Source organism: Paenibacillus mendelii, from assembly GCF_024498075.1.
Taxonomy (GTDB): Bacteria; Bacillota; Bacilli; order Paenibacillales; family Paenibacillaceae; genus Paenibacillus_Z; species Paenibacillus_Z mendelii.
Genome location: NZ_JANHOF010000015.1, coordinates 57,672 through 158,842 on the forward strand (window position 1 = coordinate 57,672; position 101,171 = coordinate 158,842).

The 101,171-nt window shown below is 47.5% G+C and carries 90 protein-coding genes, 1 pseudogene and 1 riboswitch (1 of these 92 only partly in view); of the genes and pseudogenes, 14 read left to right on the forward strand and 77 right to left on the reverse strand.

Translation table 11 applies throughout. The features are described from left to right. On the reverse strand, positions 1–810 hold the 5' portion of the coding sequence (locus NNL21_RS29175; protein ID WP_204821809.1) for an MFS transporter. The gene continues 504 nt to the left of window position 1, outside the view; the window shows 810 of its 1,314 coding nt (coding positions 1–810); the start codon lies at positions 808–810; its stop codon lies beyond the left edge, outside the window. Positions 811–1,519: 709 nt separating this feature from the next. Beyond that, entirely contained in the window at positions 1,520–1,822 is a 303-nt protein-coding gene (locus NNL21_RS29180; protein WP_204821810.1) for a hypothetical protein, read from the reverse strand. Between the two features lie 274 nt (positions 1,823–2,096). Here NNL21_RS29180 and NNL21_RS29185 point away from each other — a divergent pair, with 274 nt between their 5' ends. From NNL21_RS29185 to NNL21_RS29195, 3 genes are read left to right on the forward strand one after another with little or no spacing between them, the layout of a single operon-like run. Continuing rightward, positions 2,097–3,554, forward strand: a complete 1,458-nt coding sequence (locus tag NNL21_RS29185; protein WP_256555562.1) for a spore germination protein — start codon at positions 2,097–2,099, stop codon at positions 3,552–3,554. A 12-nt stretch (positions 3,555–3,566) separates the two neighbouring features. Further along, a complete protein-coding gene (locus NNL21_RS29190) occupies positions 3,567–4,643 on the forward strand; it encodes a GerAB/ArcD/ProY family transporter (RefSeq protein WP_204821814.1) in 1,077 nt (358 codons plus the stop codon). Then, positions 4,640–5,740, forward strand: a complete 1,101-nt coding sequence (locus tag NNL21_RS29195; protein ID WP_204821816.1) for a Ger(x)C family spore germination protein — start codon at positions 4,640–4,642, stop codon at positions 5,738–5,740. The genes NNL21_RS29190 and NNL21_RS29195 overlap by 4 nt, the downstream gene beginning before the upstream one ends. A 117-nt stretch (positions 5,741–5,857) precedes the next feature. On the opposite strand, the gene NNL21_RS29200 is transcribed toward NNL21_RS29195, so the two are convergent. The 8 genes from NNL21_RS29200 to NNL21_RS29235 form a co-directional block, all read right to left on the reverse strand. Then, positions 5,858–6,634, reverse strand: a complete 777-nt coding sequence (locus NNL21_RS29200) for a phosphotransferase (protein WP_204821818.1) — start codon at positions 6,632–6,634, stop codon at positions 5,858–5,860. Positions 6,635–6,883: 249 nt separating this feature from the next. Then, positions 6,884–7,633, reverse strand: coding sequence for a PEP-utilizing enzyme (locus NNL21_RS29205; RefSeq protein WP_204821820.1), 750 nt, complete (start codon positions 7,631–7,633; stop codon positions 6,884–6,886). 327 nt (positions 7,634–7,960) lie between these two features. Further along, positions 7,961–8,404, reverse strand: a complete 444-nt coding sequence (locus NNL21_RS29210; protein WP_204821822.1) for an SMI1/KNR4 family protein — start codon at positions 8,402–8,404, stop codon at positions 7,961–7,963. A gap of 76 nt (positions 8,405–8,480) precedes the next feature. Continuing rightward, complete coding sequence (locus NNL21_RS29215; protein ID WP_256555563.1) at positions 8,481–8,609, reverse strand: hypothetical protein; 129 nt, start codon at positions 8,607–8,609, stop codon at positions 8,481–8,483. A 36-nt stretch (positions 8,610–8,645) separates the two neighbouring features. After that, positions 8,646–9,230: a dihydrofolate reductase family protein gene (locus tag NNL21_RS29220; RefSeq protein WP_204821824.1), complete on the reverse strand. Its 585-nt coding sequence runs from the start codon at positions 9,228–9,230 to the stop codon at positions 8,646–8,648. Between the two features lie 157 nt (positions 9,231–9,387). Next, the gene (locus NNL21_RS29225) at positions 9,388–9,903 is read right to left on the reverse strand and encodes an SRPBCC family protein (protein WP_204821825.1); all 516 of its coding nucleotides are present in this window, start codon (positions 9,901–9,903) and stop codon (positions 9,388–9,390) included. Further along, positions 9,887–10,252, reverse strand: a complete 366-nt coding sequence (locus NNL21_RS29230) for an ArsR/SmtB family transcription factor (RefSeq protein WP_204821826.1) — start codon at positions 10,250–10,252, stop codon at positions 9,887–9,889. Before NNL21_RS29230 ends, NNL21_RS29225 begins: the two co-directional genes overlap by 17 nt. A 515-nt stretch (positions 10,253–10,767) precedes the next feature. Beyond that, complete coding sequence (locus tag NNL21_RS29235) at positions 10,768–11,073, reverse strand: hypothetical protein (RefSeq protein ID WP_204821827.1); 306 nt, start codon at positions 11,071–11,073, stop codon at positions 10,768–10,770. A 411-nt stretch (positions 11,074–11,484) separates the two neighbouring features. On the opposite strand from NNL21_RS29235, the gene NNL21_RS29240 reads away from it, so the two are divergent. Together NNL21_RS29240 and NNL21_RS29245 are read left to right on the forward strand one after the other, a co-directional pair. Further along, a complete protein-coding gene (locus NNL21_RS29240; RefSeq protein ID WP_204821828.1) occupies positions 11,485–12,210 on the forward strand; it encodes a helix-turn-helix transcriptional regulator in 726 nt (241 codons plus the stop codon). Between the two features lie 148 nt (positions 12,211–12,358). Then, positions 12,359–13,228, forward strand: coding sequence for a DMT family transporter (locus NNL21_RS29245; RefSeq protein WP_204821829.1), 870 nt, complete (start codon positions 12,359–12,361; stop codon positions 13,226–13,228). A 52-nt stretch (positions 13,229–13,280) separates the two neighbouring features. Here NNL21_RS29245 and NNL21_RS29250 read toward each other — a convergent pair whose 3' ends face one another. The 5 genes from NNL21_RS29250 to NNL21_RS29270 all read right to left on the reverse strand — a co-directional run bounded on the left by NNL21_RS29250 (position 13,281) and on the right by NNL21_RS29270 (position 15,485). Continuing rightward, positions 13,281–13,559 (reverse strand): DUF3784 domain-containing protein, encoded by a 279-nt coding sequence (locus NNL21_RS29250; RefSeq protein ID WP_204821830.1) that lies wholly within the window; start codon positions 13,557–13,559, stop codon positions 13,281–13,283. A 16-nt stretch (positions 13,560–13,575) separates the two neighbouring features. After that, positions 13,576–13,938 (reverse strand): hypothetical protein, encoded by a 363-nt coding sequence (locus NNL21_RS29255; RefSeq protein ID WP_204821831.1) that lies wholly within the window; start codon positions 13,936–13,938, stop codon positions 13,576–13,578. 2 nt (positions 13,939–13,940) lie between these two features. Next, on the reverse strand, positions 13,941–14,153 hold the full coding sequence (locus NNL21_RS29260; RefSeq protein ID WP_256555564.1) for a helix-turn-helix transcriptional regulator: 213 nt from the start codon (positions 14,151–14,153) through the stop codon (positions 13,941–13,943). A gap of 139 nt (positions 14,154–14,292) precedes the next feature. Next, positions 14,293–14,547 carry an alcohol dehydrogenase catalytic domain-containing protein gene (locus tag NNL21_RS29265; protein WP_204821832.1) on the reverse strand — a complete coding sequence of 85 codons (255 nt, stop codon included), beginning with the start codon at positions 14,545–14,547 and terminating at the stop codon, positions 14,293–14,295. 113 nt (positions 14,548–14,660) lie between these two features. Continuing rightward, on the reverse strand, positions 14,661–15,485 hold the full coding sequence (locus tag NNL21_RS29270) for an isochorismatase family protein (protein ID WP_204821834.1): 825 nt from the start codon (positions 15,483–15,485) through the stop codon (positions 14,661–14,663). Between the two features lie 271 nt (positions 15,486–15,756). On the opposite strand from NNL21_RS29270, the gene NNL21_RS29275 reads away from it, so the two are divergent. Next, positions 15,757–17,139 (forward strand): extracellular solute-binding protein, encoded by a 1,383-nt coding sequence (locus NNL21_RS29275; protein ID WP_204821836.1) that lies wholly within the window; start codon positions 15,757–15,759, stop codon positions 17,137–17,139. 101 nt (positions 17,140–17,240) lie between these two features. Here NNL21_RS29275 and thpD read toward each other — a convergent pair whose 3' ends face one another. The 16 genes from thpD to zwf form a co-directional block, all read right to left on the reverse strand. Next, positions 17,241–18,122, reverse strand: a complete 882-nt coding sequence (thpD, locus tag NNL21_RS29280) for an ectoine hydroxylase (RefSeq protein WP_305881011.1) — start codon at positions 18,120–18,122, stop codon at positions 17,241–17,243. A gap of 21 nt (positions 18,123–18,143) precedes the next feature. Next, positions 18,144–18,533 carry an ectoine synthase gene (locus tag NNL21_RS29285; protein WP_204821838.1) on the reverse strand — a complete coding sequence of 130 codons (390 nt, stop codon included), beginning with the start codon at positions 18,531–18,533 and terminating at the stop codon, positions 18,144–18,146. Between the two features lie 20 nt (positions 18,534–18,553). Then, complete coding sequence (ectB, locus tag NNL21_RS29290) at positions 18,554–19,855, reverse strand: diaminobutyrate--2-oxoglutarate transaminase (protein ID WP_204821917.1); 1,302 nt, start codon at positions 19,853–19,855, stop codon at positions 18,554–18,556. Then, the gene (gene ectA / locus NNL21_RS29295; protein ID WP_204821840.1) at positions 19,848–20,393 is read right to left on the reverse strand and encodes a diaminobutyrate acetyltransferase; all 546 of its coding nucleotides are present in this window, start codon (positions 20,391–20,393) and stop codon (positions 19,848–19,850) included. The genes ectB and ectA overlap by 8 nt, the downstream gene beginning before the upstream one ends. Next, positions 20,390–21,235 (reverse strand): ectoine/hydroxyectoine ABC transporter ATP-binding protein EhuA, encoded by an 846-nt coding sequence (ehuA, locus tag NNL21_RS29300; RefSeq protein WP_305881012.1) that lies wholly within the window; start codon positions 21,233–21,235, stop codon positions 20,390–20,392. The genes ectA and ehuA overlap by 4 nt, the downstream gene beginning before the upstream one ends. Further along, positions 21,232–21,906 (reverse strand): ectoine/hydroxyectoine ABC transporter permease subunit EhuD, encoded by a 675-nt coding sequence (ehuD, locus tag NNL21_RS29305; RefSeq protein WP_204821842.1) that lies wholly within the window; start codon positions 21,904–21,906, stop codon positions 21,232–21,234. The genes ehuA and ehuD overlap by 4 nt, the downstream gene beginning before the upstream one ends. Before the next feature lie 3 nt (positions 21,907–21,909). Next, on the reverse strand, positions 21,910–22,566 hold the full coding sequence (ehuC, locus tag NNL21_RS29310) for an ectoine/hydroxyectoine ABC transporter permease subunit EhuC (protein ID WP_204821844.1): 657 nt from the start codon (positions 22,564–22,566) through the stop codon (positions 21,910–21,912). Next, positions 22,566–23,465 carry an ectoine/hydroxyectoine ABC transporter substrate-binding protein EhuB gene (ehuB, locus tag NNL21_RS29315; RefSeq protein WP_204821846.1) on the reverse strand — a complete coding sequence of 300 codons (900 nt, stop codon included), beginning with the start codon at positions 23,463–23,465 and terminating at the stop codon, positions 22,566–22,568. The genes ehuC and ehuB overlap by 1 nt, the downstream gene beginning before the upstream one ends. A 365-nt stretch (positions 23,466–23,830) precedes the next feature. Next, positions 23,831–25,021: a KamA family radical SAM protein gene (locus tag NNL21_RS29320; protein WP_204821848.1), complete on the reverse strand. Its 1,191-nt coding sequence runs from the start codon at positions 25,019–25,021 to the stop codon at positions 23,831–23,833. Positions 25,022–25,113: 92 nt separating this feature from the next. Beyond that, positions 25,114–25,250: riboswitch (cyclic di-AMP (ydaO/yuaA leader) on the reverse strand. 200 nt (positions 25,251–25,450) lie between these two features. Next, positions 25,451–26,080, reverse strand: coding sequence for a GntR family transcriptional regulator (locus tag NNL21_RS29325; RefSeq protein WP_256555565.1), 630 nt, complete (start codon positions 26,078–26,080; stop codon positions 25,451–25,453). A 344-nt stretch (positions 26,081–26,424) separates the two neighbouring features. Beyond that, a complete protein-coding gene (locus NNL21_RS29330; protein ID WP_204821850.1) occupies positions 26,425–27,312 on the reverse strand; it encodes a carbon-nitrogen hydrolase family protein in 888 nt (295 codons plus the stop codon). A 256-nt stretch (positions 27,313–27,568) separates the two neighbouring features. Next, a complete protein-coding gene (gene gnd / locus NNL21_RS29335) occupies positions 27,569–28,987 on the reverse strand; it encodes an NADP-dependent phosphogluconate dehydrogenase (protein ID WP_204821851.1) in 1,419 nt (472 codons plus the stop codon). A 20-nt stretch (positions 28,988–29,007) separates the two neighbouring features. Beyond that, on the reverse strand, positions 29,008–30,354 hold the full coding sequence (locus tag NNL21_RS29340) for a glucose-6-phosphate isomerase (protein ID WP_204821852.1): 1,347 nt from the start codon (positions 30,352–30,354) through the stop codon (positions 29,008–29,010). A gap of 41 nt (positions 30,355–30,395) precedes the next feature. Continuing rightward, positions 30,396–31,064: a fructose-6-phosphate aldolase gene (gene fsa, locus NNL21_RS29345; protein WP_204821853.1), complete on the reverse strand. Its 669-nt coding sequence runs from the start codon at positions 31,062–31,064 to the stop codon at positions 30,396–30,398. Positions 31,065–31,145: 81 nt separating this feature from the next. Then, positions 31,146–33,131 carry a transketolase gene (gene tkt / locus NNL21_RS29350; protein ID WP_204821920.1) on the reverse strand — a complete coding sequence of 662 codons (1,986 nt, stop codon included), beginning with the start codon at positions 33,129–33,131 and terminating at the stop codon, positions 31,146–31,148. Further along, the gene (zwf, locus tag NNL21_RS29355) at positions 33,115–34,638 is read right to left on the reverse strand and encodes a glucose-6-phosphate dehydrogenase (RefSeq protein WP_204821854.1); all 1,524 of its coding nucleotides are present in this window, start codon (positions 34,636–34,638) and stop codon (positions 33,115–33,117) included. Before zwf ends, tkt begins: the two co-directional genes overlap by 17 nt. A 122-nt stretch (positions 34,639–34,760) precedes the next feature. On the opposite strand from zwf, the gene NNL21_RS29360 reads away from it, so the two are divergent. Further along, positions 34,761–35,651, forward strand: coding sequence for a LysR family transcriptional regulator (locus NNL21_RS29360; protein ID WP_204821855.1), 891 nt, complete (start codon positions 34,761–34,763; stop codon positions 35,649–35,651). A gap of 544 nt (positions 35,652–36,195) precedes the next feature. On the opposite strand, the gene NNL21_RS29365 is transcribed toward NNL21_RS29360, so the two are convergent. From NNL21_RS29365 to rhmD, 3 genes are all read right to left on the reverse strand, one after another. After that, a complete protein-coding gene (locus NNL21_RS29365) occupies positions 36,196–36,336 on the reverse strand; it encodes a hypothetical protein (protein ID WP_204821856.1) in 141 nt (46 codons plus the stop codon). 265 nt (positions 36,337–36,601) lie between these two features. After that, a complete protein-coding gene (locus tag NNL21_RS29370; protein WP_204821858.1) occupies positions 36,602–37,105 on the reverse strand; it encodes a YndA family protein in 504 nt (167 codons plus the stop codon). A gap of 378 nt (positions 37,106–37,483) precedes the next feature. Further along, positions 37,484–38,668, reverse strand: a complete 1,185-nt coding sequence (gene rhmD, locus NNL21_RS29375; RefSeq protein ID WP_204821859.1) for an L-rhamnonate dehydratase — start codon at positions 38,666–38,668, stop codon at positions 37,484–37,486. Positions 38,669–38,921: 253 nt separating this feature from the next. Here rhmD and NNL21_RS29380 point away from each other — a divergent pair, with 253 nt between their 5' ends. Next, positions 38,922–39,959, forward strand: coding sequence for a LysM peptidoglycan-binding domain-containing protein (locus tag NNL21_RS29380; RefSeq protein ID WP_204821861.1), 1,038 nt, complete (start codon positions 38,922–38,924; stop codon positions 39,957–39,959). A 130-nt stretch (positions 39,960–40,089) separates the two neighbouring features. On the opposite strand, the gene NNL21_RS29385 is transcribed toward NNL21_RS29380, so the two are convergent. Then, positions 40,090–41,826 (reverse strand): ABC transporter ATP-binding protein, encoded by a 1,737-nt coding sequence (locus NNL21_RS29385; protein ID WP_204821863.1) that lies wholly within the window; start codon positions 41,824–41,826, stop codon positions 40,090–40,092. A gap of 449 nt (positions 41,827–42,275) precedes the next feature. On the opposite strand from NNL21_RS29385, the gene NNL21_RS29390 reads away from it, so the two are divergent. Next, positions 42,276–43,121, forward strand: a complete 846-nt coding sequence (locus NNL21_RS29390; protein WP_204821864.1) for a helix-turn-helix transcriptional regulator — start codon at positions 42,276–42,278, stop codon at positions 43,119–43,121. Positions 43,122–43,134: 13 nt separating this feature from the next. Here the strand turns inward: NNL21_RS29390 and NNL21_RS29395 are convergent, their stop codons facing one another. From NNL21_RS29395 to NNL21_RS29420, 6 genes are all read right to left on the reverse strand, one after another. Continuing rightward, entirely contained in the window at positions 43,135–44,646 is a 1,512-nt protein-coding gene (locus NNL21_RS29395; RefSeq protein ID WP_204821865.1) for a rhamnulokinase, read from the reverse strand. A 14-nt stretch (positions 44,647–44,660) separates the two neighbouring features. Further along, complete coding sequence (locus NNL21_RS29400) at positions 44,661–45,320, reverse strand: class II aldolase/adducin family protein (protein WP_204821866.1); 660 nt, start codon at positions 45,318–45,320, stop codon at positions 44,661–44,663. 13 nt (positions 45,321–45,333) lie between these two features. Further along, positions 45,334–47,430, reverse strand: a complete 2,097-nt coding sequence (locus NNL21_RS29405) for an alpha-L-rhamnosidase-related protein (protein ID WP_204821867.1) — start codon at positions 47,428–47,430, stop codon at positions 45,334–45,336. Beyond that, positions 47,427–50,639, reverse strand: coding sequence for a family 78 glycoside hydrolase catalytic domain (locus NNL21_RS29410; RefSeq protein ID WP_204821868.1), 3,213 nt, complete (start codon positions 50,637–50,639; stop codon positions 47,427–47,429). Before NNL21_RS29410 ends, NNL21_RS29405 begins: the two co-directional genes overlap by 4 nt. A 37-nt stretch (positions 50,640–50,676) precedes the next feature. Continuing rightward, positions 50,677–51,660, reverse strand: coding sequence for a sugar phosphate isomerase/epimerase family protein (locus NNL21_RS29415; RefSeq protein WP_204821869.1), 984 nt, complete (start codon positions 51,658–51,660; stop codon positions 50,677–50,679). Positions 51,661–52,306: 646 nt separating this feature from the next. Continuing rightward, on the reverse strand, positions 52,307–53,716 hold the full coding sequence (locus NNL21_RS29420; protein ID WP_204821871.1) for a vWA domain-containing protein: 1,410 nt from the start codon (positions 53,714–53,716) through the stop codon (positions 52,307–52,309). A gap of 455 nt (positions 53,717–54,171) precedes the next feature. Here NNL21_RS29420 and NNL21_RS29425 point away from each other — a divergent pair, with 455 nt between their 5' ends. After that, entirely contained in the window at positions 54,172–54,864 is a 693-nt protein-coding gene (locus NNL21_RS29425; protein WP_204821873.1) for an FHA domain-containing protein, read from the forward strand. On the opposite strand, the gene NNL21_RS29430 is transcribed toward NNL21_RS29425, so the two are convergent. From NNL21_RS29430 to NNL21_RS29450, 5 genes are all read right to left on the reverse strand, one after another. After that, positions 54,830–56,863 carry a penicillin-binding transpeptidase domain-containing protein gene (locus NNL21_RS29430; RefSeq protein ID WP_204821875.1) on the reverse strand — a complete coding sequence of 678 codons (2,034 nt, stop codon included), beginning with the start codon at positions 56,861–56,863 and terminating at the stop codon, positions 54,830–54,832. The two genes, NNL21_RS29425 and NNL21_RS29430, sit on opposite strands and share 35 nt — an antisense overlap. A gap of 239 nt (positions 56,864–57,102) precedes the next feature. Continuing rightward, positions 57,103–57,888: a phytanoyl-CoA dioxygenase family protein gene (locus NNL21_RS29435; protein WP_204821877.1), complete on the reverse strand. Its 786-nt coding sequence runs from the start codon at positions 57,886–57,888 to the stop codon at positions 57,103–57,105. Between the two features lie 153 nt (positions 57,889–58,041). Then, positions 58,042–58,512, reverse strand: coding sequence for a nucleoside deaminase (locus tag NNL21_RS29440; protein ID WP_204821878.1), 471 nt, complete (start codon positions 58,510–58,512; stop codon positions 58,042–58,044). Positions 58,513–58,577: 65 nt separating this feature from the next. Further along, a complete protein-coding gene (locus NNL21_RS29445; protein WP_204821879.1) occupies positions 58,578–59,417 on the reverse strand; it encodes a class I SAM-dependent methyltransferase in 840 nt (279 codons plus the stop codon). A gap of 76 nt (positions 59,418–59,493) precedes the next feature. Next, a complete protein-coding gene (locus NNL21_RS29450; protein ID WP_204821880.1) occupies positions 59,494–60,864 on the reverse strand; it encodes an aminotransferase-like domain-containing protein in 1,371 nt (456 codons plus the stop codon). A gap of 216 nt (positions 60,865–61,080) precedes the next feature. Here NNL21_RS29450 and blaOXA point away from each other — a divergent pair, with 216 nt between their 5' ends. Continuing rightward, the gene (gene blaOXA, locus NNL21_RS29455) at positions 61,081–61,812 is read left to right on the forward strand and encodes a class D beta-lactamase (RefSeq protein WP_373567610.1); all 732 of its coding nucleotides are present in this window, start codon (positions 61,081–61,083) and stop codon (positions 61,810–61,812) included. Positions 61,813–62,175: 363 nt separating this feature from the next. Here the strand turns inward: blaOXA and NNL21_RS29460 are convergent, their stop codons facing one another. The 8 genes from NNL21_RS29460 to NNL21_RS29495 all read right to left on the reverse strand — a co-directional run bounded on the left by NNL21_RS29460 (position 62,176) and on the right by NNL21_RS29495 (position 70,940). Then, complete coding sequence (locus tag NNL21_RS29460) at positions 62,176–62,697, reverse strand: GNAT family N-acetyltransferase (RefSeq protein WP_204821882.1); 522 nt, start codon at positions 62,695–62,697, stop codon at positions 62,176–62,178. A gap of 566 nt (positions 62,698–63,263) precedes the next feature. Next, the gene (locus NNL21_RS29465) at positions 63,264–63,920 is read right to left on the reverse strand and encodes a CatB-related O-acetyltransferase (protein ID WP_204821883.1); all 657 of its coding nucleotides are present in this window, start codon (positions 63,918–63,920) and stop codon (positions 63,264–63,266) included. A gap of 376 nt (positions 63,921–64,296) precedes the next feature. Continuing rightward, a complete protein-coding gene (locus NNL21_RS29470; protein ID WP_204821884.1) occupies positions 64,297–64,695 on the reverse strand; it encodes a GNAT family N-acetyltransferase in 399 nt (132 codons plus the stop codon). 160 nt (positions 64,696–64,855) lie between these two features. Beyond that, positions 64,856–65,647: a helix-turn-helix domain-containing protein gene (locus NNL21_RS29475; protein ID WP_256555567.1), complete on the reverse strand. Its 792-nt coding sequence runs from the start codon at positions 65,645–65,647 to the stop codon at positions 64,856–64,858. A 315-nt stretch (positions 65,648–65,962) separates the two neighbouring features. Continuing rightward, on the reverse strand, positions 65,963–67,441 hold the full coding sequence (locus NNL21_RS29480; RefSeq protein WP_204821885.1) for an Lsa family ABC-F type ribosomal protection protein: 1,479 nt from the start codon (positions 67,439–67,441) through the stop codon (positions 65,963–65,965). A 73-nt stretch (positions 67,442–67,514) separates the two neighbouring features. Beyond that, positions 67,515–68,546, reverse strand: coding sequence for a Cfr family 23S rRNA (adenine(2503)-C(8))-methyltransferase (locus NNL21_RS29485; protein WP_204821886.1), 1,032 nt, complete (start codon positions 68,544–68,546; stop codon positions 67,515–67,517). Between the two features lie 727 nt (positions 68,547–69,273). Then, positions 69,274–70,008 (reverse strand): Stf0 family sulfotransferase, encoded by a 735-nt coding sequence (locus NNL21_RS29490; RefSeq protein ID WP_204821887.1) that lies wholly within the window; start codon positions 70,006–70,008, stop codon positions 69,274–69,276. Positions 70,009–70,517: 509 nt separating this feature from the next. Next, positions 70,518–70,940, reverse strand: coding sequence for a DUF3995 domain-containing protein (locus tag NNL21_RS29495; protein ID WP_204821888.1), 423 nt, complete (start codon positions 70,938–70,940; stop codon positions 70,518–70,520). Positions 70,941–71,289: 349 nt separating this feature from the next. Here NNL21_RS29495 and NNL21_RS29500 point away from each other — a divergent pair, with 349 nt between their 5' ends. Next, complete coding sequence (locus NNL21_RS29500; protein ID WP_204821889.1) at positions 71,290–72,552, forward strand: MFS transporter; 1,263 nt, start codon at positions 71,290–71,292, stop codon at positions 72,550–72,552. A gap of 103 nt (positions 72,553–72,655) precedes the next feature. Here NNL21_RS29500 and NNL21_RS29505 read toward each other — a convergent pair whose 3' ends face one another. The 8 genes and pseudogenes from NNL21_RS29505 to NNL21_RS29540 all read right to left on the reverse strand — a co-directional run bounded on the left by NNL21_RS29505 (position 72,656) and on the right by NNL21_RS29540 (position 84,056). Beyond that, positions 72,656–73,051, reverse strand: a complete 396-nt coding sequence (locus NNL21_RS29505; RefSeq protein ID WP_204821890.1) for an RrF2 family transcriptional regulator — start codon at positions 73,049–73,051, stop codon at positions 72,656–72,658. A gap of 71 nt (positions 73,052–73,122) precedes the next feature. After that, complete coding sequence (locus NNL21_RS29510; RefSeq protein WP_204821891.1) at positions 73,123–74,025, reverse strand: NAD(P)/FAD-dependent oxidoreductase; 903 nt, start codon at positions 74,023–74,025, stop codon at positions 73,123–73,125. Between the two features lie 271 nt (positions 74,026–74,296). Next, entirely contained in the window at positions 74,297–75,181 is an 885-nt protein-coding gene (locus NNL21_RS29515) for a phosphotransferase enzyme family protein (RefSeq protein ID WP_204821892.1), read from the reverse strand. Between the two features lie 120 nt (positions 75,182–75,301). Then, positions 75,302–75,529, reverse strand: a complete 228-nt coding sequence (locus NNL21_RS29520; protein ID WP_204821893.1) for a hypothetical protein — start codon at positions 75,527–75,529, stop codon at positions 75,302–75,304. Positions 75,530–75,714: 185 nt separating this feature from the next. Next, positions 75,715–81,426: a DUF5722 domain-containing protein gene (locus NNL21_RS29525; RefSeq protein ID WP_204821894.1), complete on the reverse strand. Its 5,712-nt coding sequence runs from the start codon at positions 81,424–81,426 to the stop codon at positions 75,715–75,717. A 675-nt stretch (positions 81,427–82,101) separates the two neighbouring features. Continuing rightward, complete coding sequence (locus NNL21_RS29530) at positions 82,102–82,464, reverse strand: VOC family protein (RefSeq protein WP_204821895.1); 363 nt, start codon at positions 82,462–82,464, stop codon at positions 82,102–82,104. Positions 82,465–82,662: 198 nt separating this feature from the next. Then, a pseudogene (locus tag NNL21_RS29535) lies at positions 82,663–82,818 on the reverse strand (penicillin-binding transpeptidase domain-containing protein); the annotation flags it as partial. Positions 82,819–82,856: 38 nt separating this feature from the next. Next, the gene (locus tag NNL21_RS29540) at positions 82,857–84,056 is read right to left on the reverse strand and encodes a copper amine oxidase N-terminal domain-containing protein (RefSeq protein ID WP_204821896.1); all 1,200 of its coding nucleotides are present in this window, start codon (positions 84,054–84,056) and stop codon (positions 82,857–82,859) included. Between the two features lie 200 nt (positions 84,057–84,256). On the opposite strand from NNL21_RS29540, the gene tlp reads away from it, so the two are divergent. Continuing rightward, positions 84,257–84,487, forward strand: a complete 231-nt coding sequence (gene tlp, locus NNL21_RS29545) for a small acid-soluble spore protein Tlp (protein ID WP_204821897.1) — start codon at positions 84,257–84,259, stop codon at positions 84,485–84,487. 147 nt (positions 84,488–84,634) lie between these two features. Here the strand turns inward: tlp and ilvD are convergent, their stop codons facing one another. From ilvD to NNL21_RS29615, 14 genes are all read right to left on the reverse strand, one after another. Further along, positions 84,635–86,326, reverse strand: coding sequence for a dihydroxy-acid dehydratase (gene ilvD, locus NNL21_RS29550; RefSeq protein WP_204821898.1), 1,692 nt, complete (start codon positions 86,324–86,326; stop codon positions 84,635–84,637). 22 nt (positions 86,327–86,348) lie between these two features. Further along, the gene (locus NNL21_RS29555) at positions 86,349–87,014 is read right to left on the reverse strand and encodes a GntR family transcriptional regulator (RefSeq protein WP_204821899.1); all 666 of its coding nucleotides are present in this window, start codon (positions 87,012–87,014) and stop codon (positions 86,349–86,351) included. A gap of 193 nt (positions 87,015–87,207) precedes the next feature. Then, entirely contained in the window at positions 87,208–87,783 is a 576-nt protein-coding gene (locus tag NNL21_RS29560) for a hypothetical protein (RefSeq protein ID WP_204821900.1), read from the reverse strand. Between the two features lie 141 nt (positions 87,784–87,924). Further along, positions 87,925–88,074: a hypothetical protein gene (locus NNL21_RS29565; protein ID WP_204821901.1), complete on the reverse strand. Its 150-nt coding sequence runs from the start codon at positions 88,072–88,074 to the stop codon at positions 87,925–87,927. A 34-nt stretch (positions 88,075–88,108) separates the two neighbouring features. Next, complete coding sequence (locus NNL21_RS29570; protein ID WP_204821902.1) at positions 88,109–88,771, reverse strand: carboxypeptidase-like regulatory domain-containing protein; 663 nt, start codon at positions 88,769–88,771, stop codon at positions 88,109–88,111. Beyond that, a complete protein-coding gene (locus NNL21_RS29575) occupies positions 88,771–89,256 on the reverse strand; it encodes a hypothetical protein (protein WP_204821903.1) in 486 nt (161 codons plus the stop codon). Before NNL21_RS29575 ends, NNL21_RS29570 begins: the two co-directional genes overlap by 1 nt. A 63-nt stretch (positions 89,257–89,319) precedes the next feature. After that, positions 89,320–90,147, reverse strand: a complete 828-nt coding sequence (locus NNL21_RS29580; RefSeq protein ID WP_204821904.1) for a hypothetical protein — start codon at positions 90,145–90,147, stop codon at positions 89,320–89,322. 149 nt (positions 90,148–90,296) lie between these two features. Then, positions 90,297–90,911 carry a hypothetical protein gene (locus tag NNL21_RS29585; protein WP_204821905.1) on the reverse strand — a complete coding sequence of 205 codons (615 nt, stop codon included), beginning with the start codon at positions 90,909–90,911 and terminating at the stop codon, positions 90,297–90,299. Next, on the reverse strand, positions 90,912–91,283 hold the full coding sequence (locus tag NNL21_RS29590) for a hypothetical protein (protein WP_204821906.1): 372 nt from the start codon (positions 91,281–91,283) through the stop codon (positions 90,912–90,914). Next, positions 91,280–91,549: a hypothetical protein gene (locus tag NNL21_RS29595; protein WP_204821907.1), complete on the reverse strand. Its 270-nt coding sequence runs from the start codon at positions 91,547–91,549 to the stop codon at positions 91,280–91,282. Before NNL21_RS29595 ends, NNL21_RS29590 begins: the two co-directional genes overlap by 4 nt. 138 nt (positions 91,550–91,687) lie before the next feature. Beyond that, the gene (locus NNL21_RS29600) at positions 91,688–92,776 is read right to left on the reverse strand and encodes a glycosyltransferase (RefSeq protein ID WP_204821908.1); all 1,089 of its coding nucleotides are present in this window, start codon (positions 92,774–92,776) and stop codon (positions 91,688–91,690) included. Between the two features lie 216 nt (positions 92,777–92,992). Next, on the reverse strand, positions 92,993–95,539 hold the full coding sequence (locus NNL21_RS29605) for a discoidin domain-containing protein (RefSeq protein WP_204821909.1): 2,547 nt from the start codon (positions 95,537–95,539) through the stop codon (positions 92,993–92,995). Between the two features lie 29 nt (positions 95,540–95,568). After that, entirely contained in the window at positions 95,569–96,486 is a 918-nt protein-coding gene (locus NNL21_RS29610) for an AraC family transcriptional regulator (RefSeq protein WP_204821910.1), read from the reverse strand. Between the two features lie 438 nt (positions 96,487–96,924). Continuing rightward, on the reverse strand, positions 96,925–98,352 hold the full coding sequence (locus tag NNL21_RS29615; RefSeq protein WP_204821911.1) for a sulfatase family protein: 1,428 nt from the start codon (positions 98,350–98,352) through the stop codon (positions 96,925–96,927). A 244-nt stretch (positions 98,353–98,596) separates the two neighbouring features. Between NNL21_RS29615 and NNL21_RS29620 the strand changes: the two genes are divergently transcribed. Then, positions 98,597–99,415, forward strand: coding sequence for an AraC family transcriptional regulator (locus NNL21_RS29620; protein WP_204821912.1), 819 nt, complete (start codon positions 98,597–98,599; stop codon positions 99,413–99,415). Between the two features lie 39 nt (positions 99,416–99,454). Here the strand turns inward: NNL21_RS29620 and NNL21_RS29625 are convergent, their stop codons facing one another. After that, positions 99,455–100,891, reverse strand: a complete 1,437-nt coding sequence (locus NNL21_RS29625) for a PAS domain-containing sensor histidine kinase (protein ID WP_204821913.1) — start codon at positions 100,889–100,891, stop codon at positions 99,455–99,457. Positions 100,892–101,171: the final 280 nt, after the last annotated feature.

The following is a 101,171-nucleotide window of genomic DNA, read 5'->3' on the forward strand; positions in this document are numbered from 1 at the left end:
GGGGGTCATTGTCATAATTGCGACCATCACGATTTGAGTTAAAATCATTATTGTTGTGCCAACGATTAAACCCCTGTTGTTTGCTTTGTGCAGAGGCGTTTGCATGTTTGTGAGGGTGCTCTGATGTAATTGAGCTTTGATTATGGCTTTAGAGACAACGAGCGGGTCAGGGCGAAGGAAAATCAAAAAAACCAAACCAGCCAGGATGAAAGCCACTGCAGATAATAGGAAGGGTCCGGCTAAGGTTGGGACGCCGATTGATGCAGCATACCGGCCCATAACATCAACCAAATTAGGACCTGCAACGGCACCGAAAGTAGTCGAAACCAAAGCAATACTTACTGCTGTTGCCCGTTGTGTAGGCTTTGCTAAATCTGTCCCTGCATAACGTGCTTGTAAGTTCGTAGCTGTGCCTGCACCATAGATAATCAGAGATGCGAGCAGAAGTACGACACTTTGACTTACAGCCGCTAATACTACGCCAATTGCACCGATGCCTCCTGCGATGAATCCAGCAGCAAGCCCAAATCTGCGCCCGGAACGTTGGGAAAGTCGACCGACAAGTAATGCCGACACAGCAGATCCAAGAGTCATTAATGCAGCAGGTATACCCGCATAACTTTCTGCTCCCAGCATATCCTGAGCAAGGAGTGCTCCGACTGTGACCCCAGCAGCAAGTCCTGCACCACCAAAAATTTGAGATAGAACTACAATTCGTAGGGAGCGCTTATACAATTGCCGCTGCATATCTGGGGAGTCAACATAACTTCGAATAAGACTGTCTGATATAGTATGGGGTTCATGCGTCATCGCTTAGAACCACCTTTCGGTTTGTTAATCAATGAGATTCATTTTCTCCGTCTAACTAACTCCTGACACGAACTTATCAACACGGCTAACAGTACTCCAATCGTAAATGTAAACCCGTTAAAAAACAGTGTATTCGTATATTGATTTAACCAGGACCATCGATAGATGACTGAATCAGGATTATGGGGTCCACCCCCTAGTTGCTGGATAAGGGACTGGGCTAGCTGATACTCCCCATAGTAGCATAAAATAAGCAAAAGTAGTGCAATAATCGCAGGCCATAATAGGGATATATGTTTTCGACGATAATAGGATCCGCTGAGCTTGTAAATGAAAACCAACATGAATAAGTATACAGGAACAGCAGGAAAGACGAAGAGCAGTCCCGGGTTTCCGTTTCCTGAAGTACCGTAATCTTTTCCTCGATAATTCAAAGTAAATAGATCGATGAGATAAAATAATACAATGGCTAGAAACAAAGCTGATAAGAGAATAATCAGGCTGCCCTTGGATTCTCTATGCATATCAAGACCATCACCACCTTACGTTTAGTCAGACCTCTTCTGCACCGAAAGATCGACGAATCCGATTATGCTCGTATCGTGGAAATTCACCATCACGCCATGAGGCTTACAAATTTCCAAACTCCCCTCGTGGAACAATATGGACCACTCCAAGCTGCCCCAGAACGTGTATTCAGGGCCGTCAATTAACGGTGCCGCGCCTTCCGTTTCGGTATCGGGTTCCAACTCGAGGTCAAGAAATCCCTCGCCGCATCGGTATAGGCGCTCACCCCTTCGATCCTCTCGCGAATGAATTTAAAATCCACTTCATCTAAGCGAAAGCAAGCGGGCAGTTTAATTGAGAAGAACACTGGATTTCCTGAAACATATTGACCCTGGGCGGATACTTCGCCTTCGTCGCTCTCATTGATGCATAGGTTGTTGATCGGCAAGCAGAGCGGCTGAAGAACTTGTCGGTAAGTCTGCTTCGACGATTTGAAACAGCTCATCGTTGATGGCTCCATAAGGTGAATCGTTGCCATACAAGAGGATAACTGAATTATAAGCTCGGACATCTCCATTTCCCATAACAATCACCATAACAGACCGCAGCCCTAGCATCAATATCCCTTTCTCAGCCTTGGGATCCATTGCCCGGCTATTTCTCATTGAGTGGTTCAAATGTTTATTCCACCCCTGATGAGGAAATAGTGAAGGTATTAAACCATAATCTGAGGTGTGGCATTGATGAGGTTTTTCAAACGAATAATGAAGACTATTTTCATGAAAACCATTGTATCGGCTGCTTCTGCTCAAAAGGCGAAAGTTAAACCCGAAATCCCCACCCTTACACATATATTAAGTGAATTCAACGATTGTGTAGACTTGGTTCATAGATATTATCCGGAAGTTAATGTTCATTTGGTCTATTTCGATCATCAGGTTGATCACGACAAGCTGTATCGGGAAGTGATGAATCCTCTCATACATGTACATGCTGAGGAAGAAGTTCCCAAGCTGTTAGAGCAGTCTCAATTTACGTTGGTCAGGGATTCCAAGGAATTAGTTGAAGGTATATTATCCGGACGCGTCGCCATTTTTTCTAATTCAAAAACCTATCTTGTTGATGTATTCGGGCTGCAGTCGCGTTCTGTTTCCCAATCCGAATCGGAAACAGTCATAACCGGTCCGCATGATGCTTTTACTGAACAAGCAGGAATCAACTTATCGTTAATTCGTCAACGGATCAAAAGCTCTCATTTAAAAGTCATCAAGCTTTCAGTTGGGGAAGTTACCAAAACGGACGTCTATATTCTGTACATCAAAGATATCGCCAACATGACGTATGTGAATGAGGCGATCCGTCGAATTTCTAACATCGAGATCGATGCGGTATTTGACACGAATATGTTGCTTCAGTTCATTGACGATGCCCCATTCTCCATTTTTCCGCAATTCCTTACTTCGGAACGGCCAGAAGCAATCGCTTCCAAATTAGTTGCAGGCCGAATTGTCGGCATTGTGGATGGAAGCCCTTCTGCATTAAGTGCGCCCACCTCATTCTTTGAGTACTTTTCATCTTCAGATGACTATAATCAACGATGGATGTTGGGCAGTGCTAGCCGGCTGCTTCGATTTCTTGCGCTGTTCATCACCTTGTCCTTCACGTCTTTATATGTATCCGTGACCACATTTCATTATGAAATGATTCCTGAAAACCTGCTCATTACACTTACGGAATCAAGAAGCAAGGTGCCGTTCCCTCCTCTCTTCGAAGCATTATTCATGGAAGTGACGATTGAATTGCTGAGAGAAGCCGGTGCACGGCTGCCCTCCAAAATCGGTCAAACCATTGGTATCGTTGGCGGTATTGTCATTGGACAAGCTGCCGTACAGGCCGGTCTGACGAGCAATATATTAATTATTGCTGTGGCATCCTCTGCCATTGCTTCCTTCGTTACCCCGGCCTACGTGATGAGTGCATCAATTCGTTTTCTTCGGTTTGGTCTCATTATATTGGCAGGGGTATGGGGAAACTTTGGTTTGGCAGTTGGGATATCGGCCATTGTGATCCATTTAAGCGGGCTAACAAGTCTTGGTTCATCCTATCTGACTCCTATAGCCCCCTTCAAACCGAGGGACTGGAAAGATGTCTTTATTATAGCGCCATTTAAATACATCACGGAAAGACCTTCACAGAGCAAATCGCCTAATACCGTCAAAAATAAGATGAGAAAATAAGGATGGACCGCAATGAATGATAAATTATCTCATTTTCATGTTACCATTCTCATTTACATTACCCAAACGGGCGCAGTCATCATTACGCTTCCCCGACTATTAGCCGAACATTTCGGAACAAATGGCTGGCTTTCATTACTATTTGTTTACATGGTGGTTTCCGTCAATCTCCTGTTGATCACGGCCGTGTATCGATTAGGAAAGGGCAAATCCATTTTCGAAATCATGGAGAGATCGATATCGAAAATCATATTGTATCCCTTTTACCTGGCAATCGCCTCGTTATGGGCCATGCTCGGATGCTTAGCTGCAAAGCAATACGTGCTGATCTTTCAGATGATTGCATTCCCGACAACGAATCCAATGATATTCAAATTATTGATTGATATCCTTGCTTTCATATTAATTATCAAGAATGTCTACAAGATTGCGAAAGCTGCAACCGTCTTTTTTTGGATGATCGTTTGGATGATTCTGTTGTTGTTTTATTTTTATGGGGACTTTGAATGGTCAAGGCTGACTCCTTTCGTTTTTCAAGACAGCGCAATAACGTTAAACAGCTTCTTCTCGATTTACTTAGCTTTCTTAGGGTATGAAGTATGCCTGCTTCTCTTCCCTTATGTGGATAAACGTACCAAGCTGATGAAGGCTGTCCAGATCAGCAACCTTATGCTTACCTTCACTTATGTATATCTTAGTATTATCGCATACGGATTTTATGGTTATAAGCACTTGAAGACGCTTGAGTACCCACTGTTAAATATGTTTGCGTATATACAGTTTCCCTTCGTTCAGGGAACAGAAAATTTATTGTTTGGATTCCTTTTGTTTTCTATCATCATTACCATCGTGATGTATTGGTGGGGTGCTAAGGAAATAAGTGTCCAGATATTACCATTAAAAGGGAGGGTTCTTGCGTTTATTATCCTGTTCATATCCTTCTGTATCTCGTACATTCCCAAATCGATAAATGATACAGAGAGATGGTTGAGTATCCTAGGCTATGCAGAGATTGGGTTGTCATTCGGACTTCCCATTGGTTTGATACTCCTTCTGCTCATACAAAGGATGAGAGGTGAGGCTCGATGATTAACAAAGGCGTAGGGTTGTGCTTTCTTGGTTGTCTAGTTCTTCTTACCGGCTGCAATGATCAACGGATTCTTGAGGAAACCGGCTTCATTCAATCCGCGAGTTATGATGAATTAACGAATAATCGAATTGTATATGGGATTAGCATTCCAATCGCGAACCCTGAAATTAAAGCAACGAGAGCTTTCCTGATGACCGATGCAATGAGCAGTAAACAAGCTAGAACCCATCTGTCCAGACAAACCAATCTTCAGTTAGTCAGCGGACAATTACGAGTTGCACTGTTCGGTCTCCCTTTAGCGAAAAAAGGAATATGGCGTATTATGGACACGTTGATCAGAGATCCGACGATATCGGAGAAGATCAAAATTATTATTGTAAACGGAGAAGCGGCAGGCCTTCTGAAAAAAAACTTTAAAGAATTTCCTCGAACCGGACAATATATTGATCGTCTCATAAAAAAGGAGGCAATTCGGCATTCCACTCCATTAACCACGCTTTATTCTTTCTCTAGGGATTACTATGATGATGGGATTGATCCCGTCGTCCCGATCATCAAAGATACGGGTAAAACGATATCTCTCGATGGAATCGCCCTTTTTCAAGATGACACGTATAAGGGGAAGATTAATCCGGAAGAGGCTGTAGTATTTGCCATCCTCCGTGGAAACTTTAAGCAAGGTGAAGTCAGTCTCGCTTTACCTAAACAATCTCAAGATACAACAGTAATGTTAAGTTCTTTGAATAGTTCAAGGAAGGTCAATGTTAAATACGAGGATGACGGTAACATTCGGATTAATATTCAGATTCAGGCAACGGCCACCGTATCCGAATACATCGGAGAATTAAAGCTTAGTAATGATGCGGAAAGACGGGAAATAGAGCGGGTGATCTCTGATCAAATCACAGAACAAGCTGAGCGAATTCTGAAGACCCTGCAAAGATTTAGCACCGATAGTCTAGGTTTGGGAACATACGTCAGAAACAGTATGACGTTCGCCGAATGGCAAAAATTAAATTGGCATGATCAATATCCGAATGTAAATATAGAATGCCGTATTAAGCTGAGGATAAAGGATTACGGATTTCGCCGATAAAGATCTGTTCGCAAAATAAATAGCGCCTACGAAACAGCCTAACAAAGACCAGAACCTTCGACTCTGGTCTTTGTTAGGCTGTTTTCAGGCTCAGGACGCAAGTTCTATTGGCCTATTTTAAAATTTATAAACGTTAACCCAATCTTTGAGCAAGGTAATTTCTTCTTCAACATTTCTAAAGAAAATATCATGACCCCAGCTTTCTGCAAAAAACGCGTATAAACTGCCAATATTAAATAACCTGCGGAAAGGAGCAAATAAATAAATTGAATGGATTTCTACTTCCGATAAATTCCTGTTTTTTAAATATCCATTAAGAAAGACTTCTTTTTTTCTTTCTCTTATATCCATGGCGGCTGCATCGACACCCAAACCAAAGCTGCAAATGAAAAGCGAAATATCATAAGCTCTCCATCCGTACCCGCATAAATCAAAATCGAACACCGTCAGATTTCCAGATGAATCCATTCTTACATTGCCGCTGTATAGATCCCCATGACAAAGTCCATATTCCGGCATTGTTTTTGGAAAACGAGTCTCGATCATTTTCTTTGTTTCGCTCGCAACATCAAATAAAAATTGATAATCAAAGGCGTACATAGTGGAATACCTCATCAAATACGCCATCGACTTATCAATAAAGGAAGCCGTATCTAGATGCCAGCGGTTGATTGGAGATGTAATCTTATCCAAGGAGTTGTGAATCTCCGCTACATATGACCCGAACCTCTCCTGTATCAAGTCTGTTGGTAGACCTTCCTCCCCTTCCACCGCATGAAAAAGGATGCCGAATCGTTTTCCCTCAATCGCATTCAATTCTAGGATATAACTAGAATCATTCCTCATTACGGGTTCAACTACGCGAATGCCATCGTTTTTTAAGTGGATCAGCACAAAAAGTTCGGCTTATATTTCCTCCAAGGTCCGTAAGCCAGGATAATATAGTTTTAGATAATACTGCGTCATGCCACTTGTTACGATATAAGTATCATGCATTCCTTTGCGGTATAAATGGCAGCTGATCTTTGACGTAAACGAATAATTAGAACAGATCATTGCCTCTAAAGCTTGATTGGATAAAACCGATACATGGGCAGGAAAAAATTCACTAGTGGTCAAATAAATTCACCTTCCTTAGCCGATTCATTGGATTACACTGACGACAATTCCTGAGATCGCGTCCAAACGAATTTGATCGCCGTTCTTGATGGTCGTCGTTGCCGTTTGACAGCCTACGATGCATGGAATATTGAATTCTCTGGCTAAAATCGCCGCATGGCAGACGATTCCCCCGCGGTCTGTAATGAGCCCGGAAATCAGATGGGCTACCTCAATAAATTCAGGGGTTGTCATCGTTGTAACCAGAATATCCCCTCTTTGTATTTGATGAAAATCTTCTTTATCCAAAGCGATACAGGCCCGTCCTTGGGCGCTGCCTCTCGATGCCGGGGTGCCGCTTACTAAAAATTCCTCTTCAACATTCAAATTGCTATCATCGTGGCGAACTACTTGCCGTTCATTCAATAAATCGCGCAGCTCCTTGCTCCATGTGTTGTTTTTGGCCCATTGTCCCTGCTTGATCCTCAGTTCTGATAGCGTTTCCCATACATGCATTTCAAAGATCGCTTGATCAAAACACATAATGAGGTCAAACGGAGCCATTTCATCCGATCGTTTCAAGGCTAGAATATATTTGGCCTTTGAATAAGGTAAATGGTTTGCAAAAAACTCCAATATCTCCCTTGTCGCGTTAATGGCTTCGCGCATTTGTGATTCATTTTCAGTAGTACGATCCAGCTGATAGTGGTATATGCTCTGATAAGCATTCCGTAATATCGGTTTGAAACGTTCAAGTACTTCACCGTAAGCAATTCGTATCTTATTGAAAATCATCTTCCCCTTCCAATGCTGTTAATGGAACGCAAAAAAGACCATGGACATCATCTGACCATGGTCTTAGCTTTTCACTGATCGACCTGTTTTCAAAGCTAAAACATGTCAATCAGCTACTCTTCATAAAGCCAATGCCGATAAGATGTGCGAGATGAAACGATTCGTTTGTGGAACATCGTTTGAATTGTTTTCATCGCGCTCACCTCTTTCCGTATTATGGTAAATCAAACCTAACACACGGCAACATTTAAGTCAATGCTTCTTCAATTGTATGGTTCTTCTGCGTGTATAATCTTGTCTCTCAACACTTCTCTACATTTGGACGACTCACCATTCATAAAAACAATCCTCGATCAGCGCTTCAAAAGAATCCGCTAATAACTTGATCTCCCCGGAATCGTGATAACAGATGAATACCTTTCCTGCCTGATCGATGACAATCGGATCGCCGGAACCATCTATCGAGATGACATAGCCGGCTCGTAAAACCTCTGCAAAGGAATGCTCCTTAAGTTGCTCTCGAAATTCCAGCGTCAAATCGACCACCGTTTCTTTTCCGATACTGGTGCCATTAGAGAATGCATAGACGGCAAGACCGGCATATGCTCCCCCGAACGTCCGGATAAAATGCACATAGTCCTCGTGAAATCTTACATTCAGCCGCTGCTCTGCATGAGCAATCTCCTCTTGGCTTGCCGGACTGCCTACTAGCGTGCTGTTATCCTCCCGATTTAGGAAAGTCTTTAATCTCTCCATTAACGCCTCTGTCATGGGGTAATCGCCCCCTTCCTGTCAAAGAATTCATATCCGTTCATGTTCACGTTACTGCTCGTCAATCTTAATAATCTTACCGAATTTCTTCCATGTGATCAATTATTCCGCCATGTACTGGAATCAGCCATTCGAGAGCGGTCATCTCAGCAGCGACGAATAGGGCGAGCAGCAGTTTCTTGGTTAAATTCGTATTGTTTAACATTGTTCATGGGAAGGCACCTTCATGTTATAGCATTGGCTAATTTTGTTTCGCAACCTCGTAACACAGTCGCATGGAACCGCTTGTTTCATAAAGTTGGGTGCTAAGGAGCCTCAAGTCGTTTCTTATGGCAATACTCTCAATGTATTTATTGCCGCTCCCAAGGATAACTGGGTGGATAATCATATTAAATTCGTCCACTAATCCGGCATTTAATAGACTCTGCACAAGATCGGCGCTCCCCGGAACGATAATGTTACCTTCGATCTTCCTTTTAAGCTCGGATATACACGGTTTCAAATCGCCGCTAAGCAGTGAGATCGTATCACCGTAATCACCCCAGTGCACATCAGTAAGTTCACGATTACGCGTAGCCACATACTTGGAAGTTTGGTTCATGGCATCAGCAAACTCCCCCTCCTGGAATGGCCAAAAGCTTGCTAAGCCTTCGTAATTGACTCGCCCCATCAAGATAGCGCCAGCTTTCTGGAACATACCCAGATTATCGTTGACGGAGTCCATGATTCCTGGCATTGCCCAGCTCACCATGTTATTCTCATCACCTTTCGGCCCTGTATAGACACCATCCAACGTGCAGCTTACCGATGCAATCAATTTCCCCATTGTATTTTATCCTCTTTCCTATTGGAAATTTTGGTTTCGTATGCTATAGTAACTCTTCAGAAACAGACCTCTTGGTTGCACAAGCCGCGCTGCATTCCCCAATGACGACGCGACCTGCTACCGGGGGGTTCTTTTTTATATCATAGATCTGCAAGCCTTATGACTCCTTAGACCGATAAATCGGACCGATGTTTTCGGCAAGCTTGTCGAGCGACTGGTTCATCCCCATGATGGCATACTTCACCATTTCACCAGGCGTCCATCCATACTCCGTGATTTTAAGCTCCGTTTGCTCGCCCTTGGCAACAAACTCTATAACGAATTCGACATTCGCCGGAAAATCCGAAGGGAGACCTATTTGAGCCGGGTCGATGTAGCTGCCGTCTTGATCGGCCAAGTACTGGTTGAATTCAAGCCGTTCCATCGGAACAATCTTCTTATAGACACCGGCGGAGTAGGACTCTTGGCCGCCTTGAGAGTCAGGCGCACGCATACAAAACAGAAACTTTCCGCCTTCACGAAAATCGATTTCGCACCGCGGCGAAGTGTATTGAATGGGTCCCCACCATTGCATCACCAGTGATGGATTCGTCCAAGCCTTCCATACCAGCTCTACGGGAAAATCGAACACGCGAGTGATCACAACTTCTTGTGTGCTAGGATTTCTGTTCATCTTCATTCTCCTTTGGCTCTTGTTTTGTTGTCATCTTCTCCATCTCGGCTCTCAAGACGGCATCCAAGGCATTCAAGCGGCTGTTCCACTTTAACCTTACTTGCGTGGACCACTCATCAAACTCTGCCATCGCATTAATGTTCAACCGATAGAGACGCTGTTGCGCTTTTTTCTCCACACTGATCAAATTGGCCTCAAGAAGAATTTTCAAATGCTGAGAGATCGCTTGAGGACTAACAGGAAAAATCTTGTGAATTTCAGATGCGGGGCATCTGTCATGCTCGGCAAGCATTTCCAATATTTTGCGGCGTGTAGGATCAGCCAGCGCCGAAAAGATATCAACCGGCATACAATTTGCTCACTCTCCCTTCCCAACGTGATTTGATGACTGCTCATGTTGATTGTATTAACTCGCAACTCAAATATAAAGCATATCATTTATAAAGTAAATGCTTTATAACATATTTTTTTCCTCTTGTCTCTACGGATGCTTCTTCGGCAACAACAGCTTTGTACTCCTAGAAAAGGTCTTCATTACCGCTGAGCGCATTCTCGCTGATGCAGCACTACGCCACGTGAGACCATCCGGACCGATCAATCACCGCACAAGTTACACCACTTCCTGCTGACCTAGCTGAAAAAGCAGGGCATCGACGACGTGCTCATACAACCGTACCTCTATAAAGAAGGCGTCACCTTGCATCGTTAGATGTAAGGTGACGCCTTCTTAGATTATATCGTTATATAATTTGTATAGGTCTTCGCCAATGTTTGATTCTTATCTTGACCAGCATTGTATCCTGCACATTGATCTAGCTATATCATGTCCGATTATGCCAAGCCTTGAAGGTATGGCGATCGGATTTACAGCGGCGGGTTTTGTTTCACGAAGGTTCTGGCCAGATTCTCGGCTTGGTGGTCCCGTTCCGACTTCTTGTAGTTCTCTAGCACATCAATCAGATAATCGTTGCCCGATTCGTCGGTTGCCCGAAAAATAAACTGTTGCTCGTTCTCGATCCTCACATTGTGGCCCGCTTCGCGCAAGCATTGCGCGAATTCTTCGACCGTAGGCTGCCGATTCTCCTCGAGATAGATGAGTCCCCGTAAAATTGTCGTTTCTTTCTGGCGCATGATCTTATAGTGAACGATATGCTCGTGTATGCGTGCCATATTTCCATCTCCCTTCGTCCATATAGATATATTCAATAATACATTTAAATTGGAACGATTACTATGATATTCGTCACATCGGAATGGAATTGCCTACCGATGAATCTGTAATGATTTCTAGTGGACCACTGATTGCGGATGAAAATCTGTGTATTCCTTAGAATCTATATCAGGCAAAACAAGGGTTGCCATTATTTCTGTTAAAACATGGGAAGCGATAAGAAGCTGTTCGCTGTTCAAGGACAACGGATGTTTCCTTGAATACGCAGGGGGCAATTTGCGTAATTTTTTCTCGATAGATTTATTATTTATGATTCGACTTATGTCAGACGAGCTGAATGTTGAAAATCATACGGCTTAGGCGTAGAATTGTGCCAAAGATCTGTTCAAGATCACGAGGGGGAATACGGAATGAAAACCTATAGGGAGCTTATAGCGGAACGAAGAACGTATACCGCTTCCCAAGTAACACACTCCCATTCGTATGCCCAATTAATTTTACCGTTGCAAGGCGAGCTGTCTATAGAAGCGGCTTCGGAGCATTTTCTGCTGGATGAACAGCAATTATTATACGTCCCTCCTGAATGCAAGCATACTTTTCATTCAACGATGAACAATGAATTTCTGGTGTTGGATATCCCCCCTGTTATGATTCCCTCCGACAGATTGAATCATAAAGGGATTCCATACTCTTTCAATAACAAGTGGAGAGGAATTCGTTATTTGATTTTGAATGAGCTGGACCAGCTAGCGGTACGACCTGCCCTTAAAGAGCTCTATCCTTATATTTCGCATCATTTGCTCTATGAACGACAGCCTAGATCGATCCAGTATATTCATGAGCATTACGACAAGAACATAACGGTACAACAGCTAGCCGCGCTGGAGCATTACAATCGCTCCTACTTTACGGACTGGTTTCTAAAGGAAACGGGGAAAACTCCATCGGTCTATCTACAGGAGGTCCGATTGAATAAAGCGAAGCAGCTGCTGCGTGACACCAAGCTCGGTATGCTTCAGATCGCGCTGCAAGTGGGCTTGGAACACCAATCGTCCTTAACGCGGTTGTTCAACAAAATGGAGGGAACAACTCCGAGCCATTACCGAAAAGAATATTCCATACGCGGAAAGGAGTAAAAAAAAAACCGAAATCCAGACAAGATCGACCACTCCTAGCCATTTACAATAGAATATGAACTTGACCGGATCGGCCAAGCTCCCCTTCCAACTGTGGTTTCTCTTGAATCGCAGTTATTGGGCAGCTCATTGTTAAGGAGTAATATGCATGTCGATAGCACTGGGTTTACTGTTTACACTCTTATGGTCTTCTGCAGCTATTGCCACGAAGCTTGGCTTGGAATCTACGACACCGTTAGCATTGGGGACATTCAGATTTCTTCTTGCAGGCTCGCTGCTTTTGCTTTATGTTTATGGATTTAATAAGAAATATGCTTGGCCGCGATTGAAACAATGGCCGCCATTGATCGGATTAGGCCTGCTTAATACGACAATTTATTTAGGCGCAACCTTCTGGGCGCTGAACCATGTATCGGCTGGCTTGTTTAATTTGTTCGTGGCAGCAAATCCGTTTCTCGTTGCGTTCCTGTCCTATATTTGGCTGAAACGGAGCATTTCGTTAAGTGAATGGTTAGGGATGATCGTCGCTTCAATTGGATTGTGGATCGCTACATGGCCGTCGATCGCGAGCGGTGAGGCAAGCATCGGCGGATTGATCATATTAGGAGCAGGCATGCTCTCGATGGCAGTTGGGAGCGTTTTTTTTAAAAAGGCCGACTTGAGTTTGCCGGGCATCGTTATCAATACATGGCAATTATGCATTGGCGGTATCGTTTCACTACCGATTACCTATGTTCTCGAAAATGGTCAATTTTTTGTTAGTCTTGATTTTCATCTTATTGGATCGCTGATATGGCTCGTCTTCATCATTTCGATCGGAACCATGCTGCTGTGGTTCTTATTGCTCAAGCAGGACCCGGTCAGGGCGAACAATTGGTTATTCATGACCCCCATATTCGGCTTCATCTTGGCGGCTATTTTCCTTCATGAAGCGATTACGCTGTATGATATAGCGGCGACTGTCGTTGTCGTAATCGGGTTATTCTTATCAGGCAATATGAAGAAATCACTTCATTAGTGGAATTCATTGAGTCCTTCGCATGTCTCCGGCAAATTTGCTGCACAGTCACTTACTCAACCATTTTCACGTTTACATATATAAGAAGGACGACATAGCCGATGATCAAAACAGCGATGAGACCTTGTACATATTGGAAGGAAGATACCCCAGCAGCTATGAACAGCATGCTCATGATCCCATTATATCCACCAACCAGAACGGATAGTTTATTTTTATCAGCGACCCGTTTTTCATTAAATCCTGACAGTAACCATGTCTTCTTCTTAACACCGATCAAGAATCCTAATAACAATAAAATTCCGCCTATAATTAATAAATCAGCTTTCATCTTATGTCCCCCTACTTTAAAATTTCCTTGCTATGCTTGGGATCACGTATAGCGCAATGAGCATTGTAGCAGATAGGTAAATCATCACATAATCGGCTGTCATCCACTCATTAATCATCGATTGAGATACAAGCATGAAATACATGATTAATATTGCATTCGTTACGACTAGAAATCCAAACGACCAGTATCGAATATTGATATTCACCCGTTCATCATATTCCACTTCATCGGTTTCGAATTTGTTACGTTTGAACTTAGCTAATATAACCGATAGTACAAGTACGGCTAGCAGCAGCCATTTAGCCCAACCCTCATCTAGTGTGATGATTACAATGATGGTGAATAAGGAGGGTAAGTAAGTTAATAGCTTTCTCATATTCAATCCTCCATCCAAAATAATGTATCTACAGGTGTCTTTAAATGCTTAGAAATCAATAGACAAACTTTTATTGTCGGATTATACTTTTGTGCTTCAATTAAATTCATCGTCTGTCTAGTGACCCCGACCAATGCAGCCAATTCGCCTTGCGTGAGCTCATCTTGCTCCATTCTGGCTATTTTTACACGGTTCCTTAGCACAAATTCCTTCAACTTGTTTATACAACTCCTTTCGCCAATATTGTAACATATATATGACAATTGTAAAATATATATTGCAAAAATAAAAGCAAAAAACCGCGCAGTGCGCGGCTCCTCATGCAATCATTATCTAGATTTCGGGGTATAATCGTCAGGTCGGCACCCCGTAGACAGCGGCTCTTTGCCCGGGCCGAAGATGCTCCACGGCGCTGCCTACCTCCTCGACGATTCCTACCCCGCTGTACCCAAGTGGAACGTGAGCGGCTTTGTTTCTTAGAAGCATTAACTCCGTCCCCGGACTGATTGCAGAGTATTCCGTCCGAATTCTGACTTCCATTTCCCCAAGCTTCGCGGGTTCGAAATCCTCTATAACCGGAACTCCGTCTCTTACTGCAATGCGTCTCATCCTCGAAGATCCTCCTGTCCGACCGATTGTTTCGCTTGAGCTTCCTATTGAAGAGGCAGACCCTTTACGATCGTCATTATATAACCGGGGCGCGCCAATCCTTTACGTGCGCTCTAACCGCCTGGCTTGGATTGGTTGATGGCTGACACCAGATCTTCAAGCGCATATACGAAGCCGAAGGTAAGAGACACGTTCCAAATGGCTAGCTTCTTAGCCTCTTCCCCTCTTGCTGTTTCTTTATTCTCGACAGCGGTCACCGCCTCGGGGACTACCGAGCAAAGCAGTCCATGCCGCCTCATGTCCAGCATTCCCCCTGGATTCATTAGAAGACAGGCATTGATAGCGAAGCCTGTATAGATCAAATGATTGATTCCACGATCTTTGCATAAGGCAAACAATTGACCCGAAGTGGTCACCACGCCTTCATCGGAGAGCGGCTTAACCGATTCCGGAATATCCAGCCGGGCAAATCCGGCGTTAATGTCTTCCGTATTATGATCCCCCGGGAAGGCATGCGCCTTACGAAAGGCTTGCAAGCTTGTATGAGTCTGGTCAACACTAATTTGCTCGGCCCTTGGATCCTCTTCCCCGGCCAGTTCAACCGCGTGCTTGTATCCCGGATAATCAATATAATAATCCCCGAGCGGCTCTACCACGTGGAACACGGTCATGCCGGCTTCGCGACATGCGCTTAACAGCCTTGGCAATTCCAGTTCGACAATCGCATTGGCCCGAGGTATAAATTCAACTGCCCTGTGCCAGCCGGGAAATTGCTCAGGGGACCCGAAATCCCAGGCATGCATAACAACAACAGCCGTGCGAGATAGATTCAACTCCAACTCATCCTTGCACCACCCTATGTAGCCTTCACCGGGGTATTCAAGCTGATCATCCGCGTCATACTGTTTGTAATAGCCTGTTTTCACCTTCATTTTCAATGCGATTCCCCCCTATTATCCTTTTTTCATTCAAACATTATTGATGGTTGTTCCGGAAAAATTATGATATACTTCATACAGGCTTTGAGGTAACATGTATCGCACCTGTAACCTTAATGTTAGAGGTCCATTCCAGTTATGTCAATCTATTTTATTTACATGATTTCACAATTAGGCATTAAATCATAGATGCCCATTCACTGCTTTCCGAAGATAGGAAGCGTGCATGGGTTTATGTGCTTGTTTTTCTTAGAGGAATAGGAGGCACTTTATGCGAAGAGAAAACGAGTTTCTATACACCAAATTGTACAAAACCCTAAAGGAGCAAATCTGCAATGGACATATTCAACCAGGCGAATACTTGTTGCCCGAAAATGAGTTAAGCAGCCACTACGGCATTAGCCGTAAATCGGTACGCCACGCACTGTCCTTGCTGCAAAATGACGGACTGGTCATTAAGCGCGCCGGTCTTGGCACGATGGTTCCGGAAGAACTGATCATCGAGAAATCCGAACCCCAAACGCTGCGAATTTTGACGCCCTCGCCAGCTTTCTTTGTTGATCGGGGACTGCCTGTTTTCATGGAGGCCTTCAAGAACAAGCATCCTCACATCGATATCCAAGTGCTTGGTCTCCCGGCAGATAAGTTTTGGGAGTCTTTCCGCTCCAGCAACGAAATGGGGTTAATTGCAGACCTTGTGCTTGTACCTGATATAAAATTCTCGGAATTAAGCTGCTCTACCGATTTCGTCGATATAGCTCCGTTCGTCACAGATTTGACCGATACCATATATCCCAAGATCATGCGTCACTTCAGAAGTGACGGTAAGATGTTAGCTGCACCGTTCACCTTTTCTTCCGTGTTTTTTGCCTGCAATCCTGATCTATTCGAGCAGCAAGGTATTCCGGTACCGATAAATCGCTGGAGCTTCGACGAATTCGTTGCAGCCGCCGAGCGACTCACCCTGGCACAGGACGGCATGACGACGCAGTTCGGTTTTTCCATGCATCCTGTTGCTAATCGCTGGCTGTCCTTGGCAGTGATGAACGGTTTTACGCCGGGTGACACCGCCAACCATAAGCATGTTCTTACCCACACCCTGTCGGTCATTCAGGACTTGTTTTTTCGCAAACGTATCGCTACCACGTTTCCTGAGATGGTGTGGCCCAGAACTCCGTTTATCCAAGGGAAATCTGCATTGGTCCTGACCACGACATTTGAGATGGCTAACTGGCAAAACGAGGACATGAACTTTATCCCGCAAGTGATTCCGCTGCCGTTCGACGATGGTTGCGCAACATTGCTATTGGCCAATGCTTTTATGGTACCGGCTACCAGTCAAAACGTGCAGTTGGCCGTATCGTTTATCCGAACTGCGCTGGAAGATGCTGCGCAGCGGGAATTGACCGATAAAACGCTGTTTCTTTCCGTTAAGGAACCGATTAATGCCAGCGCGAAAAAGCGCTCTTATTTGCACTCCCTAAATATTGCCAACAATCAAATCGACAACAATTTCTTTATAGACGAATTATTCGACGATGACATCCGGAATGAGCTTGAAGAAGAGATGAGTATGTTTTGGCTCGGGCTTGAGCCCCCTGCGTCTATTGTGGCTGCATGTGAAAGGTTAGTTCTGGAGTCTGAGCAAAAATAACGTTCTGCATCAGCGTTATTGACGGTGTGAAAGCCGAAGGTGTGGAAATACCTTCGGCAACACAGCCAGTCTGAGGAGGTGGATTACCGCGTTTGGGTCGCTTAGGGTTTCGTCCTGGAAGCAATGAAATGCGGTCTTGGTTTACTAGCGGAGAATGGATTCTGAAGTCTATTATCGACACTATTAAATACAAAGAAAGCATTGCTGCGCGGAAAGGGTGAAATGTTACTATTTGATCCGTGGATTAAATTACAATCAAACAATAGAACCGATCCCGCTTTCCCAACCGGCATTTCTATACCGCTTTGGTTCACGAGTGTTGTAAGACTCTCTTGATCCGGTACACCGTACTCTTGACGGCGCAGAGAATTCTTATAGTGATCATCGGGCGTCTGTCCGACACAACTGACGAATACCCGATGGGATCCAGGTATTACCATTAGTGCCCCGTTGAATAACGTATTATCTTCAAGAGCTATCGAACAGCTTAATGCTCGCATTCTTGGCATTCCATCCTCAGCATGCCATGTTTCGAAGTCGGAATGCCAATAGAATTCTTTACCTGTAAATCCAGGTTTGAAGTTCACTCTTGACTGGTGTACATATACTTCACTCCCAATTATTTGCTTAATCACGGCTTGTAGTCGTGGATGTGCTGCAAGGTCTTGGAAGAAGCGATTGCTCTCATGAACAGCGAATACGGATCGCACTTCATCTCCGCCAGGTTCAAGAATAACTTCAGGAATCTTAGCTGTTCTGCTTGCGGACAGCAGGCGCTGGGTCTCGAATTTGAATTGTTCAACCTCATCCGCAGCGAAGAAATGATCTAAGAATAAGAAGCCGTTCTCCTCATAATAAGCAAGATGCGACAAATCGATTTCATTCTGATTTAAATTATGGTTATATACAACAGGATCTTTGCGTTCTGTAATGGTCGGATAAGCGAGCTTCCTGGTAGGATATTGATCTATCATCTGGGACATCTATTCACACTCTCCTTATCATTATGACGTTGTATCAGCCTTATAAGCCCCATCTTCATCATGAACTTCACGTCCGCTGCAAGCCGGATTGAACACACACACCATTCTCATATCTGTCGTTCCTCTCAACCAATGCTTCTCATGACCATTCAACACATACATCATGCCTGCACGGATTGGAAACTTTTCCCGAGTTTCGATAAGCTCAATTTCCCCTACTCCTTCAATGCAATAGACCGCTTCTACATGATGCTTATACCAAATCATCGTTTCAGTACCTGCTTTAATTCGTGTATCATGGAGGGAAAATCCGACATTATCCTCCTTAAGCAATAGTCTCCTACTATTCCACGTAGGCGTGTCGACATCATAATCCGTCCCAATTCGTTCTTCTAAATATCTTACAATCATGCTGTTGCCTCCCTATTGGACTATTGTTGAGCAATGAGTAAATTAGCCTCGTTGGCGATATCGTGTATACATTCCTTAAGAATTTGAAGCCCTGATTCAAGACCTGCCCTTTCGATCGTCAATGGAGGCATGATCTTAATGACTTCGCTATCCGTTCCCGAGGTTTCCAAGATCAGTCCCCGCTGAAAGGCTAGAATGGATATCCGCTCTGCAATACCAGGTTCGAAAGCTATGCCTTGCATGAGACCTCTTCCTCTAATTTCGCCTTTAAGTTCAGGTACTTGGATCACAATTTCTTCTAATACATCGCGGACGAGTACGGCTTTGGCTTCAATCTCATAGGAGAAACTTGGCCTCTCCCAATAATCCAACGCAGCTGTCGCCGTGATAAACGCTAAGTTATTGCCCCGGAAGGTACCGTTATGCTCGCCGGGTTCCCACAGATCAAGCTCGGGCTTCATTAATGTAAGGGCCATAGGAAGTCCATAACCGCCAATTGATTTGGACATGCATACAATATCAGGAATAATCCCGCAGCGCTCGAAGCTAAAGAAAGATCCGGTTCGGCCACATCCCATCTGCACGTCGTCAACAATGAGCAGCATCCCATAGGTTTTGCATAGATCCGCTAAGCCGCTTAGCCATTCGTTAGAAGCAGTATTAATGCCTCCTTCACCTTGAAGCGTCTCAACAATCACTGCAGCTGGAAGCGATATGCCGCTTCCGCTGTCATTCAGGAAGCTTTCAATGTAATCAAGCGAATTCACATCCTTCCCCATATAGCCGTCATAGGGCATGGATAACGTATGGTTCAAGGGAACGCCGGCTCCACTTCGCTTGAATTTATTCCCCGTGACAGCCAGTGCGCCTAAAGTCATGCCGTGAAATGCATTCGTGAAGCTCATTATGGTCTGGCGGCCTGTCGCTTTACGAGCTAGCTTCAAGGCGCTTTCTACGGAGTTAGTCCCTGTAGGTCCGGGGAACATTATTTTATAATTCATGCCCCGTGGTTTCAGGATGACATCGTTGAAGCGTGTAAGAAAACTTTCTTTCGCCTCCGTTGCCATATCCAAGCTATGTGATATCCCGTCCATTGTAAGGTATTCAATCAGCTTCTTTTTCATTTCCGGTGGATTATGTCCATAATTCAATGCACCTGCTCCGGCAAAAAAATCGATATAGGCTTTGCCTTCCATATCCCATAATTGATAGCCCGAGGCACGTTGGAATTTCGTAGGGAACGAACGGCAGTAGCTTCTAACATTCGACTCCAGATTCTCAAATACGTGCAGATCGTTACGCTTCTGTATGAACTCATTCATCATTTGAAAATACCTCCTTCACGTAGTCATCTTCCTTCAAAGGACCAATTCGGTATAAATCTTCGCGTTCGTGTTTTCCTTCCGGAAAACACTTCTCTTCGAATCCAGATGATATCTTGATGGCACTACCCTTAGATGATGCCCATCCTGTGAACAAGCGTAGTGATGAACGATTAGAAGGTGAGATTGTTGCCTCGAGATACCGGATTTCCCGTTGGCGAGAAATGTCGTCAAGGAGTGTCCGGGCAATCCCTTTTCCTTGATATCGCTTGTCAACTGCAATCTGCCAGATGAACAATGTATCCGGATGTGATGGCTGTTGAAATCCAATCACCATCCCCACGAGGTACCCTGATGAGGGATCCACGGCAACCCTGCAGCTCTCCGAGAACCAACGGGTCATGGCTAGATAGTAATAAGGAGAGTTAAGGTCCAGTTTCCCGCTATCTCGAACCAATCTCCATATCTCCGCGCCATCTGAGACTTCGGGCAGACGATACTGAACGGCTAAACGATTCCGATCGACAGCTCGATTCATTCTGTACCTGCCGCGATCCGAGTATCTGCCTGGAGCTCGGACTGCCCCTTTAAGAAGCGGGACAAGAAGGATTGTAATCTTGGACTCTCCGGATTTTCAAATATATCCTTTGGCGTTCCTTGCTCAACGATGAGGCCTCCATCTGTGAACAAGATACGATCTGCGACATCGCGGGCAAAATCCATTTCATGTGTGATCAGTATCATCGCCATGTCTCCTTCGGAAGCAATCCCCTTGATGACATCCAGCACCTCACCGACCAATTCTGGATCAAGAGCGGAGGTTACCTCGTCAAACAGCATGATTTGAGGCTGCATAACCAATGCTCTTGCGATCGCAACCCGCTGTTTCTGTCCACCGGACAATTGTGCGGGATAGTGCTGTGTATGTTCCTTCAACCCTACACGCTCCAAGATTTCTAAAGCTCGTTGGTTCGCTTCGGACTTGGGCATCTTGAGCACATGCACCAACGCTTCAGTAACGTTCCGTAGTATCGTCATGTGGGGAAACAGATTAAAGTGTTGAAAAACCATTCCAATCTTGCTGCGTACCCGGTGCAAATGCTTTTCATTGGCAGCTACCCAATTCCCTTTGCGCTGCATATGCCATAACATCTCACCGCCAACCTCGATGGTTCCTGAGGTCGGTTCTTCCAAGGTCATGAGCAGTCGTGCTATTGTCGTTTTTCCGGAACCGCTGGGTCCGATCAGCGCGATCTTCTCCCCTGGAAGAATATCCAAATCCAATTCCTTAAGAACGATGTGATCCCCGAAAGATTTCGTAATGTTTCGGTATCGAACAATCGGTTCATTCTCATCCATTCTCTGAATAATCTGACTCATCTAGCAAGACCTCTCCTTTCGCTTCGCTTCATACGTCGCTCCAGGGCACGAACAAGAAGTGCGGATGGATAACTGAGTATAAAGAAGATCACGCCGACCAAAGTAAACGCTTCGACATACTTGAACGACGCTGACCCCACAACCTTCGCCGTCATAAGCAATTCCACTACAGTAATGGCCGATAATGTGGGCGTTTCTTTAAACATGACAATCAAATAATTGCCCATTACGGGAATTGTCGGAGGGATAGATTGTGGAAGCATGATACGCGTCCACGTCCGAGCCTTACTGAAATTAAGGGCGATGCTTGCCTCCCATTGTCCACGCGGAATCGCATCGATGCCGGATCTGTATACTTCGGACAAGTAGGTACTGTAATGGATGCCCAAGCCAATTATGCCCGCTAAGAAAGGCGATAAGGTGATACCGAAGCTTTGCGGCAGTACAAAGACCAGCACGAACAATTGAATGAGCAGCGGTGTGCTTCGAATGAATTCCGTAACGGCCGTCACCGGAATGGATATCCATTTCATTCGAGATCTTTTTGCAAGCGCAAGTGGCAAGCCAAGCAGACAAGCTATAATAAAGCCTGCGAACGTTGCAGCTAAGGTCGTTGGGATCACTTCCAGCAGCTTCGGCAAGATTGATCTTGCATATTGCCAATCCCACATTCGCTATCCCCTCCCTGCGGCGGCTTTGCGTTCAGCGAACCGAATAAGTAATGTTAGTGCATAGGCGGTTACAAAATATAGAATCAATATCCATGCAAAAATGGCAGGCGTCCGGGAAATATCGAAGGAACGCAATGTTATTCCCTGGTAGGTCACGTCCATCAATGTAATGAGATAGACGAGCGATGTCCCCTTCAACAGTTCGATCTGCAAATTTCCGAACCCGGGCAGCATCATTGCCCAGGCTTGAGGCAAGATAATCCTTCTCATCCGTTGATAGGGAGTCATATTCAGAGCGATCGAAGCTTCGACTTGCCCTTTAGGAACGGCTAGAATTGAACTCCTTACCACTTCAGAGCCATATGCCCCATAATTCAAACCAAGAGCAAGTACAGCAGCAGTCATCGCGGATAACCGAATATCCAAGAGCATAGGCAGTGCGAAGTAGATCCAGAATAATTGTACGAGCAATGAAGTTCCGCGAAAGATTTCAACATATGCTGCGACAATGCTTCGCAATATCCGAGAATGCGATAATCGTCCAATTCCCGCAAGGAAAGAAAAACAAAGAGCAAGAATGATGCTATACAGCGTTAAGAGCAATGTGATTTTTAATCCTTTCAGCAAGGGCGGTAACAGATCCAGTGCCAGCCAATCCATTATTTCAACAGTTCCTCAGTCGTCATATCACCGGGGAGCTCTTGCTCCGTAAATCCGAATGTCTCTAGAATCTTGAGCAGTTCACCGGACTCCTTAAGCTTCTCTAGCTCAGCATTGAACGCCTCGCGGAACTCATCGTCGTCTTTGCGAAATACGGCTGCCCCATAGCCTCTAACGCTAGCACCATCGATGACCGGTTGTTCGAAATCCATAACCCGCTCTAAATTATCATCCTTCGCAGACTCCAGCATTGACTGAAGTGAGGGTCCTGTCATGGTGATCGTGTCTGCGCGTCCGGACTGCAAAGCAGAGATGGCAGAGGGCTGATCCGGGACAGAAAGGATCTGTGAATCGGGTATGCCGACACTCTTCAAGTAATCGACCTCGATTGCGCCAACCATGACGGCAACCTTAGCTTTAGAATTGGCTTTGATGTCTTCATAGCTATGTAAGTTTAATGGATTCCCTTTCTTCACTGCTATGGCTTCGCCAATACTGTATTCTGGATTGGCAAAAGCGACTTCCTTCGCGCGCTCCGGGGTGATAAACATACCCGCTGTAATCATGTCATAACGCTGTGCTTTGAGCCCAGGGATCAGTGAACCGAATTCAGTAAGTACGCCATCCATTTGTTCAATTCCTAGATTAGATAAGATCTTGCGCGAGATCTCGACAGCTTCACCCGTCAGCTTGCCATCCGGTGTAGCATAGGCATAGGGTCGTTCATTGGCAAACCCAACCGAGATAAATCCTTCACTTTGTGCTTTAGCCAGTGTCGTTTCCGTCGCAGCGGGTTCCTTCGGGCTGTTACCTTCGCCCGCGTTTTCCCCTTCTGTACTGCATCCGATTAAGATGCCGAACAATATCACGCAAATTCCTGCGTACAACCACTTCTTCATTTTTCCGTTCCCCCTTCAGTTATTGGTTTTGAACACGTTAATGATCATAACATGAGTACGCAGGAGGGCTCACCCTTGATATAAGCGCCTCACGTATGCTCAGTTCTACTCAGCAAGGATACGGGGGGCTGACCGGACTCATCCAGCTTTTTCCTCCCTTATCCTCCCGAATACTACCCTATACAATATGGCGTAATTCCGCTTCCTATTAAGTAAACAAGAGATAACCAAAGATATTATTATTTTTTATTATTGAATTGGTCGTTTATCAGCTAATTTCAACATAAATCGCCATATTTCACGGAACGCAAATAAGCGACCCCGTGGGCTCGCTTATTTAATCCTATTAATCATGGCTTGTTTAACTAAAGGCTGCTCTCTATTCTCTTGCCTTTTCTAAAAGCTCTAGGCACATCAGCCATAGCGTTAACGGAGACAACCGCGTTCGTCTTTTTCACAGGCTGTACCCAGTATTCCTCATTCCCCGGCAGGTCATCGAACCATGCTGCTTGATCGGGGCAATCCAAGATCATAAATCGGCCATAGTGATTATCTCGCGACTGGTGGTATTTCAGATAAGCTTTGCCATTCTCGATTGCAAGAATCTCAATTTTTCCTGATGTATGACTCATTGACAACCGAACCCGTTTACCTAAACCCGATGTTCGTGCCTTAGCTTGTTCTACAAGTTCGTACACTTCTCTTAGAGGCAGTACGAATGCGTTGTTGCCGGCGACAGGCCTGTTAACAAAGAAATAATACGGGGTAACCCCTGCTTCAGACAGCTTATCAAGGAGCTCCCCGAGTATTTGCGGATCGTCATTGATTCCCCGGAGTACTGGCGTCTGGTTCACCAGAATTACCCCCGCTTGCTGCAAAGCTTTGAATCCTCGAATGGCTTCCGGTGTTATCTCGCGTGGGTGATTGATATGTGCCATGACATAAATTCTTTTGTCCGGTGTTGAATAGGTTTGAAGCAGCTCTAATAATGCTTCATCCTCATAGATCCTCATCGGATTAAACACGGGCATCTTCGAGCCTAGTCGAATGATCTTCACATGTTCGATGGCTCTCAATCGTTCCAGGATCGTTCTCAGCTTCGCGGTACCGAGGATTAGGCTGTCCCCTCCGGTCAGCAGCACGTTGCTGATTTCCGGATGCTCCGCAATATACTGTAATCCTGGTTCAATATCCGACACGGCTTCTTTGACGTCGTTGCGAAACAGCCGTTTGCGAAAACAATACCGGCAATAGGCGCCGCATACCTCCGAGACGATAAGCAGAGCGGTCGTACTATACTTATGTTGACATCCTGGAACGACATAATTCGTATCTTCGTCCGAAGCATCCCAGCGCCCGTACTCCCCAAGTTCATCCTCATTTGGGATAACGAGCTTACGAATCGGATCATCAGGATCTGTCCAATCAATTAAACTCAAATAATAATCGTTCACACGAAAAACGAACTTATCCGTGATCTGCTTTAATTTTTCCCGATCCTTCTCCGGAATGTAAGTCAATTTGCTGATATCCGTTATGTATTTCGGTTGTGGCATACGACTCCTCCTCTTCGAACAGTTTTTTTGACAACAAAAAAAGACCCAATAACACGGGTCAAGCGACATGCAGAGTTTAATGATCTCCACAAATGACCCATCTAAGGCGCTGACGAGGTTAGCTGACGGACTCGGGATAGATGGTTCCCTACGATCCTCATGGATCGATTCGCCCCGTATAGTTGGGTCCCCCGCTTTCCGAATTCCGGAAATTAAGCAGTACGATATGCAATTGAAGAATGCAGAAAGTCAATTGAATTATTTAAACTATAACAGATCTCAGGCCATCTGACAACTTCGTAATCACGTACAAGTTGTTTGTTAAATTATAGTAAATCAGTTTCGTTTTCATATGGGCTTTTACGGGGCCGAAAATAAGGCATTAAAAAAGCAGACAAGGAATTTCCTTGCTGCTTCATTGATTTTATTTTATATACGAGGTTTATTAATAAATTGCCCCGTTATTTCAAAAATTTTCTCATCTCCGACAACAACCAGGATGTCTCCTTCTCTTAGCACAACATGCGGTCCTGGAGAGATCGAGACATGCGTTCCCCGGCGCAGCGCGATTATGGTAGCCCCTGTATTTTGCCAAAATTGAAGATTGCCAATCGTCTGCCCAACGACATGGGAGTCAGGTGAAATCTTCAGATCAATAGGATTATATGGCTTTAGATTTTGTAACCGGTCAGAAGCTTCAATAATCTCCGTGAGGAGTGATTCGAACTTCTGGTCTATGACTTGTTTTTCATGAAGTAAGAGCTGCAAATTTTGTTTAAGGGAATAAACCGATTTCAAATAATCGTTTTTCGTTATATACTCGTAAGCGTTGTGACTGGATTGGATGGTGATTTCTTTGCCCTGAGAGACAGACACAATATTCTCTTCTTTTAACAACCCCATGGCCTTGCGTATGGTTTCAGGAGAAACATGGTACTGGCCCGCCAAGAGTGAGCGTCCGGATATCTTGCTGGACTCTGGAAATTCCCCGCTTACGATTCTTTGAGCAATATCAAGAGCGATCGATTTATAGCCTGCCTTTTCTGTATCGGGTATCAATTTGTCTTTCCCCTTATCATGTGAATTTACAATTTTGCAAGACCATCATACGTCTTTCAAAATAGGATGTAAACCCTTGTAAGCGTGTATTCTTACGCAGCTCCTTGAAAGATATTGGAGAGCGAACCACCGATACTTCCGGCAATATCTTCCTTAATAAATTACCCTTCGAACTTGACTTTCAAAACGCATTCGAAATGGATGAGTTCTGCCGCGCACGACATTTGTTAGAATTCATGCCTCTTTCATCAACAAAAGCAGTCATCCTGAGTAGAGAATGACCGCTTTTCCGATAAAATGAACTGCCTTGGCGCCTATTGAAAAGGTCGAAACCATTCGTTTGTTCATACAAAAGGTGCCTTTACTTGATCACTTAATAATTCGCTATAGGCAATCACTTTGCGAAACGTATTCCCCATCATTTCTTTACTGCGATAATCCCGCAATTCATCTAAATTAAAATTTGCTATAAAAATACCTTCTGTCATCGTATCCGCTTCTACAATCGTGTTATCGACCGGTTTACCTTCATGGTCCCACGTTATGGGACTGAACGCACAGGAGCATCCCGCATTTTCTCCGGGAGGATTGGCCATGGCAACACCAACCATATTCTCATAGGCTCTGGTTGAGAGTGCTTGTAATCGGGGCTTCATGGCTTCGCAATCATTAGGAACCAAAATCAGTTCTGCCCCCTTTAGCATAAGTATTCTAGCGCTTTCAGGGTATTCCCGATCGTAACAAATCATGATTCCAAGCATTATGCCGTCAAAGTCGCATACTTTAAATTCAGTACCGGACTCAAGCAATCGCTCTGTACCAAAGTCACAGGTATGTACTTTACTGTACTTCAATACAATGTTGCCGTTTCTGTCGATGACGAATGCCGAATTTTGCGGACGATTGACCCCTTTTGTAAAACCTGTAATGACCACTCCAATGGATAATTCCTTCGCTATCTCCTGAAAGGCTTGTATCGATTCACTCTTCTCATCTAAAGCGGCCTCATACCAAGCTTTGAAGTCTGGATGATCCTCGATCTCATTTGACGGCAGGTTCGTTTCAACGATATCGGGAAACGCATAGGCTGTAATCCAGCATTCGGGAAATAATACGATATCCGCTCCGAGCGTGCTGGCTTCTCGGACAAATCGAAGTCCAATCTCCGTATTTAATGCTTGATCAGGCATTCTACAATTGTATTGTACAATCGCAACGGTAAAGGTTTTCATCCGCAACACCTCTCATCATTTATTATTCATTATAATGAACACCAGTGCCATTCGGCTGCTTCCACTGGCGATAATCAAATTATACGACAGGATAGCTTTTGCGAAGTGGTAGAGAACGATAAAAGCTAAACTGTCATCAGGAACGGAGGCAAATAACACAATTCATGGCCATCACCGGCATTCTTTTACAAAAAAAGCACTCCATATAATGGAGTGCCTCTTAATCGGACGATATTTAAAAGATTGCATGAACCTATTACTCGTTATTGTCCAGCCATTGAAAATGGAAGCTTCCCTCTTTATCTAGACGTTGGAATGTATGTGCACCAAAATAATCCCTTTGCGCCTGAAGTAAGTTAGCTGGCAGCCTCTCTGTCCGATAGCTGTCATAATAAGCCAACGCAGAAGCAAATGCAGGAACCGGAATGCCTCTGGATATGGCAATCGTGATAACTTTTCTCCAAGCTTCCTGGTAGCTATCCACGATCCCGCCGAAGTATTCGTCCAAGAACAGGTTGTTCAGAGCCGGATTCCGGTCATAGGCATCCTTAATATTTTGCAGGAATCTTGCACGGATAATGCATCCACCGCGGAAAATCATCGCTATGCTGCCGTAGTTCAAATCCCAGTTGTACGCGTCGGAAGCTGCTCTCATCTGAGCAAAGCCTTGCGCGTAAGATGCAATTTTACTCGTATACAGAGCTTTGCGGACTGCCTCGATGAATTCTTGAGGATCGCCGTCGTAGCTGGTTGCCGCAGGACCTTTCAGCTGCTTGCTAGCGGTGACGCGTTCTTCCTTCATCGCGGAGATGAACCGTGAAAATACCGATTCTGTAATGATGGACAAGGGAACGCCTAAATCCAATGCACTTTGGCTCGTCCATTTGCCCGTTCCTTTTTGCCCTGCCGAATCGAGAATCACATCTACCATCGGTTTGCCCGTATCTGGATCGGTCTTCTTGAAAATATCTGCCGTAATCTCGATCAAATAGCTGTCCAGCTCGCCGTTATTCCACTCGGTGAAAATATCATGCAGCTGGCTGGTGTTCAAATTCAGTACATCCTTGAGCAAATGATACGCCTCACCGATGAGCTGCATATCCCCGTATTCGATTCCATTGTGGACCATTTTGACATAATGTCCAGCGCCGTCTGCACCAATGTAAGTCGAACAAGGATCGCCGTTCACTTTGGCCGATATGGCGGTCAGGATCGGCTCCACGAGCTCGTACGCGTCCTTTTGCCCGCCTGGCATAATTGCAGGGCCGTTCAATGCCCCCTCTTCGCCGCCAGAAACGCCTGCGCCGATGAAGCGGAAGCCCTGGGCTTGAAGATCTTTGTTTCTGCGCTGCGTATCAGGGAAATAGGCGTTTCCACCGTCGATCAGAATATCACCTTGATCCAGGTATGGCACAAGCTGATTAATCGTATCGTCCGTAGGTTGGCCCGCTTTGACCATGATGAGGATTTTGCGCGGCGTCTCCAGGGATTGAACGAACTCCTCGACGCTGTAAGTGCCAACGAAATCCTTCCCCTGTGCTTCTGCTAACAGTTCATCTGTTTTCGCAGCCGAACGATTATATACCGCTACCGAGAATCCTTTGCTTTCGATATTCAAGGCCAGGTTCTTTCCCATAACGGCCAGTCCGACTACGCCAATTTGTTGTTTCTTCACAGCATGCTGCCTCCCTGTCATTACTTTGCAGTATCCGATAAACGTTTCAAGAGCTCCGCTTTTTGCACTTCAAACCCAGGCTTGCCAAGCAAGGCGAACATATTAACCTTGTATGCTTCTACGCCAGGCTGGTCGAATGGATTTACCCCAAGCAGCAAGCCGCTGATTCCACAAGCTTTCTCGAAGAAATAAACCATTTCGCCGTACGTATATTCATTGAGCTCATCCAGTTCAATGATTAGATTGGGAACGCCCCCATCGACATGGGCAAGACGCGTGCCTTCGGCTGCCTTCTTGTTCACTTCATCCATCGTCATTCCCGCGACAAAATTCAGACCGTCCAGGTTGCCGGCATCCTCTTGAATGGTGAACTCGACCTTTGCCTTCTTCACCGATAGCACCGTCTCAATCAGATCGCGCCGGCCTTCTTGCACATATTGTCCCATGGAATGCAGGTCGGTCGTGAAATCGACGGATGCTGGATATAGTCCCTTCTGGTCTTTCCCTTCGCTCTCGCCGAACAGCTGTTTCCACCACTCTGAAACATAATGCAGCGACGGCTCGAAATTAGCCAGCAGCTCAATGCTTTTCCCTTTGCGATAAAGAGCGTTGCGAACTGCCGCGTACTGGTAGCTTTCATTGGAAGCGAGGTCGGAATTATTGTATTTCTGCGCGGCGGCAGCTGCGCCTTCCATCATTCGATCGATGTTGAGTCCGGCAGTCGCAATCGGAAGAAGCCCTACCGCTGTTAGAACGGAATAACGTCCGCCTACATCGTCCGGAATAACGAAGGTTTCGTAGCCCTCTTCATCGGCCAGCTTCTTGAGTGCACCCTTCGACTGATCGGTTGTCGCAAAGATCCGTTTGCGGGCTTCCTCTTTCCCGTATTTCTTCTCCATATAATCGCGCAGAATACGGAATGCGATGGCCGGCTCCGTCGTCGTTCCCGACTTGGAGATCACATTCAATGAAATATCTTTGCCTTCCAGCAGCTCCAGCAGATGCGTGATATAGGTTGAACTGATGTTTTGACCGGCAAAATAGACTTCGGTGTTGCCCTTCATTTGGTTATGGAATGTGTGGGACAGCGCTTCAATCGCCGACCTTGCACCCAGATAAGAACCGCCGATTCCTATCACGACCAGAGCATCGGTATGGCTGCGAATTCGCTTCGCCGCGTCTTTAATTCTCGCAAACTCTTCCTGATCATATTCGAGGGGCAGATTCACCCAGCCTAAATAATCGGATCCAGGCCCTTGCTTCTCATGAAGCATCCGGTGAGCCACATTCACGAACTCGCTTAGATGATCGATTTCATGCTGCTGGATAAACGATAGCGCATTGGAATAATCGAATGAAATTGTCATTAGAATGTCACTCCTTTTCAATCATGTTGGGAACATGCAGCTTATAGCTGTGTTGTTTTTTTCCAATCGGCCGCGAATTTATCCATGCCTTGATCCGTTAGTGGATGCTTGGAAATCTGTTCGATGACGGAGAAAGGAATCGTTGCGATATGAGCGCCGGCCATGGCAACGCGCGTCACGTGATCCGGATGGCGGACAGATGCCGCGATGATTTGCGCATCCAGGTTATGCGTACGGAACATTTCAGCGATTTTCGTGACGAGCAGAACGCCGTCTTCCGAAATATCATCCAAGCGGCCCAGGAACGGGGAAACATAAGTTGCGCCTGCGCGGGCAGCCAAGAGTGCTTGGTTCACGGTGAAGATCAGCGTTACGTTTGTTTTTACGCCTTTCTTCGTCAGGTAACGGCATGCTTCCAAGCCTGCCAGCGTCATCGGAAGCTTAATGGTAATGTTGGGGTCGTTGTTGTTGATCTTGATGAGCTCATTCGCTTGGGCAATCATGTCTTCAGCTGTTTCGGCATCCGGCGTTACTTCAGCCGATACGGATTCAACCTCAGGCACTTCGCGTAAAATTTCAGCGATGCGATCTTCGAATTTCACGCCTTCCTTGGCAACCAAGGATGGGTTTGTCGTTACACCGGACAAGACACCGATTTTATATGCCTTTTTGATATCCGTCAGATTTGCTGTGTCGATAAAGAATTTCATTTGTAATTCCTCCGTTTGATATGGTTTTTTATTTAAGGACATTCTAATTATACATGGGCTTTGGATTATATTCTCTGTTGACTATAATAATTGTTTGGTTAAACGAACGACATTATCCACAGAGAAGCCAAAGTGTTCCATGACCTCCGTGCCCGGTCCAGAAGCACCGAATGTATCAATGGACAAAACCTTGCCGCTTGGACCCGTGTAACGATCCCAGCCGAGTGAAATACCGGCTTCAATTGCTAAGCGCTTCGTGACGGAAGCGGGCAATACCGACTGCTTATACGCTTCGGGTTGACGGTCGAAGAGCTCGCGGCTCGGCATGGCGACAACGCGTACGGAGATTTGTTCCTTCTCGAGCTCAGCCTTGGCGTTTACCGCCAGGGAAACTTCGGATCCGGTACCGATCAGAATCACATCGGGCTGGCTGTTGGTTTCCGTCAGAACGTAGGCTCCCTTGGCTACCGCCTCCACATTGCCTTTGGTTGCTTCATAGATCGGCAGGTTCTGTCTGCTCAGCACGAGTGCTACCGGACCTTCATTTTGCTGCAGGGCATAGGCCCAGGCGTTTGCCGTTTCATTGGCATCGGTAGGACGTATAACCGTAAGTCCCGGAATGGTTCGCAGCGCTGCCAGATGCTCGACCGGCTCATGCGTAGGTCCATCTTCGCCAACAGCTACAGAATCATGGGTAAACACATACGTCACAGGCAGTTTCTGAATAGCTGCCAGTCTAATCGACGGACGCAGATAATCACTGAAGACGAAGAACGTGCTTACGAATGGTTTTACGCCCCCGTGGAGCGCCATTCCGTTACCTGCTGCGCCCATTGCATGCTCACGGACGCCGAAGTAGATATTGCGTCCTGCGTAGGATTCTACGGCGAATACCTGCTCGCCGCTAATATCCGTCATCGTGGAATGGGACAAGTCCGCGCTGCCCCCGAAGATCGAAGGAACCAATTGAACGTAATGATTGATCGCTTGACCGCTGGCTACGCGCGTTGAAATTGTCTTGGAAGAATCGAAGGTAAGAATGTCCGCGGCATCAATCACGACGGAGCCTTCAATGACTTGCTCCAGTTCCGCACCAAGTGCGGGATGCTGTGCTTTATAGGAAGCGATCAAGTGGTTCCACGATGCTTCTTGTGCCGCGCCCGCTTGTTGAAGCTGCGCAAAATGAGCTTTGACTTCTTCCGGAACCGTGAACTCTTCCTCATGTGTCCAGCCATAAACTTTTTTTGTTGCCTTGGCTTCTTCTTTGCCCAGCGGAACGCCATGCACTTTATTCGTTCCCGCTGCTTTGCTTCCGTAACCGATAATGGTCCGGACTTCGATAATTGTCGGCTGCGTATCATTGTGTTTAGCCGCTTCGATCGCTTTGGCAATTTGCTCTATATCGTTGCCATCTTCAACACGCAAATAGTGCCAATTTGCGGATTCCGCTCGCTTCTGTATGTTCTCACCGAAGGAAAGATGGAGTTCTCCATCCAAGGAGATGTCGTTGGAATCGTACAAGACAACTAATTTGCCCAGTTTCATATGTCCTGCCATGGACATGGCCTCATAAGAGATCCCTTCCATCAAGCAGCCATCTCCGACAAGCGCATACGTGTAGTGATCGACGACCGGGAATCCGCTTTGGTTGAATTTCGAAGCCAGATGCGCTTCAGCCATCGCCATGCCTACCGCCATTGCAATTCCTTGTCCGAGAGGACCGGTCGTCGCATCTACTCCATCGGTATGGCCGAATTCAGGATGACCCGGCGTTCGGCTATTCAGCTTGCGGAATTGCTTCAAATCTTCTATTGAAACGTTATAGCCGGACAAATGCAGAAGACTGTAAAGCAATGCCGAACCATGGCCGGCGGACAATACGAAACGATCGCGGTTGAACCATTTTGAATGGCCCGGATTATGATTGAGATGTTTGCCCCACAGGGCATAAGCCATTGGCGCAGCTCCCATCGGCAGCCCCGGATGTCCGGAATTGGCGGCATTAATGGCATCGATCGATAACGTACGGATCGTATCGACGGACAGTTGATCAACGGTTTGTGTAATAGGCATATCGTTCTCCTTTTATAGATTCGATGGTTTGTTCCGGCTTGTCATCGAACCACCAATGAAAGCCGTCCTTCGCCAGCAGCTCATCGGACTCGGCTGGCCCGTAAGTGCCGGCTTCATAGCGATGAAGAGGAACCAGGTTTTCTTCGTAGGCATCCAAGATCGGCTGTACCCACTGCCATGACAATTCGACTTCGTCCCAATGCGCGAAGAATGTCGAGTCTCCGTGCAAGGCGTCGCCAATCAAATTCTCGTAAGCCTCAGGCACGTTGTCTCCCCTCTCATGAAAGTCGATATGAATAGGTCTGAACTCTCTTTGCTGCTGAGGATCTCTGGTATTGAATTGCAGTGAAATGCCTTCGTTGGGATTGATTTCGAATACGATAAGATTAGGTGTCAGATCCTCATCGTTTGACTGGGCTTGCACGAACGGTTCTTTGAATTCGATCACGATCCGCGTTGATTTATCCTTCATTCGTTTGCCTGTGCGGATGTAGAAAGGGACGTCCCGCCAAGCATCATTGGCAATTTGCAGCTTGGCTGCGATGAATGTGTCGTTCTGAGAGTTTGCAGCAATATTGGGCTCCGAAGTGTAACCGACAACCGATTTACCTTGGATTGTTCCTGCTCCGTACTGGCCGCGGACAACATGGGATCGGACATCCTCTTTATTCAGCGCCTCCAGGGAATCCATCACCTGTTTCTTGTTGAAACGGACATTCTCGGACGTACTGTTGTTCGGGAGCTGGATCGTTAGCATCATGAGCAATTGCAGCATATGGTTCTGGAACATGTCTCTTAGGGCTCCGACATGATCGTAATAGCCAGCCCGTTCTTCAACACCGACGATCTCGTTCGCCGTTATTTGAACGTTCGCCATGCTGTGGTTCCCCCACAAGGCCTGTAGGACCGGATGGCTCTGCTGCAGAACCTCAAGCTTCTGTACCATCGGCTTGCCGAGATAATGATCGATTCGAAATATCTCTTCTTCCGTAAATGCTTTGCTCAGATTTCGGTTCAAATCGCGAGCGGATTGCAAATCATGACCGAAAGGCTTCTCGATCACCAGACGCTTCCAGCCGTTCGCGGAGCCAAGTCCGCTTTCTTGGATGTTGGCAGCGATCGTTTCAAAAAATTCAGGACCTACGGACAAATAAAACAAGCGATTCGGCTCCATGCGAAGCTCTGCTTCCTGCTGTTCAATAAGCTTGAGCAGCTTCAGGTAATCTTCTTTGCGGCCCACATCGAGCACACTATAGCGGAATGCACGCACGAAGTTTTTCAATACAACCGGATCCTTCGCTTCGCGCCGGGAAAACATGCGGAGCGATTGCTCGACATTGGCTTGAAAGGTTTCATCGGACAGCTCTCTTCTTCCAAGGCCGATCACCGAGAAGGATTGGGGCAGCTTCTGATCGACGTACAGATTATAGAGGGCAGGGTAAATCTTTCTTTTGGCTAAATCCCCTGTCGCTCCAAACAACACAAACGTGGTTGCCTCCATTATTTTCACCTTCCAGCAGGGTTTCTTTGTTAGCTCTGGTTTCTATTTCTTAAATCCACTATAATACGAATAACACCTATACAAGTAATTAGTATATTTAACAGGAGCTATAGACCACGTCTATGATCAATTACGAACTATACAAGGTATTCTACTGGGCCGCGAAGACGGGAAGCTTGTCTAAGGCCGCCAAATCGTTGTACATCACTCAGCCAAGCGTCAGTCATGCCATCAAGCAGCTGGAAGACAGCTTCGGCATTACCTTGTTTTACCGGAATTCCAAAGGCGTTGCCTTAACGCAGGAAGGCGTCACCCTATATTCCTATATCGAGAAGTCTCAGATTCTAATCTCGCTGGCGGAAGAAAAGATGGCCGCGCTTAAAAATCTGGACAGCGGCGAGCTGCGGATTGGCGGCAGCGACTCGTTATTCAAGCACTATTTGCTTCCCTACCTGGAGAGTTATCGTCAGAAGCATCCCGGAATCAAGCTGCACCTGAATCATGGGACGACGCCGGAAACGATCGCCTTCTTGAAAGAAGGCAAGATCGATCTGGGCGTCGTACGGATGCCCATCGTCGATTCCCAGCTTGAAGTGATGAAGGGGATTGAACTGCAGGATTGCTTTGTTGCGGGGGCTCATTTTGCGGAGCTGAAGGACAAAGTGCTTTCATTGGAGCTGCTGCTTCAGTATCCCATCATCCTATTCTCGCGCAATAGCCGGGTACGGATGGCCATCACGGAACTATTTCAAAGCTATGGTTATCAGATCAAGCCTGAGATTGAAGTCGGTAGCGTGGATCTTCTCATCGAATTCGCGCGGAAAGGCCTCGGAATTTCCTACATTACGAAAGAATTCATTTCCAAGGAACTCGAGGAAGGCTCCCTCTTCGAAATTAATTTAGATATTAAGATGCCCCCTTCTCAAGTGGGCTTCATGATTATGCGCAATATGCCGCTATCCCATGCGGCCAGTAAGTTTATTGAGTTCGTGAAGAATACCGATGAGATTTAAATCAGCGATGTTTTTTCAAATTATCCATCTAAGCAAAGAAGGCAGCCGATATCGTTCGGCTGCCTTTCCTGCTTTCTGGTTCTTGATACCCTTGTCTATCATTGACCGGCCATCTGCTAATTACTTCGAGATATCATCCGAGTTCCACATCCTGCCTACTATTGCGCTTATTTCTTGTAGCACAGGGTCACTCTTTTTATCCTTATGATATCCAAAATGCAGATCAATCTGGAGATCGATGCCGCCCCAGATCTGCAGGATGTTTTCATTAGCAAACCGCTTGGCTGCTGGCTCCGCAAGCAGTGAACAACCCACTTCTCCTTGAACCAATTTGAATAAAATCTTCGCTTTCTGTCTTTGGTTTGAATTCTTCTTATTCGATGCTGCTTGTCTTCGTATGTATGTATTTTATCAATGACTATGGGCGGTTCATTGATCATTGTAGCCATATTTCTTTTCATTTCGAACGATTAGAAATGGCAGATTAAATGATACTTTATTTTCAGCATTATTTCGCGGCCCTTCGTCCTATTCAAAGCACATATCAATACGCATCTTTTTCCATTTTATCCTTGATCTCTTTTAGCGTTTCATCCATGCTTCTAACTGTTTTCAACATCGCCATCTGATTCCCGAGTATACTTGCAAAGACAACAAATACGATGACTAAGAAAACCACATCCACTTTACCGCCTCCCATAATGGTCTATTGCTTTACAAAGTGCTTAGCATGCACTCCACCTTGGATATCCCCTTGATTTTACCATTCCTAGCTATGCGTTACGATATTAATTAAGTGAATCAAGGAATTCATAATAATGATGCAAAATGCCACAGCGGTATGCAGCAAAAAGCATCCACAGCCCGGTTGAAACCGGTTGGGATGCTTTTCTTTATGCCGCGCTTACATGTGCTTCAACAGGTCTATGTTTGGTTCTAATATAAAGGTATTAGTCCCAATACTGCACTTGCGCGGAACCGCTAAAGCTTTCCTTCACATACAATTCCGCCTTCTTGTTGTCACCGTCGATTGCTCCGGAGATTCCCCTGTAGATCAGAGTGTCGCCGGTATACAAATAAAAGTAACTGTACCCGTTAGGATCCGTAATAATGTCGTCCGCATTATTAGGATCGTATTCCCGCAATTGATACCAGGCGCCGCCGCTTGGACCGGATACGACCTTGTACTTAAAGTCTCCCCCGCCGGAATGTACATAGTTGGACGGATTCTCGCTGGAAGAAGTGGAGCGCTGCCCCAAATAATCCCACTCTCCTGCTCCCATCGGAGTGACGACATCTCCGTTCGCGCGTACGACAGATACGCTTGCAGCGGTTTTCTCGGCTCCATCTTTACCGGATGCCGATGCCGTTGAAAACGGAATGGCGAGCGCAAGGGTTAATGCCAAAAACAACGTACGTCTCCTCTTCACCTTCATTTCGTGCGAATTTTTCATTTCCTTTCTACCTCCTAAATATTACATATTTTTAAAGCAAGGTTAATGTAACACACTAATAATGTCGAAGTAACCTATAAATTGTCGAATTATGTTAGTTTACATAAAATAGAACTTATGGCTTATAAGCTATTCCGGAGTAGCTCTGATACCAATAAAAAATGAGGTTAACCAGATTCAACTGGTCAACCTCATCCATAATAGCGGTATTAAATAGCTGCAGCTCATTCATCCAATTTCAAGTAAGCCCTTACATAAAGATGAGTCTATCTCCCAATGAATGAATTTATAGTGACTGACCACCGTTTCGCGCGGCCTTGGAGTCTACTTATGTCCAGCATTCATGATAGTGCCATTCTAGCAGTTACATGGAAGTCACTAATCTTTCTTCACTTCAATGAGCCCTTCGCGGTTCAGCTCGACGCCGAAGCCGGGCGCATCGCTTACTTTCATTTTGCCGTTGACGGGAATCGGTTCATCCTTGATCAATGGATAGAATTGCGGTACGACGCTTGCTCCGTCATGGCTCATCATAATATATTCGGAGAATGGGCTGTTCGGCTTGGTAATGACGTAATGATTGCTGTATACGCCGCTTCCGTGTGGGACGACTAGCTTTCCGAAGGTTTCGGCCAGATGACCGATCTTGAGCAGCTCGGTAAGCCCACCGCACCAGCCGACATCCGGCTGGATCAGGTCGATATCGCAGAATTCGAGCAGCATCCGGAATCCGTAGCGGGTCGCTTCATGTTCACCGCCGCTCACCATGATCCGGTTCCCTGCCCGTTTCTTCAGATCGCGGTAGCTCCAGTAATCGTCCGGGTTGAAGCATTCTTCAATCCACTTGAGTCCGAGATCCTCGCAGTTCTGCATCAGCGTCTGTGCATAAGGAAGATCAAGCGACATCCAGCAGTCCAGCATCATCCAGAAATCGTCGCCGACCCTTCCGCGCATTTCGGCAAGCTGCTCCACGTTCTTGCGCATGCCTTCCTCACGGTCGGCCTGCCCGTATTTAAGCGGCATCTTCCCGCCGATGAAGCCCATCTCCTTGGCTAGATCCGGACGGGGACCCGTTGCATAAAATTCAATCTCCTCCCGCACCTTGCCGCCAATCATTGCATAGACGGGTTCTTGCCTTACCCGGCCGAGCAGATCCCAAACGGCCAGATCAACGGCGGATATCGCATTCATGACCAGCCCTTTGCGGCCGTAATACAAGGAGGCGCGATACATTTGATCCCACATCTGCTCCGTATTGCCGACAGGCTGACCGACAATGAAACGGTCAAGATGGTTCATAATCAGCCAAGCGGCTGGATACCCGCCTGTTGAAATGCCGAAACCTACCGTGCCGTCGTCGGCTTCCACCTCTACCACGATCGTCTTCAGCGCATTGATCCCGAAGCTTGTCCGCGTTTCCTTATAGGCCGGATAAATACTCATCGGGGTCGAAATCTGCTGAACGATCCAATGCTCTGCCCCTCTGCTGTGATAATCGCCGCCTCCATTCTCGACGACATAAGTCCTGATAGCCGCAATCCGGCGGCCTGTACTGCTTGTCATGGTGGACGCTCCCTTCATTCCAATCGGGTTCAATGACGAATAAACTAGCAACCCAGTTAATTCCATTATACCTGACAAACCCAATTTGGTCATTCGTTGAATCCGCCCAGTTACCATATTCCCGACGGGGACATTGATCCTGACACCGGAATAGTGCCAATTACCCGATTTTTCTAGCGCTCAGCTTACGGAAGGATAAATATAGTAATATAATAGAGTTAAGAGATTCTATCGTCGAAAGGAAGGTATAGCTTTGAACAAAGATTCGACACGCAGCGCATACAGCCCCAGATCCAGTCGTACGAGGAAGAACAAGCCCGTTTATAAGATCATTCTGGCATCTGCGACCTTTCTTCTTGTGATTTGCGGAGCACTGTACAGCATATATGGATCGCAATTCCTCACCGGGCACAAGCCGTCTGCTGCAGATAACAAGAACATTTCGTCAGATAATGAACCGGTAGAAACCGATGATGCTCTAGATGATGAGCTGACCGGTAATGAGCAAGCCGGCAGCTCTGATGCTTCCGTTCATACACCCTTACCGGATGAACCCTCTATCGACGATCAAACGGAGTCAGAGATTTTACCTGAAGAAGTACCGGTAGCTGATGCGGACCAAGATGATGGTCAAGAGGTCACGCTCGAGCCGGACAAGGGCAACGATGGGAATAAAGCCCCGGCGGTATCCAATGAGAAAGTGAAGCTCCCCACAACCTATGTCGTCCGTAAGGGAGATACCTTGTCTACGATTTCTATGAAGTTTTATCATTCGAAGAACTACGTTGCCCTCTTGGCGGACCACAACGAAATTGTGTTTATCAATGACATGAATGTCGGGGACACGATCAAGATTCCGGCTTTATCTTCGAAAGCTGGATCCGTACCTAAGAAACAGCCGGATAACAAGGATAATTCCAAGGTTGATTTACCGGTAACGTATATGATTCGCAGCGGCGATACCTTGTATCGTATTGCGATGGAGTTCTATCGTTCTGCTGATTATGTGGATCTGATTGCGGAGCATAACAAGCTGGATAAGAACAAGGATTTGAAAGCCGGGAACAACTTGATCATACCCGCAATACCGGTGAACCAGGCTGAGAACAATAACAGCACGAACAAGGGTGTAACCAGCCATACCGTTCAAAAAGGAGAAACCCTTTCCAGCATATCCCGAAAATACTTCGGTGTGAGCGATTATGCGAAGTCCATTGCGGAATACAATCAAGATAACGATCATGTCAAGGTCGGCGATGTGTTGAAAATTCCTCCCGCCTCTGCGCCATAAGCAAAAGCCGTTCGGCGATGATAGACGATTGAGGAATCGTAGAGGTTCGTAAATCCAGAATGAAAAAGTCGGCTTACCTTGTTGCTGCTAAGGTAAGCCGACTTTTTGTTATAAACGAGCGAGATGGTACTTATTGTTCAAACTGCTTGGAATATAATTGTGCGTATACGCCTTCTTGTGCGAGCAAGGCAGCATGCGTTCCTTGTTCCACAATCCCATCAGTGGTTAGTACGAGAATTCGCCCGGCATTGCGAATCGTAGACAGACGGTGGGCTATGACGATGGTTGTACGGCCTCTTGCTAATGATTCCAAGGATTCCTTAACTATGCTCTCACTTTCGTTGTCTAATGCGCTCGTCGCCTCATCCAGAATTAGAACAGGCGGATTCTTTAAGAATACGCGCGCGATGCTGAGCCGCTGCTTTTGGCCGCCTGACAGCTTAACACCACGCTGTCCAATCTCGGAGTGATAGCCGTTTGGCAAATTCATGATAAAGTCATGGGCATTGGCATGCTTGGCAGCTTCGATGATTTCTTCCTCGCTTGCAGTTGGGTCTCCGTAGCGGATATTCTCCATCACCGTTCCTGCAAAAAGGTAGACATCCTGCTGCACAATGCCGATGCTGCTTCTCAATGACCGCAGGTCGATATCCCGGACGTTGATCCCATCGAGCAGAATGTCCCCTCCCGTCGTTTCATAGAATCGGGGGATGAGCGAACATAATGTCGTTTTTCCCGCACCGGACGGTCCGACTAACGCTACATATTCACCCGGATGCACATGAAATGACAGATCTGCCAATACACGATCCAAATGATCTTCATATCGGAAGGAAACATGCTTGAATTCAATATCGCCATCTACCTTTGGCAGAATCAAGGCATTCGGTTTGTTTTCGATCGTCGGCTTCAGATTCATGATTTCCATGAAACGCTGGAAGCCGGTAATTCCTTCCTGAAGCTGCGTGCTCATATGTGTCAGACGTTGGATAGGTTCTATCATGAAGCCGATGTATAGTAAAAAAGTGATCAAATCTGCCAGCTCCAGCGTGCTCCCGACAATACTGGCACTACCAAAGATAATGACGGTGATCGTAATCAGCTGGATAATCGTTTCGAAGCTATTATAGAAGAGTGCTTCTGCTTTGTACGTCTTCTTCCGGCTGTCGAGGAAACGGTTATTTTCCCGGTTGAACTTCCCGATCTCTACCGGCTCGTTGGTGAATGATTGTACAACGCGTATTCCTGATAGACTATCTTCAGCCTGAGCGTTTACATCGCCAATTCGTTCCTTGTTTGTTCGCAATGCCCGGTTCAACCTCTTGTTGAAATACAAGGAAAAGAGACCTAAGAGCGGGAAGAAACAAAATACGGCAATAGTCAAGGGTGCGTTAATAAAGAACAATATGACAAAGGCTCCAATAAAGCGAACGAGATATTTGATATAATCTTCCGGCCCGTGATGGTACAGCTCCGAAAGCAGCAGCAGGTCGTTGGTTATTCGAGACATCAGCTGACCGGTTCTTCCCTTGTCGTAAAAGTCAAAGGAAAGGGTTTGCATGTGTGCGAACAGCTCGCCTCGCAAGTCACTTTCCATGCGTGCGCCGACCTCATGACCTTTATAGTCCACAAAGTAATTCCCGATATTCTGGATCGCGACCAATACCAGCATCAGCCCGCCAATCCCGTAAACTTTGCTCAACGCAGCGGACACGTCTCCTTGCAGAACATCCTTCGTGATATACTGCACGAGCAGCGGAAATACCAAGGAAGCAGCAGAAACCATACACGCACAGGTCAATACGAGTAGAAATAACCTTAAGTACGGTCTGTAATAGGAGAGAAATTTTTTCATTGGAAAACGCATGAATTTACCCCTTTATTGTGTTATTGAACAAACACATATAAGGGAGTACACCTTTAGCAGTCTAAGAAAGTGTTCCACCCTTATATGCTGATATGGTGTCATTCGTTATGTTTCTCATGTTATTGCCTCCTTGTTTGTTTATCCTTTAATTATAAACGATTGCTTAACTGGAACGAACCGTTATTTTTAGTTATAAACGTTCTTTACTTATAGACGAGCTGACCATGTTCGAATGGTGCTGCGTCTGATCATAACCAAGAAGAAGCTTGCTGCACGGCAAGCTCCTCTCCCTCCTATAAGGCCATATCTTAATCCGTGTCAGGATGGTGCTGGAAATTTGATGGTTCTACAAGCCGTTTAAGCATGGTTTAACTTATCGTGATTAAGTATACTTAGAGAAGATAGGAAACATTAGCAGCTCCTACTCCTCACAGGAAGGATCGTGACGAATGTACATACGCGAATATGATCATTTCACCTCGGCTGGTCCTGTACGGGTGTCGCGCAGCATTCATCCGTATCATGAACTTATTTTTTTCTCGTCCGGCGAATTAAATATGCACTGGATCGGAAACGCATACAAAGCAGAAGCGCCCGCTCTGTTCGTCTTCACACCTTCTTCTCCCCATCACATCGATCAGATTTCGTCACTCTTGGCGTGCTGGTTTATCGAGGTTCGCATGCAGGATACGGACTTTATACCATGCATCGAGATGCTTCATGCTTGGAACTTAGCGCAGAGCGAACTGAATTGGGAGCAGGCTGAGCTTGCCGATATTAGACTGACATTGACATCCATTAGCCGAATGGTGACAGATAAGCTTCCGAATACCAATGGCGAGAAGGCAAACCAAATACTAGCGTGTGACGTTCAGAAGCTGCTGCTCCAAATCGACCAATACATGACAGCCTGCCACTCGTCCATTGATCCGCTGCGTGCGCACAACACTTCTTCCGACAAGTGGACGGCACAGACGTATATGTACAGCCTGATTCGTCATATGGAGAATAATTTTGCCGGCGATATCACGCTAGAGGATTTGTCCAAGCGCTCCGGCTATACGCCTTCTTATATCATTCGGCTATTTAAAGAAATGACCGGCCTGACCCCATTTCAATATTTGAATGAGCTGCGCATGCAGGCCGCAACCTCTTACCTGAAATCCACGGGCATGAACATGCGGGAGATCGCCGAAGCGATCGGATTCCCGAGTATTCATTATTTCAGCCGTATGTTCAAGAAGAAATTTGGGCAAAGCCCGACCGAATGGAAGAAGTCACATTCAGGTGTTTAATCCATCTGCGCCCTTAACACAGTCCGCTGTTTCCTAACCGGCAGAATATCTCATAAGCTTGATCCCATGCTGACCGCTCGCTCACCTCAGGTTGAAAGACTTGTAGTGGAAAAGAGCCTGCCACGACTTCCGTTCTTTCCGCAGCGGATTGAATAGCCCCGCAAGCCTGAAACTGTACGAGCAAGTTGCCGATCGCGCTGGCCTCCTCCGGCCCTGCCCACACGGGGATCTGGATCGCATTCGCCGTGAAGCGGCCAAGCGTCTCGTTGCGAATGCCCCCGCCCACCATATGCAATCTAGGAAATATTGTACCTGTCAGCGCTTCAGTCTGCCTCAATACCTGCCGGTACCTCAGTGCCAGGCTCTCCAGAATACAGCGGATCGTCTCGCCGGGACTGCGCGGTACGGGCTGTCCGGTTTCTCTGCAGAATGCCGCGATTTCCGCTTCCATGTCCGGCGGATTCATGAACCGAAGCAGGTCGGGGGCGATCAAGCTGTGAAATGGAACGGATTCGTCCGCCATCTTCGTGAGATCAGCGAAGGAAGGTCCTGAGCCGCTGCGATTCCACTTTCGGTGACATTCCTGAACAAGCCATAGTCCCATAATGTTCTTCAGCAGCCGATATCCCCCATCTACCCCGCCCTCGTTCGAGAAGCCCTGCCGCATCGCTTCGTTCCCGAGCAGCGGCTCATCCCGTACCGTACCGAGCAGGGACCACGTGCCGCAGACCAGATAGACGAACTGCCCCATCCCTGACGGTACTGCGGCGACAGCTGAAGCCGTATCATGAGAACCAACCGCAACCGCCTTAAGAGGTGGAACGCCCAGCTCCTGGCGAACGCTATCCGTCAATTCGCCAAGCGATGCGCCGGGCTGGACGGGCTGCATAAATAGAGAGTCTAGCACGCCAATACGCTCCAGCAGCGGACCGTTCCATTGCTTCCTGACGGGATGAAACAGCATTGTCGTCGTTGCTAAGGTATATTCGCTATGCCGGCGTCCGGTCAGATAATAGAGGAGCAGATCCGGCATCATGAGGAGCGTTCTGGCAGCCGCAAGCTTTGGTGAACCAGCTTTCTTCATGGCATAGAGCTGATAAAGCGTATTGAAAGGCATGAACTGAAGTCCGCTGTCGGAATAGAGTTTCTCTTCCCCGATCAAACGGCCAAGCTCCTCGACCACACCTTCTGTTTGGGAATCCCTGTAATGATAAGGGTTTCCGAGCAGCTCGCCATTCGCGTCCAGAAGTCCGAAGTCAACGCCCCATGTGTCGATGCCGAAGCTCTCCGGGATCTCACCGCTCTCATAGGCGAGGCGAATGCCTGTCTTGATTTCCTGCAGGATGGACAGAATGTTCCAATGCATGCGTCCGCCTGCGGTTACCGGCCCGTTCGGGAAACGGTGAATCTCCTCCACCTGCAACCGGAGCGAACCTGCTTCGCCACTCGGAGATAGCCGGCCGAGCAGCGCCCGGCCGCTGCTCGCTCCGAGATCGAACGCCAGAACGGTCCGGCTCGACTCCATCCTCTCCACCGCCTTCATTTCATTTTTTGAAGCAGCTTGATGCGGTATTCTTCGCTCTCCAGGGAAGCGACTTCCGCAAACTGCTGCTCGGTCAGCACTAAGGGAATGCCGACGGCTCGGGCGCTCAAATAAATCTTGCAGCTCTCCTCGACAACCTGTGTCCTGTAATACGCTTCACGCAAATTGCGGCCTGTCGTGACAAGACCGTGATTACCAAGCAGAATAGAGCTTGCTTCCACAACCTTGTCGGCCACGGCGTCCGCCAGCAGATCCGTCGTCGGCAGCACGTAAGGAACATAGGCCGTTCTGCCGACAAGCGCGGCCTGGTCGGGAAACAGAATCGGCAGCTCCGTCTCCACGAGCGTGAAGGCAATACATGATGAAGGATGCGTATGGATGATAGCTCCGATCGCGGGATTCTGCCGGTAGCTGTACAGATGCATGAGAACCTCCGAGGACGGCCGCAGTCCGATATCGGTGATGTCTCCGCTCGGAATGTCTACCTCGATCCACTGCTCTTCTTCGATTTCCTCAATGGCGAATCCGCTTGGCGACAAATACATCTTATCTCCGAGGCGTGCGCTTATATTCCCCCCGGGCCCGACGACAAGACCATTATTAACGGCCCGCTGCGCATATTTGCACAGTTCCTGCCTTAACTCCTGTTCCCCCATGCTTACCCTCCGCTCATTCGTTTTCTTGGCACAGCATGATTTCATAGCGGTAGTCCGTATTGGGCAGCTCCAGCTCGTACCTTCCGTGACCGATTAGCCGTAATTCACCTTCATTGACCGAAGGCCTACCTGTACTGGTGAAGCGGAGCAGACCGATGCCGGACCGATTCGTCACGACGCTCAGCCGAGTCTGATTCATGAATACCTTGATCTCGCCATCCGGTGTCGGCACCGTGCCCTCGATCCAGTCCAGATCGCCTAGCTTCGGTTCCACCAGATAACGTGAAAATCCCGGTGCTTGCGGCTGAATTCCCAGCGTATATTTGCCAAGCAGATAGATCGGGGCGGCGCCCCAGGCATGGCATAAGCTCTTGCGGTATTTGTCGCCGTACATATGGTATTGTTCCTCGATCGGCAATGCCGGGTCGTATTCCTCCCAGAAGGTTGTTGCTCCTAAGTCGAGCATCCCGCCCCAATAATCGCGCATTTCACGAAGAACGTAATCCAGCTCGCCAATCTCGCACATGGCTTCCAGCTCATAGAAGCGCATATACGGCGTTTTGATTTTCTGGACAGAAGCATTGAGCATGACGTTCTCCCTCACGAGCTGCTTCTGATCGTCGTTCAAATAATCCAGCCGCAGCGCGAACATGTTAGGATACTTCAATATCCGCTTGTTCAGCTGTCCGTCCAGACGCCCGTGAATCAACCCGCCTTGGTCCTCGTCCCAGAACAGCTCAAAGATACGGGTCCGCAATTCGGTGGCCAGACGATGGAAGCGTTCTCCGTTCTCCAGGTCGCCCAGCTCCTTGGCCACAATCGCCATCGTTTCCAGACTTCTACAGAACAGCAGCTGCTCCGCCGCAACCTCGCCCCTATTGTCCATATCCGCCCAATCAATGAATACCCAATCCTCCGGATGGCCTTCCATGAAGCCTTCACCGTTGCGCCGGTTCAGACAGAAGTCCATCAGGGAGAGCATCTTCGGGTAACTGGCTTCCACGAAAGATAGGTCGCCGGTCGCCATGAAATAATCGTAATACGCTATAAACCAATAGAAGGTATAATCCATAATGGTGTTCAAATGAAGCTGTACGGGATCCTTGCCCCGCAGGGCAATCAGCGTCCGCTTCGTGACGTCTTGATCGAAGAAGACGTAGTTATTCATCAGGAAGCTCTGATAGGCATCGCCGCTCCACACCCAGCGGTCACGTTTCATACCATCGTACATGAACTCCCGCGTATTGAGATGCAGCGTATACACGGAGACATCCCAAATTTGATTGATTCGTTCATCGGAGCAGCGGAAGCTGCCGCGGCGCTCAAGCGGCAAATATTCATAGTCATGCGTGACAGCCTCCCACGAAAGTCCTTCGTCTGCCTGCAATTGAATGTATCGGAAGGCTCTCGTCACGGGCGTTACGAATAATTGCGGCCGATCGTGGGCAATCTCGAGCTCGTCGAAGGTTTCGGCTTCTTCGCCGGCCATCGCCTCGCCGAGCGATTCGCCATAGTAGAGCCGCAGTTTCCCCTTGCCCGCCATGCCCTCGAACCGGACGCAGCCAAACGTCTCGCGGCCAAAGTCCAGTAGGGTTGCCCCCTCTATATGCGTGACTGACACCGGCTCGAGGGATTGATAAGCAAACCGAAAGTCAGCCGGGGGATAAGCGATATCGTTCAGATTCGATGAAGCTGCCTTCACCCATTTGGCATCATAGCAGGTCACCTCCCAGCTGCCATCCGACACGATGGTTTCCCCTTCGGCATAAACAGCAGGGATCATTCGGTCATTGTATACCTTCACGGTCAGCTCATGCTTGCCTGCCGGAAGAAGCACGGAGGTGACCGGAGTGCGCTCATAGGGCGTCGGCGTCATACTGCCGTCCATATGCAGAACGAACATTCCTTGTACGGACAAGGTTAGCCGCTCGGGCTTCTCCAGCTCGAATGTCTTGCGGAAAGATACGTTGGAATATGCGGTATCAAGCCGCCAGAACGGCGGACAGATATAACCTCTGAATTGCCGCTTTACCGATACGCTCGCGTGTAGCCACAATTCGTAATCGTCCGGATACCAGATCCAGGTTGCTTTGCTCTGCTGGTTACTCATGAGTTGTCTCCTTTATAGACCTTGATCTGATATTGTCCAGAGCCCGCGTGGATATGAAGCGCATCGCTGCTCCGCTTAAGAACGGTCCACCCGCTGCCGGCTTCCTTCAGCGCCTCCGTTTCGAATTCGGTTTGCTCCTGGCTTGCGCCAATGGAACGACCGTCGATCATAACGGTATCCCCCGGCTTTGCGGGAACGACGATTTCCGCAGTCGTGTTGACCGGAATTCCCACGTTCATCGTGCCAACGTTCACATCTTGCCGCCATTCACTGCCGATAAAGCCATACAGCGACTTAAAGCGGCAGGCTACATGCGTGAAACCTCCGCCCATAATCGGACGGATCAAGAAGCGTTGGAACCCGCTGGCGCCTTCTGCCAGATCAATGCCGGCCAAGTACCGATAGAGCCACTCCCCGACGGAGCCCAGCGCATAATGGTTGAAGGAGTTCATCTCCGGATCTTGGAAGCCCCTCTCTTCGTTCCAGCCATCCCAGCGCTCCCACATCGTCGTTGCTCCATTACGAACCGGATACAGCCAGGAGGGGAACGATTCTTGAAGCAGCAGTCGAAGCGCTGTCTCCTGTTCCCCATGCTCCGATAGAGCGGCCAATATATAACTGACACCCATGAAGCCGGTGGTCAGATGCCAATCGTTGCGTTCAATCTCATCTTTCAGCCGCGACACAGCGGCAGGTATCGTCGCTTCCGGCAGTAGGCCGATCATGAGTGCCAGCACGTAGGCTGTCTGAGTCCCGCTTACGACACTGCCGTCCTCCAACACATGGCGCTTCTGGAACGAATCCTTCAGTCGTATGAATAAATCCGAATATTCCTCCGCATCTCGCTCTGCGCCGATCGCGCCGGCCATAGCGGCCATCAGCTTTACGCTGTAAGCGAAGAATGCGGCGTTGATCAGCCCTTTAGGCGTTTCAGCGCCATATGCAAGATGATCGCCAAACGTCTCCGTTCTGCGAACCAGCTGCTCGTCGCAATCCGACAGCAGATATTCAATCCACTTCTTCATGCTGGCATAGTTCGCTTCAATGAACCGCTTATCTCCGTATACCTGGTACATCGTCCATGGAATAATGACGCCTCCATCGCCGAAAAAGACAAAGCCCGCACCGAGATCCCTGACGTCAGGAGCGACATTCGGATAGGCGCCGTCGCCGCGCTGAGCATCGCGAATATCTGTCAGCCACTTGGTGTAGAAACCGGCGCTGTTCATGTTGTACGTAGCCGTCCTTGCGAACGCATGCGCATCTCCGGTCCAGCCTAGCCGCTCGTCCCGCTGCGGACAATCAAGTGGAAGGCCGATGAAATTTCCCCGCTGGCTCCAGCGAATGTTGTCAAGCAGGCGATTGACAAGCGGATGCGAGGTCTTCATCTCGCCGACTTCCTCCAGGTCGGAGTGGATGACAATCCCTGTGACTTTATCGATGGTTAATTCCCCATGGTAGCCTTCGATTTCAATATACTGAAACCCATGATAGGTAAATGCGGGCTCGTACGCCTCATCTGCCGTTCCATTCAGAATATAGGTATCGGCCTGTTTCGCCGAACGAAGGTTCGCCGTATAGAGCCGCCCTTCCGGTGTCAGCCGCTCTGCATATCGGATGCGCACCTGTGAACCTTGCCGTCCGGATACCCCGAGCCTGATCCGGCCAACCATGTTCTGGCCCATGTCGAGCTGATAGATCGACGCCCCGATCCGCTTGATCGATACCGGTATAAGCTTGCGTGTAGGCCGGATGGCCGGACCTACTGCTGCGGTCATTCGGCCGCCGGGAACCGTATCGAGCAAGACCGCATTTCGCCAAGCGGGAGGTGCCAATTCAAGCCGCGCATCATAGGTTTCGCCCATGAAGAAATCCGCCGAAACGACGGGGCTCTCTGCCGTTTGCCAATCCTCGTCTGTATAGTGAATCTCAGTGGACCCGTCTAAGTAAGCTATATGCAGCTCCGCCCGGCACGCCACCTTCGCACCATAATGATAGGGCCCGAATATACCCAGCAGCCCTGCATACCAGCCTGATCCGACGGTGGCTTCGAGCCGGTTATTGCCTTCTTGCAAGGATCCGGTGACGTCATAGGTTTGATAGGGAATGCGATTACGATAATCCGTCCAGCCTGGAGCGAATGCGTCGCGGCTGACAGGCTCGTCATTCAGTTGGCATTGATAGATGCCTAGAGACGATATATACAGACGGGCTTGGGACACCCCGGACCGGACCTTGAACGATTTGCCGAATCTGGGATTGGGTCCATAGCCTTTGTTCACGGGATAGACAATCCGCTTGTATCTCGCCCATTCCTCATGACCGAAGCGACCGATTTGAACCGGAGCATGCCAATGATCATCCCTATACCCAGCCTGGTTCCAACCATCCTCATAACGGTCTAATACTTTCCACTCTGGCGCTTCGGTCGAATATTGAAGCGTTCGTCCATCGGATTGGGTCAGGTGAAGGACCGCGATGAACCCCTTCTTCTCCCCATCCGAGCTGCACGCCACAACGTTATCACCAAGCTGCAGCAGCTCGGCAATATCCAGCGTAACCGTCTGTTCGTAAGGAAAATAGAGACCTTCGCTTTGTCCATTAACATAGATGTAATTGGAATCCGCTGCATAGATGTGAAGCTTCGCTTCGGTCCATTCCTCCGCGAGAGGGAACGCCAGGCGAAAATAACGTTTCGCCGCTCCCCTGCCTGAAGCTCCTCCTTGGGAGACGGATGATTCAGCGTTAGAAGCTTCGTCATCCGCATCCCATATCACGGGAATGCCGGACAAAAGGTCAGGCTCCGGGAACGGATCCTTCAGGAAGGATGCGGTTATCCAGCTGCCCTGCCACTCCGAATCCTCCATGAACCCGGTCTCCCAGTAGGCGGGATCGCTCCAGCCAGATTCCTCGCCACTCTGATCCCATATCTTAACTTTCCAGTAATAACGGGTACATGAGTCGAGCTCATGCCCTGCGTAGATAATGTGCTGGCTTTGTGCAGATTCAACGCGGCCTGTATCCCATACAACGCCGGTCTGCTGATCGATCAGCTCGAGTCTACTTGCGACAATGATCCGGTAAGCCGTTTGATGACAGCCGCGCGCACCCCCTTCAGCGTGCAGCATCCAGCCCAAACCTGGCTCTCTAGTATCGATGCCAATCGGATTCTGTACATAATCCACGGTCAATGCTTCTATTGTTAACATATTGCGGATAATCGCTCCTTTGCCGATGTCGATCAGCTTATATAGACGATACTAGCAGCTTGCGGAGATAGGCTGTGATCTCCGGAGAGTTTCCGTGCCGGAACATCCGCTCGATCTGTTCCTCAGGAATCGAATCGGCCAGCTTGACGAATGCTTCCATCGCATTGACCCCTTCTCGCACAGCCTCTAGTCCGTCCTCCCGATAAGGATACTGATCGATTGACAACCACCCGTCATATTGGGTCCGCTTCAGCCAGTAAAAGAATTCGAGCGTCTCGATCGTGTGGACGCTTCCTACGATCATATCGTCATCCCAATGCCTGTAGTTATCGTTCATATGCACGTGGAACAGCTTGTTGCCGTATTTCTTCAATAGAGCTACAGAATCCGCCGGCGTCTCATAGGCATTGAGTGCATGACCGAAATCGATGGTCACGCCGACGTTGTCACTGCCCGTTTCCTGTGCAATCAGCAGCGCGTTAGCGGCTGTGCTTAGATAACTATGCGTCCGTGGCTCCTTGATCTTATATTCGAGACTAATTCGGACATCAGACCGATAGCGGCTTACTTCCTTTACCCCTTCGGCGAACCAATCCCGCTCCTGAATATAATCCGCTTGGAATAAATAATCATAGCCATCCTGACCGGGCCATAAGGAAATCAAATTCCCGCCCAGCTCGACCGCAGCATCAATCATTTCTTTGGTATGGGCGACAGCCGCGTTCCGCATAGCAGGATCCTTGGCCGCAAAGCTGCCGTGCTTCCACTTCATCTGTCCGAAGTGGTCGGGGATAATGGATACAAGCTGAAGCTCATAGTGCTCCAACAACCCCTTGAGCTCAGCCACATTCGATTCCGTTACATGCCATGTACCGACTAGCTCGACACCGGTCACTTGGGGAATTTGCGCCACGCGAGCGAAGAGTTCTTCGATCGTATATGGCGGACCATACCCATCGGCGACGAAACGATCCGAGCAGGAACCTACATTCGACAAAATCACAGCATACTTTGGCTTCATATTTTTCACTCCTCGATTCAATTTTCTCATGACTGATCCACGACGAGACGGTGTGCGCCACGTTATACCTTAAGTCTAATGGAGGAATCCGGTCATGTATTTACCTTATGTTTGAAAGATTGTCAGGCTTGACTTGCCGTTTCAAGCGGCAAAAGCCAATCGGATTTGCACAATATGCAAATGGGAAAATGACCGCACTGAATGGAGACATTCGTTCGTCAGCCTTACCCAAGGCCGTAGGTTCAGTTTCTTGTTCCTACTACTAGCTTTACTACTAAAACAACAAAAAAAGTCCCCAAGGTAACCTGGAGACTGAAAAAAACAGTACGAAGCACGATAGTGTACCGGCAAAGAACAACGTGTTCCTGCGATTTAATGCGGTTCGATGCCAGATGCACCTTCCCTATTACGAATATTAATAACATTAATAGTTAATGCTATGAATGCTTGATTTACATTTGTTCCGATAATGAGGCTGCTTGGAACTACGATGAACCGGCACTGGCCACTCTCCTCACGGGGGCGCGACGGCTAAACTCTGGAATCGCCTTAACGTCTCTATCAGGCAGATGGACAACAACTAGATACACCGAGATAATAAAAAGAATAACCCTCCGGGTATGGAGGGTTATTCTTATGTGCGCGATTAGCCTTTATTATTTTTCTTGCTTGTCAATTCGTTAACTTGCTTATTTCCTTCATCGATAATATCGTCGTAAACCTTATTTCCGTTTTTAGAAACTTCTTCATATAAACGTTTACCGGTATCGCGAGCGTAAGTCCAGGCGAAATTTTTGCGTTCCGTAATCGATGTAAGGAGCTCGCTGCGGGGAAAGGCTTTTCCATTCTTCGTTTCTAGATAGGTTAGGGCGGCCAACAAATTAGCATTTTCTTTGTTCACAAGACCTTGCATCGTTTCTTGTGTTTTATTGATGGTTCCCTGTTTCGTTTCTTTTTTAATATTTGCCTCCCCGGCTCCTTTCTCTTTCCATAACGTCCACTCGCCCCGTAATTTATCATACGTTTTATCCAGATATTTTTTGAGTGCCTCGTCATTATCAACGGAAATAAATTCGCCGCCACCGGATGTTGCAACCTGTCGAAGCAGTTTTTGTCCTTCATGATCCACATCAAAACCAATGATATTGACAACAGTTTTCACTTTTGCTTGATTAAGCTCTTTTGCGATTTGTACGGGATTTCCTCCACAGGTTTCAATTCCATCACTCACTACATATACGATCGAATTGGTTGTCTCGGGATTGATATCTTGTTTTACAGATTTCAGCGCATTCGCAATAGGTGTCCATCCAGCAGGCTTAACACCTTGTAGGACTGTCTTGATTTGGTTTGTCTCTTCACCTTGACCATGGAAGATTTCTTCTGTACTTTTACAAGATACTTCTTTATCTTTTTTATTTCCTGTTCCCTTATGCCCATATACGCGCAAAGATACCTCTGCATTTTCAGGCATTTTTTCTGCGAAGCTCAGAATAGCTTCTTTAGCTGAATCCATTTTTGATTTACCTGCGATCTCTGCTTTCATACTGCCACTGGCATCAAGCAAGATTGAAATGTGCAGCTTCCTGCTTGATGGTAGTGTAATCTTAGCACTGGGCCGTTGATTGTTTACTTTAATTTCGGTTTCAAAATTAATGAAAGTAGTCACATAAGGGCGATAGTCTTCAGCTAATAAGAGCAATAGCTCTTCTTCATATTGATCAGCTGTCAAATCCGGTGATAATTGATCTAGTGCCGCTTGGACGTTCTGTTCATTGTAGTTGGAACCGGCAAACTGTCCTGGTGGTTTCATTAGTATTTGTTCATCTGTTAAGGTAGTCTGCGGATCACTTTGACCTGGATCTGTAGGGCTCTGAAGATCTGAGTTGGGCTCATGTTGATCTGAATCTGACGGATTCTGAATTTCCGAGGGTGCATTACTTTGGTTTGAATCCGTTGTGTCCTGAATTGTTGGGGCGGTCTTTTCTGGTTCTTGACTACAACCTGCAAGGAATACAAGTAACGTTACAAAGATAAAGACGGAACTTCGAATCATCTATTCACCTCCGATTACTAACATTTCATTATAATACTAGATTATTTTCACTATTCTCAAGCTGCCCCCTTCAATAAACTCGATTAGGCGCCATCCCCTTTTGGGAAAATTCTTTTGCAGGTCACTCCTTCTGACGGATACATGTACAAAAATGTTTCATTGTCTCCGGAATTTTGATTCAATTGTTTTTCTGCCGAAAATCAGCCGCGTTAGAAAGGTGATTTGCAAAGCTATTCACTTGAGCAATTAAGGTATATTACCGCTCCAGAGATTTGGTCAATCAGACTCGATCAAGTACTGTAGAAAATAAGTGAATGGGAAGCTTGGGGGAATAACAATGAATACTAGTCCATTTATGTAAGTATCAGACGTAACATTTTTCAATACTCTTTCGTTATAGTTGATAGAATCTCCAGATTCTTCTGTCAACCCTATATAGATGCGAGGGAATACATATGAGTTTAACTTCTTGTTTGGTTGTTTTACGCGGATTTCCTTTTGACGAAGGGACAACGCTCCCGATCCAGCGCAATAACATCATCATCGGAAGAAAAGATAAGCAGTGGGTGCCCGATATTGGTTTTGACAATATATTTATTTCCAGGAAGCAGGCTTCGATTTTCAACGAGAACGGCTATTATTATATGATGGATCTGGAAAGCAAGCATGGATCGGAGATCAATGGAGTCCGGTTAATCCCGTGTGTCCCCACACTGCTCCGAACCTCCGACCATATTTCCTTCGCCAAAGGAGCCATCTTGCTAACTTTCTCCACGGAGATGTGGGAAGAAACGATGGATTACATCCCTTCCTCACAGCAACCGGATTTGTTGGTTGAATATAAGATGGATCCGGTGAGACAAACCGTTCTGCTTCATGACCAGATCTATCATTTTTCCAATAAGGAATACAAATGTCTGGAGCTGCTGGCGAGCAAGGTGCATCAATTCGTCGGGAAAGATGAGATTATCCGTTATGTCTGGCCGGAAAGAACCGTCTTGGACAATGTCCCTTCCGTCAGCTCCGAAGAGGTAAATTCCCTGCTCTATCGATTACGCAAAAAGACAGATAACGGGATAAATATCGAAAGTATTCGAGGTAAAGGCTATATACTTACCTTTGCAAGACATGTTGAAAAATCCGTTTGACCTTCGGCGTAACGTAACCGCTTCCTCCGCGCCCCTTCACATCCTCTATCATTACGGCTAATAACAGCTCCGGTGCATCGGCATTAAACCCGACGAACCAGCCGTTCTCTTGGCCGTCCCCTCCTTTGCTTTGTTTGAGTTCTGCCGTACCTGTTTTGCCGGCGATAGCAGCACCTGCGATATAGGCGCCATGTCCAACTCCTTCTGGATTATTGACTGCCTGAATCAAATCGTCCTTAATTATCGAAGCCGTCTTCGGAGTCATGGCTTGTTCCTTCCAGATACTCGGATGGCTTGCGTTCTCTTCTTCAATCAACGATGGATAAGCTATATTGCCTTCATTAACGAGAGCCGAGAAGGACATCGCGACATGAAGCGACGACATCGTCACCTGCCCTTGACCGTAACCGGAATCAGCGAGTTGAATGTCGCTCTGGATACCGTCATTGGAGAGCCTGGATTTGCTGATCGGATAAGGGATAGGTAGAGCTTCTCCTATACCGAAATTGGACGCTTTCTTACCGAAGGCATCGCTACCGATCTGCAGCGCCAATTGGGCAAAATAAATATTGTCCGAATAGATCAGGGCATTCGACAGATTGACTGGATTAACCTCATGTACCCGTTTGACGAAATAATTGCCCCATGTACCGTCTTTAGTCCACTTCAAGCCGGAAATCTGTTTTTTTTCGTTCGGATCAAGGGTTTCCGTATCCAGGCCAATCGCAGCCGTGATGATCTTAAAGGCCGAACCGGGCGCATACCCTTTCGAGAACCGATTCAAAAATGGATGGCGAGGATCGTTATTCCATTTTTCGTACTGCTTGCTGGACAACCCGCGTACGAAAGTATTGGGATCATACGAAGGGCTGCTTAATAAAGCAAGGATTTCACCGGAGACCGGTTGAATCGCTGCAACGGAACCCGCATCCTGTTTGACTTCCGTATAGATGGTCGCTTGTAGTTCTGAATCAATGGTTAGCTTGATCGTTTCCCCGGGAATGGCCTGTGATTCGGCTAGCACCGCTTTTTCTTTGCCGTTCGCACCGGTAATCGATATAACCGCTCCATGCGTACCTCTCAGCTTGTCCTCTAACACCTGCTCCAAACCGGCTTTGCCGATGAAATCACCGATCTTGTATCCTTGTCCTTGCCGCTTCTTCAACTCTTCAGCGTTAATTTCACCTATATATCCAGATAAGTGGGCTGCAGCCTCTGCATACGGATATACACGAAGCTGCTTATCCTGAAGAACCACTCCTGTGAGATTACGGAATTGGTCTACGGTTGCTTCTGAGACAATCGCAATTGGGACGAACAAATGGGGTTTAACCCAGGCCGCACCCAGCTTCTTCTCGATATCTTTCACGCTGATATTCAGCTTTTCCGCTAATTTAGCTTTTACGCCATCCGGATTATCACCCAGATCGCCCGGAACGATTCCAAGCTGCGGGGCGCTTCCGTTCACGGCTATTCCGTTTCCATTCCTGTCTAAGATTTCGCCGCGCTCCGCTGCTATCGTCTGTACACGGACTTTGTCTCCCTCCTCCATCTTTGGGAAAATGAGTGAAGGCTTCCATTCAACCAGCCATTGTGATTCCTCATCATTCGTGATCTTCACAAGCTTCCCTTCATGGGTATAATCCAATGGACCCGCAATCGTATTCATAATTACATGATAATCGAACGTCATTTCTACAAGGTCTTCTTCAGGAATTTGGGTTTCTGGAGGACGGGGGTTCATCGTAATAACAAGCTGCTTGGCTTCGATCCCGTCGTAGATTTTCTTGTAACGCTGGATGAATTGCTCCTCGCTCATCTCTAGTTTTGAATTCGGAGATAATCGGGCATACATGCCCGAATAGTTGTGCTGCTGCCAGTCCAACAAATAAGCCTCTGCGGCATCCGTTGGTTTAGGTTTCTCCTCATCCTCCTTGCTGCATCCCCATAGCATTAGTAACAATAGTAAGGCAATAATGAGCCATAGTTTTCTTATCATGGTTTGAGCCCCTTATGCGATAGAATTATGACAACAATTAATTTGATGATCGTTTAAGCATCATTTTCCTCCCTCAACCCGTTCAGAGTTATCATAGTCCAGCACACTTTTTCATTCAATAGAATGAGAATCATAATTTCATGATAATTGGATGATATAAAAGGACGAGCTGCATAAATAAACGCGATACAAGAACTGTTTAGTAAACAGTTCTTGTATCGCGTTTATTTCGATCAAGACTATGAATCAAACGGCGGCACGGTGTAACCCCCAGCGAAAGGGGCTTCAGGTCTCGCGTAGTCGCCCATTAATGCACGGCGTAAAGGTGTTGTTCGTTGCATAAACTCGCTGTTGTTCTCGAAGCGGTCGGACGGCTTCATCCAGGGCGGTGAATAAATATAATGCATCGTGTAACGGTCAAAATCCTCATTGTGCTCATACGTCCGATGCCATACTGCATTATGGAAGACGAGTACGGAACCAGCCGGCGCACAAATCACATGGCTGATCGGCGTATCACCATTCTTCTCGCGAATGGATCCTGGAAGCGGCGCGGCGCTTCGATGACTGCCTGGAATCAGTTCCATATTGCCCATTCCCGGTTTTGTTTGATCCGTTAGTAAGAATGAGGCTCTTAGCTGAAGCAGTGGAACCGGATAGCTTACCTGATTAAAGTTATAAGCGCCCGAACCATCCTGATGCCAGCCTCCCATGACGCCTCTTGCAGGCTGCTTGGTGTTCCAGCCGGATTGAACAATAAACCTGTCGCCGTAGATGCCTCTGATCTTCGGTAGAATAGCTTCGTGATCCATGAGTCCCTCGAGTGCCGATTCCGTTTCGTAACCCCGTCCGACCTGCCCGAAAGCAGGTGTCCCCGCGGCCTGATGAACTCTAACCGACGCCTCCAGACACTGCTTGATCTCGTCCTTTGACATTACATCGTGAATAATAAAATAGCCCCAGGATTCAAAGATGAATTTGTCAAGTTCCGTATAAGCCCCTGCGGACACAACCGGGTTTAACATCCCCCAGCCTCCCTTCAGCATTTGGCAGAACGAACGCGTGTCGTTTGAATGAGATCGTGATAGATTCGGAAATCACTAGTGAACATGATTCTCCAGTTGATTCTTATTCTGTGATCATCTTTATTATTACTGCCTGTTCGCACATGAGATGAGTTAGCCATTATGCTTCAATGACCATATTCGAAAAGGCTCTAGCTTGCGGGTAGAATCTACATGATGGAAAGCAATTGACCGCTCTTCTGGGGATGAGGCCATATCTGCAAAGAAATGACGGATGGGATCGCCAAAGCCGGCGCCAGCGGCTGCTTCTTCTTTGCTGCAAGCATAATAAACAGCCCCCAATTTTGCCCAATAAATGGCTCCCATGCACATCGGGCAAGGCTCCCCACTTGCATATAACACGCAATCGGACAAATCGATTTGGTTTAGTTGCTTGCAAGCCCCTTGAATGGCCAGCAGCTCCGCATGTGAGGTTGGATCATGGTCAGCATGTACGCAATTAACACCCGTCCCTACGATTTCATCCCCGCACACCACGATCGCTGCGAACGGCTCTTCCCCTTTTTGTACATTATCCTCTGCCATCTGAATGACCCGCTCGATCCAATGATTGTTTATACTCATAGATATAAAATAATCCCTCCAATGCTGCAGTATGATTATTTCGGCACAGGTTCTCGCGATCCAGCTTATTCTCGCTTTACAACGACAATAATATGAGTCCTGCCATCTAATGCCCCTGGCTCCTTGCAGTAGTCTATCTCCCATTGGAGGAACTGCTCCCAGAGCTCAGGTGACTGATTCATGATTTCATGTAGACCATGCTCATGTTCTGGTGATAGAAAATTTGCTGCCGAGGAAGCTGCTATGCTGCATTCATGGGTGTTAAGCATGGCTTCTAACTCACGCCAACGATACATTTTACAGTGATGGCCGTTAGCGACATTACCGAGCAACTCTCCAGTTTTAATAACCTTATGAATCGACTCCTTTCCATAATGAGCAATATGGTTAGATAATTCCGCTATTAGATGTCTGCGAGTCGTCCCCAACGCAGACATGACACTAAGAAGCAGATACCCGCCCTTTTTGGTTACACGCAGCAGTTCATTAAGAGCGTGATCGGCTTGGTCGAACACATAGCTTAGAGCACCTCCATAACAGACCACTTTATCGAAGGACTCGGATTGAAATCGAGATAGATCCACAATATCAAGTTGTTCTCGGCCGATAATTTTCCCGGACAATCCAGCTTCATGAACTTTTGTTTCATTAATGTCCAGCTGTTTTCGGGAGATATCACCCACAACGATATTCGCTCCGATTTTTCCTAATTCAACCGTAAATCTCCCTGCACCCGCACCAGCTTCAAGAACAAAATCATGGGCACGAATGAACGATTGCAAATAATGCAAGTGAATATGAAAATTCACTTTATTGGTTGGATTCAAATCGAAACGATTCCATTCTTGTTCACCATAATGATCATAATAATGACTAATGTACGCAGGGTCATACTTCATGCTCATTATGCTCAGCTCCTTGTTATCACTCGACTAATATATCCATATAATACCATATGTGAATTGGTTTTAATATAATCCCTTACTCCCTGCTCACAAACCTCACTTGCGTCCGCCTAATTAGCAGATCAGCAATCCCGTTCGCTATTTTTTGAACACCTTCCTCTATCAAAGCCTCTTCTACCTGTGAAATACTCAGGCGTATGACGTTGTCCTTGGCAAACTCAGGGAGATACATTCGCTCAGCATTATCCACGAACACATTCTCCTGCTTGAGGTGATCCACTAGCTGCTCCGCTTTGAGCGGTACAGGCAATTCTATCGTAGAATAGAATCCGGACTGTGAGCCCGAATATACTGCCCCAGACGGAATCCATGCTTGGTAGGCTTGCTGCAGGATGATGGCCTTCCTGCTATACAACTGCCTCATCCGATCAATATGTGCGTTGAACATCCCGCTCTGAAGATAGATGAACAGCGCACCTTGCGTAAGCAGCGGCGAGTGTACGTCCGCGGCGGACTTACCCTTTAGATAAGCATCTCGTAATACGTCGGGAAGCACTACCAGACCAAGTCGGAGACCCGGAAGCATGACTTTCGAGAAGCTCTTCACATAGATGACTCTGCCAGAGGGATCATAAGCGAACATCGGATCTGCCTTCGCGTCCGAATCCAGGTCGCCCATATAGTCATCTTCAATAATATACACATCATATTGCTGCGCCAGCTCAACAATCCTTCTCCTTACCTCATTCGTATGGCTATAGCCTGTCGGGTTGTGAAATCGGGTAACCGAATAGAACAGCTTGATGTCGTTATGCTTGAATATCTCCTCCAACCGCTCCAGATCAATACCGTTACTCCCAACCCCAATACCGTAGGCCTCCCTGCCATGCTGCCGAATCGATTCCATAAATCCGACATGTGTAGGCTGCTCAAGGCATATATTGTGCTTCCCATTCGGAAAAGGCAAGGATACAAGCAAATGCAGGGCTTGCTGTGAACCCGTTACCACATAAATACGCTCAGGTACTGTGAATACCTGGAGGTCCTGCAAGTGTCGGGCCAATTGAACTCGCAGCGAATGCAGTCCTTGAATGTCCGAATAGATGAACATATCTTCCTTGTATCGTTCTATCGCCTGGTTGATACAATGCTGGAAGTCCCGGTAGGGCATCGCATGTCGATCAGGCCCAGCGGTATGAAAATCAATGACATCCTGCAGGTTGTCCGCTATATGTTTCTTAGAGCTCTCAATGACATAATACCCGCTCTGGGGCACAGAATAGATTACGTGCTTCTTCTCTAACTCGTCATACGCCTTCATCACCGTGTTCTTACTGCAAGCCAATTGCTGGGATAAGGCACGGATAGAAGGCAGCTTGTTCCCCGGTTTCAACAAGCCTTCATCAATTCGCTTAATGAACATGTGGTAAATATCTTCGTATAACATTTATTGTCCCCTTCCTGCCAGCTGTACGGGTACAGTTCATGAGAAAAGGCATATCCCCTTCAACGGCATTCCCCTATACTTAGGCATGTCATGACACGAATAATCGCTAGAGTCTGTGTTGCCATTATGGTTAAACCCGAGGAGGAATGCAAGTTGAAAAGCGTTAAGAATGTTGTTCAGTCGCTCATCGTTCTGCTGCTTATTAGCAGCTTTAGCATGATTGCAAGCTCGGCTAGTGCGGAGCCGGCTCTGAAGGAGCTTCATGCGGAATCATTATTCCATGGGGTTCCAGGCACGATCGTCATCAAGAACTTGAAGACCGATAAGATCTACACCTACAACCGGGTTAGAAGCACGATGCGCTTCACACCGGAATCCACATTCAAAGTACCGAATGCGCTAATAGGTCTGGAAGAACACGCGGTGGAGGATGAATACGAGGTCAAGCGCTGGGACGGAGTAGTCCGGGAGTTCGATGTCTGGAATCGGGATCATAGCCTAGCATCCGCTATGAGGCAATCCGCCATTTGGTATTATCAAGCATTAGCCCGTGATATTGGCCCTGAACGGATGCAGAGCAACCTCGCTCGTATCCATTATGGGAATGAAGACATCAGCGGCGGGATTGATCAGTTCTGGCTGAACAGCAGCTTGAACATTTCTGCTCTAGAACAGGTGCATTTTATCGAGGAGCTGGTGGAAGAGTCTCTGCCCTTCAGTGAACAAACGATGAGAACGGTCAAACGCATGATGATTGACAGCGAGGAGGACGATTACACGCTTCATGGCAAGACAGGAACAAGATTATCCGATCTCGGCCTCGGCTGGTATATCGGCTATGTGGATACGGATCATGCGGACTGGGTGTTCGCAACCAATGTCGACAGCAGCGGCACAACCGCTAAGGCCATTACGCTGGAATGTTTGGAGCGGTTAGACATTATATGAGCGCTTTCCTTCTAATCACTTATGCCGTGTTGTTCCTGGCATTTGGTTTGTTCGAGCTATGGAGCTATGGGCCTATCGGTCTGGCCGTTCATTAATTGTTAAACTAGGGATTCCGATTATCGTTTTCCTCATCAGTCTGATTGGTTTTCAATTGGAAAAAGTCTCGCCTGATGAGATTGGCGCTGCCTGGTTGAAGGAACTGACAATATAACAGCTGCCTACATGTCTTGGAGATCTGGGAGCAATGCCTCGGCGTCTGCTCCCGGTTTATTGCGCTATACTGCCGTCTTCTACTCTATTTCATAAAGGTTCCTATTCAAACTCTTAATAAAGGACTCCTTTGAATAAACTCGCGCCAGAGATCTAAAACTTGTGATACCAAAAAATCGCTTTCTCATTAGCGGTTGAAAAATTCGAATATAGCATAGTATCAACCGCTCCAATGACAAAATTGTTCTTTGCATAAAATCGGCAAGCCGAAATGTTAACATCCTGCGTTTCAAGTGTTAAGCCAATTAAGTTATTCTGCCTTGCCCACTCAGCAGCTTTTTTTAATAACTCTCCTCCGATTCCTTTTTGTCTGTGACTTCTCGCGACCTCAATATCTTCTATAAGTGCAAAACCATTCCAATTAGAACGAAGCTTTATCCTGGCAATGCAGATATTGTCATCATAAAATAAATAAATGGCCTTACCTTTTCCATCAATGTAACTGATGTCAATTTCATCGTTTTCATATTGTTTGAAATAGTGCTCAGGAAAAATCTCCTCCGTGTATGTCCATTTTTCATTTTCATATTTAGGTATGATTCTCCCCGTGACCAGATAACCTTCGTTTGGATTGTTATAATCCTTCATCGTAGAATGCGTCATTTTAATGATCATAACTAGTCCCCCCTCTACCCAACTCTTCTGACCGTTAACTTAATCCGTCAGAGGTTTGATTGGCCACAACCTTTAATTGTCCATCCACATGTTTCTCCAGCAAATGCGCGCTTTTATCAAGCAAAGGTTGGGCTTCTTTCAATGCGGATGATGGGAGTTCACCCTGGTTTACTGCGCTGATTATGTCTGACATGCGCTTATAATCATCTTTACTTATCCTTGTATCTGCTGCTGGACGTCCATCAGTTCTTTGACTCGATACCTTTACCTTACGAACGAAATTAGCACCCAAAAAGTTCCAACGTTGTTGTAGTAATCTGCCCTTCAGCTTAATGTTAAGGCTATCGCGCCGGCCGCGGCTATCGCTATATGTTCTAGTCCTCTAACACCCCGTTTGCTCCAAGGACCAAAAAAGGATCAGCCTCGGCTGATCCTTCTGTTTATTGAACTATCGTTCTCCGATTAAACTGTTCAATGCTTCATTAATTGGGGTTACAGGACGTTGTGTTTTATGTCTCAAGTTATTTATGATTTGTAAAACACCACCATGACCACCAGCCTTGGTCCTATGGTTTTATTTCCCTTTGATAAAAGTCATATAATTGATTAATAGAAGAACTTGATAAGATAGGAATGGCTCGTTCAATTTTCTCGCGTTCCCAATCGAACCAACGCATTTCCTTTAATTTTTCGATTTCTATGTCTGAAAAGCGTTTCTTTATTTCTTTAGCAGGGTTGCCGCCTACTATCGTATATGGTGGGACATCTTTTACAACAACCGATCCAGCCGCAACAATGGCACCTTCACCTATTGTTACACCAGGCATAATCATTGCATTCATGCCAATCCAGGCATCACTTTCGATGATTGTATCCCCTTTTGGTTCGTAAGAAGTTTCAATCTGCTCCACAAACGGATATACGGTAATCCATTCAGAATGATGATTGTGATTTCCACCCATTAATATAATTACACCACTTGCGATGCATACGTAATTTCCTATTAACAATTTATCTAAATGCCAACCATGGTCTTCGATGGGGTTAAATAACTTTCTTGATTTATCATCTCCCCAAAGGTATCTAACGCACCCATCTTCAAAATCATGATTATCGTAATAACCAGAGTAATAGGAGTATTCCCCTACTTCAATCATTGGGTTGGTGACAATATCCTTTAGATACTTAATTTCAGACCAGTGGTTAAACCGATGTTGTTTCATTCTTTTCCCTCGCTTCTAAGTCATATAAAACATTTTTCTACTTAGAAGCTTAATGCAGTAGCAACATTCTTAAACCGTTTCAAACGACGAACCATCGTCCTCATCCTTTTCTTTATTTGATGGGGACATTGTAACAAACGAATTATTTATTCGTCAAATTATCAGCTTCCGTCCTCATGAAGAATGGACGGCAATTTGCCGGGACAAGAACTTACATCGTTAAAACAAAAAGCCGCCTGTTTGGCGACTTCTTATGCTTGTAAGTTCTTGTCCTCCTATAACCATACACAGCAGTCTCATGGCGTAGTTTATTGCGCGATCTTTTCCCGTTAACTTATCTGCTTATTGCTGCTTGGTACGAGGATATTCATAAATATTAAACTTGTTGTCTTTTCATTCCAACTGCAAAAACTTCAAAATTCATACTTTCATAGTAAGGAACTAACTCTTTTTCACAAAAAAATTGTATGTGCAAGTTGTCTTTTTTGCAATACTCCACTAGTAAACGTGTAATTGCAGATCCAATCCCTTTATTTCTATAATCGGAGTGAACTCCTAAACCGCACAAGTAAGCATTAATGATCCCATCAGAAACTATTCTTCCCGTACCAATTAAGCGACTTCCATGATACGCATAGATAACGTACCAGCTTTGCCTCATGGCGGTTAGTAGCTGGTCTTTATTTAGTTGTAAAAATTCATTCCAATGAAGATTCTCATACAGCTCATATATACTTTCTTCAGTTGGTAGTTCTGTAGCATATCTTATTTCCATTGGATTGGGCTCCTTAATTCTTTTAAATGACTTAACACGTTCAAACCAACACCTTCGCCGCGTGGTTATTGATTAACCCAGTTTGGAATGTGATGTCCAAAGTACCCTTTGTTCAAAACCAATTGTCTTTACTGATTCAGGTAGTATATCTGTACATAACTCAATGTTTACTATCTTGGCTTTGTTCATAAGCAATGATTAACTGTTCAACCGGAAGCCCATTAATAATTAGCCCAGAGATTAAACAATCTTCGATGCAAACTCCCGATAAATTGCTTCTCGTTATTACGCTGTCATGAAAATCAACATTCTCTATATGTATGGGGTCATAATTCTCAGGTTGCAGCAACCAGCTGTCTCTTAACGTGGAACCTGTGATTCGCACCCCTGACAGATTACAGTTTTTTATTTCAACATTGGCGAGATCACATCTATCAATTGTGCTTCTTTTGAAATCATTCTCAGCGAATCGAATCGGCTTCGTGTGTCCACCCAGATCATGAATGAAAGCGCCATTTATTTGGCTGAACCCGAGCGACAAACCGTCAAGATCAAGATGCCTTAAAGACAGATTCGTCATACCGCCATGATGAATTTGCACTCCGTTCAGCCGACTATCGAATATTTCCGCTCCGTCCATAACAACATCGCGTATAACGATACCCCTCAGATTGGAAGATTCGATCTTCGCGTCTGCAAAATCCACCCTGATCATCGTCTTTCTATCTAGCGACTCCGTGTCAGCTCCGCCGAAAAATAATGAATCAATCGTACAATTGAACAAGATAGCTATTTTGGGTAGCAAGGAGATGTCTGGCGTAGCTAATCCGTTCTCCCATTTGGATACTGCTTGTCCGGTCACGCTCAAAAGATCCCCTAATTCCTGCTGGGTCATATTCCGTTCCGATCGAAGTGTCTTTATCCTATCATGAAACTTAATCTCATCCACCATGGGTAGACCCACCGCCTTTAAGTTGTTGATTTCATCTTTACATAGGGTCACCTACAGATGCAATGTAAACAAAGTTGAGTGGTATACAACCATTAGTTGTATGATAATCCAGACCATTTCGATTGTGTAGTGAGTCACTAAACGGCTTTTTGTTTTAGCGGAAGCATGAAAAAGCCGATCCGCCGCCGCGGATCGACATTTCACTGATTTAGGGATCCTAATACTAAAAACCCAATGTTGAACTAAACGCTCATAAAGTGTCACTCTAGAAGAACGATCAGCTCGTTCTCTATCAACAAAATTGGTTATAATATATTAAAGCTCAATGACCTTCGTCGCAATATTTTTACAAAATTCACTGTCATGTTCGACAAAAAGAATCGTGGGAGAATAATCCAGCAGGAGCTCTTCAATTTGCATACGTGAAATAACATCGATAAAATTAAGTGGTTCATCCCAAATATGCAAATGAACTTCCTCACAAAGACTTTTAGCAAGCAATACTTTTTTCTTCTGACCTCCGCTAAAAGCTGAAATATCTTTCTCAAATTGAAGTCTGGAGAAATCAAGCTTTCTTAGTATGGATTTAAACAGACTCTCTTCAATCCCGTTGCTTGCAGCATAATCAGATAAATTACCCTGGAGATCGGAAGTATCCTGTGACACGTAGGATATTTTCAATTGACTATCCTTTCTAATATGGCCTGTGTATTTTAAATCTACACCATAAATCAGTTTAAGAATACTTGATTTTCCCGATCCATTTTTACCGGAAAGCGCAATTCTCTCACCTTTCTCAATAGAGAAACTTATATTTGCACAAACTGTCTTATCTCCGTAAAAAATCGAGACATCGTCAAGTTCAGCCAGTTGATTTTTGTGAAATGTCAGTTGTGAAATCTTTAGGCTCTCTGAGTTCTCGATGTTCTTAAGGAGTTTAGACTTTTCATCGATCGCAGATTGCTGTCTTTGCTCAATGTTCTTTGATCGCTTCATCATTTTAGCAGCCTTGTGGCCAATGTATCCTTTATCTACTTTAGAACCGGAATTTCTTGTCCCGTTTTTGGATTTTTCCACTTCGTGTGACCAGTTACCTGTTCGTTTAGCAGATTCGGATAAACGCTTGATATCTTTCCTTAGTTTTTCGTCACTTGCAAGCTCAAATTGATCTTGCCTCTTTTTATTTTCCCACCAAGCAGAAAAATTACCTTTTTGAATTTCGATGTTGGTCTTATTGATTGAAAGGATGTGGTCTACGCAATTATCAAGGAATGATCTATCGTGAGATACCAATATAAATCCATTTTTAGTACTAAGATAATCGCTGACAAGTTTTCTTGCATGAATGTCTAGATGATTTGTAGGTTCATCAATCAACAGAAAGCTATTTTCCTTAATGAATAATGTTGCCAACAATACTTTCGTCTGTTCTCCGTTTGACAATGAATCAAAAGGCCGATACAGGACATCTTCAGAAACTTTTAACAAGGTAAGCTCACGCATCAATTTCCATTGGAGATAGTCCGGATAAATATCTTCAATTACATCAAGGGTCATATATTCCTTGTTTTCGACATGGAATGGAAAATAGTCAAAGGTAACATTGGCGGAAATATTGCCGCTGTATTCATATTTGCCTAGCAGCAAGTTGAGGAATGTTGTCTTCCCTCTACCGTTCCTTCCCGTAAACCCTAATTTCCAATCGGTATCTAGTTGAAAACTTACATTTTCAAATATGTTATCATAGCTGCCTTCATAGGCAAAAGTTAAGTTCGAAACATTTATTAATGACATTTTAGAATCATCCTCATATATGTTAATAGTTCTTTACGTTGAATCAGTCCGTCGTTATACATATTTGTAAGGTTTAATCTGATCCATATAGCTGACCACAGGCTGCATTAATATCTGAACCAAATTGGGTTCTGACCGTGACATTAATGCCTCTTGATTTTAATATCTGAAGGAACATGTTCACACTATTCTGATCAGATTCGCTAAAGCTCTGAGGTGTTGCGTCGGTCGTGTTATAAGGTATCAGGTTAACGTGATAGAGATGCTCCCACAATCCCCTTCCCCTCAGTAGCTCTGCAACAGCCTCCGCATGTTTTATTGAATCATTTATTCCTCTAAGAAGAATATATGCGATGTATACCTTTCTCCCGGTATGCTGTATATGACTGTCCAACACGCTCATCACTTTATCCAGCGGGAAACGATCATTAATGGGCATCAGCTCACTTCTCTGATCGTCGAATGGCGAATGTAGAGAAAAGGTTAGGTTCACTTGCGGATAATCCTTCATAAGCTTATAGATACCCGGTAGTATACCAATTGTAGAAACCGTAATTCTTCGGTGGCCTAAACCAAAGAGCTGCGGATCAGTCAGTATCTTCAGTGCGTCAAATATATAAGGGTTTGCGAGAGCCTCACCCATTCCCATAAAAGAAACACTGTCCAAAGGATGATTGTTCAAGTAAAAATAAAGCAATTGATCGGTTATTTCATCGGGTGTAAGATTTCTTTTCAGGCCGATTGTTCCAGTAGCACAAAAACGACAACCAAACCCACATCCACATTGGGAGGATATGCAATAAGACTCCCACCCGCGTTTATAACTTAACCTTACTGCCTCTACACGCTCATCACCAGCTATTGCAAACAGAATTTTGCTGACCTGATTCGATTTTTTTTCTAATACCGGTGTGAGGTTAATTACATTATTTCCAATTTCCTTAATTAATTCATTACGTAATAATTTAGGCACAACGGTCATCTCTTCAAAATTGCTGATTTTTTGTTTGAATATAGCGTCAGTAATTTGAAGATATCTGTAATTAGGCTGTTTAAGGCTCGATACTATTTGACAAATCATTTCATATTTTGATTTTGGTATCATGACTATCTCCCTTAGAACGGAGAAAAACGCAAACAAGCACCAGTTAACCGGTGCTTGTTTGCGTTCACATTAACCAAACTATACATAAAAAAACTAAGCGATTGTAAAAGTCATCGCTAAGCGTATCTATACATAGAAGGATAAAGTTCCGGTATCTGATTTGTTATTTGGTGAACCATGTCAATGATCAATCTTGTCGACAGGTTCACATGAACATCTACAACCTCAGATATATCCATCGCTTTATCCCTCCTTTTAATAATCTATAGAATTAATATTAAGAAACTTAACATGAAATCCTGCAACAGGTCAAGTCGTTCTACACGATCAAGGCCGTCTTAGTCTTTGAAGTGTTACTGTCCCTTGTTCGGAGAACCTATGATTGGCGACTACTCAGGCTGTTGTTTCTATTAGTCATTCTCGCCTACTTGTATTTCTTTTTGAGGCGTGTCATTTAATCTTATCGTCAATAACTGTATCCGAATCTAACTCCACTGCGGCTTGCCTTGGTTTAAAAACTTGATTTCAACTGTTACAGCCCACCCTTGATGACAAGGTGTGGGCTGTAACGTAGCCGAAATGAAGTACAGTTTCAAGGCACACGCAGCGGTTATTGTCGATATCGAGCCTTCCGTTCTCCATGAAACTCGTCAGCTTATTCCATGAAGCTATGTAGAATCATAGAACAACCTATTTACGAATAATGGAGCAGGATTATAGTGATTTTTTACCACGCTATATTCTCCCATCCCTTCTGGCGTTCTTCCCGAAACCGTTGTACCCACTGTTCAGCGACATCGTCTGCCAGTCGATCGAGTGACGGCGGGGATACATGAACATGGTCCGTTGGAATATTCAAGAAATCTAACACTCTCATAACCGTTCCTTCGTAATCTAATATAAAATCCTCGTAGACAATCGTCAGCGGCACGATACCCTCCTCCGAGAAAAATTGTTCCATAGCAGCCTCACGAATCGAGCACTCGATAAACAAATGAGAAATCGCTTCGAAATTATAATTATCGGCAATATCATGCTCTTGCGGCTTCTCCCCATAGGTTCTATGCCACTCACCGGAAACGATTGCGCGCCACCACGACACAGCCAAACGCACTTTGTTTCTCCGCGTCATCCAAATATGCTTGCTGCAATTCGGAAAAGCCGCGCGCCAAACCTCAGCCTGAGTCGCTGTTTCCGGCAGATCATATAGCTTCCGTAAAGCATGAATCCACTTTGCGCTCAGTGACGTCTTCACCCCGAATACCCCGTTTGAAGTTGTACCTGCTTCCCACATCTGTTCGATATCTTCTTTACGAACCGTCTCGATTGATCCCCCAAATGCCCCATTCATCCACTCACAGGGATTCCCTGCAACCCCTGTGGAAGCTAACGCATGGTTTAATAATGTACTTCCCGTCCGTTGTGAATACCAGATCGTATAGCTTTGTTTAGGTTGTCTCATAGTAATTCCTCCTTTGATGTCCTTCTGGTGTGTTTGATCATCGCGCATACTCCTTTCCATGTGAATAGATCAATGGGCAGCACAACAAAAGCCACGAATGAACGAAGGTTCATCTGCGGCTTTTCATAAGAGGAGAACCGGATAAGTGAACACGCTCATTCTGTTCTCCTGCAACCCAATATTACACATTTATGTATGTAGTGTAATCATTTCCTAATAGACGATCAAGGTAAATTAAATTTATAAGTAACTTTACGCGACCAAATCCAGCTAAGAGAATTGAAACATGAATAAGAACCGAAAAACTTAGACTGAATTTGGCGCAAGGAAGACCGATTAGGAAAGGCGGTGCAGGGTGGCGCGGACGGAAAGCATTCGGTACATCGTCTACGGGGGCTGTTGGTTTCGGCATCCCCGCAACTAGCTGCAGTGGACTTTGTTATTGACGAATTTCCGGAAATTTGAAGGTCTCCCGCATGAAACGAATGCTCAGTTTCTCCAGTTGCCGATTAAAACAATAATATTATGCATGTGATCCCGAAATAGACACAAAGCGGACTATAGAGCCAAGTATCATTTTTAGCGAATACAGTGTGTTTTACTTTCTTAAAAAATCCGACAAGATTAAAGTCACCTATTGCCCGAAGAATGAAAACAACTGCACAACCTATACATCCTGCTCTTATTATGTTCGTTGTCTTTAAATAAGGTATAAATCCTCCTAGAACCATTAGAATGAAACAAACGAATAGAAGAAGAATCGCCACCAATAGCGTACCTGACTTACCAGGAACAAAGGCCGGTTTATTATCCCCCGCCTTCGAAGGGATGACAGCCGTGCTCCCCCAGCGGCCACCATACGCCCAATACACATGCAGGATACTAATCAGACCCAAGAGACTTAAGGATGATAACGTCATGATGATTTTCATTGAAACACCTCCATTAATATTTCACATGCTAATCATGCCTAACAATAATACGGTGCACAACCACATAGGAACATCTCTTTCATATCTCGACTGATACTTATACGAAGCAGTTCTTAGCGTCCGGGCAAGAATTTCGATCCGAACCTCGTGCATACCCGCAATGGTGTATCGATTTAATCCGGCTTAGATAACTACTCCGGAATTACGTTGTCAACACGCTTCGCATCGGTCTTAGGACGGAGAGATCTTTCATTCTGGCGATGCTTATAGAGCATTGGAACATCGAGTACTATTTATAGGTAGTACAATGGTTTTCTCAGGAAATCCGGAAATTGAAAGGGTGGGATTCATGAATGACAATCAACCTGTGTCGGCGTCTTCACTGCTGAGCAACCGGTTCGTGCAAGCGATTTTGATGTCTACGTTGTTTTTGCAAATCGGAATATGGGTGCGAAATATCGCCATCTTGTTTTATGTCAAAGAAATGACGAATGACGATGCGTTCGCCGTCTCGCTCATCTCCGTTGCGGAGTTCGCGCCAATCTTCATTTTTTCGTTTATTGGAGGCACTTTCGCAGACCGCTGGCGGCCGAAAAGGACAATGGTGTGGTGTGACCTATTAAGCGCGGTTTCCATTCTCGCAGTGCTCTTTGCAATGATGAACGGCACATGGAAAGCGGTTTTCTTCGCGACATTAGTCTCGGCAATCCTATCTCAATTTTCGCAGCCTGCCGGCATGAAGCTGTTCAAGCTGCATGTGCCCGAGCATTTAATGCAAAAGGGCATGTCGGTGTATCAAACGTTATTCGCAGTATTTATGATTTTCGGGCCGGTCGTCGGCACGTTCGTATATCAGAACTATGGCATCAAGTTCGCTATCGGCGTAATGGGCGTGGCCTTTCTGCTGTCGGCAGCTTCGCTCGCCTTGCTGCCCCGTGACCGTCAAGACGAGGACGAGAAACACAAGTCGCAGCTGTCGAAAGACATCAAGGCGGGTTTTCGATACGTGTGGTCCAGTGTTATTCTCCGTAAACTCGGCGGCGGCTTCATTGCTGCAGGGCTTGGCCTCGGCCTTATTCAGCCGATGGGTATCTTCCTCATTACGGAGCGGCTTGGGAAGCCTGAAGATTACTTGCAATGGTTCCTCTTGGTCAACGGCATCGCGATGATTATCGGCGGTGTGCTCGCGATGAGTCTCTCCAGCAAAGTATCGCCTCAGAAGCTTCTGGCGTTCGGTATGGCGGTCGACAGCTTGACGATGATCGCCATGGGACTGTCGAAAGATTATTGGTTCACACTGGGTCTTCAGTTCGTAAGCGGGTTTGTGCTTCCGTGCATTCAGATCGGAATCAACACGATGATTTTACAAAATACGGAGGAAAAGTTCATAGGCCGCGTCAACGGGATTCTGAATCCGTTATTCATCGGCTCGATGGTTGTGACAATGATGTTATCCGGCGCACTCAAAAACGCGATCTCGCTCGTACCGCTGTACGTGATTGCAGGTTTATTCTTCCTAGTGGGCGTAGCGGTTCTTTCCCCACTGTTTAAGTTAAAGGGTGTCGTTCCACCCCAAACCGAGAAAGCCGTGGGCAGCTCTTCCGTAATATGAGATTGACCATGGCGCAGACCTCCGTCACCATACCAGCATAATTACAAACGCCCGTCGTTCATGATTGACTAATGAACGACGGGCGTTGTTCTCTATCCATTTGCTAACCTTTGACCTGTTTGGCCAGATCAGCAATTTTTTTACTCTTCAGAAACTGCTCCATTTGCAGCTCGGCCTCTACCACAACCTGTTGAATCAAACATTCGTTTCTATGGTTAAAGCTGCATTCAAACAGAGAAGCCGTACCCTCGATCGCCTGAATCACATCCAGAAAAGAGATATCCTCTTGGCTGCGTTTGAGTCGGTATCCTCCGTTAGCGCCTGATATGGAGTGGATTAATCCAGCCTTGACCAATTTGGTCAGCATCTTGGATAGATAAGTCTGGGAAACGCCTAATTTCTCGGCTAAAAGCTGCACGCTCACCGGTTTATCCGGTGCTTCATCCACCAGATAAAGCATCGCATGGAGCGCATAGTCGGTTGCTTGTGAATACTTCATGGAACACCTCGAATACAGACTTTATTCATCTATAATAACGTTGATTCGAGAGTGAGGCAAGTCCTTCACCATTAGGCAAAGTCCTCTTCTGTCAGATCCATATTGACGGCCGCTGCAGCTTTACTACCGGAAGCGGCGGCGAAAATCAATTGAGACGGTCCCACATAAGCCGCATCTCCTGCCACATACAATCCAGAAACCGTACTCCTGCCCATTTCATCAGCCGTTATCATCCCATTGTCGGAGGCTTCATAGCCCAACTGCTTGGCGAATAATGAGTTTGGAAGCAATTTCGGACGAATAAATCCTCCGCTTCGTTCAATGCGTGTATCGTCTGTAAAGATTACCTGTTCCAACAAACCGTTCGGACCATAGAACGCTTCAATGGGAGTTTCGATAATCTGAATTCCTTTAGCTTCAAGCTGATCCTTCTGTTCCTTCGTTAAAAGGACCTGACCGTTCGTACATACAATTAAATCCCTGCTCCAGTTGTAAATCATTTTGGCCATATGATAAACTCCCGGATCGTCCGACACAATTACAAGTGGCTTATCCCTCAGTTCCCAGCCATCGCAATAAGGACAGTTGAACAGACTTCTTCCATACATGCTCTGCAGTCCCGTTATTTCCGGTAAGATTTCCTTCAAACCGACAGATAGAATTACTTTTCTGGCTACTATAAGCTCACCGTTCATAGTCAGGATTTCAAATCCCTGCTCCTTGCTGCGAATATCCGTTACTTCGACCGGCCAATGCTGAACCGACGGATAACGGAGCACCTCTCCATAAGCGATTCGCCTAAACTCGGCAGGTTCGATACCGTCACGGGTAAGAAATCCGTGGGAAGCATGCGTAACTCTGTTCCTAGGTTCATTATTGTCTATCAACGCTACGGTTCTTCTTGCCCTGCCTAGCACCAATGCTGCATTTAATCCTGCCGGTCCACCGCCGATTATGGCACAATCGTACATCATAAGGAACACTCCCCTAAAGAGATTTTATAGACTCATTATGTCTATGAACAGTATGAAAAAATACGGCGGAAAGGAATTCATACTGAACCGCCATCGTGTTTCATATCTATAATAGACTTCAGATATCTATAATAACCTTTATGCGAATGTAAATCAACAAGCTGGCGGGTTGCAGTTGAACCGCATACTTCAGGAATGCTCGTTCGCGTCAAGCGCCTCAGAGAAACCCCGTTGCCCGCACAACTTGCGATCGATCTTTTAAGCAATAAGCCTATGGGAATGCGTTAGCATCACGCCCCATCAAGGGCGACCTCTCCAGCAATTTCTTCATAATCCAGCCATCGTCTTGCGTTCCGTCCGCAAGGTGACTGCAAGCGAGATCAATAAGTCCTGCCCACCACATAGGCGTGAGGAGCTCCCACTCCTCTGGCTCAAGCGGCGATACTTCGTCGTACCCGTGAATAATCTGGTCATACTTCCCGCGCCATGAAAGTGCAAAGTCGCCAACGCGATGGTCGATATGTGCAAGCTCGAAGTCGAGTAAGCCTGAGAGACGCCCCTCTTGATATCGCAAGTTCCACGGTGTGAAATCACCATGAACCAGAATGCCCTGCCGATTCACCAGCTGCATTCCCGCTACCCGTTCACGAGCCCGCTCCAGGTGCCATCGTAATAACTGTACCTCTTCAGGTCTCTTCTTCTCCTGGTCAGACAGTAGATAATCTAACGACTGGTCGCTAAGGATTTCTTCACATCGGCGCCAATTGCCGCGCTGTCTAACCCCCGTCAGCTTATTCAGATCAGCATGGAATTGAGCCAAAAGACGCCCCCGCGCACGTTGTTCGGCTATCGGGTCAACGACGGAGGGTGGTTCGCCAGGAAGATACGGAAATAGACACCATACTTGATTTCTTATCAAGTACGGCCCTTCCGCAACACGTGCCACTGGCCATCCCAAAGCAGCTATTCTTGTGAGGATATCGACTTCGTAGTCAATATCCTCTGCTGTTTTCGACCAAAGGCGCAGCACCATCAATTCGCCTCGACATTTCACGAGCCAGTGTTGATTGATTCTGCCTCCCAGTGCTGCAACGACCTGTACAGCAAACTTTTCCAATACTTCCTCATGAGGAAAATCCGCATCGTGCGCAGCCATGACTATATCCTCCTTGTTCGTCTTTGTAAGGAGCAACGGGGTCTTGTGCGTGATATTCGATAAAGATGTGTCATAATGGCCTATTGCTGACTTGTTTTCTCCATAAATACGAAACGGAAATTACGTATCCAATTCTACATAGGCTCTTACAGAACCGATCAGCTTCTTGCCCACTACGGCTTTGAGTATCATGTAAATGTTGAATTGTTGTTCCAAGCCTTCTAATGATTGTACAAGCGGTTCAATGGAATAATCATTGTAAAGGATCGCAATTCTGTAACAAACTTTTTGCAATGCAAGTATTTCACTCGCATCCGTTACGATTGCCTTCTCAATGAATGTCTTCATCCAGCTCACCTTCCTCAGCTCAGCTCTACTCTGCTCTGCTCATATCATCTCACTCCATAATAACGCAGTTCCCAGGTGGAAGAAATGATAAATTGGCTGTATCGAACGGCATAAAGCCGCGCAGCCGACTCTCGTCGACACGCGGCTTTATTAGGTTGTTCGGCAAGCGTGTCAATACGGCGCAATTATCGAACTGTAACCGTCAATTCTTCGCTCTCCGTCACACCATTGTCGTTAATTAGCTCTGCGCGATAGAGATAGCTGCCAGGCTGCTTGCCTGTGAACGGTGTTATCGTGGACTGCGATCCCGGTGTCTTCATTGCAATAGGCTTTTCCTCGACCAGTATTCCGTTCTCATACAATCGGTACGTATGGCCGTTACTTCCCCACCACATGTTCATCTTAACCTGATAGTTCCCATCCTGATCCCAGTTGTCGCTTGCGAGAACCGGTTTACCGGGATTTGCATCGGTCACCACCACCGTGATTGGCTCGCATGAGGTCGTGCCCGCGGAATTGGTCAACTCGCAAGTGTAGACATAGGTTCCGTTCATTCTCCCCTTGACCTCGAAGGATGCAGCTTGAGCTGTAGGAGTCGAGGGGACAAGCGACCTGCGGTGGATCTCACGGCCATTCTCGAACAACTTATACGAGGTGCCATTGTTTCCCCACCACATATTCATCGTGATGGTGTAGTCACCGTCTTGTAACCCCGTATCATGCCCGTTGTTATGCGATAGGACCGGTTTGCCCGGCTGCCCTTCAACCGGCGGGTTTTCTTCCGGCAAGCTTAACATGCCGACGACAAATTGCGCGTACCACCGCGAAAGAAAATCGTTCGGATGGTTGATATTGTTGCCGGTCATGTCGTGGAACGCCTTCTTCTTCAATAGCTCTGCGTGCACCCCGGTTATATCGGCCGCGGCGACTCCGCTCAGCTCGCCCGCCAGCTCACTTAATACCGGATAATAGAGCGGATGTTTTCCGAAGAAGAAGGTCTCCGAATTGGGCAGCGTGGTACCGACGAGGATGAACTCCGCATCCGGATTGTCCGCGCGTACGGTCTGGATGATCGTTGCAATATTCTGTTTGAAGAGTGCCGGTTCGGTACCGTCTCCGCGCCCGGTACCCGATCCGTCATTCATGCCGAATGCGATGATTACAAGATCAGGTTGTTGATCGGCTACGAGCGTCTTCGCTTGCTCCACTCCCCATGAAGAGGTCGTTCCGCCAACCGACGGGTTGATGAAGGTGATGTCCGATCCATGCCGTCGTTCCAATTCCTGCGCCGCAAGCTGCCCCCAGACAGGCAGATAAGGTGGTACCTGCGTGAAGCCGCTGGCATTCGCTCCGACCGAGATGCTGTCCCCATAGAGAACAAACCTAATTGGCTCACCGTTCTTCAGCCTGTCAGTCGTTCGGGGCAGTGCTGTGTCCGCATACAACGGCGTCGGTCCCTTCCAGGCATCGGACTCATGCGTATAGGTGACGACAATTTGCCGGTCATGGAAGAAGGAGCCTTCACGGAATATGACGCCGCCTCCGCCGTTTCTGGGCATGCTCACATTCGGAATGTATTCTGGCAAATACATTTCTGTATCGGCCATATATGGAATGCGTGTATTGGGGGTCAGCTTTAGCTTGCCATCCTCAAGTACCCAATCGATCCCCTCCACATATTCCATATCTAGACGCGCGCTCATCACCGACTCGACGCGAATCGGCTCGAATAGCAGTGAAGCTTCGGCCGGTTCGCCGTCGCGCGACATCATCAATACGGATTCATTCACCATACGTTCTCCCTGCCAAAAAGGCTGCATGACCATTTCCTCCAAATCAGCCGGATCTTCCACATTATCATGGCGGACCAGGCCGATATAGTCCAGCTGGAATCTCGAGCCATACCAAGGCTCTGATGTGCCGACTGCACGGAATGATACCTCCATCGATTGAACGTTATTCCGGTAAGGCCAGCCGCTTATGTCCGCTTCGACCCGGTTCCACGCATCCGCGCGGGTCTGAATGATGTTCTCCAGCACATGATCGCCGCTGCGGAGACGAAGCCTGGTCTCATACCCGGTGCCTCCGCTGCCTCCATAGCTGTTCACATGTAAGAAGATGGCGTCTGCTTCCGTCAGATCAAGCGGCTGTTCGGGCGTGACGGAGACCGTTCGCCATGTGTCCGCCGCCATCGTAGGGAACGACGCTTCCAGGACGTAGGCGCCCAGTGCCGGTCCGAACGGCGCGTTCGCAATCCGGTCCACGCTCTTGACTTCGTCCACATGCTCGGCGCCGGTCCATCCCAATGTTGCGGCTTCGAAATTATACAACAGTTTCTCGAAGGACGGCAGCTGGTTCTCTCCCGTCGGCTTACCGCTGTCGAAGGTTTGGTCTAGCGTCTGGCCCATATAACTGAAGCGGATGCCTGGTTTGGCACCCGGTACCGAGTGGAGCTCGGTTATGGTCAACGGGTAGCTTCTTGTCTCACCGAATGCAATTCCGTTAACATCCAGCGCAGACTTATCCAAGACCATTCCGTTATGCCCCGCCAATTCAACCGTTCCCTGCATCGGTTCAGAATCGTAATTCGTGATCCGGACCGTCATGGCTCCGCCCGGCGCCGGCGCGGATTCCATAAGCGTGGCCAATGCGTCGTAATTGCCGGGCCTCGTAAGAGGGGCACCGGTGAACCCGACATCGTCGACCAGCACCTTGCCGGACCAGGTCCGATTGCCCGAGGAAACCGCCCCTATCTTCAGCCTGTCGATCGAATGGCGCTTGCTCCAGCCGCTCAGATCGAGCGACAGCGGAATCCAACCCTGTTCCGGATCGACGCGGACGACTCCTTCCGTCCAATCCGTTCCGCTGTATACCTTCAATTTCACATAATAAGGCGTACCTGGCGAAGTCCCTGTCAGCTTGACGGCTAGACGGAGATATGGGTGATCCCCCGCATCATAAGGGGACGCCAGACGTTTGGACACTCCGCGCCACTTAAGGGCAAGATCGGAGAAAGCGGTTTCCAGCGCACCCGTGCCCTCGTAAGCATCCCCGCTCGATTGAACGGCAGACATCACGTTGTCAGCCGGTTCCCAGCCGTCCGTCCCCGACTCGAAGCTATCCCCCTGCGAGTGTGGCCCCGAATCGGAGACGAATCGGATCGGCGAGCGCTCCTGCAGGTTTCGAACCGCAAGCGCATTCGGATCAAACCCCGTGATAACATCTTGCCATTCCTCGATGCCGATAATCGGCTTGGCGAATGCTGCGGCTTCAAGCGACCGTTCCGTATCGATATCTCTAAACACGTCATAGATGAACTTCTTGCCTTTGGGGGTAAAGGGCACAGTTTTCTCCGGATCCTGTGTCCACAGCCCCATGTTCAGCCCTGCCGATGGTATATCGATATGGCTGAACCAGATGAATGAATCGATGCCTGGGAGGAACAGCGTTTTGTAATACGCATAGGCGAATGCTGCCGCTTGCTGCTTGGCAGCGGCTTCCGAACCGTCTGCCGTATGGATGCCTTGCTCAGACAGAATGATCCGGCGCGGCGACCCGTTCAGCAGCAGCTCATTTCGCTTCATGTAGTCGTTCAAGACATGCAGATTCTTGAAGGTGATCTGCGGCGAATCGGCGCTGTCTATGGCGCGTTCGTCGTTCCAAGGGTCTGCGTTGAAGAAATCCTCGGGATACGGGTGAAAGGCGACATGCCATGGATAATTCCCGCCATGATTGGCTTGTTCGTTCATTAAATCGATGATTTCACGCGCTTTGTAATACCGCATAGGATTACCGCCTGCAGGCTTTGTCCAATTGTTGGTCAGCGAAACATAGACACGGGCATGATCATAATATTTACGGGCCGCCAAGTAAGCGATCCGAACCGCCGGCTCGTATTGCTCAATGAATTGCCTGACCGATTTCTCGCCCATATTCTGCCACTCCCACTGGGCATCCACTTCGTTACCGACGATATAACCGACTGCACGGCCGTATTTCTCGTCCTCACGCGTATAGCGGTCGGCTATAAACTCCATCGCAGCTCGGAATGCCTTGACTCCTGCCTCATTAGCTGTATTGAAGGCGAATACGGTCCCCCCTTGAGAAGGATCGGCATCCGGATGCATGAGAACATCGGTCATGGTATTCGGATCCTGCGACGCATATAGAATAAGCACCAGATTGACGATCGTTCCGTTATCGGATAGCGGCTTGATTTGTCGATCAAGGGATTCCACATAGCCTTTCTGAAAATAATAGGTTTCTCCATCCATGGAATAGGCAATCGTGTTGGACGGATTGGAGTTCCCCTTGTACATCAGTCCGGTCAAGACAACGTTAACGGCGGCGTGCGCCGCGCCAAGCTCCTCTGCATCGTCGCTCATCATGACTTGAAGACCTTTTTTCGAATGCGCCGTCGGGTACGAGTATTGATGCCGGGCATCGAACGTAATGTCTGTCGCGTACTTCGGCGCATCGACATACCGCGGAGGCACCGATGAATCCGGGTCGAGCTCCGCGACAAGAAACTTGGAATAGTATCTGTCGCGCTCCCCATCGTATCTCGGAATGGAGAAGGTGAATGCGCCGCCGCTTGAGGACGCGTCCTGTACCGCTGCCGGTGCCAGGGATGACGTATTGGCTTCATGCTCATAAGGGGCCAGTTCATATAGGGCCAGCTTCGTTCCGGCTGCAGTACCCGGGGGCGAAGCTGTTCCCTTTAACGTAATCAGATCCTCGCCTACGCTAACCTCGCTTACCGATCCGATATATTCGACCGGTGGGCGGTCATCACGGTCGAGGGCAATCTCCTCCAGCTCTAAGCTCCCTGCCGTACCCGGATTATCCGTGAGCGAGATCCGCAGCCGGTTCACCTCACCTGTCCAAAGCGGTTGGGCGGCCAACCGGATCGCATAGGTCCTGGTCTCACCGTCCGACGCCACAAGCTGGAACGTCTGCGACTTGGACGGACTGAATACAGGATCCGCCTCGGTCGTCCAGGAGAGGAGGCCCTGGGTGTTCGCGGACTGGTTCCGCAGCTTCAGCAGCACAACATTCTGACTTGAAGCGTCGATCCGCGTAACATTCGAAGTAATTGCCGCTCCCGCTCCCGTTCCCGTTACGGGTATCGATAAGCGACCGTTCTGAGTCGTTAATGGCAAAGTCGAATCATTACCCGTCCAGCCTTCCGCATCCCCAGGGTATTGGAACTGCCAGCCCAGATCATTGGCCGCGTGTACGTAGTCGACCTGGAACTTCGGATCCGGCCAATACGGCAGCGGATCTCCGCCGGGGAAGGGATCGACAGCCCTGTCGTAGGCATGCTGCCAACTGATTTCGAGTTTGTCAATCGAGTTCCGGCCTGCCCACTCGCCAATCATGAGACCGATACGGTTCCACTTGTTCTCTGTCGTCCTTACGATTCCCTCTTCGAAGCTCGTTCCGCTGTAAGCCCGGATCCGGACCAGATAGGGCATATCGTTCGGCAGATACCCGTAATGAGCGAAAGCCATCATAATATACCGTGATTCCGACAGGTCAAGAGGCTCTGCGAATTCGCGGTATACGGTCCGCCATACGTTATTCTGAAGATTTAGCTCACTCTTAGCGGTAAGAAAATACAAGCCTTGATCGGCAGCGAACACGTTCAACTCCGAGTTCACCCGGCTAACGGACTGTGTATGTTCCCCCGCTTGCCAGTTCGCCAGCGATTCATTGGTCTCGAAGTCGTCGATCACGCGGTAAGGATGAAACAGGTCAACCGTACGCATGTTGGACGTCTGCTCGAGATGCTCCGAGACTGAAGCAGCTGCAGCTCCTGCACCTCCCGTCCAAGCCGTAACCAATAAGACAGCCGCTAGCCATGCACCACAGCCACGTTGAATTAATGACATCATTGCGATACCCCTTCCATCTCATGATTGAAGAACCTTTCCTTATCTTCGAACCGCTCCTTCCCATTGTATGAAAAAAAACCTCTGAAATGGAAGCGCTTTCAATTTAGAGAGTTAATTTCCACTTTTCACCGCCCTACATAACAATTTGTATATCTTACTTCCGCACGGCAGCGTTCATCGCCGCGAAACCGCGCTGTGTTCAACGCTTTTTGTGCAAGCCCCTCAACCATCCACGAATTCATGACTAGCCCATGGTGAATCCGTCTGATACGAACCAGCCCACGCGTGTTCCCACCTTCTACGGAATGAACGTGTATTTTGCCTGCATAGGTTCCCTCCCTGTTTGTCACTGTGCTCGTGATTTACCTGTACCCGGACTTTCCCAGCTAGATCACGCTACCCAATCTAAGTTTAGTGGCTGGCCGGACAATTGTATTTACCAAAAGTTGGACAGTTCTCCGCATCGGGGGAACGAGAATATAGGCACGAAAGTTTCCGGTTTGCACAATATGCAACTGAGGCTGGCGCAAAGTGCGAGATGCAGAGATTCTGATGATCTTCTTCATCATTATTGTCAGCATCGGGGCAGACGGATGCTCTTCGTGAAGCTATAGGTTCCCGTTCCCGCAACAGCATATCGATGCGGGCATTGCTGCGTATTGACAACGTAGAGTTTTATTTGATTGGCTCCGAAATATGCCAGCAAACACCGGATAAATCAATTAAATTGATCTCCCGCTTTCCCCAAGGATAGACGGTCGGCTCTTTGATCCGGACTGGATACTCCTTCTCTCGAACGACGGTTTGGATATGCGTCCACCAGCCATCCAGATCCTCGACAACCAGTTCTACCATGTAATTGTTCTGGAATTCTTGATTGTGAAAGTTTTGCAGAAAGAACTCCTGTTCTCCAATTCGAAAGATACTCAATCCACTGTCGGAGTATACCTTCTCAAAACCAAGATCTTCAAAAAAACGTTGGGCAAGCGAGTAATCTTCACCTGATGGAATGAATGGACGAAGCTTAGCAGCTTTCATGATTTCCCTCCAGATTTAGGTTTTGGATACCACTAAAATATTCGCTTTCTGTACCTCATTATCCTTCCTGAATTATCCTATTCATACTTTCCCCAAGGCAGGGTCAAAGCTGTATATCTATCAAAAAAACCGCGGTTTCCGCGGCTCCTTGATGGAGGTGTAAGATTTTATCCTCCGAAACTTGAATGGTCTCGCTAATTAGTTTGTTTTCAATCCAATGACTTCGTCGTATACATCGAATATTTTTCGCGCGATCGGTGCAGCGCTCCAGCCGCCATACCCGCCGTCGGGAATGACGACAGCGACAGCTAGCTTGGGATCCTCCTGAGGGGCAAATGCGATAAACACGGCGTTCTCTACTTTTTTCCGGTCTCCAATTTGCACACGTTTCTTTATTCAGCCGCTGAGTGCCGTTTATAAGTCAAACGAGTATATTCACGATCCTTGCTGTCAAATGGACTTCTGTACATGAAGATTAGCTCGTCCTCGGTCCATTCTGCGCCGACAAACTTTAACTCATCCCCATGATAAGGAACAACGTTATTCCGGGCATACTCCAGATCTTTGCCAGAGAGCAGCTTGTCGTACAGCTCTACCGTGGAATTGTCCTCCAGATTAATCAGCGTCAGGAACCCTGTCTTATTCGGCCGTACGATTAGGAAGTTCTCGCCGGCCCCGAGTACCGAGTATACCTCGTCCTTGCCGACAAGAGTGGGTAGATCGTACTCCCTAACTGCCTTCCCTTCTTCATTGAAGATCGTCAACGTTCTGCCGTCGGTCAGTACCGTATTCTGAATCCAACCGTTCGGATCGTAATATTGGTAGTAGCTCAAGTTTTGCTCATAGCGCTGATAGTAGCTAGCCTTCTTCTGGCTGACGATCTTATTGTTGTGAACGAGCACGCTGTACGTGTCATAATGAGTACGAGGCTCCCCATAATTGTCCACGATTGTAACAATCCTGTTCTTCGAGTCGATCCCTCCTCCGCCAAACGAAATCTCACCCTGAATGTCGGCATCAATCTTGCCTACATTAACCGGAGGTTGTTCATATGGATGGGCAATATACAGGTCACCCGTCTTGCGGTTTAGCCAAATAGTGCCACCTGTAATGTATGGATCCGATTTTGTAATACTCACTGTTTGGGCTGAACCATTCCATTTCACATCTGCCCCTATAGCTTCCGAGAAGAAACGCAAAGGGATATAAATGCGTTCGTTGACGATCCGCATAGGCGCCGATAATTTCATCTCTTTTCCATTAACCGTTTCTATTGTCGATCCGTTGTTCAGCTTGACTATAAGCTCCGGGTAGGTCATCGTCACCATTTTTGCAGATGAGTTCCAGAAGACGATGGTTCCAAGCAGTTCTCCGATATCCCTGACAGGCAAGTAAACGGTGTCGTTCTCAATAAATGGAGAGGTCTTCTGCTGAAATTCGGATCCATTCAGAGTTACTTTGATACCACTCGCTGAGAGAGCATTGGTTCCAGATGTTAGTGCCGCAGATGTGGAGAGCGGAACCGATAGAGCGATGACCGTGGCAATAGCAGCGCCGAAGACGAGAGATCGTACATGTGATTTTGGATTCATGGAGACATCCTCCTTCTATAGGAATTCACTTGCATGCAATGCTTAGACGCGTTAAGAATGCAGTAAGTTGCTAATCCCAAAGTTAATTTATGGAAATAAAGAAACAACATGGACATATCCGAATATCTCCTCCCTTTCCAGCGCATGCTATATCGGGCTGCGTAATGCCGCCCTATACTTATTTTTGAGGAGGCTTAATCATGGCAAAACCTGATAACCGTGCGAACAACGCGGAGCGTCTGCACAATGCGGCTGAAAACACGGCCGAGAATTTAAACGAAGCGGTTGATTATCTGGACGAGCATGCCGATGAAATATCGGCGAGCGAAATCGAGAATATTGAAGCGAAGAACGAACGCCGCGAAGAAAGCATTGCGGGGATGAAATCCGAAATCGAAGACGAGCAGCAGTTCCAACAGCATCAGCAATAGTTCCTGCTGACACACCAACACAAACCGCCCCTGAACGAATGCGTGATTCACGCTTCTTCGCATTCAGGGGCGGTTTTCAATTTAGAAGACAATGTTATGTGATGGAAGTCAAATTCCATGTCTTTGCGGACAAGAATGTCTATTTGTCTATTCTACAAGATCTGTAACGGCTCCTTTGGATGCTGACGCGACCAAACGGGCATATTTGGCGAGCACCCCTGACGTAACTTTGAGTGGAGGCTGTACCCATGCTTGCAGCCTATCGGCCAATTCCTCCTCTGTTACATCAAACGTAATCTGCTGCGTTTCACTATCGATGGTTACAATATCCCCGTTCATCAGCAGCGCGATCGGCCCTCCTACCTGTGCTTCAGGCGATACGTGGCCGACTACAAACCCATGCGAGCCCCCTGAGAATCTGCCGTCCGTCATGAGCGCGACATCTCCTCCGAGTCCTTTGCCCACAATTAACGCCGTGACCGATAGCATCTCAGGCATGCCGGGTCCGCCCTTCGGACCACAATAACGGATGACCAGTACATCCCCTTTATGAATCTCATTATTCAGAATGGCCTCCGTTGCAGCCTCCTCGCTGTTAAATACCTTTGCCGGTCCGACAAATCGCAGCTTCTTGATACCCGACATTTTGGCCACAGCCCCATCAGGCGCCAGGTTTCCTTTGAGTACGACCAATGGTCCGTTTGGCTTCAGTGGTTTATCCAGCGGGCGGATAATCTCCTGATCATCCTGCAGCGGGGCTGCCTCAGCCAGATTCTCTGCCACTGTTTGACCCGTCACCGTTAAGCAATCACCGTGGAGAAGCCCCTCTGCGTGCAGCATCTTCATTACGCCTGGAACGCCTCCGATATCGTTCAAATCCTGCATGGCATGTTGTCCGCTTGGCTTCAAGTCAGCCAGGTGGGGAACACGCAGGCGGATCCGCTCGAAATCATCTAATGATAAATCCACACCAACCGAATGCGCAATGGCAAGCAGATGCAGGAACGCATTCGTTGAGCCGCCCAAGGCCATGACGACTGTTATGGCATTCTCGAATGCCTTCTTGGTCATGATATCTCTTGGATAGATATCCTGTTCCAACAAAGAGATGACCTGCTTGCCTGCTTTGGCGCATTCTGCAGCTTTGTTCTGCGAGATTGCCGGTGTTGACGAAGAACCCGGCAGGCTCATCCCCATCGCTTCTGCAGCGGCCGCCATTGTATTCGCGGTGTACATGCCGCCGCAAGAGCCTGGTCCCGGGCAAGCGCTGCATTCGATCTCATGGAGCTGTTTATCTGTCATTTTTCCATCGTGATATTTGCCAACCGCTTCGAAAGCCGAGACAATATCAACGTTCTTGCCATGGAGCTTGCCTGGTTGTATCGTGCCGCCATATACATAGACGGAAGGAATATTCAGCCGGCCGATCGCCATTAGGCAGGCAGGAGTATTCTTATCACAGCCGCCTACCGCAACAAGACCATCGAAGCGCTCCGCTCCTGCAACAATCTCAATCGAATCCGCTATGACTTCACGGCTTGGCAGCGAGAACAGCATGCCGGCATGTCCCATCGAAATCCCGTCGGATACCGTAATCGTATTGAATATAAGCGGTGCTCCGCCATTCTCCCGAACCCCTTGCTTCGCCTGCACAGCCAGCTCGTCGATGTGCATATTGCAGGGAGTTACTTCGCTCCATGTGCTCGCTACACCGATCATTGGCTTCTTAAAATCTTCATCCGTAAAACCAACCGCCCGCAGCATCGCCCTGTTCGGTACACGGTTGACGCCTTCGCTGATTACCTTGCTTCGAATACGCAAATCCTTGCTCTCGGCCATCTTGTCTTCTCCTCCTGTCAGCTTATAGTAAACCCTGCAGCTCCTGCATGGGACGAATCAAATTCTGTTTCATTAACAGTTGCGCCCTATCCCCGTCATTCAGCTCGAAGGCCGCAATAATCAAAGCGTGCTCATCGACCGATGCCTGAGTCGCATGGATCGGCTGCTTTAAAAACACATACTTGAATCGCCGGATATGAATTTGAAGCGAGGTACTAAAAGATGTGATATATGGATTATCCGAAATCTCCACGATCAAGTTATGGAACTGCTCATCCGATTCCATCGCTAGGTAAGCCTGTCCGCTCTCAATAGCATTTGCAAATTCCAGATTCAATGCTTTCAACTGCTCGACTTGTTCCGGCACAATGACTTTCGCGGTCACTTCAGCCGCCAAAGCGTGAAGAGCAGCCATCGTTGTATACATGTTGACAATGTCGTCCTTCTCAATGACCGTCACTTTCGTTTCCTTACCCGGATGGGTCGAGACGAGCCCCTGCACCTCCAACAGCTGAAAGGCTTCACGAATCGGTGTACGGCTGACGCCAAGAGACTCCGCCAATTCGGCATCGATCAGTTTTTCACCAGGCTGCAGCGTTCCGTCGATTATCCAGCGTTGGATTTGGGAGAAGGCCCTTTCCTTCGCAGTCATCCGCGCCGGAGAAACAAAATTTTGGGGGACTGGCATTGTCATCATCCTTAAGCATGTTTTAGTTATATGCAATATATCGCATATGAATGCAATACGCAATAGCGAATGTGGTTGAGGAATTCTTCTATTCCAATTCTAAAGAGGCAGCAGCCTGTAATACGGCTCCTGCCTTAGGTCTTCCAAGTAAAGCGAATATGTCTTCTTCGCGACCAGTGATCGACAGCTGTTATTAGAGTCTGGACAAACCCCTTAGCAATGCGGCATGCATGAAGGTGAACATAGGAACAGCTTGGTGCGCGTCACTCGCCTCCCAGAAGACGGGATTGATAGGTACGGCACTTGTTGCATGCTTCAAGTAACTTTGGCCAAAGTAGACCAGAGAACAGCGATTCTCGGAATGTCGTTCAGCTGCCACAAGCCCGTTCGCTGGTTTCCTGAGAGGACCAGACACGAACTCGAGCATCGGCGTTGTCTCGATCCAGCCTTGCGACCCGGTATAATCCGTCTGATAACAGCGAGACATTCGTTGGCCGTCAATACACATCCATTGGGGGAGATGCTTATCCAGATTGACCCGAATATACGCGGGCGCATCGTGATCCCATACTTCATTCCATGCTTGTAGAAAGGGTGCCACATCGGCTCCGAACAGAAAGTGGCTGTCGAATCCATTAGCTCCATAACTCCGATCGTTCAACTTCTGACCGATCGAGGTTGGGAGCATACCTACAATCGGTCCAACCCCGGCGCTAAATCCGCTGAGCACGATTCGCTGCACCGAGGGAAGCGGCTGTTGGATCGCCATGCGTCCGAAGCGATAATTCGGCCTAGGCGCATGGTCCTCCTCGGATAATGAATGTCCACTGGAGGTATATCCTGTTCGATGAAGAAAGTGCGTGATTTCTGCTATTAGCCGGGATAGTCCGGCAGCATGGGCGAACGGCCCCTACTGCCCTTTCGGGTGGATAGGGATGACTAATATCGACTGGCGCTTGGCGGCAAGAAGCTGATAGGCCAGCCATTTCTCATGGAACAAGTAACGTTGTCCCAACCCGATGTACGGCTGCACGAGTCTATCCGCTGCTTTCAACGCCATATAAGGGTAATCCTGGGTATCCGGATAATCCGGTTTATACGTGCTCGGCGTGAAGAAGATCGTGTAATCGAGCTTGCTTGGCGTCGTGCGCCAGCGCGGGACCCATACGCCGACGAGGAGCTTGGGGCTGCTGCCTCCCCCCCCACTCTAACCAGAAGAAATTCCCCGATCGGCTCGGGTCGAGCTTAACCGGTTCCCCATGGTTAAACCTCTCCCACCCTTCGGCCGGTTTCTCTGGCAATAGCGGATGGGACAGCGGCACGAATGAATTATCAGAATTATAAAGACCCAGATATCGGTGCGTCGGATTGCCTGCATGGTCAACCCACGTGAATGCGCCTTGCGGATTATAGGACGCACGCCGCTTCATCTCTTCGTCGGACATTGGTGCCAACGCCGCAGCGCGTATCCGGGAGAGCCGGACGACGACGGATGAAGGCGGCGTAAACGTCCAAACCGGATTGTCCCAGAGAAACTGTCCCCCGCCCTCCGGGGGAATGACATGGACATCTTCTTCGACGTACATGGCATGAACGACTTTCAATTGAAAATCCGCGCTGGGCAGCGGGCTGAGAAGAATCTGACCTCTCCCATCGGTTGTGCCGCTGCGCCGCTCTCCCCCTGGCAGGAGAATCGTTACCTCTGCTCCCCCGATATACGAACCCGCCGCATCCTTGACGCCGATCGCCAGATCCATTAAAGCTGTCTCTCCGTCTTCGGATCATAAGCAACTTCTACGGGAACCACTTGATCGGTCGGCAATACTTCAATCCATTGATCGAAAACCTGGAAATTCTTATCTGTATTGTTCGGATCCGGGTTCGGAGCATCAGGCTGTACGCGGAAACCACCCTGCAAGGGATAGAAACCATGCTCGTACACTTTCTGTACAGGAGTCGAGGTTACTTTATTCTCCTGATCCGTCTCGGTGTCCGGATAAGATTTGACTTTAGTGGACTCCGCATGTTTATCAGCGACCTCTATGCACAGAAACTCGATCGCATTCTTGATCGTAACCGCTGCATCAGGCGCTAATCCCAATCTGATCCGAATGCGACCTAGTTCTTCTGCCGGCGCAGCGTACTTGGCATCCAGGCCATCGGAGCCTTCCACGTTGACCGACTGCAGCCACTGCAGAGCAGCTTGTTCCTTTCCGGGACGAATCGGAATGACCGCCTTCACCCAAGGCGCGTTCAGGAAGGCATTGCGCAGATTATCGCCGTCCAGTTGAAGCAGCCAGCCAAGTCAGCTGCCCATAGGCGCCGGCGCGCTTTTCTCCGTAACGAGATAATTATCCGGCCTCGGGTCCCCGTCCGACCAAGTTACGAGATTGCTGTTTAACTGCGACTCCAGATCGAACAAGCCAAGCTTCTCCTTCCGGGGCTTCCACCACTCGGGCGCTACGAAGTACAGCATTTTATCGATAGCGAAAATCGAGTTGACCAGCTCTGAGAGTACATGCCGGCTCTTGTTATCGGCGTAATTATATTGAAACTCCGACATGAGAGAGTTCATGAGCTTGCGATAGACCATAATGCGCTCTTCATCCCGCAGTTCTTCGAAATTTCGTTTAGCGAGACCGCGGGCAAGCTCGACCCGTTCTTTGGCAGCTTTGATGAGCGTCTCCTCTGTTTTCCGAATATTCTCGGTCGTTGCTGCGTCTGCTGCGGTTTTCTTTGCTTTGTTAAGTGCATCGATCTCCGCCCGTTTGACGGCGTTCACCGTATACTTCAATGCGACATTGACGACGAAGTCGACCCGGTTGCTCCACTCCAATCCACCGCCTCCTGTAAGGACACCCATCTCGAGCTGCCCTGTTGAGGTGAACCTGACACCGAACCCCCACACGCCTGTGAAATCTTCTCCGCTGCCAGAGGTCTGATAAGCGGGAATTATGATGTTCTCCGTTTCCTTTACAATTTCAAACCCATCCGGGGCTGGCGGAGGATCGAAGGATGTAAGCGTCACAAACCCGTACTTGCGCTGTTCGCCGAAATTCCATGATCCGCTTACTTTGCAAGGGACGAATTGATCGGGTGGATACGGAATATCCGTCGTATCCGGTACGGTCAATAAATCGGCCGGCTGCGAGATATGGATCAGATTAGCAAGACCTAGCTCCTCACCCGGCTCGTCAACGAACGTTTCTCAGCATAAGTATGTTCCGATATCTTGAACCTGGACGCCGACTTGCCGCATTTTCCTGCGCAGCTCATAGTTAATCAGCTCATCTGGAGACGTATTGTGGACAGCACGTAACGTTTGCTTGTCGTGTCCGTCACTTCCGTAACGGTCTTGAACGTCGATTTGTAATTTTGTCGAATTTCGGTGGACAGCTTCTGCGTTTGCTGGCGCATCTTCTTATGGGTAGACTCTCTAGCCACCTGCTGGGTCTGGTCCATGTTCAGGCTTCCGGTCGCGGTCAAGCTTCCCGTTCCCCAGGATTGATTGACGGTTGACGTAATCCCGAGCTTCAAATCATTCTTGTTTTCCTGCTTGACAGCTTCGCTAAGTTCATCTTGATCGGTGATGCTGTCTTCCGTCTTTGTATAGGTTTCAAGAGAGGTTTCGATGATTTTCTCGGTCGTTATCCGGCGCGAGCTAGTCTCGATCAGTTCGACCGTTGAACCAGGGCTCAGCCATAGATGACTGGTTGGGGGGCCAAGGAAGGTGTCCAGTTCGAAGAAATACTGCCGGAATAAGTGAACGATGCCCAGCGGGGACAAGGTGACGTCCTTCACGTCCTTCTTGGGATCGAACGTGAGGTATGGATCTTCATGGCCGGCATCAGAAATCTCAAGCGCGCGGAAAAAGGCATCCTTCGTGTTAAGATCCAATTACGAGTAAAAAATCCGGTTCAGTTCATCGATGCGATTGTTGTTCACAAGCTCGATGATGGCGCCCGCGAATTCCGATTCCTGGTCGATCAGCTTGCGCAGCTCATCCCGGATTTGTTGTCGCATGGCTTCCTGCCGGACATGGAAAGCTTGATCCGTTTCATTCGGTAACCTCTTAATGCCGCTAGCCCTTCTACCTCGTTCAATGGACAGATCATTGTAGTAATCAAGAACAGTTATATTGAGCATGTTCGTGAGCACATCGTAGTGAATGAGCTCCTGCCACACTCTGCCGTCATCAGGCATTTTTCCGTATGAATGCAATATTCCACTGATTTGCTGAAGGACAATGGAGTTGTCGTGAGATGTCAAATGCGGCCCGGCGAATTCTGCAGGACGCAAATCAGATACCGTGATGTAGAAATCGGATTGAACTGGATGTCTGCCCGGTTCTCGAGGTAACGGCTCAATCGCGGCAGAATCGAATTCTTTTCCAATCCGATCCCCCACTTAATTCGGTCAAGCATTCGCTTGGATTTCCACCCGATTAAAGACTGGTAAACCCCGAAAAGCTCGCTGTCATAGGGCAGAATGGTGCTGTAGGCTGAGAGATCCGTGATCCGTTTGACATTGGACATTCATGACGCCTCCTATTGGTCGTATCGGAGAAATGGTATTGTCGCAAAATCAACTTATCATACCCGAATCACCGTCATCCAGAGAGAATAATGTCCTTATTTAACGAATCATAATATTTGATTCTTAAGCACTAACGATTACTTATAGTATTGAATGAGCTGTGAGCCAACTTTGTTCATGGAATACCTGCCTCTTACCGTCCGAAGTCCAAAATCCCCTAATTGCCGCGCACGCCTCGGATTATTTAACAATTGATTAATATCATTCGCAAGCCTTTGAACGGTGAGGGGACCAAGGGCTCCATGGTCTCCAAAGTGGCATTGGATAATCCGGTTTACGTTGCTTGGAGCAACGATCCCGCAATAGCCCGCAACCCCCGTGGCTACAACCGGTTTGGCGCAGGCCATGGCCTCAAGTGCAACGCGTCCTGTCCCCACAACGACATCAGCAGCATAATAAGCATGCTGGATACTCGATAGAGGGGGACGGACATATACGGCTTGTCTGCCTAGACGCCGATTGACTTCGGCAGCTTGTTGTGCAAGTTGTGATCGCAAAGATCCCGGCCCATATAATACTGCTGCAAAATGGCGGTTGTTTCTGGCAATACGTTCGGCTGCCATGATCACTTTTCTTGCTATCGGATACTTGTCATGCGAGAATCTTCCGGCATATACAAGAAGTTGCGCGGATGAGGGCAAATGAAGCGACTGTCTCCTTCTTCCCTTCTCCGATAATTGAGATGCAGGGTGGAATACCGATGTGTTGATTCCATTAAGAATCGTTTTGATTTTAGAGGGAGGCAAATGAAGCCCTATTAACCATTTTGATAATTTCGGTGACACGGTTATGATGCGTCTAGCCGCTTTGGCTGCGGTTAGAAGGGAGGGTTTGTGATGATAAGTGCCATGTACGGTCACGATCAGAGGGATTTTACGCTGTCGATGCAAGGCTGCGGCATAACGAAATGACTTTGAATCATGGGCGTTAACCATCCTGTACGATTCTCTGGTAATGATCGAGGATAGTTGTTTTAACGCAGAGCTTTCATCCCCAGATAGAAGATGAACCTTGATGCCGCTTCCTTGAAAGGATCGCATTAGCGGCCCTCCCATAGAAGCAACGCCGACCTGAACACCTCTTGCCTGCAAATATTGAGAGATGGATAGAATGTATTTCTCTGTCCCCCCCAAATTCAGCCTAGAAACCAACATTAATACCTTCACGCTGCTCACTCCATCCATTCATCTAGGTACGAAGACGCTGGTTTCATATATGTTGCCGTATATGATTCCCTTCCGAAGTATATGATAGAGTTTGAGAGCTTGTCACTGTAACCACCTATCGATTGAATATCTGTGCTGTTGTACGGGATTGCCGTAGTACAGCGAGATCCATTTGAAAAAGGATGACACCCATCAGGTGTCACCCTCTTCGCCCTATTAACGTCGAATTGTAATTTTTGTGCCGTTGGTCAGCGCTTCAGCGACGATCAGCTTGCCGCTTGCATCACTGGTCGCCGTTCGCGACGTTGTCGTACCTGCGGAAATATTCAGCTTATCGATCGTATATACCGTATTGGCCGCCAAATTGCCGATCACATACGTGACGGTTGGGGATCCGCTGTTCGGCGTGGTGATCTCCACTCGATCGTCCCATACTTGGATGGTATAATCGCGGCCTTTGTAAGAAAGGCTGCTCACGGTAGCCGTCGTCATGCCGGTTGGGATACTCGGCGCGATCGTCAGACCATCCTTCGACGCATCGATACCGGCCACTGTATAGAGGAAGGCTGTCGGCACAAGTCCCGATTCCGGGAACTCGCCGGTAACCCCAATCCGCCATGCAGCGCCGTAACTATTGTTAGGATCCCGGCGAAGCTCGTCAACCGCGAATTCGTCCGCTACCGTCTTCATACGGGCATAGGCATTATCAATGCCTTTGTATGCCGCACGTGCCAGAATATCGTAGAATTCGGTATAGAAAATAAAACCGCCATTCTCCAGATGCTGATCCCAGCTGGCCGGTCCTGTTACCGATATACCGCCCGGATCCTGCCACCAGTACGGACTGCCCGTGCTTTCGATCTTCAAGGTATTCGCGCGCGGCGCTACCGTGTAGTAGTAGATATCGCTGCCTGTAGACGTATCGCCTGCAATCGTCCGCACGCCGTCCAGCCAATCAAAGATATCGCTTGCCTTCGTCGCCGTGTCGGCTAAGCCGTAGGCCAATGCCTCCGTATTGAGGAATACGAGCCCGAAGTCGCGGGATACGCCGTTAATATCGATCGTCGATTTGTACCTTTTTTTCGTGCTGTCCCAAAACGTTGCGTTGAAGTTGGTTTTCACCGTCGCTGCCAGAGCTGTATAGTTGGCCGCTTCTGTCGTGTTGCCCTTCATCGCGTACAACTCGCTCATAGCCTTGCATGCGGCATAGAAATATAAGTTCACATAAGGATCTTTATAGCCGAATCGCAAGTTGTCCCAATAGTTGGTCGGATGGCCGGTCGTCGTCGATGTCGTACCGTCGCTTTCGCCATTATTTATGATGATGAGGCCGTTCGAGCCGTTCATGCTCGCGGACTTCATGAAAGCCATGGCATCCTGTACTTTCTGCCATACCGTCTTCCCATTGGAGATATCGCCGCCGGCAAAGTTTGAATTGCTGTCGATTGAATTCAGGAAGCTTGGGTCATCCCATACGGCGATGCGCCAAGCCGATAAGATGTACAAGGGGTTATTGGCGATATGCAGCGAATTGCCGCTTGGCCATCGCGGATTGTCGGTCCACGACCAGACGAACCCGTCGGAGCTTTGCGCATAATCGCGCACCTTCGTTTTCAGGGTGGCTTTGTAAGCAGACTCGTTGCTCCACATGATTTTGCGCGCAATCCATTCGAAGTAGGTCGGTTCATTGCCGAACGTATATACAGCGTTTGTGCCATCATCGACTGCACCGAATTGAAGCCATAATTGGTTCCAATTCTGATCGAAGTCGCCTCCGGCATCGGTTGTGAACGGGGAGCCCGAGAAGCCGGCAGCTTCCGCGAGCTGGAAGTAATAGTTGCTGAACTGGTCGGCACCGAGCTTGGTTGCCACAACCTTCAGCGCTTTTGCTTTGAGCGGAGCGAAGGTGAAGGTCTGGGCAGTCGAGCCCGGATTCGGATAGCTGGTGTAGCTCTGTCCCGGGATGTCTGCGAAGGTCGAACCATCCGTGCTGTACTGCAGCTTAAAGTCAACGGGGAACGCCAATCCGCTCCCGCGAGGTGTCAGCACCAGCTTCGTGAACGTGAATTTCTTGCTATAGTTCAGCGTGAGGCTTTCCGTAAACCCGCTGGAAGCGTGGACATTCGTAGTCCAGAAATCCGTTGTTAGGTTATTGACGGTCTTCGAGGCTTCAAATCCCGACTGCTGACTTGAAGCTGTGACTGAGCTTGGCGTGACCCGCTGGTCGCTCACTGTCGTGCTCTGCTCGACCTTCATTTCGGCGATTTGCAGGTAATAGTTGCTGAAATCATCCGGACCCAGCTTCGTGGCGTTCAGACGGATATATCTGGCATCCACTGCTGAACTGAAATCAAGCGCGACCTGCTTGAAGCCGGGATTTGCAAAAGCGGTCTTGGACGTGCCCGGCGCCGTCGTCCAAGGCCCGCCGCTGCTGTCACTGTATTGAATGCTGAAATCGACAGGAAAACCAAAGCCCTTCTCCCGGGGGTAGATCCGCACCCGGTTAACGCCATATTGCTTTTGACCGAGGTCCAGCGTCAAACTCTCGGTAAAATTCGGTCCCGCGTGAACGGCGCTGGAGAAAAAGTCGAAGATATTGCCGTTTATTGCGTTGCCGGCCTGTAAACTCGCTGCTGCGAAGCTGGACGAACTGGCGGATGTTGAATTTGTCTTCATAGCCTCTGCAGCCAGCGGAAACATGGAAACAAGCATACATACAACAAGAAGTGCACAGCATTGTCTCGTTCGCGCAAGTCTATTCATTGTAACCCTCCCAATCCTAGGCTAATGGACTAATGAACTTTGCTGAACTGCATCTCCTCCCGATATTTGCCGGGTGAACACTTGACTTTGCGTATAAACAGCTTGGTAAAGAAAGACGTATCGTCATACCCGACCCTGGCGGCAATATCCACCACCCTGTCATTCGTATGCATGAGCAGCAGCTTCGCTCTTTCGATTCGAATGAAGTGCAGCATTTCCATGACCGTTTTCCCCGTTTGCTGCTTGAACAGGCGATTTAAGTGTCTCGAACTGACACCGAACGTATTCGCCATTTGCTCGATATCGAGCTTAAGCTCCGGGTTTTCGGCCAAATACTGGTGAACCCTCTGAATCATGATCACCTTCGGATCGGTGCGTCTGGAGCCTGTATGCTTTTCTCTATGAATCGCCTCATTCTGGTAACGGAGGATCAAATGGAAGAGCTCGAACAGCTTCAACCGGATCACGGTACCGGAGAACGCCCTGCCCTGAGTCTGTTCGACGAGCATTTCCTCCAGCAGCCTCTCGACCTGTCTGGACTCTGCAAGCGCTAATGAAATCCGCGGGTGGAATTCATCCTTTCTGTTTGAGAACGGATACAACAGGAAGGATTCTATTTTCCCATCGGGATCGATCGCAGTCAGCCAGTCCGGTTCGAACAATTCGGGCAAGAACAGGCAGTTGATTAGCTCGAAGGAGTCGCCGTCATCCAGCACATATCGATGAAATTGACCAGGCCGAATCAGAATCATGTCTCCGCCATGCAAGCGATAGGAACCGTTCTCGAAATAGTGAAAGACTTGGCCATGTAAGATGAGCACGAGCTCGTAAAACTCATGCTCGTGGATAGGCGGCAGATCTTCCTCGCGGTGTACCTTGCGCTCGACATAGACAGGCAGAGCCTTGGGATCCTTCAGATACATGTTGGATTGAAAGGTTAGCTTCACGCCTTTTCCCCCCGGTCGTATTTAGTCCGAAAGTCGAATAGTTCGATGCCGAAAAGGCATATTCCTCTTTCTTCTCACTAGGGGATATCAGTGCAATTGCCGATTTACTCCCTCCCTTCCTACCTGAATCTATCGTATTATGAAAGCGCATTCTTGGCGACGCCAGTTTGGACATATTTCACGTTTGGTTTTACAGGTTTAAGGAATACATGAGCAGAATTCAGTGGGCAATCGGTGATTGTATAAGCTCAAAGCTCAAAGTTCAGTGAATATTCACCGGTGTTTTACGCGTGGATTTGGCTGTATCGAACGGTGGATCAGGACAGAAGGTGCATTGAAAGTTGTCTTCAGATCCCCTGCCGCGAACCCAAACAGCCATTCCTCATAAGAGAATGGCTGTTTGGGTTCCTCTTATACAGCACTTGTATCTGGTAGGGTTTAACTATCAAGCGTAGCTGTCCGAACAATCCGCCTGTCTTCTGTCCAATGATCCCGGTACCAGGAACAGCTTTCGAACGTATCCCCGTGCTGCTGCATTTTCTGCTCGAGCATATCTCTGAATCGGGTTAGAACATCAAGGTAATCGTCATGATCGACTAAATTAGTCAATTGATACGGGTCGGCTTGGTTGTCGAACAGGTATTCATGACGGTCTACCCGGTAAATCGCATACGTATACCGCTTGCTTCTTAACGCCCTCCACTCATGTCCATCCGACCAATCTGCAGTAGCACCCGTTCCTTGCAGGAAGGCCGCTTCAGGCTCCAGTCCGTCCTTCCCAAGCGCAGCAAAGCTCAAATCCGTCCCTTCAACCTCGCTTGGTATGGGCAGCTCCAACAAAGACAGAAGCGTAGGCATTATATCGCATGTATTGAGACAGACATCCGTCGTCGATCCCTCCTCAATCTTCTGCGGCCAGCGGATCAGGAACGGAACGCGTACGGCTTCCTCGTAAAAAATGTTCTTACCCCCTCTGCCGTGCGCGCCGAACATCTCCCCATGATCGGAAGTAAACACGACGACCGTATTGTCGGTAAGTTCCAGATCCTGCAGCACATTAACGATCCTGCCCACATTCCAGTCCAAATTGGCGGTCATGGCATAATACACACGGAGCCAGTCAGGTATGCTCCTCCTCATCTCAGGATTTAGGGCTGCCCATCCATCCGAGTAAGGGTCGTCAGCTTCGGAGTAATTCAGAGGAAGCGTGAAATCGACATTCTTGAACATGTCATAATACAACGGCGGGACGTTACCCGTATCCCACGGATCATGCGGCGTGCCGAGCGACAAGAACAAGGCAAATGGTTTGTCAGAAGCGGCCATTCGCTTGATCTGCTCAATGGCGAGACTCGTCTGACCATCCGGCTCGTAGCCTTCCATGACGATCTTCTCGGGGCTATCGGTGTGATAATACATGTCGTAGTAATTATGATGAAAGTTATACGCTGCCCAGAACCCGTCGAATCCTAAGCGATGGCTTCCGGGCGGCACGTATGAATTGCGGGAGTCGAGATGGTTTCCGAGCTCATTGGCCCACAGATGCCACTTACCGATATAAGATGTATCATAGCCATGATCATGCAGCACATTCGCAAAGGAGCGATGATTCGGATTCATGCGGATTTCATTAATGACCATACCGGTACTGGTTGTATATTTGCCGGTAAATAAGGAAGCCCGGTATGGAGCGCATACCGGATGTCCGGATATCGCATTCGTATAGTTCATGCTCATGCAGGCAAGCCTGTCGATGTTCGGAGTGATCGCTTTCTCGTCTCCGGCAAAGCCGCAGGAAGAGAGGCGAAGCTGATCGGCGAATACATAAACCAAATTAGGCTTATTGCCATTCTTGTTTTGTCTCAAAGAAGGTGTCCTCCTCTTATTCGCGATTAATACCTGTACAGGAAGATCATACGTGTAGAAGCCTTCTGAATGGAATGGAGTTTTCGGACGATAGGATGAGGATATTGGACATCGGTCATTCGGGCCTATCCTAGCCGCTCGCGCGCGATACAATCATGTTACAATGAGAGTGACTCATTCGCCTGCCGATTATGGGTTCACTCCTGCCATCGGAAGGTATATTACGAGAGAAACGGTGAGGATTATGGACAAAACCGGACCTATCTATCATTTTCCGAAGGCAGACGCAGACCTGCCGATCACCATTCCATTCATCGGCATCAACTATTGCCTGCCCACCTACCGGAACGAAAGAAAACCCGCTCAGCTCACTGTACTGGCCTATGTGCTGGCCGGTCAAGGAAATGTGCGGGTGGATATGAGCGCCTACCAGCCCAAGCAAGGCGATGTGTTTATACTGCGCAGCGGCAGCTATCATGAAGTTATGGCAGATCCCGCATCGACCGAACCATGGACGTACATTTGGTTCAACATCGAAGGAAGCTGGGCGTTGAATGTTCTGGAGGCATACCGACTGTTATCGACTGTCGTGTTATCCGATGCAGCGGTCGGGCATCTCTTTCAACAAGGGATTGAATGGGCGGAGACAAGAACAATGGAGGACATGCAAAGCGAACTGCATATCATTTTCATGAAAATCGTCGTTCATTTATCGCTAATCAGGCAGAAACGACAGGAGCTTCTATCGCCCCCCGTACAGAAGATCAAGGAATATGTAGACAATCAGATGTTAAAGCCTTTTTATACGGACCAGCTGGCTGCAGAGCTGGGCTTCTCCAGCAAACAACTCAATCGCTATTTTAAGAATGAAATCGGGACGACCATCTACAGCTACCTGCTGGACAAAAAAATAGCTTCGGCCAAAATGATGCTGATGGAGACGGGCCTCACGATCAATCAAATAGCAGACCGGCTTGGGTATACGGATGCCCACTACTTTTCCAACCTGTTTCAGAAGAAAACTGGTTTGAGACCTTCCGTGTTTCGACAAACGTTTCAATAGTTTCATTAAATAGTTTCGCGAATAATTGAATACGATGTTTCACTCGCCTGCGCTCAAAGGCAGCGTAATATCAAATGTTGACCCTTCGCTTACAACACTGTTGATCATTATGCTCCCCTTATGGTCGGCAATGATTTTATAGCACATCATCAATCCCAATCCCGTCCCCTGCTCTTTCGTGGTAAAGAAGGGTTCCCCCAGCCGGGGAATCAGATTGTCTGGAATGCCGTTCCCTTCATCGTTGAACCGAATGAGGATGCTGTTCGTTTGAGCTACTAAAGCTATACGAATCATTCCGCCGCCAGGCATAGCTTCGATCGCATTTTTCAATATATTAACAAATACTTGCTTAATCTCCATCTCGGAGCTTTCAACCAAAGGGAAATCGCCCTCCACCTCAAGTTGAATTTGGATATTGTTCAGGACAGCCTGAGGCTCTAATAAAGTAACGACATTATGGAGAATGATCCGGATATCGTTCTTGCGAAAGCTCGTTGCATGCGGCTTCGCAATGATTAAAAATTCGTTCACAATACTATTGATCCGATCGATTTCCGAAATCATAATATCGCAATAAGCCGATTTATTCGTTCCACTCGATTGCATCAATTGTATGAATCCGCGAAGCGAGGTTAACGGGTTTCGGATTTCATGCGCCAGTCCAGCGGCTAATTGACCGATTACATTCAACTTATCGGCTTTGCGGTAAAAGTCCTCGGAGCGTTTGCGTTCGGAAATATCCCTCGTAATACCCGTCAATGCAATAACACGGCCTGCAGCATCCTTAATCGGCGATACGGTTAGGCAGACATGAATCATTTCACCGTCTTTTCGTTGCCTGATCGTTTCGCAATTCATAACCTTCTTTCCGGTTTGTAACTGATTACAGATTACGTCGAGATCATTCTTCATATGCAGGGGGAAGATCGGCACTTGTTTACCGATAAGCTCTTCCTCTTGCCAGCCGTATATTTTCTCGAAAGAGCGGTTAACTCGAATTACCTTCCCTTCCATATCCGTCACACAGATGCCATCGACAGAATTCTTTATAAGTGATTCCAATAGTTCTTTGGTTTCCCGCAGTTCTTCTTCGGCTCTTTTGCGTTCGGTAATATCCACACACGAAGCGACCACTTCGGTCACCTGGCCCGATCGTCGTATGGGTCTTAACGACACAAAGTAAAATACCCCGTCTTTCTCGCCTTCATAAGCAATATCTTCTTTGCCATTCCATGCATCAAGATAGAAGGTTTCTTTATATGCCGCTATATCGGCGGGAAGAAAATCCTTGAGCTGCCTCCCAATAACCGCACAGGGGGTTAAGCCGATTTTCGATAATAACTGTCCTGCACAAAATGTATGTATGAATTGCCCATTCACATATTTGAATTTAAACGTCATTCCTTGCTGTTCATATAAGATTTCCTCTAGCTCTTGATGCAATTGCAAGAGTTCATCTACTGTTTTTTCCACCATAGGATGTCATCACTCCTCTATTCATAACCGAGCTAAAAGTACATTCGACGAGCTAGAAACGTATTCCTTCTTCTTCCAAATTAGAAGGGTAAACTACCTATCGTAATGAAAAATAAAATCGTTATTTCTTTATGTACTCGAGTGTAGATGGGATGCAGAGATTAAAAAAACCTCAGTAACGGGACTGTTGACAAAGTGAGGCTAGGGGATCATTTCCCCTAGCCTCACTTCAGTCTTTGCGTATTTTCTCTTAAATTACAGCAGCTTTAGGTGGCTCTCC

Bases quoted from the DNA above. Each gene is read 5' to 3' on its own strand.
- NNL21_RS29180 (WP_204821810.1), bottom strand. From the start codon at position 1,822: ATGAGCTGTTTCAAATCGTCGAAGCAGACTTACCGACAAGTTCTTCAG.
- NNL21_RS29185 (WP_256555562.1), top strand. From the start codon at position 2,097: ATGAAAACCATTGTATCGGCTGCTTCTGCTCAAAAGGCGAAAGTTAAA.
- NNL21_RS29190 (WP_204821814.1), top strand. From the start codon at position 3,567: ATGAATGATAAATTATCTCATTTTCATGTTACCATTCTCATTTACATT.
- NNL21_RS29195 (WP_204821816.1), top strand. From the start codon at position 4,640: ATGATTAACAAAGGCGTAGGGTTGTGCTTTCTTGGTTGTCTAGTTCTT.
- NNL21_RS29205 (WP_204821820.1), bottom strand. From the start codon at position 7,633: ATGATTTTCAATAAGATACGAATTGCTTACGGTGAAGTACTTGAACGT.
- NNL21_RS29210 (WP_204821822.1), bottom strand. From the start codon at position 8,404: ATGACAGAGGCGTTAATGGAGAGATTAAAGACTTTCCTAAATCGGGAG.
- NNL21_RS29215 (WP_256555563.1), bottom strand. From the start codon at position 8,609: ATGTTAAACAATACGAATTTAACCAAGAAACTGCTGCTCGCCCTATTC.
- NNL21_RS29220 (WP_204821824.1), bottom strand. From the start codon at position 9,230: ATGGGGAAATTGATTGCATCGGTAAGCTGCACGTTGGATGGTGTCTAT.
- NNL21_RS29225 (WP_204821825.1), bottom strand. From the start codon at position 9,903: ATGAACAGAAATCCTAGCACACAAGAAGTTGTGATCACTCGCGTGTTC.
- NNL21_RS29230 (WP_204821826.1), bottom strand. From the start codon at position 10,252: ATGCCGGTTGATATCTTTTCGGCGCTGGCTGATCCTACACGCCGCAAA.
- NNL21_RS29235 (WP_204821827.1), bottom strand. From the start codon at position 11,073: ATGGCACGCATACACGAGCATATCGTTCACTATAAGATCATGCGCCAG.
- NNL21_RS29240 (WP_204821828.1), top strand. From the start codon at position 11,485: ATGAAAACCTATAGGGAGCTTATAGCGGAACGAAGAACGTATACCGCT.
- NNL21_RS29245 (WP_204821829.1), top strand. From the start codon at position 12,359: ATGTCGATAGCACTGGGTTTACTGTTTACACTCTTATGGTCTTCTGCA.
- NNL21_RS29250 (WP_204821830.1), bottom strand. From the start codon at position 13,559: ATGAAAGCTGATTTATTAATTATAGGCGGAATTTTATTGTTATTAGGA.
- NNL21_RS29255 (WP_204821831.1), bottom strand. From the start codon at position 13,938: ATGAGAAAGCTATTAACTTACTTACCCTCCTTATTCACCATCATTGTA.
- NNL21_RS29265 (WP_204821832.1), bottom strand. From the start codon at position 14,547: ATGAGACGCATTGCAGTAAGAGACGGAGTTCCGGTTATAGAGGATTTC.
- NNL21_RS29275 (WP_204821836.1), top strand. From the start codon at position 15,757: ATGCGAAGAGAAAACGAGTTTCTATACACCAAATTGTACAAAACCCTA.
- thpD (WP_305881011.1), bottom strand. From the start codon at position 18,122: ATGTCCCAGATGATAGATCAATATCCTACCAGGAAGCTCGCTTATCCG.
- NNL21_RS29285 (WP_204821838.1), bottom strand. From the start codon at position 18,533: ATGATTGTAAGATATTTAGAAGAACGAATTGGGACGGATTATGATGTC.
- ectB (WP_204821917.1), bottom strand. From the start codon at position 19,855: ATGAATGAGTTCATACAGAAGCGTAACGATCTGCACGTATTTGAGAAT.
- ectA (WP_204821840.1), bottom strand. From the start codon at position 20,393: ATGAATCGAGCTGTCGATCGGAATCGTTTAGCCGTTCAGTATCGTCTG.
- ehuA (WP_305881012.1), bottom strand. From the start codon at position 21,235: ATGAGTCAGATTATTCAGAGAATGGATGAGAATGAACCGATTGTTCGA.
- ehuD (WP_204821842.1), bottom strand. From the start codon at position 21,906: ATGTGGGATTGGCAATATGCAAGATCAATCTTGCCGAAGCTGCTGGAA.
- ehuC (WP_204821844.1), bottom strand. From the start codon at position 22,566: ATGGATTGGCTGGCACTGGATCTGTTACCGCCCTTGCTGAAAGGATTA.
- ehuB (WP_204821846.1), bottom strand. From the start codon at position 23,465: ATGAAGAAGTGGTTGTACGCAGGAATTTGCGTGATATTGTTCGGCATC.
- NNL21_RS29320 (WP_204821848.1), bottom strand. From the start codon at position 25,021: ATGCCACAACCGAAATACATAACGGATATCAGCAAATTGACTTACATT.
- NNL21_RS29330 (WP_204821850.1), bottom strand. From the start codon at position 27,312: ATGAAAACCTTTACCGTTGCGATTGTACAATACAATTGTAGAATGCCT.
- NNL21_RS29340 (WP_204821852.1), bottom strand. From the start codon at position 30,354: ATGACAATTTCATTCGATTATTCCAATGCGCTATCGTTTATCCAGCAG.
- fsa (WP_204821853.1), bottom strand. From the start codon at position 31,064: ATGAAATTCTTTATCGACACAGCAAATCTGACGGATATCAAAAAGGCA.
- zwf (WP_204821854.1), bottom strand. From the start codon at position 34,638: ATGGAGGCAACCACGTTTGTGTTGTTTGGAGCGACAGGGGATTTAGCC.
- NNL21_RS29360 (WP_204821855.1), top strand. From the start codon at position 34,761: ATGATCAATTACGAACTATACAAGGTATTCTACTGGGCCGCGAAGACG.
- NNL21_RS29370 (WP_204821858.1), bottom strand. From the start codon at position 37,105: ATGAAAAATTCGCACGAAATGAAGGTGAAGAGGAGACGTACGTTGTTT.
- rhmD (WP_204821859.1), bottom strand. From the start codon at position 38,668: ATGACAAGCAGTACAGGCCGCCGGATTGCGGCTATCAGGACTTATGTC.
- NNL21_RS29385 (WP_204821863.1), bottom strand. From the start codon at position 41,826: ATGCGTTTTCCAATGAAAAAATTTCTCTCCTATTACAGACCGTACTTA.
- NNL21_RS29390 (WP_204821864.1), top strand. From the start codon at position 42,276: ATGTACATACGCGAATATGATCATTTCACCTCGGCTGGTCCTGTACGG.
- NNL21_RS29395 (WP_204821865.1), bottom strand. From the start codon at position 44,646: ATGGAGTCGAGCCGGACCGTTCTGGCGTTCGATCTCGGAGCGAGCAGC.
- NNL21_RS29400 (WP_204821866.1), bottom strand. From the start codon at position 45,320: ATGGGGGAACAGGAGTTAAGGCAGGAACTGTGCAAATATGCGCAGCGG.
- NNL21_RS29405 (WP_204821867.1), bottom strand. From the start codon at position 47,430: ATGAGTAACCAGCAGAGCAAAGCAACCTGGATCTGGTATCCGGACGAT.
- NNL21_RS29410 (WP_204821868.1), bottom strand. From the start codon at position 50,639: ATGTTAACAATAGAAGCATTGACCGTGGATTATGTACAGAATCCGATT.
- NNL21_RS29415 (WP_204821869.1), bottom strand. From the start codon at position 51,660: ATGAAGCCAAAGTATGCTGTGATTTTGTCGAATGTAGGTTCCTGCTCG.
- NNL21_RS29420 (WP_204821871.1), bottom strand. From the start codon at position 53,716: ATGATTCGAAGTTCCGTCTTTATCTTTGTAACGTTACTTGTATTCCTT.
- NNL21_RS29425 (WP_204821873.1), top strand. From the start codon at position 54,172: ATGAGTTTAACTTCTTGTTTGGTTGTTTTACGCGGATTTCCTTTTGAC.
- NNL21_RS29430 (WP_204821875.1), bottom strand. From the start codon at position 56,863: ATGATAAGAAAACTATGGCTCATTATTGCCTTACTATTGTTACTAATG.
- NNL21_RS29435 (WP_204821877.1), bottom strand. From the start codon at position 57,888: ATGTTAAACCCGGTTGTGTCCGCAGGGGCTTATACGGAACTTGACAAA.
- NNL21_RS29440 (WP_204821878.1), bottom strand. From the start codon at position 58,512: ATGAGTATAAACAATCATTGGATCGAGCGGGTCATTCAGATGGCAGAG.
- NNL21_RS29445 (WP_204821879.1), bottom strand. From the start codon at position 59,417: ATGAGCATGAAGTATGACCCTGCGTACATTAGTCATTATTATGATCAT.
- NNL21_RS29450 (WP_204821880.1), bottom strand. From the start codon at position 60,864: ATGTTATACGAAGATATTTACCACATGTTCATTAAGCGAATTGATGAA.
- blaOXA (WP_373567610.1), top strand. From the start codon at position 61,081: ATGATTGCAAGCTCGGCTAGTGCGGAGCCGGCTCTGAAGGAGCTTCAT.
- NNL21_RS29460 (WP_204821882.1), bottom strand. From the start codon at position 62,697: ATGATCATTAAAATGACGCATTCTACGATGAAGGATTATAACAATCCA.
- NNL21_RS29465 (WP_204821883.1), bottom strand. From the start codon at position 63,920: ATGAAACAACATCGGTTTAACCACTGGTCTGAAATTAAGTATCTAAAG.
- NNL21_RS29470 (WP_204821884.1), bottom strand. From the start codon at position 64,695: ATGGAAATAAGATATGCTACAGAACTACCAACTGAAGAAAGTATATAT.
- NNL21_RS29475 (WP_256555567.1), bottom strand. From the start codon at position 65,647: ATGGTGGATGAGATTAAGTTTCATGATAGGATAAAGACACTTCGATCG.
- NNL21_RS29480 (WP_204821885.1), bottom strand. From the start codon at position 67,441: ATGTCATTAATAAATGTTTCGAACTTAACTTTTGCCTATGAAGGCAGC.
- NNL21_RS29485 (WP_204821886.1), bottom strand. From the start codon at position 68,546: ATGATACCAAAATCAAAATATGAAATGATTTGTCAAATAGTATCGAGC.
- NNL21_RS29490 (WP_204821887.1), bottom strand. From the start codon at position 70,008: ATGAGACAACCTAAACAAAGCTATACGATCTGGTATTCACAACGGACG.
- NNL21_RS29495 (WP_204821888.1), bottom strand. From the start codon at position 70,940: ATGAAAATCATCATGACGTTATCATCCTTAAGTCTCTTGGGTCTGATT.
- NNL21_RS29500 (WP_204821889.1), top strand. From the start codon at position 71,290: ATGAATGACAATCAACCTGTGTCGGCGTCTTCACTGCTGAGCAACCGG.
- NNL21_RS29505 (WP_204821890.1), bottom strand. From the start codon at position 73,051: ATGAAGTATTCACAAGCAACCGACTATGCGCTCCATGCGATGCTTTAT.
- NNL21_RS29510 (WP_204821891.1), bottom strand. From the start codon at position 74,025: ATGATGTACGATTGTGCCATAATCGGCGGTGGACCGGCAGGATTAAAT.
- NNL21_RS29515 (WP_204821892.1), bottom strand. From the start codon at position 75,181: ATGGCTGCGCACGATGCGGATTTTCCTCATGAGGAAGTATTGGAAAAG.
- NNL21_RS29520 (WP_204821893.1), bottom strand. From the start codon at position 75,529: ATGAAGACATTCATTGAGAAGGCAATCGTAACGGATGCGAGTGAAATA.
- NNL21_RS29525 (WP_204821894.1), bottom strand. From the start codon at position 81,426: ATGATGTCATTAATTCAACGTGGCTGTGGTGCATGGCTAGCGGCTGTC.
- NNL21_RS29530 (WP_204821895.1), bottom strand. From the start codon at position 82,464: ATGAAAGCTGCTAAGCTTCGTCCATTCATTCCATCAGGTGAAGATTAC.
- NNL21_RS29540 (WP_204821896.1), bottom strand. From the start codon at position 84,056: ATGAATCCAAAATCACATGTACGATCTCTCGTCTTCGGCGCTGCTATT.
- tlp (WP_204821897.1), top strand. From the start codon at position 84,257: ATGGCAAAACCTGATAACCGTGCGAACAACGCGGAGCGTCTGCACAAT.
- ilvD (WP_204821898.1), bottom strand. From the start codon at position 86,326: ATGGCCGAGAGCAAGGATTTGCGTATTCGAAGCAAGGTAATCAGCGAA.
- NNL21_RS29555 (WP_204821899.1), bottom strand. From the start codon at position 87,014: ATGCCAGTCCCCCAAAATTTTGTTTCTCCGGCGCGGATGACTGCGAAG.
- NNL21_RS29560 (WP_204821900.1), bottom strand. From the start codon at position 87,783: ATGGCGATCCAACAGCCGCTTCCCTCGGTGCAGCGAATCGTGCTCAGC.
- NNL21_RS29565 (WP_204821901.1), bottom strand. From the start codon at position 88,074: ATGGCGTTGAAAGCAGCGGATAGACTCGTGCAGCCGTACATCGGGTTG.
- NNL21_RS29570 (WP_204821902.1), bottom strand. From the start codon at position 88,771: ATGGATCTGGCGATCGGCGTCAAGGATGCGGCGGGTTCGTATATCGGG.
- NNL21_RS29595 (WP_204821907.1), bottom strand. From the start codon at position 91,549: ATGTCCAATGTCAAACGGATCACGGATCTCTCAGCCTACAGCACCATT.
- NNL21_RS29605 (WP_204821909.1), bottom strand. From the start codon at position 95,539: ATGAATAGACTTGCGCGAACGAGACAATGCTGTGCACTTCTTGTTGTA.
- NNL21_RS29620 (WP_204821912.1), top strand. From the start codon at position 98,597: ATGGACAAAACCGGACCTATCTATCATTTTCCGAAGGCAGACGCAGAC.
- NNL21_RS29625 (WP_204821913.1), bottom strand. From the start codon at position 100,891: ATGGTGGAAAAAACAGTAGATGAACTCTTGCAATTGCATCAAGAGCTA.